This is a genomic window from Burkholderia sp. Ac-20353, assembly GCF_017104785.1.
Classification (GTDB): domain Bacteria; phylum Pseudomonadota; class Gammaproteobacteria; order Burkholderiales; family Burkholderiaceae; genus Burkholderia.
Map to the genome: position 1 here is coordinate 1 of NZ_JAAGPL010000007.1, position 115343 is coordinate 115343.

102 protein-coding genes and 7 pseudogenes (1 of these 109 running past the window's edge) are annotated in these 115343 nt (G+C 63.3%); 42 read left to right on the top strand and 67 right to left on the bottom strand.

Annotated elements, in window-relative coordinates; genetic code table 11:
* A partial coding sequence (locus G3N94_RS03095) for an RNA-guided endonuclease TnpB family protein (protein WP_205790631.1) occupies positions 1-574 on the bottom strand: 574 nt, incomplete at its 3' end.
* Between the two features lie 537 nt (positions 575-1111).
* Between G3N94_RS03095 and G3N94_RS03100 the strand changes: the two genes are divergently transcribed.
* Complete coding sequence (locus G3N94_RS03100) at positions 1112-1534, top strand: hypothetical protein (protein ID WP_205790632.1); 423 nt, start codon at positions 1112-1114, stop codon at positions 1532-1534.
* A 262-nt stretch (positions 1535-1796) separates the two neighbouring features.
* On the opposite strand, the gene G3N94_RS03105 is transcribed toward G3N94_RS03100, so the two are convergent.
* Positions 1797-2234 (bottom strand): hypothetical protein, encoded by a 438-nt coding sequence (locus G3N94_RS03105; RefSeq protein WP_205790633.1) that lies wholly within the window; start codon positions 2232-2234, stop codon positions 1797-1799.
* Positions 2235-2488: 254 nt separating this feature from the next.
* On the opposite strand from G3N94_RS03105, the gene G3N94_RS03110 reads away from it, so the two are divergent.
* Positions 2489-3193 carry a hypothetical protein gene (locus G3N94_RS03110; protein WP_205790634.1) on the top strand — a complete coding sequence of 235 codons (705 nt, stop codon included), beginning with the start codon at positions 2489-2491 and terminating at the stop codon, positions 3191-3193.
* 277 nt (positions 3194-3470) lie between these two features.
* On the opposite strand, the gene G3N94_RS03115 is transcribed toward G3N94_RS03110, so the two are convergent.
* Positions 3471-3722, bottom strand: a complete 252-nt coding sequence (locus G3N94_RS03115) for a hypothetical protein (RefSeq protein WP_205790635.1) — start codon at positions 3720-3722, stop codon at positions 3471-3473.
* A gap of 299 nt (positions 3723-4021) precedes the next feature.
* On the opposite strand from G3N94_RS03115, the gene G3N94_RS03120 reads away from it, so the two are divergent.
* Complete coding sequence (locus G3N94_RS03120) at positions 4022-4639, top strand: HupE/UreJ family protein (protein ID WP_241021539.1); 618 nt, start codon at positions 4022-4024, stop codon at positions 4637-4639.
* A 3-nt stretch (positions 4640-4642) separates the two neighbouring features.
* Complete coding sequence (locus tag G3N94_RS03125; protein ID WP_205790636.1) at positions 4643-5269, top strand: HupE/UreJ family protein; 627 nt, start codon at positions 4643-4645, stop codon at positions 5267-5269.
* 32 nt (positions 5270-5301) lie between these two features.
* On the opposite strand, the gene G3N94_RS03130 is transcribed toward G3N94_RS03125, so the two are convergent.
* From G3N94_RS03130 to G3N94_RS03140, 3 genes are all read right to left on the bottom strand, one after another.
* Entirely contained in the window at positions 5302-6399 is a 1098-nt protein-coding gene (locus G3N94_RS03130; RefSeq protein WP_241021540.1) for a HupE/UreJ family protein, read from the bottom strand.
* 32 nt (positions 6400-6431) lie between these two features.
* Positions 6432-7562, bottom strand: coding sequence for a hypothetical protein (locus tag G3N94_RS03135; RefSeq protein WP_205790638.1), 1131 nt, complete (start codon positions 7560-7562; stop codon positions 6432-6434).
* Between the two features lie 186 nt (positions 7563-7748).
* On the bottom strand, positions 7749-9257 hold the full coding sequence (locus G3N94_RS03140) for a DUF4331 domain-containing protein (protein ID WP_346778636.1): 1509 nt from the start codon (positions 9255-9257) through the stop codon (positions 7749-7751).
* Between the two features lie 1491 nt (positions 9258-10748).
* Here G3N94_RS03140 and G3N94_RS03145 point away from each other — a divergent pair.
* A complete protein-coding gene (locus tag G3N94_RS03145; RefSeq protein ID WP_205790639.1) occupies positions 10749-11825 on the top strand; it encodes a helix-turn-helix domain-containing protein in 1077 nt (358 codons plus the stop codon).
* A 16-nt stretch (positions 11826-11841) separates the two neighbouring features.
* Here the strand turns inward: G3N94_RS03145 and G3N94_RS03150 are convergent, their stop codons facing one another.
* Positions 11842-12114 carry a DUF4242 domain-containing protein gene (locus G3N94_RS03150; protein WP_241021541.1) on the bottom strand — a complete coding sequence of 91 codons (273 nt, stop codon included), beginning with the start codon at positions 12112-12114 and terminating at the stop codon, positions 11842-11844.
* 347 nt (positions 12115-12461) lie between these two features.
* Between G3N94_RS03150 and G3N94_RS03155 the strand changes: the two genes are divergently transcribed.
* The 4 genes from G3N94_RS03155 (at position 12462) to G3N94_RS42140 (ending at position 15594) form a co-directional block, all read left to right on the top strand.
* Complete coding sequence (locus G3N94_RS03155) at positions 12462-12797, top strand: DUF2282 domain-containing protein (protein WP_205790641.1); 336 nt, start codon at positions 12462-12464, stop codon at positions 12795-12797.
* Between the two features lie 63 nt (positions 12798-12860).
* A complete protein-coding gene (locus G3N94_RS42135; RefSeq protein WP_346778640.1) occupies positions 12861-14597 on the top strand; it encodes a DUF692 family multinuclear iron-containing protein in 1737 nt (578 codons plus the stop codon).
* Entirely contained in the window at positions 14594-15073 is a 480-nt protein-coding gene (locus tag G3N94_RS03170) for a DoxX family protein (RefSeq protein WP_205790642.1), read from the top strand. The genes G3N94_RS42135 and G3N94_RS03170 overlap by 4 nt, the downstream gene beginning before the upstream one ends.
* Positions 15074-15450: 377 nt before the next feature.
* Positions 15451-15594, top strand: coding sequence for a phage integrase family protein (locus G3N94_RS42140; RefSeq protein WP_241021553.1), 144 nt, complete (start codon positions 15451-15453; stop codon positions 15592-15594).
* On the opposite strand, the gene G3N94_RS03180 is transcribed toward G3N94_RS42140, so the two are convergent.
* From G3N94_RS03180 to G3N94_RS03195, 4 genes are all read right to left on the bottom strand, one after another.
* Positions 15587-17152: an altronate dehydratase family protein gene (locus G3N94_RS03180; protein ID WP_205790643.1), complete on the bottom strand. Its 1566-nt coding sequence runs from the start codon at positions 17150-17152 to the stop codon at positions 15587-15589. The two genes, G3N94_RS42140 and G3N94_RS03180, sit on opposite strands and share 8 nt — an antisense overlap.
* Entirely contained in the window at positions 17149-18747 is a 1599-nt protein-coding gene (locus tag G3N94_RS03185) for an aldehyde dehydrogenase (NADP(+)) (protein ID WP_205790644.1), read from the bottom strand. Before G3N94_RS03185 ends, G3N94_RS03180 begins: the two co-directional genes overlap by 4 nt.
* A 37-nt stretch (positions 18748-18784) precedes the next feature.
* Positions 18785-20116, bottom strand: coding sequence for an MFS transporter (locus tag G3N94_RS03190; RefSeq protein ID WP_205790645.1), 1332 nt, complete (start codon positions 20114-20116; stop codon positions 18785-18787).
* Between the two features lie 101 nt (positions 20117-20217).
* Positions 20218-21423, bottom strand: a complete 1206-nt coding sequence (locus G3N94_RS03195) for a fumarylacetoacetate hydrolase family protein (RefSeq protein ID WP_205790646.1) — start codon at positions 21421-21423, stop codon at positions 20218-20220.
* Positions 21424-21577: 154 nt separating this feature from the next.
* On the opposite strand from G3N94_RS03195, the gene G3N94_RS03200 reads away from it, so the two are divergent.
* From G3N94_RS03200 to G3N94_RS03215, 4 genes and pseudogenes are all read left to right on the top strand, one after another.
* Positions 21578-22537 (top strand): LysR family transcriptional regulator, encoded by a 960-nt coding sequence (locus tag G3N94_RS03200; RefSeq protein ID WP_205790647.1) that lies wholly within the window; start codon positions 21578-21580, stop codon positions 22535-22537.
* A gap of 245 nt (positions 22538-22782) precedes the next feature.
* Positions 22783-22932 (top strand): annotated as a pseudogene (locus G3N94_RS03205) (AraC family transcriptional regulator); the annotation flags it as partial.
* 198 nt (positions 22933-23130) lie between these two features.
* Positions 23131-23886 (top strand): hypothetical protein, encoded by a 756-nt coding sequence (locus tag G3N94_RS03210; RefSeq protein ID WP_205790648.1) that lies wholly within the window; start codon positions 23131-23133, stop codon positions 23884-23886.
* A 327-nt stretch (positions 23887-24213) separates the two neighbouring features.
* Positions 24214-25374, top strand: a complete 1161-nt coding sequence (locus G3N94_RS03215) for an IS30 family transposase (RefSeq protein WP_205790649.1) — start codon at positions 24214-24216, stop codon at positions 25372-25374.
* 120 nt (positions 25375-25494) lie between these two features.
* Here the strand turns inward: G3N94_RS03215 and G3N94_RS03220 are convergent, their stop codons facing one another.
* Positions 25495-26436 (bottom strand): LysR family transcriptional regulator, encoded by a 942-nt coding sequence (locus G3N94_RS03220; RefSeq protein WP_205790650.1) that lies wholly within the window; start codon positions 26434-26436, stop codon positions 25495-25497.
* A 39-nt stretch (positions 26437-26475) separates the two neighbouring features.
* Between G3N94_RS03220 and G3N94_RS03225 the strand changes: the two genes are divergently transcribed.
* Positions 26476-27345: a substrate-binding domain-containing protein gene (locus tag G3N94_RS03225; protein ID WP_205790651.1), complete on the top strand. Its 870-nt coding sequence runs from the start codon at positions 26476-26478 to the stop codon at positions 27343-27345.
* A 302-nt stretch (positions 27346-27647) separates the two neighbouring features.
* Here the strand turns inward: G3N94_RS03225 and G3N94_RS03230 are convergent, their stop codons facing one another.
* The 3 genes from G3N94_RS03230 to G3N94_RS03240 form a co-directional block, all read right to left on the bottom strand.
* Positions 27648-28385 carry a hypothetical protein gene (locus G3N94_RS03230; RefSeq protein ID WP_205790652.1) on the bottom strand — a complete coding sequence of 246 codons (738 nt, stop codon included), beginning with the start codon at positions 28383-28385 and terminating at the stop codon, positions 27648-27650.
* Positions 28386-28462: 77 nt separating this feature from the next.
* Positions 28463-29584, bottom strand: coding sequence for a Fic family protein (locus G3N94_RS03235; protein ID WP_205790653.1), 1122 nt, complete (start codon positions 29582-29584; stop codon positions 28463-28465).
* Positions 29585-29687: 103 nt separating this feature from the next.
* Positions 29688-30608, bottom strand: a complete 921-nt coding sequence (locus tag G3N94_RS03240; RefSeq protein WP_205790654.1) for a LysR family transcriptional regulator — start codon at positions 30606-30608, stop codon at positions 29688-29690.
* A 145-nt stretch (positions 30609-30753) separates the two neighbouring features.
* Here G3N94_RS03240 and G3N94_RS03245 point away from each other — a divergent pair, with 145 nt between their 5' ends.
* Both G3N94_RS03245 and wrbA read left to right on the top strand, forming a co-directional pair.
* Positions 30754-31479: a pirin family protein gene (locus G3N94_RS03245; protein WP_205790655.1), complete on the top strand. Its 726-nt coding sequence runs from the start codon at positions 30754-30756 to the stop codon at positions 31477-31479.
* A 115-nt stretch (positions 31480-31594) separates the two neighbouring features.
* Positions 31595-32197 carry an NAD(P)H:quinone oxidoreductase gene (wrbA, locus tag G3N94_RS03250; RefSeq protein ID WP_205790656.1) on the top strand — a complete coding sequence of 201 codons (603 nt, stop codon included), beginning with the start codon at positions 31595-31597 and terminating at the stop codon, positions 32195-32197.
* A 68-nt stretch (positions 32198-32265) separates the two neighbouring features.
* Here wrbA and G3N94_RS03255 read toward each other — a convergent pair whose 3' ends face one another.
* Positions 32266-32571: a hypothetical protein gene (locus G3N94_RS03255; RefSeq protein ID WP_205790657.1), complete on the bottom strand. Its 306-nt coding sequence runs from the start codon at positions 32569-32571 to the stop codon at positions 32266-32268.
* Positions 32572-33096: 525 nt separating this feature from the next.
* Here G3N94_RS03255 and G3N94_RS03260 point away from each other — a divergent pair.
* The gene (locus G3N94_RS03260; protein WP_205790658.1) at positions 33097-33549 is read left to right on the top strand and encodes an NUDIX hydrolase; all 453 of its coding nucleotides are present in this window, start codon (positions 33097-33099) and stop codon (positions 33547-33549) included.
* Between the two features lie 38 nt (positions 33550-33587).
* Positions 33588-33887 (top strand): hydrogenase maturation factor, encoded by a 300-nt coding sequence (locus G3N94_RS03265; RefSeq protein ID WP_205790659.1) that lies wholly within the window; start codon positions 33588-33590, stop codon positions 33885-33887.
* A gap of 20 nt (positions 33888-33907) precedes the next feature.
* Here G3N94_RS03265 and G3N94_RS03270 read toward each other — a convergent pair whose 3' ends face one another.
* From G3N94_RS03270 to phaP, 3 genes are all read right to left on the bottom strand, one after another.
* Entirely contained in the window at positions 33908-34120 is a 213-nt protein-coding gene (locus G3N94_RS03270; protein ID WP_205790660.1) for a hypothetical protein, read from the bottom strand.
* Between the two features lie 461 nt (positions 34121-34581).
* Positions 34582-34779 carry a hypothetical protein gene (locus G3N94_RS03275; protein WP_205790741.1) on the bottom strand — a complete coding sequence of 66 codons (198 nt, stop codon included), beginning with the start codon at positions 34777-34779 and terminating at the stop codon, positions 34582-34584.
* A 192-nt stretch (positions 34780-34971) separates the two neighbouring features.
* A complete protein-coding gene (phaP, locus tag G3N94_RS03280; protein WP_205790661.1) occupies positions 34972-35322 on the bottom strand; it encodes a TIGR01841 family phasin in 351 nt (116 codons plus the stop codon).
* Between the two features lie 497 nt (positions 35323-35819).
* On the opposite strand from phaP, the gene phoU reads away from it, so the two are divergent.
* Entirely contained in the window at positions 35820-36527 is a 708-nt protein-coding gene (phoU, locus tag G3N94_RS03285; RefSeq protein WP_205790662.1) for a phosphate signaling complex protein PhoU, read from the top strand.
* Positions 36528-36610: 83 nt separating this feature from the next.
* On the opposite strand, the gene G3N94_RS03290 is transcribed toward phoU, so the two are convergent.
* The 20 genes and pseudogenes from G3N94_RS03290 to G3N94_RS03380 form a co-directional block, all read right to left on the bottom strand.
* A complete protein-coding gene (locus tag G3N94_RS03290; RefSeq protein WP_205790663.1) occupies positions 36611-38683 on the bottom strand; it encodes a Na/Pi symporter in 2073 nt (690 codons plus the stop codon).
* Positions 38684-38846: 163 nt separating this feature from the next.
* Positions 38847-39095 (bottom strand): annotated as a pseudogene (locus G3N94_RS42150) (hypothetical protein); the annotation flags it as partial.
* Complete coding sequence (locus tag G3N94_RS03295; RefSeq protein WP_241021544.1) at positions 38984-41017, bottom strand: sigma-54-dependent Fis family transcriptional regulator; 2034 nt, start codon at positions 41015-41017, stop codon at positions 38984-38986. The gene G3N94_RS03295 and the pseudogene G3N94_RS42150, both read right to left, overlap by 112 nt.
* 412 nt (positions 41018-41429) lie before the next feature.
* Positions 41430-41936 (bottom strand): acetone carboxylase subunit gamma, encoded by a 507-nt coding sequence (locus tag G3N94_RS03300; RefSeq protein WP_205790664.1) that lies wholly within the window; start codon positions 41934-41936, stop codon positions 41430-41432.
* A gap of 40 nt (positions 41937-41976) precedes the next feature.
* Positions 41977-44301, bottom strand: coding sequence for a hydantoinase B/oxoprolinase family protein (locus G3N94_RS03305; protein WP_205790665.1), 2325 nt, complete (start codon positions 44299-44301; stop codon positions 41977-41979).
* An 11-nt stretch (positions 44302-44312) separates the two neighbouring features.
* The gene (locus G3N94_RS03310; RefSeq protein ID WP_205790666.1) at positions 44313-46457 is read right to left on the bottom strand and encodes a hydantoinase/oxoprolinase family protein; all 2145 of its coding nucleotides are present in this window, start codon (positions 46455-46457) and stop codon (positions 44313-44315) included.
* A gap of 275 nt (positions 46458-46732) precedes the next feature.
* On the bottom strand, positions 46733-47842 hold the full coding sequence (locus G3N94_RS03315) for a porin (protein ID WP_205790667.1): 1110 nt from the start codon (positions 47840-47842) through the stop codon (positions 46733-46735).
* The gene (locus tag G3N94_RS03320; RefSeq protein ID WP_205790668.1) at positions 47843-48253 is read right to left on the bottom strand and encodes a Rieske 2Fe-2S domain-containing protein; all 411 of its coding nucleotides are present in this window, start codon (positions 48251-48253) and stop codon (positions 47843-47845) included. It abuts the gene before it with no gap.
* Positions 48250-49152, bottom strand: coding sequence for an intradiol ring-cleavage dioxygenase (locus tag G3N94_RS03325; RefSeq protein ID WP_205790669.1), 903 nt, complete (start codon positions 49150-49152; stop codon positions 48250-48252). Before G3N94_RS03325 ends, G3N94_RS03320 begins: the two co-directional genes overlap by 4 nt.
* 12 nt (positions 49153-49164) lie before the next feature.
* Entirely contained in the window at positions 49165-50319 is a 1155-nt protein-coding gene (locus G3N94_RS03330; protein WP_241021545.1) for a branched-chain amino acid ABC transporter permease, read from the bottom strand.
* Positions 50320-50330: 11 nt separating this feature from the next.
* The gene (locus G3N94_RS03335; RefSeq protein WP_205790670.1) at positions 50331-51203 is read right to left on the bottom strand and encodes a branched-chain amino acid ABC transporter permease; all 873 of its coding nucleotides are present in this window, start codon (positions 51201-51203) and stop codon (positions 50331-50333) included.
* A complete protein-coding gene (locus tag G3N94_RS03340; protein ID WP_205790671.1) occupies positions 51200-51946 on the bottom strand; it encodes an ABC transporter ATP-binding protein in 747 nt (248 codons plus the stop codon). Before G3N94_RS03340 ends, G3N94_RS03335 begins: the two co-directional genes overlap by 4 nt.
* 1 nt (position 51947) lies before the next feature.
* On the bottom strand, positions 51948-52670 hold the full coding sequence (locus G3N94_RS03345; RefSeq protein WP_205790672.1) for an ABC transporter ATP-binding protein: 723 nt from the start codon (positions 52668-52670) through the stop codon (positions 51948-51950).
* Between the two features lie 12 nt (positions 52671-52682).
* A complete protein-coding gene (locus G3N94_RS03350; RefSeq protein ID WP_241021546.1) occupies positions 52683-53972 on the bottom strand; it encodes an ABC transporter substrate-binding protein in 1290 nt (429 codons plus the stop codon).
* A gap of 190 nt (positions 53973-54162) precedes the next feature.
* Positions 54163-55221, bottom strand: a complete 1059-nt coding sequence (locus tag G3N94_RS03355; protein WP_205790673.1) for a maleylacetate reductase — start codon at positions 55219-55221, stop codon at positions 54163-54165.
* Positions 55222-55244: 23 nt separating this feature from the next.
* On the bottom strand, positions 55245-56708 hold the full coding sequence (locus G3N94_RS03360) for an aldehyde dehydrogenase family protein (protein ID WP_205790674.1): 1464 nt from the start codon (positions 56706-56708) through the stop codon (positions 55245-55247).
* A 136-nt stretch (positions 56709-56844) separates the two neighbouring features.
* The gene (locus G3N94_RS03365; protein WP_205790675.1) at positions 56845-57840 is read right to left on the bottom strand and encodes a hydroxyquinol 1,2-dioxygenase; all 996 of its coding nucleotides are present in this window, start codon (positions 57838-57840) and stop codon (positions 56845-56847) included.
* A gap of 52 nt (positions 57841-57892) precedes the next feature.
* Positions 57893-58381: a hydroxyquinol 1,2-dioxygenase gene (locus G3N94_RS03370; protein WP_205790676.1), complete on the bottom strand. Its 489-nt coding sequence runs from the start codon at positions 58379-58381 to the stop codon at positions 57893-57895.
* A gap of 191 nt (positions 58382-58572) precedes the next feature.
* Positions 58573-59532: a LysR family transcriptional regulator gene (locus tag G3N94_RS03375; protein WP_205790677.1), complete on the bottom strand. Its 960-nt coding sequence runs from the start codon at positions 59530-59532 to the stop codon at positions 58573-58575.
* Between the two features lie 234 nt (positions 59533-59766).
* Entirely contained in the window at positions 59767-60390 is a 624-nt protein-coding gene (locus G3N94_RS03380; RefSeq protein WP_205790678.1) for a DJ-1/PfpI family protein, read from the bottom strand.
* Between the two features lie 118 nt (positions 60391-60508).
* Between G3N94_RS03380 and G3N94_RS03385 the strand changes: the two genes are divergently transcribed.
* Entirely contained in the window at positions 60509-61063 is a 555-nt protein-coding gene (locus tag G3N94_RS03385) for a TetR/AcrR family transcriptional regulator (protein WP_205790745.1), read from the top strand.
* Between the two features lie 184 nt (positions 61064-61247).
* On the opposite strand, the gene G3N94_RS03390 is transcribed toward G3N94_RS03385, so the two are convergent.
* The gene (locus G3N94_RS03390; protein WP_205790679.1) at positions 61248-61682 is read right to left on the bottom strand and encodes a hypothetical protein; all 435 of its coding nucleotides are present in this window, start codon (positions 61680-61682) and stop codon (positions 61248-61250) included.
* 252 nt (positions 61683-61934) lie between these two features.
* Positions 61935-62594, bottom strand: coding sequence for an HAD-IA family hydrolase (locus G3N94_RS03395; RefSeq protein WP_205790680.1), 660 nt, complete (start codon positions 62592-62594; stop codon positions 61935-61937).
* 253 nt (positions 62595-62847) lie between these two features.
* Between G3N94_RS03395 and G3N94_RS03400 the strand changes: the two genes are divergently transcribed.
* Both G3N94_RS03400 and G3N94_RS03405 read left to right on the top strand, forming a co-directional pair.
* The gene (locus tag G3N94_RS03400; protein WP_205790681.1) at positions 62848-63291 is read left to right on the top strand and encodes a hypothetical protein; all 444 of its coding nucleotides are present in this window, start codon (positions 62848-62850) and stop codon (positions 63289-63291) included.
* A 225-nt stretch (positions 63292-63516) separates the two neighbouring features.
* Complete coding sequence (locus G3N94_RS03405; RefSeq protein ID WP_205790682.1) at positions 63517-63852, top strand: hypothetical protein; 336 nt, start codon at positions 63517-63519, stop codon at positions 63850-63852.
* A gap of 35 nt (positions 63853-63887) precedes the next feature.
* On the opposite strand, the gene G3N94_RS03410 is transcribed toward G3N94_RS03405, so the two are convergent.
* Both G3N94_RS03410 and G3N94_RS03415 read right to left on the bottom strand, forming a co-directional pair.
* On the bottom strand, positions 63888-65240 hold the full coding sequence (locus G3N94_RS03410; protein ID WP_205790683.1) for a helix-turn-helix domain-containing protein: 1353 nt from the start codon (positions 65238-65240) through the stop codon (positions 63888-63890).
* A 203-nt stretch (positions 65241-65443) separates the two neighbouring features.
* Positions 65444-66040 carry a TetR/AcrR family transcriptional regulator gene (locus G3N94_RS03415; RefSeq protein WP_205790684.1) on the bottom strand — a complete coding sequence of 199 codons (597 nt, stop codon included), beginning with the start codon at positions 66038-66040 and terminating at the stop codon, positions 65444-65446.
* Between the two features lie 112 nt (positions 66041-66152).
* Here G3N94_RS03415 and G3N94_RS42895 point away from each other — a divergent pair, with 112 nt between their 5' ends.
* The 7 genes and pseudogenes from G3N94_RS42895 (at position 66153) to G3N94_RS03440 (ending at position 73764) form a co-directional block, all read left to right on the top strand.
* On the top strand, positions 66153-66275 hold the full coding sequence (locus G3N94_RS42895; protein ID WP_277398500.1) for a hypothetical protein: 123 nt from the start codon (positions 66153-66155) through the stop codon (positions 66273-66275).
* Positions 66272-67291 (top strand): alpha/beta hydrolase, encoded by a 1020-nt coding sequence (locus tag G3N94_RS03420; RefSeq protein WP_205790685.1) that lies wholly within the window; start codon positions 66272-66274, stop codon positions 67289-67291. Before G3N94_RS42895 ends, G3N94_RS03420 begins: the two co-directional genes overlap by 4 nt.
* A 176-nt stretch (positions 67292-67467) precedes the next feature.
* Positions 67468-69315 (top strand): ABC transporter ATP-binding protein, encoded by a 1848-nt coding sequence (locus tag G3N94_RS03425; protein WP_205790686.1) that lies wholly within the window; start codon positions 67468-67470, stop codon positions 69313-69315.
* A 29-nt stretch (positions 69316-69344) separates the two neighbouring features.
* Positions 69345-69630: pseudogene (locus tag G3N94_RS42155) on the top strand (type II toxin-antitoxin system HigB family toxin); the annotation flags it as partial.
* A gap of 7 nt (positions 69631-69637) precedes the next feature.
* On the top strand, positions 69638-70000 hold the full coding sequence (locus G3N94_RS42160; RefSeq protein WP_241021547.1) for a transcriptional regulator: 363 nt from the start codon (positions 69638-69640) through the stop codon (positions 69998-70000).
* 548 nt (positions 70001-70548) lie between these two features.
* Positions 70549-71382 (top strand): DUF932 domain-containing protein, encoded by an 834-nt coding sequence (locus tag G3N94_RS03435; RefSeq protein WP_205790746.1) that lies wholly within the window; start codon positions 70549-70551, stop codon positions 71380-71382.
* A gap of 129 nt (positions 71383-71511) precedes the next feature.
* Positions 71512-73764 carry a ParB/Srx family N-terminal domain-containing protein gene (locus G3N94_RS03440; protein ID WP_205790687.1) on the top strand — a complete coding sequence of 751 codons (2253 nt, stop codon included), beginning with the start codon at positions 71512-71514 and terminating at the stop codon, positions 73762-73764.
* A 48-nt stretch (positions 73765-73812) separates the two neighbouring features.
* Here the strand turns inward: G3N94_RS03440 and G3N94_RS03445 are convergent, their stop codons facing one another.
* The 3 genes from G3N94_RS03445 to G3N94_RS03455 are packed head-to-tail and all read right to left on the bottom strand — an operon-like array spanning position 73813 to position 75700.
* Positions 73813-74529 (bottom strand): hypothetical protein, encoded by a 717-nt coding sequence (locus G3N94_RS03445; protein ID WP_205790688.1) that lies wholly within the window; start codon positions 74527-74529, stop codon positions 73813-73815.
* Positions 74519-75226 (bottom strand): P-loop NTPase, encoded by a 708-nt coding sequence (locus G3N94_RS03450; protein ID WP_205790689.1) that lies wholly within the window; start codon positions 75224-75226, stop codon positions 74519-74521. Before G3N94_RS03450 ends, G3N94_RS03445 begins: the two co-directional genes overlap by 11 nt.
* Before the next feature lie 9 nt (positions 75227-75235).
* Positions 75236-75700: a hypothetical protein gene (locus tag G3N94_RS03455; RefSeq protein WP_205790690.1), complete on the bottom strand. Its 465-nt coding sequence runs from the start codon at positions 75698-75700 to the stop codon at positions 75236-75238.
* Between the two features lie 1452 nt (positions 75701-77152).
* On the opposite strand from G3N94_RS03455, the gene G3N94_RS03460 reads away from it, so the two are divergent.
* Positions 77153-77518, top strand: coding sequence for a hypothetical protein (locus G3N94_RS03460; RefSeq protein ID WP_346778637.1), 366 nt, complete (start codon positions 77153-77155; stop codon positions 77516-77518).
* A gap of 378 nt (positions 77519-77896) precedes the next feature.
* Here the strand turns inward: G3N94_RS03460 and uxuA are convergent, their stop codons facing one another.
* Positions 77897-78949, bottom strand: coding sequence for a mannonate dehydratase (gene uxuA, locus G3N94_RS03465; RefSeq protein WP_205790691.1), 1053 nt, complete (start codon positions 78947-78949; stop codon positions 77897-77899).
* A gap of 245 nt (positions 78950-79194) precedes the next feature.
* Here uxuA and G3N94_RS03470 point away from each other — a divergent pair, with 245 nt between their 5' ends.
* Positions 79195-79917 carry an FCD domain-containing protein gene (locus G3N94_RS03470; protein ID WP_205790692.1) on the top strand — a complete coding sequence of 241 codons (723 nt, stop codon included), beginning with the start codon at positions 79195-79197 and terminating at the stop codon, positions 79915-79917.
* 82 nt (positions 79918-79999) lie between these two features.
* Here G3N94_RS03470 and G3N94_RS03475 read toward each other — a convergent pair whose 3' ends face one another.
* On the bottom strand, positions 80000-81175 hold the full coding sequence (locus G3N94_RS03475) for an ROK family protein (protein WP_205790693.1): 1176 nt from the start codon (positions 81173-81175) through the stop codon (positions 80000-80002).
* Positions 81176-81490: 315 nt separating this feature from the next.
* Between G3N94_RS03475 and G3N94_RS03480 the strand changes: the two genes are divergently transcribed.
* The 5 genes from G3N94_RS03480 (at position 81491) to G3N94_RS03500 (ending at position 87846) form a co-directional block, all read left to right on the top strand.
* Entirely contained in the window at positions 81491-82246 is a 756-nt protein-coding gene (locus G3N94_RS03480) for a glucosamine-6-phosphate deaminase (protein ID WP_205790694.1), read from the top strand.
* A 52-nt stretch (positions 82247-82298) separates the two neighbouring features.
* Complete coding sequence (locus G3N94_RS03485; RefSeq protein ID WP_205790695.1) at positions 82299-83483, top strand: amidohydrolase family protein; 1185 nt, start codon at positions 82299-82301, stop codon at positions 83481-83483.
* A 139-nt stretch (positions 83484-83622) separates the two neighbouring features.
* Positions 83623-85155: a sodium:solute symporter family protein gene (locus G3N94_RS03490; RefSeq protein ID WP_205790696.1), complete on the top strand. Its 1533-nt coding sequence runs from the start codon at positions 83623-83625 to the stop codon at positions 85153-85155.
* A gap of 38 nt (positions 85156-85193) precedes the next feature.
* Positions 85194-86297 carry a porin gene (locus G3N94_RS03495; protein WP_205790697.1) on the top strand — a complete coding sequence of 368 codons (1104 nt, stop codon included), beginning with the start codon at positions 85194-85196 and terminating at the stop codon, positions 86295-86297.
* Between the two features lie 76 nt (positions 86298-86373).
* Positions 86374-87846 carry a mannitol dehydrogenase family protein gene (locus G3N94_RS03500; RefSeq protein WP_205790698.1) on the top strand — a complete coding sequence of 491 codons (1473 nt, stop codon included), beginning with the start codon at positions 86374-86376 and terminating at the stop codon, positions 87844-87846.
* 126 nt (positions 87847-87972) lie between these two features.
* Here the strand turns inward: G3N94_RS03500 and G3N94_RS03505 are convergent, their stop codons facing one another.
* The 4 genes from G3N94_RS03505 to G3N94_RS03520 form a co-directional block, all read right to left on the bottom strand.
* Positions 87973-89427, bottom strand: a complete 1455-nt coding sequence (locus G3N94_RS03505; protein WP_205790699.1) for an NAD-dependent succinate-semialdehyde dehydrogenase — start codon at positions 89425-89427, stop codon at positions 87973-87975.
* Positions 89428-89553: 126 nt separating this feature from the next.
* Entirely contained in the window at positions 89554-90486 is a 933-nt protein-coding gene (locus G3N94_RS03510) for an alpha/beta hydrolase (protein WP_205790700.1), read from the bottom strand.
* Positions 90487-90592: 106 nt separating this feature from the next.
* A complete protein-coding gene (locus G3N94_RS03515; RefSeq protein ID WP_205790701.1) occupies positions 90593-91645 on the bottom strand; it encodes an alcohol dehydrogenase in 1053 nt (350 codons plus the stop codon).
* Between the two features lie 13 nt (positions 91646-91658).
* Positions 91659-93395: an NAD(P)/FAD-dependent oxidoreductase gene (locus G3N94_RS03520; protein ID WP_205790702.1), complete on the bottom strand. Its 1737-nt coding sequence runs from the start codon at positions 93393-93395 to the stop codon at positions 91659-91661.
* A gap of 810 nt (positions 93396-94205) precedes the next feature.
* Here G3N94_RS03520 and G3N94_RS03525 point away from each other — a divergent pair.
* Positions 94206-94856: a GntR family transcriptional regulator gene (locus G3N94_RS03525; RefSeq protein WP_205790703.1), complete on the top strand. Its 651-nt coding sequence runs from the start codon at positions 94206-94208 to the stop codon at positions 94854-94856.
* Between the two features lie 142 nt (positions 94857-94998).
* Here G3N94_RS03525 and G3N94_RS03530 read toward each other — a convergent pair whose 3' ends face one another.
* The 4 genes from G3N94_RS03530 to G3N94_RS03545 form a co-directional block, all read right to left on the bottom strand.
* On the bottom strand, positions 94999-96093 hold the full coding sequence (locus G3N94_RS03530) for a porin (RefSeq protein WP_205790704.1): 1095 nt from the start codon (positions 96091-96093) through the stop codon (positions 94999-95001).
* A gap of 140 nt (positions 96094-96233) precedes the next feature.
* Positions 96234-97103: an enoyl-CoA hydratase gene (locus G3N94_RS03535; protein WP_205790705.1), complete on the bottom strand. Its 870-nt coding sequence runs from the start codon at positions 97101-97103 to the stop codon at positions 96234-96236.
* Positions 97072-98247 (bottom strand): CoA transferase, encoded by a 1176-nt coding sequence (locus G3N94_RS03540; protein ID WP_205790706.1) that lies wholly within the window; start codon positions 98245-98247, stop codon positions 97072-97074. Before G3N94_RS03540 ends, G3N94_RS03535 begins: the two co-directional genes overlap by 32 nt.
* 42 nt (positions 98248-98289) lie before the next feature.
* The gene (locus G3N94_RS03545) at positions 98290-99012 is read right to left on the bottom strand and encodes an enoyl-CoA hydratase/isomerase family protein (RefSeq protein WP_205790707.1); all 723 of its coding nucleotides are present in this window, start codon (positions 99010-99012) and stop codon (positions 98290-98292) included.
* Positions 99013-99331: 319 nt separating this feature from the next.
* Between G3N94_RS03545 and G3N94_RS03550 the strand changes: the two genes are divergently transcribed.
* Positions 99332-100723: an MFS transporter gene (locus G3N94_RS03550; protein ID WP_205790708.1), complete on the top strand. Its 1392-nt coding sequence runs from the start codon at positions 99332-99334 to the stop codon at positions 100721-100723.
* Positions 100724-101059: 336 nt separating this feature from the next.
* On the opposite strand, the gene actP is transcribed toward G3N94_RS03550, so the two are convergent.
* Entirely contained in the window at positions 101060-102736 is a 1677-nt protein-coding gene (gene actP / locus G3N94_RS03555; protein ID WP_205790709.1) for a cation/acetate symporter ActP, read from the bottom strand.
* A complete protein-coding gene (locus G3N94_RS03560; protein WP_205790710.1) occupies positions 102733-103050 on the bottom strand; it encodes a DUF485 domain-containing protein in 318 nt (105 codons plus the stop codon). The genes actP and G3N94_RS03560 overlap by 4 nt, the downstream gene beginning before the upstream one ends.
* Before the next feature lie 611 nt (positions 103051-103661).
* On the opposite strand from G3N94_RS03560, the gene G3N94_RS03565 reads away from it, so the two are divergent.
* Complete coding sequence (locus tag G3N94_RS03565; protein ID WP_205790711.1) at positions 103662-104588, top strand: LysR family transcriptional regulator; 927 nt, start codon at positions 103662-103664, stop codon at positions 104586-104588.
* A gap of 42 nt (positions 104589-104630) precedes the next feature.
* Here G3N94_RS03565 and G3N94_RS03570 read toward each other — a convergent pair whose 3' ends face one another.
* Positions 104631-106310 carry an AMP-binding protein gene (locus tag G3N94_RS03570; protein WP_205790712.1) on the bottom strand — a complete coding sequence of 560 codons (1680 nt, stop codon included), beginning with the start codon at positions 106308-106310 and terminating at the stop codon, positions 104631-104633.
* 110 nt (positions 106311-106420) lie between these two features.
* Entirely contained in the window at positions 106421-107383 is a 963-nt protein-coding gene (locus G3N94_RS03575) for a cyclase family protein (protein WP_205790713.1), read from the bottom strand.
* A gap of 438 nt (positions 107384-107821) precedes the next feature.
* Here G3N94_RS03575 and G3N94_RS03580 point away from each other — a divergent pair, with 438 nt between their 5' ends.
* Both G3N94_RS03580 and G3N94_RS42165 read left to right on the top strand, forming a co-directional pair.
* Positions 107822-108904, top strand: coding sequence for a porin (locus tag G3N94_RS03580; RefSeq protein ID WP_205790714.1), 1083 nt, complete (start codon positions 107822-107824; stop codon positions 108902-108904).
* Between the two features lie 53 nt (positions 108905-108957).
* Positions 108958-109322 (top strand): annotated as a pseudogene (locus G3N94_RS42165) (IS110 family transposase); the annotation flags it as partial.
* Between the two features lie 82 nt (positions 109323-109404).
* On the opposite strand, the gene G3N94_RS03590 reads toward G3N94_RS42165, so the two are convergent.
* The 6 genes and pseudogenes from G3N94_RS03590 to G3N94_RS03610 form a co-directional block, all read right to left on the bottom strand.
* Positions 109405-110385, bottom strand: coding sequence for an NADPH:quinone oxidoreductase family protein (locus G3N94_RS03590; RefSeq protein WP_205790716.1), 981 nt, complete (start codon positions 110383-110385; stop codon positions 109405-109407).
* A gap of 191 nt (positions 110386-110576) precedes the next feature.
* Positions 110577-110774, bottom strand: a pseudogene (locus tag G3N94_RS03595) (LysR family transcriptional regulator); the annotation flags it as partial.
* 207 nt (positions 110775-110981) lie between these two features.
* Positions 110982-111118: pseudogene (locus tag G3N94_RS43130) on the bottom strand (histidine phosphatase family protein); the annotation flags it as partial.
* A gap of 145 nt (positions 111119-111263) precedes the next feature.
* Positions 111264-111635 (bottom strand): BON domain-containing protein, encoded by a 372-nt coding sequence (locus G3N94_RS03600; RefSeq protein WP_205790718.1) that lies wholly within the window; start codon positions 111633-111635, stop codon positions 111264-111266.
* A gap of 114 nt (positions 111636-111749) precedes the next feature.
* Complete coding sequence (locus G3N94_RS03605; RefSeq protein WP_205790719.1) at positions 111750-112688, bottom strand: LysR family transcriptional regulator; 939 nt, start codon at positions 112686-112688, stop codon at positions 111750-111752.
* A gap of 281 nt (positions 112689-112969) precedes the next feature.
* Complete coding sequence (locus G3N94_RS03610) at positions 112970-113968, bottom strand: NAD(P)H-quinone oxidoreductase (RefSeq protein WP_241021557.1); 999 nt, start codon at positions 113966-113968, stop codon at positions 112970-112972.
* A gap of 220 nt (positions 113969-114188) precedes the next feature.
* On the opposite strand from G3N94_RS03610, the pseudogene G3N94_RS03615 reads away from it, so the two are divergent.
* Positions 114189-114736, top strand: a pseudogene (locus G3N94_RS03615) (substrate-binding domain-containing protein); the annotation flags it as partial.
* A 62-nt stretch (positions 114737-114798) separates the two neighbouring features.
* Here the strand turns inward: G3N94_RS03615 and G3N94_RS03620 are convergent.
* Positions 114799-115343, bottom strand: partial view of a LuxR C-terminal-related transcriptional regulator gene (locus G3N94_RS03620; protein WP_205790721.1) — the end only. It continues 2230 nt past the right edge of the window; only the last 545 of its 2775 coding nucleotides appear in the window; its start codon lies off the right edge, out of view; the stop codon is at positions 114799-114801.

Sequence of the window (115343 nt, forward strand, 5' to 3'; positions counted from 1 at the left end):
CGAAGCGGGCAATGCCCACGTCGATGCCGATGGCGCTGGTCGCCAGTGGCACGGGTGGCTCGACTTCGCGGGCGGTCTGGATTGATACGAACCATTTGTCGCTGGCCTGACTCACGGTGACGTTCTTTAGCGTACCGAGCACGTCCCGGCTCTTGCGATAGCGCAGCCAGCCGAGCTTGGGCAGGAAAATACGGCGGTTAGCCTGGTCCAGCTTGATCTGCTTCGGATCAGGGTAGCGAAAGCTCTCGCGCCGGCCCTTCTTCTTGAAGCGCGGGAAGTCGGCCCGCTTCGCGAAGAAATTGCTATAGGCCCGTTCCAGATCCTTCAGCGATTGTTGCAGCGGATGCGTCGGCGCCGCTTTGAGCCACGGCGTTTCCGTGCCGTTGCGCCACCCGGTGAGCTGCTGGCACAGCCCGGCATAACCTAGCTTCTTCTCGCCCCGCTCGTAGCGCGCCTTCTGCAACGCCAGCGCCTTGTTGAACACGAAGCGACACGCTCCGGCGAAGCGGCGCATGTCGCGCGCCTGTTCGCCAGTCGGCATCAGTTCAAATTTGAAAGCCTGGAAACGTTGCATAGGCGGAGCGTATCACCCACCATTTACGCGCTGTCAAGGACGCCTTCGGCGTCCGCGCTTTCCTTCTCCGGCCTGAAGTCCGGAGCTTGTCGCGCTTCTTGGTCAAACGCAGCTCGCGACGCCTGGTGAGGTTGCGGACTGAATCGAACGGGAAAGGCTTTACGGGTGCGGATGTGGCACGGTGGACTGCACCCTGCTGGCGTCGGTGTTGTTGACCCCGAACGCCTGGCTTTGGACGCGCGATCGGCGGCTCACGCAGCTGGCCGAGCAATTTGGGGCTCGCTACGCACCTGCGGAGCTGCATTGACAGGCGTCGATCGACTTCGAGCCCGAACCGTTGTTGACGAACTCATTTACTTTTTGACGACGATGCGCCGCCGAGTCGCCGTAGCGCTTCAGCACCTATGTATCGATGGCGGAGGTGCCAGCCCCGCGTCGGTCGAGACGCAGCAGCCGTGCGATTGCGGATGCAGCAACATCGGGACGGAGACCCCGAGCAGCCATCGCCCCCGCCCGTCCCGTTCGAACGGCCGCTACATGCTTGCGAAATTGCCGTTCGAATGTCACAAAGAGGAGCTCGACGACTGTCTCTTGATGGCCGAACCCGGACCGACGACGAAGTTCGCGCTGCATCGGTGGAGACCGCGGACGCGGACGGCAGATGCCGACGGCGGATTCAACCGGTCGATGCAACAGCTTGATGGAATCGTTCAGCCGCCCTTATCGAAGCGCCGGCGGGGCTTTCAGTGGACGCTTGCCGTCGATGACGGCTTTTGCTTCGTCAATGGCAGCATCCAACGCCCAGTCTTCGCGACGATAGCCTTCTTCCTCAAGACATTGAACTGGAATTTGCGTGGCGGGCTGAGTATCAGTGTCGTTCGGGATAAGCACGAAGCCGTGGAATCCGAATATCTGCAAATCCGCACCTCCGACGCCATGTTTCGGGAGCGTTTGAACTGAATATTTAAAGCCGTTGTGCATGTTCTCAGCGTGGGCCATGTTCGCCTCCGGCGTGGTCGTCTTTGGATCCTAGCACTAACGAATATGGTGCGACTGCAGCGCGGCCGAATGCTGTTCCGGGCTATCTGCGGACCGGCTGCTCCCGCCCGACGGTCCGATACGGCACCGCCGAGGCGATCTGCTGCCGGCGGAGATCGCGTCGGGCACAAGTCGCCCCCTAGCAGCCGTTGCTACTTGCAAGAGCGGACCTTCACCGACCGGCTCAGCCGTGAGCCCGTGAAGCGAGGGGGTCAGATGGAGGATCTCGTCGGGCTTTACGGCGCGTCAAAAGCCAGAAGACATACGCGGTCGAAGCTCCGGCAATCCATACGGGGAGAATGGAAATTGTCCATTGCGTCTGCCACAAGGGAAGACTCAGCGCTGGCAGTGAACTCGCAACCAATAGATAGCTGATTTGGTACCGGTTCACCCGCTGAAGAATGACTGCCAGCGGCAGCCCGTAAAACCAAGTGAAGAAATAACCAACGGCCGTGCTGTTGATCGACACGCCGATGAGTGATTGAAGCGGCGGCAGGCCCCACACCGAAGGATAAAACCACTCATGCAGCAGGAAGAACAGCCATCCGCTCGTGAACGGAATAATCAGTGGGGCGACAGCTGCAGCAACAAGATGGGCCAGAACATCCTTCACGATCTTCACCCTGTGATGTCCGATAATCTGTCTGCTCATGTCCGCTACCCCCTTTTGGCCAGTGCGCCCTACGTGCGGCCTGGCAATCATGCAGACGCCAGGAGCAGAAGTAAATTAGACGAACAGGACAGGGAAGAGACGCGAACGGCAGCTAAGCGGAACTTTCCCCTCTGACCACTTCTGGCCGATTTTCGCCGAGGTGATCCGGCTGAATCGTTACAATGGCCCAGATGAGCCCCCTTCGACAGCATCGAATGCGAGACATGCTGACTTCCTATTTCCGGAGCGGCGACGCCATCCGCAGTCGACGCGTAAGTGACATCGTTCTATCAGGCACGGTCGACGTGCCTGTGCCCTCTGCACGCCTGCTTGCAGATTGGGAAAGAGAGACATCGTCGCGGCTCGTCCTAGAACCCGGGGAGGTCGAGGCAATGCCTTTGGCGCGAACGCAAGCGCGCTGGCCGGACTACAAGCGCTGCGTGCAGGCAATGTCCGACTGGACGTGCGCGCTAGGACTGCCCACCGTGCTTGCCTCCAGTGACGTAGCCCTTATGGCCTGTCGTGGCGCGAAGTACCACCATGACGGTGCGCAATATGGCGGTGCGGCCTTCTGCAATCTCTTCCTGAGCGAAGACAGGGGGCTGGACTTGCATTTTCCCTCTACGGGCCATCGCATTCCCCTGACCCGGGGAACAGCTGTGATATTCGATACTGGCCAGCCTCATGGCGTCATTCAGCGCCGCAGTAGTAGCTTTAATGTGGTCGACTTCGCGCCGGACCAGGATTGCATCCAGATATTCCTGACCTGGGAGTTTCCCATCGAAGACGCCTATGTTGGGCAAGCACTTAAGGTAGTCTTCGACATCGCCCCTTCGACCTCGCTGCACCTGGATGAGGAGCAAGTCTGGTTGAACGGCGCACCAGCCGCTGTGTGCCCAGAATCTGGTCGCTGGTACCGGGTTGACTAATTGTTCGGGTCACACCTTGGTGTTGCCGTGGCACGCTGGACAGACTTCTGTTCAGCGCGATAGGCGCATGCAGCGAGCGCCGTTGGGCTAACGTCAACGATTTCAGCCTTTGCAATCAAACCGATGACGCGGCGTCGCCACGCCGCAAAGTACCGGGCCATCTCTAAAAGCTCGGCGGAATGACCGCTGTCGGCAGTCTGGCGCTTATCAATGATCGGCGGCGCACGACCCTCTCCGGTCATACGTGATCTAACGCGTGCAAGGGCCGCTTCCAAAGTCAAACGGACATCCGTTTACACCGAGGTCGCAGCGGCTTCTCGGCCGAAGCTGCCTCGTTGGCGTGTCCGCCATGGTCTACGTTGAAATTCGAGTGATTCGCGCGTGTGCGCAAGTGACGCAGCAACTCAACGCGTAACTCGGCATCGGTGCGTGCGGAGTCGGCTGCGGCGATTGCCCGCTGCGCCTGGGTCTTCACGTGCACGACGTCATCGAGCTGCACGGCGACCGTAGCCTGCCACAGTGCGCGCATCTGGTGATGTCCTGCGTGACGTCGGGGATCGCGATCTCGGCCAGTGCACACGACCTCGACCTCGATGCGTGCAGGGCCGCGCGAGGGTGGCCGAGTCGCCCTCGCCAAGCCGGCACCTCCACTCGCCGCTCACCTAGATATATCGGGGAGACGTTGGCGACTCACTGCAAGCGACCTATAGTGAAGAACGCGAGACAGGCGACGGGAATCGCCCAAACGGACGCGTACATGAGGCCGGAAAGTCCCCCCCGATCTGTGCGGAGTCCGGTGCTTTTCACATGTGGGCCCGCGAGAGGATCATGCTGACTTTCGACATGCGACGTGCGCTCCATGGGGGACTGATATTTGCCTGCGCGTCTCTTGGTCCCGTCATCGCATTCGCGCATACTGGGCAAGGTGACATATCCGGTGGCTTGCTCGCCGGATTCAAACATCCGATTTCCGGCCTCGATCATGTCGTCGCAATGATTGCAGTCGGATTGTGGGGGGCCCAGTTGGGGAGGCCCGCGATCTGGCTGCTCCCGGTCACATTCCCGATCGTCATGGCCTTCGGCGCTGTTCTCGGTGGCCTGGGAGTGTCGATTCCCGGGATAGAGGTCGGCATTGCATTATCAGCACTGTCGCTCGGCGCGGCGGTCGCGCTTGCCTTGACTCCGCCGCTCTGGTTCGCGGGTCTGCTGGTTACTCTGTTTGCCATCTGCCATGGACACGCACACGGCGCGGAACTGCCCGGATTCGCGAATCCGATGACCTATGCGATCGGTTTCGTCGCCGCCACTGGCACACTTCACGCCCTTGGCATCCTGATCGGCACGGTCAATCGCTGGAAAGCCGGCAGCTTCGTACTAAGAGTTGGCGGAGCCCTCATTTTCGGCTGCGGCGTGTATTTCCTCACGAACGCGATTCGAGGAGCGTGACGCATGCGTGCATTGCACCGGGTGGTCCGGCCAGCAGCGTGCGGTCTGCTTTTGCTGACGTTTGTTGTGTCAGCCAAAGCGCACGCCGTATATCAGGGCGCGGGAGACTTTTACGCCGGGATGCTGCATCCGCTGACGTCGCCGGAGCATGTGTTGCCCATGCTGGCACTCGGCGCTCTCGCGGGACAGAACGGTCTGAAGCGATGCGAATTCGTGCTTTGGGCGTTTCCGGCCGCCTTTGCGGCCGGCGCGTGCATCGCCCTTTCGATGACGGATCTGCACGGTATATTTCTATCCAACATTCTCTCGGCCGTGCTGCTGGGTTCCCTCCTGGCGGCTGCATTCATGCTTCCTTCATGGCTGATTTTCATCCTGGCCGTCGTTGTTGGCCTGACCCACGGGTACGCAAACGGGTTAGTCATCATTGGCCAAATCCGCCCTGTCGTTTTCATAGCGGGCTTGGTGTTCGCGAGTTTCATCCAGATCGCCTACACGGTTGCAGCGACATCGTTCCTGCTGCGGCTACGTCCCTCCTGGATTGCCATTGCTGTGCGCGTCGCGGGCAGCTGGGCCGCAGCAATTGGTCTTCTCGTGCTGAGTCTCAGTCCACGGTCTTTGCTGCTGTCCTGAAGCCGCCATCTCAATGGCCGTCGGTGGTCTCTCTAGAGTGCAAGCACCGCCAGTCCGGTCGTTCGTTCATAAATCCACATTGTTGCGAAAGCCGTGATGGCGGTCGATCCGCCGTATAGCGTAACCACGCGAAACCAACGACTTGAGCGATAGATGTACAGAATGGGTAACAGCAACAAAACCATTGTGATCTGCCCCAATTCCACACCAATATTGAACCCGGCAAGCGCGACCGCCAGATGGGATGTCGGGAGAGCCATGCTGGTGAGCACGCTTGCGAAACCGAATCCGTGGATCAAGCCAAAAGCAAACGTGACCAGCCAGCGGCGCATTCGCACCAGCGGAACAATATTGTTGAGAGCGGAAAGCAGAATCGTCACAGCGATAGCGACTTCCACCCACCGCGACGGCAACGCCATGTCGTGTAGCGTGGCAAGTGACAGCGTGATTGCATGCGCCGCCGTGAACGCGGTGACGAGCTTCAATACCTCGATCGCCACGGCACCCGGAGAGTCGGCAGGGTACCATTTTTTTCCGTGCAAGACGCAAGCTGCCGGCAACAGCAGTGACAAGAGGAAGAGGGCATGGTCGACGCCGCGCCAGATGTGCCAGATGCCCTCCGCGACGAAGTCGATGAAGATGCGCCCTAACCCCTTCCCACGTGCGTCCAGGATCTCAGTCGGATGACTAAGACCAAGAATAGCCGTGGTCGTGGCGCCGTTGCTCACAACGTGCACGAGGCCTTTGTGCAGCGTGTCCACGTCGGCGAATAGACGATAGTCGATCCCTATCCGGGTCGGTCGAGCCGGGCAATCGGCATTGAATTCCAGAACCGCGTACGCGCCGTCGCTGTGACGGTCGATCAGCATGTCGCCCGGATGAATCACGCACGCTCTCCCGTCACCCGTAAGCTTGATCCGCGTGAAAGCATACGTCTTAATGTCTGCCTCGCGGATCCGGACCTCGCCCCACGTCAGCGTGCCGTCCCCGTCGGCATCGAGAATGAGCGGGTTATCCAGGTCGCGAAGTGCGATATCCCATCGGCCCGCAATCGTTTTATCGCTGACTGTTAGCGTCAAGTAACTGTCACTTGGCTTGTGCGCATGCACCGCGGCGGCCCAGCACAGCATGAGGAGCGCAAGCCACGCGGACGCTGACCGTTTCATGTGGACGAGCCGCTGCGTGTCGCCTGCATCGCGAGGCCAGACCCAAAGACAAGGCATGCTAACCGCGCTTCAAGTCTCGTCAAGGCCGGCGCGCGCAATCGTGCAGTCTTCAGCCATCTCATCGCGGGAGCGGCACGGGCGGGCTGCCGGGCAGCAATTGCCGCCTCCATCAAAATCCGGCAATCCGCCACTTCCTTTTGCACCTGCCAATCGGCCTCAGCCAGGCTAAGCGCTTTTCCCGGGTCGTTAAGGAGTTTCAGATTAAAAATGGCTTCCTCGCGCAAGTGCACGCGATCCCCCCGCTCGGCGGACGCCGCGAACCGGCTCCGCAAGTCTTCGACATGACGCTCCAAATCTGCATTCAGCCCTATCTGTTTCTCTGCGAGCGCCAGGCGAAGGAGCAGGTTGTCGTTGCGGATGTCGCCTGCTAACAAGGCAACGACCTCCTTTGGCCGATTCTGTTCAAGCAAAAAGTCAGCCCAGGCTGCTCTGAGGTACGCGTCGCGCGGATTGGCGGCAAGCGCGTTGCGAAAGAATCGTTCGGCATCTTCCAGCCTGCCCAGCCAGAGCGCCGTTTCGGCTTGATTCACCAGCAGCCAGGGATAGATCGAATCTGTCGGAGGCACCTGGGCCGCAAGACGTTGCAGAAGGAAATAAGCCTGTTCGGGCGTGCCACTGACCGCCGCTACATTGGCGAGGCAGATCCCTGCGATGACGGTACTCGTCAATATGAGCCGACCGCAACTCTGCTTGGCCTCCAAGTAGCGGCCTTGCACTTGCAGGATATTCGCACGAATCAGCCAGGCATCCTGATTGCCGGGCTGTTCGCGAATTGCGTGTTCCAGATCGTCGAGCGCGCTCGCGAAAAGATGATTGCTTTGTCTAACGCTGGCACGCAACACCAATGCGCGCGGCGGCGGGTTTGGCTGTCGCAGCCACGGTTCGATTGCAGCCTCGGCCTGACCCAGGTCTCGCGGGTCTTGATCGCGCCGAAAGCGCTCTAGGTGGCGCTTCGCAAGCTCGGCCGCAAGGTTGAAGTTGTGGCCGCCCGTAGCCAGCGCTGCGTGCAGGCTCGCGATCGCCGAATTTAGTGCATCGTGCGCACGGGGCGGGAGCGTTTCCAGCACCTGTGAGTCCTGTTGCGGCCGCACGGGAGCGGCGTCCGTCAAGGTGCCCGCCAACCCAGCGACGAGACATGCTCCACACAGAACGCGTCGCACGCTGGTCTCCCTTCTAGCGACCGCGGTTCGGTTCGAACGATAGGCCCGTAGCACCTTGATCCAAGTCATACCGGTTACGCTTGCTAGTCGTCATCAGTCGATCGCACCTGGGATCGGCGTGGTCAGATAAGGAAAAGAATTGTCGAATACGCTGTCGTCGATTGCTGCGCCGTCTGTCAGCGGCGCCGCGCCGGCTGGCGCGTCGGACGGCGAGCAGCCGAAAATTCCAGGCTTATTGAATGTGCACAGCAGGCCTATCGCCACCCTGAGTGATGCCGTGACGACGTCGTCCCCTGGCCGCCGTCCGTTTGGAAAGCCAGCGTTGTCGCCAGCCAGGACGCCCAGATTCTTCTGGCTGCCTCTGGGTGTGGGTGGAATAGACGTATTTAAACGCAACATTTCGGACGGTGTGACCGTTCTTAGCTGATTGAGTCCCTGAAATCCAGTAAGGAACGTGAAAACCAGATCGAGGCGCGGGAAATTCGTTGGTGCTTTGGCCGCGGGAAAAAGACTCTCGATCAGCGCCGGTAGCGTGGGATTCGTCACATATTCGGCAAACTGCCCATCGTTCGCGGGCTTTGAATTGTTGAATTTGTCCTTGTCCTTCAAGCCGATCACGAGTTCGTTGACCAGTGGCATGCCGAGCCGGGAAACTTGCGCCCAGCCTCCCTCTGATATTTCTGGCGTGCTGTTAGCGCTACCCGGATTCAACGCAAGCAGCCTATCCCGGCGAATGCTTGACGTCGTCCAGCCGCCGATGACCGGGGAACCGCTCTCACCTATCAGACATTGGGCCGGTACCTCGAGCGCGAGAGAGGTGATGTTCTTGTCGGCCAAATCGTTCTGGTTACCGTTTCGGGGGCCCAGAGGATTTAGATTGAGCAAGTCAAACGTCTTGCCGAGCGCCACCGCAAACGATTCCTTTCTCTGGCCCACAAAGACGCGACCCGGAGCTCGACACCCCGGAATGTTGATCGTGTACACATATTGCCGTGCGTAGAGGGCATAACCACTTACGCTGCCAAACGTCTTGGTCCCTATAAAGTCCGTTGGTTTGGTGAACGTCGTAATGCCGCCCGGGCCCGTGACTACTTCGACAGAACGATCGTGACCGGTGCCACGCAATACGTTAAGCGTGTACGTTTCGTTGACGTTTAGATTCGATGAATCGCCCGCTGACACCGGGCCCGCCTGAACGAGGGGAATCGCCACCTGCTTGCCACCGACGTTCAGTGCGACATTGCGCACTGTATTCTTGAAACGAAATTGAAACGTCAGGTGCGCTCTGGCATCGCCGACATTGTCGATGTGAATTTCGTAAAGCGCATCAGGGTCGAGGGCAAAATAATTAGGGCCGCCGTAGGCATCCTCCAAAGGCGAGTAGTTGGCGATCAACGTCACATAGCCGTGTCGGTTCGGTTCGTAGCTGTTGAACATGTAGAAGTCGGTGCCATCTACCTTCGGCATCTCCGCAATTAGCGGCGCCTCGCGATGGCTAGACGCATAGGCACCGCTCACGGCGGCGCAAAAAAGTAGTGCTGCGGTGAGCACCTGCATTGATGCGAAGCGGACCGGCCGATCCTTAAATCTCGAAATAAGCATGGCAGCTCCTCAACGATACGACGCCGCACCCGCTATTCCCCACACCAGGACACCGTCCTCCATAGGAAAAATTCGTTGCGGCGATGTGGATTTCACGCAATGTTGTTGGCGTTGGAAGACTGGCTTCGCACGACGTGCCGGGTAACGCCCATTGACTCACCAAAGCAAAGGCGCAGGCGTGACGTCACCCGGCGCTCAGGATTGGCCGTACAGGCAAGCGGATGCGCTTGGGGATGGAGGCGCATGGCGCTACTGAGGGGTGTCTAGAGTGCATGCTGGAAGCAAGTGTCCATAGTCGCCGCTTTCCTTCTCATGATTAACTACCGACTACCCCGGACACAAAAAGCTCACCACTGCAGGTGAGCATACTTCTTCATTATTTTTTTAACATAGACGCGCGTCTGACGGATTGCAAGGCGCACTTGAGCTATTTTCGCAATAAAAAATAGCTAAATTTCTTACGAAATGCCGATTTACGTCGCTAAGGTTACCGCCTCATTAATAAACGTTCTTATTATAGGAATAGAAGCTGGCCAAACGGGTTTTCGCTGGGGTAGCTTGGTGGCAACGGGCGTGCGTGTCCAGGCGCGACCAAGAGAATAATCCAGGTGGATCGCAAACCGCCACCGGAGTGCGCACACCGCTGGATCGGCCACCGGATAGCAGCTCGACTGCCCGAGAGCTCAACCCCGACCGTTCTATCAAGGCGACCTGCTGTCCACGTTCCGCAGGCGCTGAGGGTCTCCTTCGGCAGCATGACCGGCCATTCGTTGAGGGAATTTGTTGTCCTTGGCTATGACCGGAGATGGCCGAGAGCCGACCGATGCTGTTGGCCCCAGATGCCCCATAACACTGCCCTGCCACCATCGGCGAACTTAGCTTGAAACAAAGAGCGTCCAACCTGAACACGGGGCTTGGCCGGGAAAAGCGAAAAATCCGCCACATCTCAGCCTAAGCTGCTGATTTGAACGCGAAATCGATCGCTATAGCTCGGACTGCGAGCTCGCCACGCATAGGCACCGCCCGAGAGTGGCCAGTTGCTGCCGCCGGCGACGGGCGGCTTCCCGGCGTCGCGCGTAAGCTATCGGCGGCGCAAGCGCCTGCTCAAAACGATTGCGTTGAATTCCACGAACGCGCCCCCGCTTCGACATCGCAGCATCGCACCAGGCACTCAAACAACGCTCGAACCGAACGTCGCGTCGTGAGCCGGATGCCGACCTCCCAGAATCCCGTAGGATGATACTGCGCACGCGCACAGCTGGCCCGCGACTTCGGATGTCACTATTGCCCACCAAGATTGACGGCATTGCCTCCTGCCTCTGCCCCGGAGTCTCGAACATCATCGCCGATACAGTATGTACAGGCCTTTAGATACGCCTGCTATTTGTCGACGTGTTGCAACGCCACCGGTGCTCCTGCAGCCCTACAAGTCCATCGTAGACGGTCCGCATGGTGAAGAGTCCGCCGGCCCATTCTTCGACCTAACATCTCATGTCCATGGCGAACTCACTGAAACTCAAGCCGGGCCGAGAAGCCCCTCTGACCAAGCGGCTCGGGCCGGTGATCAACGTCACGGTCGTTCTGACCGAGGCCAGCTTCGCATCCACATCAATTGCTCCCATCGAGATCTTTCATTCGGCGGGGAGACTGTGGAACCTGCTCCACGGCGAGAACGCCAGGCCACGATTCGAGGTGCGCGTGGCTTCCGTCGATGGCAACAGCGTCGTGACGCTCTGTGATGTGGGCATCGCTCCGACCTGCGCAATCGATGAGATTGTCGACACCGACATCATCATCCTGCCCGCGTCGGGCCTCGATGTTCAGGATCGAATCGCCAGGACGACGCCACTATTGCCCTGGTTGCGCAAGTGGCATCAGAAAGGTGCCTACATCGCGGGCATCTGCACCGGCGTGGCCATTCTCGCGGAGAGCGGCCTGCTCGACGGGCGACAGGCCACCACGCATTGGGCCGTGGCCGACATTCTCAAGGACAAGTACCCGGCAGTCCTGTGGCGTCCTGACCAGTTCATCACCGAAGACGGCCATCTCTACTGCAGCGGCGGTGTGTACGCCTCGATTGACCTGAGCCTGTTCCTCGTCGAGAAGCTCTGCGGGCACGAGATTGCGCTGAAATGCGCGAAATCCCTGCTGCTGAGCATGCCCAGGAGTAGCCAGGCCGGGTACGCCGTCCTGCCGCTGTCTCTTCCGCACTCGGACGCCAAGATCCGCGAGACGGAGGAATACCTCCAATCCCACATAGCGCGCGACATCTCCATCGACTTCATGGCCGAGCGCATCGGCATGGGCCCGAGAAGCTTCATCAGGCGCTTCAAGGCCGCGACGGGCCACGCGCCGGGTGCCTACGTGCAGTCTCTGAGGATGGCGGCAGCCAAGGAGCTGCTCGAGAACGGCAGCATCCCCGTCGTCACCGTCTCGTCCAAGGTCGGCTATTCCGACCTGGCCTTCTTCAGGCGTCTCTTCAAGCGCCACACTGGATTGACGCCCACCGAGTACCGGGAGCGTTTCGGAAGATTGAACTTCGAGCGTGGTGTGCTGATGGGCGGCTAAGGAAGCCAGGAATCCATCAGGGCGCGCTCATCGGATCGATGATGGCGCTGACTTCCGTGATCCTGGTGATCGGGAATCCACTCAGTTGCGCATGCGCTTTCAGCGAGTCTTCGCTGTCTGCGCGAAAGACGCAGAAGGTCTTGTCCGCGACGACGAACGACTGCTCCCATTGCACCTTGCCTGCCAGTTCGGCGATGGCCACGTTGCCGGCCTTCGCCGTCGATTGAAGTTGCTCGGCATCCAGGCTGCCAACGCCGGGAATGTCTCGTTCGATGAGGTAGCGCTTCATGGTCGTCTTCATAAAGTGGTTGAGGTGCTCCAATCATGGTGAAGACGCGGCGGGCGGGGTAGGCGTCGATGCGGACAAATGCAGGTGGCGAACCTGCGTCGGTCACCTACCAATGGGGTGGCACCATTGCTTCCCGCGTGTTTGTCACGATCGCCGCTGAAGTCTGTCGAACTCGCCATCTGGCCGGTCCTGGCTCAATCGCGGAGCATTGCGGTGCTGCTCGTTCCGACACCTCGCTCCCGAATCGGAACGTCGCGGTATCCCGTCTCGCGAACCCCGCGAATTCGTCCTCGGGAGGGGCTCCCGTCAAAGGGCTGTCCCTCACACCATTGTTGGAGAGAAAAATCATGTCCATCCGCAAACCATCCCCCTTGGCCGTCGGTGCGTTTGTCGCTGCCCTCGGCGCGATTACCGCTACCGCAGCCAACGCGCAGTCCTTCACCGCGCAACAGAAGAAGATCCAGGCCGAGCACACCGTTCTCGTCAAATCCGGCAAGCTCGAGCCCTGTTTCGGCACGGCCGTCAAGGGCCAAAACGACTGCTATGCCGGCCCCGGCACGACCTGTGCGGGTACCAGCACGACCGACTGGCAAGGCAACGCGTTCAAGCTCGTCCCCAAGGGCAGTTGCACGACCATCTCCACGCCCAACGGCCCGGGCAGCCTTTCGCCCAAGGCTTCTTGAGCTGACACGTTGAGCGGGACGGCTTCCTTGTGCGGCCGTCCCGTGATTGATTGGAGCTTGAACGTGCACGATGCGTCGACTTTCTGTTCCTGCAATGCGGAATTCCCACGGGCAGGCGTCGGCTTGAAGCCGGAACACTACCGAACAATTCTCGAGACCTCGCCCGAGATAGGCTTCTTCGAGGTGCACGCTGAGAACTACATGGGCGCTGGCGGTCCGCCGCATCGCTACCTGTCGGCGATCCGTGAGCGCTACCCGCTGTCGATCCACGGCGTCGGGTTGTCGATAGGCGCTGACAGGCCTTTGGCCCGCGATCATCTTCGGCGGTTGAAGGGCCTGGTGGACAGATACCAGCCGGCATTGGTTTCGGAGCACCTCGCGTGGTCGACGCACGACGCGGGCTTCCTGAACGATCTCCTGCCAGTGCCCTACACGATGGAGACACTCGCCCGGGTGGTGAACCACATCGATGAGGTGCAAGAAGTTTTGGGCCGCCAGATGTTGCTCGAGAACCCGTCGACCTATCTCGCCTTCGCCGAAAGCATCCTGCCGGAAACCGACTTCATCGCCGAAATCGTCAAGCGCAGCGGCTGCGCGCTGCTGCTCGACGTCAACAACGTCATCGTCGCGTCGGCCAACCAGGGGTGGGACCCGATCGCCTACCTGGATGGCTATCCACTTGATCATGTTCGGCAGATTCACCTTGCGGGACACCTGCGGGAGACCGACGAATACGGTCGCGTATTGCTCATAGACACGCATGACCGTCAAGTGGACCGGAACGTCTGGAGCCTCTACCGCCATACGATCCGCCGCATCGGCCCCGCTCCAACCTTGATCGAGTGGGACGCCAAGGTCCCGGATTGGCCCGCGCTCATGGCAGAAGCGACGCAGGCGGAGAGGATCATGCTGGAAACAAACACCGAGCGACTGGACCAGCAGCGTCTCGACCGTGAACCGTGCCAACCCTCCAGGTTCGACGATCCTGAAGGCTGCCTCCTTGTCCGCGTAGGGAATCTCTCCCAACGTCAGGCGGCATTCGCGAACGCGCTGCTCGATCCGGCGCGTGCAATTCCGCAAGGGCTCGTCGGCCCGGATGGCAAGTCAAGCGTGAAGCGCTTCAACGTCTATCGCAACAATGTCGTCGCAGGCTTGACGAGCACGCTCAAGGACGCCTTCCCCGCAGTGGCACGCATCGTTGGTGATGAGTTCTTCGCCGCCATGGCGCGCACCTATGTGACCGCTCATCCACCAACCTCTCCCATCATGCTTGACTATGGTGGCGGGTTCGCCATCTTCATGGAGGCATTCGGACCTGCACTCCGAAGCCTTCCTTACCTGCGCGACGTGGCCCGGCTCGAACGGGCATGGCTTGAGGCCTATCACGCGGCCGAGGCGCAGGCACTTTCCGCAGAGACGCTCGCCACGTTCAATGCTGAGGATCTGATGAATCTACGCGTCACGCTGCACCCGTCGCTGCGCATCGTTTCCTCGGAGTTTCCCGTGCTCACGCTTTGGCAGACAAACATCACAGGCGGCGTGCCGACCTGGGTCGACCTGAACGCCGGCGGCCAGGACGTGCTGGTCATCCGGCCCGGCGCCGATGTAGAACTCCGAGCGCTGCCCCCCGGCGGTGGAGCCTTCATCGAAGCGCTGCGCGGCGGTCTCTGTGCACTCGAGTCGACGGAACGTGCGCTGGCAGTCGACGACCGATTCGATTTGGCCGCCAATCTCGCGGGACTCGTGGAAGTGGGCGCACTCATCATGCCTGATCTCGCATCTGGCCGGAGCATCCAATGACGTGGGCGCAGCTGAAAGCCGTCATTGCCGCCGCTTTGGATTGGGTCTGGTCTACCGGAGCCGTTGCGGCGCCACCTGTGGCTCGCATAGCATTGGCGCTGCCCTTCCTGCGTTCTGGACTGACCAGGTGGGACGGCTTGCTGGCGCTGTCACCGGCCACGACGTTTCTATTCGAAGAGCAGTTCCGGCTTCATGTTTTCGGCGGGGCGTATAGGCTCCCTTGGCCTGACTTGCTCGCCTATATGGTCGGATGCGCCGAAATCATCCTTCCGGTTCTACTGATCGTCGGCCTGGCGACCCGCCTCTCGGCGCTTGGCCTTTTGCTCATGACAGGCGTCATCCAGCTCGTGTTTCCGGAAGGTTGGGCCAACTTCCATCTCTATTGGGCCGCCCTGGCGTTCTCAATCATGGCCCTGGGCCCGGGGTGGCTCTCCCTGGACTATCTCGTCCAGCTGCGTACGTCTTCAACCGGATGATGCGTGCATCACGCCTGCCTGTGTTGCAATGGCGAAGTAGTCTCGTTGCTGCGTGAACTTATTCGCCCATTGGTCGGGCGTACCGCGTGAACGGCCTCCTCACGCCCACCGCGCTTTCCCGACGCCGCTTCCCTAGCCGCCTTGCACCCCTGATACGCGGGCGTCGGCACGCGCGAAGCCGTCGAGCGCTATTGTCCCGATCAGCTCTGCGAAGGGAAATCGGCCCGCGGCGTGATCGGTCGTATCCGCAACTCGTCGAGTTTGCCGTCAGTCGTCGTCGCGACGATCTGGTGAAACTGTTTCAGTGCGGAGCAGGCGAAAGGACTCGTCACTGCAAGGCAGCGGCGCGGGTCATAGACGTCCTGCCATCGCTACTGATGCCGCACCCTCAGATCAGCGCCCCGATCGATGCGTGGCTGTCGTCCCGGGCGGTCGCTGCGTTGCGTGCGCACGGTATCAGGACGCTGGCTGACCTGACTGTGCGAATTCCCCGTCTATCGCAAGCACGAGACCTTACATGACGGCCCCAAGCTGCCATGGCACGAACTCGTTGTGCCCGTATCCGTGCAGTTCGCTCTTCGACGCCTGCCCCGACGCGGTCGCGAGCATCAGCCGGAAGATCGCTTCGCCGACTTCGTCGACCGACTGCACGCCGTCGATGATCGTCCCGCAGTTCAGGTCGATGTCGTCCTGCTGGCGCCGCCACAACGCGGTATTCGTGCCGAGCTTCAGCGATGGCGACGGCGCGCAACCGTACGCCGAGCCGCGCCCGGTCGTGAAGCAGATCATGTTCGCCCCGCCCGCCACCTGGCCGGTGGCCGACACCGGATCGTAGCCCGGCGTATCCATGAACACCAGCCCGCATGCGTCGACCGGCTCCGCATAGCGATACACGTCTACCAGGTTCGCGGTGCCGCCCTTCGCAACCGCGCCCAGCGATTTCTCGAGGATCGTCGTCAGCCCGCCCGCCTTGTTGCCCGCGGACGGATTGTTGTCCATGCTCGCGTTCATCTGCGTGCAGTAGGCCTCCCACCAGCGGACCCGTTCGAGCAACTTCGCGCCGACGGCCGGGGACACCGCGCGGCGCGTCAGCAGGTGCTCCGCGCCGTAGATCTCCGGCGTTTCGGACAGGATCGCGGTCCCGCCGTGCGCAACAAGCCGGTCAACAGCCGCGCCGAGCGCCGGGTTCGCGCTGATGCCGGAATAACCGTCAGAGCCGCCGCATTGCAGCCCGACGACGAGGTGACTCGTATCGACCGGTTCGCGCCGCACCTGGTTCGCGTGTGCGAGCATCGCCTTCATCTGTTCGATACCGGCGGCGACCGTGCGGGCCGTGCCGCCCGTCGCCTGGATCGTCATCGTCCTGAGCGTTGCGCCCTCGTGCAGGCCGTGCGCGTCGAGCAGCCCGTCGATCTGGTTGGTTTCGCAACCGAGGCCGACCACGAGTACCGCCGCGAAATTCGGATGCCGCGCATAGCCGGCGAGCGTGCGCCGCAGCAACGCCAGCCCTTCGCCCTGCGCGTCCAGCGCACACCCCTGGCCGTGCGTCAGCGCGACGACGCCGTCCACGTTTGGATAATCGGCGAGCGCCTGCGGGTTCACGTCGCGGCGGAAGTAGTCCGCGATCCCGCGCGCGGCGGTGGCCGAGCAATTGACCGACGTCAGGATGCCGATATAGTTGCGCGTCGCGACCCGGCCGTCCGCGCGCACGATGCCCATGAATTGCGCCCGGGGTCGCGTCGCTGCCGCCAACTTCGCATCCGCGCCGAACGCGTGGTCGCGCGTGAATTCGCCGATCGCGAGGTTCTGCGTGTGGACGTGCTCGCCGGCCGCAATGTCGCGGGTCGCGAAGCCGATGACCTGGCCGTAGCGACGGACCGGCGCGCCGGTGCGCAGGTCACGCACGGCGACCTTGTGTCCGGCCGGCACGAGCCCGCGCACGCCGACTCCCGGGGCGAGCGGCATACCGGCAACCAGTTGCCGGCGCGCGATCACGACGTCGTCGTCGGGATGCAGGCGGATCGCCGGCTCGCCCGCGTCGCGCTCGAGCGCTGCTTCGATTGACGTAACGGCATTCATACAGCGACCTCCGTCGAGGCGGCGCTCGGTGCCGCCGGCGTCGCCACGCCGTCGATCAGGCGCGGCAGCCGCCACGGGTTCGCGTCCTGCAGCGCGGGTGGCAGCGCTGCGTCCGGATAGTTCTGGTAGCAGACCGGGCGCAGGAAGCGCTCGATCGCGGCGCTCCCCACAGATGTGCCACGCGCATCCGTCGTCGCCGGGTATGGCCCGCCGTGGACGATCGCGTCGCTGACCTCGACGCCGGTCGGAAACCCGTTGAACAGCAGCCGACCCACGCGAGTCTCGAGCCGCGCGACCAGCTCGCCGTGGCGCATCAGTTCGTCGGCGTCCCCGAGAAGCGTCGCGGTAAGCTGACCGCGCATCGCGTCGGCAAACGCCAGGAAGTCGCGCGCGTCGTCCAGCTCGACGACGACTGTCGACGGACCGAACACCTCGTCCTGCAACGAAAGACCGTCGAGCAGCGCGTGTCGGTCCGCCAGAAACAGATGCCCGCCGACGCGCTGGCCGTCCTGCACAGCGACGAGCGTGTCGACGCCGGGTGTCGCACGCAGCATCGAGACACCGCGCGCGAAGTGCTGCCGGATCCCGTCGCCGAGCATCTCCTGCGGCGCGGCGTCGCCGAGCGCGTCGCGCAACTGTGCGACGAACGCGCTGAACGCCGGCGACCGCACGCCGAGCACGAGGCCCGGGTTCGTGCACAGCTGGCCGCAGCCGAGCGTCACGGATGCCGCCAGATCGCGCGCGCTCGCCTCGCTGCGCGTGGCGAGCGCGGACGGCAGCACGAACACCGGGTTCACGCTGGACATCTCGGCGAATACCGGAATCGGCTCGGGCCGGGCCTGCGCGAGGTCGAACAGCGCGCGCCCCGCCGCGAGCGAGCCGGTGAAGCCGACCGCCTTGATCGGCGCCGCCTGCACGAGCGCGGCGCCGGCCTCCGCCGTGCCGTAGACCAGATTGAACACGCCCGCGGGCAGCCCGGCGCGCTCGACCGCACGCGCGACCGAATCGGCGACGTATTCCGACGTCGCCATGTGGCCGGGATGCGCCTTCACGACGACCGGGCAGCCGGCCGCCAGCGCCGACGCGGTGTCGCCGCCCGCGACCGAGAACGCGATCGGGAAATTGCTCGCGCCGAACACCGCGACCGGGCCGACTCCGACGCGGTACTGGCGCAGGTCGGCACGCGCGAGCGGCAGGCGCGCCGGTTGCGCTTGGTCGATCCGCACGCCGAGAAAATCGCCGCGACGCACGGTGGCCGCGAACAACCGCAGCTGGTTGCTGGTGCGCGTGCGCTCGCTTTCGAGCCGCGCCGCCGACAGCGCCGTCTCACGGCGGGCTTCGGCGATGAACGCGTCCCCAAGCGCATCGATCCCGTCGGCGATCGCGTCGAGCAGCGCGGCGCGTGCGGCGGGTGGCTTGGCGCGCAGCACCGGGAACGCGCGTGCCGCCGCGTGCGCGGCGTCCGACACTTCGTCGGGCGTCGCGTCGCGATAGCTGACTGCGTGTCGCTCGCCGGTGATCGCGTCGACGCTGTACAGCGGCTCGCCTGCGCCGCGGCGGCGGCCATCGATATGGTGAAGTCCGGAAAGGCTCATGAGTAGGGTCCGAAGTGCAGGAAGAACAGAATGGGCGTCACACCGCCTCGGACGACCCGAGCGTCGCCGTGCGCGCGCGGCGGGCCTGCGCGCCGATGCTCATCAGCAGCAGCACGCCGACCCCGCCCGCTATCGCCAGCGCGAGCATGCCCGCCTGCCGGCTGTGGAAGGCCGTCTCGACCGCCGTCTTGAGGGTCGGCGCGATGAAGCCGCCGAGGTTGCCGAGCGCGCCGATCAGCGCGATGCCGCTGGCGGCCGCGGTGCCGCTCAGGTACGCGGTCGGCAGCGTCCAGAACAGCGGCTGGACGACAACGAAGCCGATCGTCGCGCAGCAGAACGCGAGCAGGACCGGCGCGAGCGCATGGCCGAGCGTCGACAGCGCGATGCCAGCGGCCGCCATCGCCAGCATGGCGATGGCGAACTGGCGATGCCGGCCGCGCGCGTCGGCCATGCCGGTGACCGGACGCAGCGCCAGCAGCGCGCACAGCCACGGGATCGCGGTCAGCAGGCCAACTTTCGCGCCGATCGCGGTGCCGGTCAGCTCCGAGATCCGCGTCGGCAGATAGAAGATCACGCCGTACACGCTGACCTGGATCGCGAAGTAGATCGCGACGAAGCGCAGTACCTGCAAATTGCCGAGCGCGCCCAGCGCCGAGCGCGGGCCGTGGGTGACCTTGTGCTGGTCCTCGGCGGCGATCGCGGCTTCGAGCGCGGCCTTTTCGGCGGCATCGAGCCATTTCGCGTCGCGCGGCTTGCTCACGAGGTAGAAGAACGCGATCACGCCTACCAGCGCCGCCGCGAGGCCTTCGATGATGAACATCCACTGCCAGTTGCGCAGGCCGAGCTGGCCGCCCATCATGTCGAGCAGCAGGCCGGACAGCGGGCTGCCCAGCACAAGCGCGACCGGCAGGCCGAAGTAGTACACGCCGAGCGCCTTGCCGCGCTGGCTTGCCGGGAACCAGTAGGTCGAATAGAGGATCACGCCGGGCGAGAAGCCCGCCTCGGCGACGCCCAGGATAAAACGCAGCACATAGAACGACGTCTCGTCGTGCGCGAACATCATCGCGGCCGACGCGAGACCCCAGGTCACCATGATGCGGCTCAGCCAGACCCGCGCGCCGACCCGGTGCAGAATCAGGTTGCTTGGGATCTCGAACACCGCATAGCCGATGAAGAAGATGCCCGCGCCGAGCGCATAGGCGGCGTTGCCGATGTTCGAATCGACCATCAGCGCCTGCTTCACGAAGCCGACGTTCGAGCGGTCGAGCATCGACAGCGCAAACATCAGCGCGAGAAACGGAACCAGCCGCAGGCGGGCCTTGTGCACGGCGCTGGCGAGCGGATCAGGATGAACGGCTTGGGTCTGCATAAGGTGTCTCCGGTGGCGGGCCGCCACATTGGCGGCCCACATCTGGTGTCGAACGCGCCCGGCCTTCTCGTCGGCGTGCCGGGTCGCAACGGGGGTGTCGCTCAGCGCGACGCGCTGAGCAGGCCGCGCGCGGCCAGGTTGGCCATCAGTGCGCGCATGCCGAATGTCCAAGGCGCGATGCGCTCGCTCGTGCCGACGCGGTTGACCAGCGTGCCGAGCAGGCGGCTCGAGATCGTCACGATATCGCCGGCCTTGTGGGTGAAGCCGCCACCCGCCGTGTCGCGATCCTCGACCGGCGCGAACAGCGTGCCGAGGAACAGCATCGCGCCGTCCGGGTACTGGTGCGTCGCGCCGATCGCCTGCGCGACGAGATCAAGCGGATCGCGGGTGATCTCGTCCATCGAGCTCGTGCCGTGCAGCACGAAGCCGTCCTCCCCTTCGACACGCAGCGCCACCGTCGCGCGCCGCACGTCGTCGATCGAGAAGCTTTCGTCGAACAGCCGCACGAACGGGCCGATCGCGCACGAGCCGTTGTTGTCCTTGGCCTTGCCCAGGAGCAGTGCGCTTCGCCCTTCGAAGTCGCGCAGGTTCACGTCGTTGCCCAACGTCGCGCCGCGCACGCGGCCGCGGCTGTCGATCGCGAGCACGATCTCCGGCTCCGGGTTGTTCCAGACGGAGCCCGGATGCACGCCGATTGCCGTGCCCGACCCCAGCGACGACAGCACCGGCGCCTTCGTGAAAATCTCCGCGTCCGGGCCGATGCCGACTTCCAGGTACTGGGACCACATGCCGCGCGCGATCAGTAGTTGCTTCAGTTCCTGCGCTTGCGCGGAGCCGGGGCGCAGCGTCGCGAGACGGTCTCCGACCAGCGACTGGATCTGCTCGCGCAACTGCGCGGCGCCGTGCGGATCGCCCTTGGTCCGCTCCTCGATCACGCGCTCGATCAGGCTGCCGGCGAACGTGACGCCCGCCGCCTTGATCACCTGCAGGTCGCATGGCGCGAGCAAGTGCGCGGCGCCGGCGTCTCCGGTGTCGGCCGGCGCGTTCGCCAGCAGGCTGTCGAGCGTGCCGATCCACCGCCCCGGCGTGCCGCGCGCGACGGCGACCGGGTCGTCGCGCTCGAGCAGGTCGCTCATCGTCGGCGCGACATCGGACAGGTCGAACACGCCGTCTTCCCGCACGGCCACGAGCGCCGGCCCGGCGGGCGTGGACGCGGTGGCCGGCAGCCATGCGCGCCCGACGAGCATGCCGGCCGCGCCGTCCTCGGGGAGCGTGTTGCGGGCGGTCAGGGCAAGCTGCAGGGTCATCGTCGTCTCCAGGATTGTTGTCAGGGCACGCCGACCGGCATCGCGGCGATGCAAAGCGGATGTCAGCCACTTTAGGGACGATTGCCATAACAATCCAATCGCTTATTCAGTAGAATCGATTCCGATCAGTTATCGATATGACCGGGTTTACCTGATGCGTCCCACGACCGCCCCGCCGCCCTCGGCCATCCTCACCCGCCTGCGTTTCCGCCACCTGCAGTTGCTCGACGTGCTCGGGCGCACCCGCAACCTGCGCGTCGCCGCCGAGCAGATGCACATCACGCAGCCGGCCGCCACCAAGATCCTCGGCGACATCGAGGACATGCTGGAAACGCCGCTGTTCACCCGCCTGCCGCGCGAGATGCGCCCGACCGAGCTGGGCCTGTTCGCGATCCGCTACGCGAGCGCCGCTGTCGCCGACCTCGGCCGGTTCGCCGCTGAGTTCGACACGCTGCGCGCGGGCGGACACGGCCACCTGACGATCGGCGCGATTTCCGCGTCGGCGGCGCAGGTCGTGGCCGCCGGCATCCGCGACATCCTGCGCGAGCGGCCGCGCCTCGTGGTCAAGCTGGTCGAGCAGAGCAGCGACCAGCTGGCCGTCTGGCTCGAGGAGAAGAAGATCGACATCATGGTCGGCCGGCTAACCGAGCCGCGACACCAGGCGATCTTCGATTTCGAGGCACTGGCTGCCGAGCCGGTGTGGGTGGTCTGCGGCCGGCACCATCCGCTGCTCGCGCACGCGCGGCCAGAGCTCGCGGATCTCGCCGCATGGCCATGGGTGCTCTACCCGCCGGCTACCGCGATCCGCCAGCTGTTCGAGGAAACCATTGCCGCTGCGGGCATCCGCTCGGTGGCCGGGATGATCGAGACGTCATCGATTTTCTCGACGCTGCAACTGCTGCAGTCGAGCAACACGTTGTCGCTGCAACCGCGCGCCGCGGTCGAGAAATACGTCGCCGAAGGGCTGCTCGGCCAGTTGCCGGTGCCGATCCGTCGGTCGATGAGCCGATATGGCGTCGTTACGCGCAAGGGCGAGCGGCCGTCGGAGCCGATGGCTGCGTTTATTGACGCGCTTCGCCGGGCCGTTAGCCGCAATGCGGAACAGGAGGGTTGATCGCCGTGGAAGATCGCCGGGCGTCGGTCGAATCTGTTGACCGCGGCTGGCGCGTCCGAACAGCGTCGGAACCTTCACCGTGGATCATCGGTGCCGAATTTGCTTTGACAGGTGGGTGGGCAGCCTCGGTGGCAGGTGGTGTGTTGCTGTTGCGGCGGGCACCGAACCGATCCGAACGAACAGAACACGCAGCCTCGTGATGATCTTCGCCGCGTCGCATCTGTTCGTCCGCCAGATCGAAGCCGATCGCGGCGATCGGCGAGGCCGTGGGGTACCAGTCGGAGGCGGGGTTTCAGCGCGTGTTCAAGAAACACATGGGCTTGAGCCCGGCGCGGTGGCAGGCTCAACGGGAGACGGCGCCGGCACGCGGCCAAACCGCCGCCGGTACGCTGTAGGACTCGTCATCGCCACACGCCGGGCAACTCGGGCGGCCCGTGAAAGTGATGATCGGAGGAGTAACGGGTTGGATCGACGAAGGGATTGCGCTCGTCAAAGCAACATCGACGGAATCTGCGGGTGCCTAGAATAAACGCTGTCGGCAATACGTTTACTCGTTGTATTCGATCGCCTCGATCGCCCGCCGGCAGACTCCCATGGATGCTCGACCCCGCTCTCTCCCCCGCGCTGGCAGCGCGCTCTTGATGACGGCGTCTCTCGCGCTGTTCGTCGCGTGCGGAGGCGGCGGGGGCGGCGGCTCGGGCGTGGCGGCGGCGCCGTCCGTCTCGATGTCGGGCACGGCCGCCACCGGCAGGGCGCTCGCAAATGCGACGATCAGCATCACTTGCGTGCTGGGATCGTCGAGCGCGACCACGGACGCGGGCGGCAACTACCACGCGACGCTCGGCGCGCGTTTGCCCTGCCTTATCACCGCCACCTCGGGCTCCACCGTGCTGCATTCGATCGCGTTCGCCGGCGGCACCTTCAACGTCACACCGGAAACGGATCTGCTGCTGGCGTACATGGCGGCGCAGCTCGGCACGACACAAGGCAGCCTCATCGCGAGCTTCACTGCCAACGCACAGTTTCAGCTGGCGCTCGGGAACCCGAACGACGTGCTGAACGCGCAAGCGGCCGTCGGCCAGGCGCTCGATCAGCGATTCGCGCTCACGCTCGCCGTGCCGAGCTTCCTGACGACGCCGTTCGCCGTCGGGCAGCCCGGCGTCGACACGGATCTCACGGCGCTCGCGCACGCCGGCGCGATCGACTCGAACGGCGAGCCGGACCCTGTCGCCACCGCGCTCATGGCGACGGCGGGCACCCAGCATCCCCTGCCCGTGCTCCCGGTCCCCCCGACAGGCGGCGGCGGTCCCGGCGGCACCGGAACGGGAGGCGGCGGAGGGATGATGTAAATCTGGTATACCCCGACGTTCGCATGTTCGCTTTGACGAACCGCTTCTGGCTGCGTCCGGACCGACGATGTGGTTGGGTCTGCTCACAGCCGTTTGATACGGCACCGCGAGTGAAATAATCGACTACTAGTCAGCATTGACTGCTCTGATTTAATTTGCTTTGCTCGATAATTGCTTGCTCTCTATCATGCTCGCGATGGTCGGCGACATCGCGTTGAGCCGGACGCAGCTGGATGGCCCAGCCTTTATGGGTTGGCAGTGGTGGCTGGCGGATTCAACCGGTCGATGCAACACACTTGAAGCTGCACGGCAGCGAGGGGTGTTGCAATGAAGCAGAGACGGCGGATCTACTATACAGACAGCCAGAAAGCGTTAATGTGGGAGCACTGGCGCAAGGGCGATTCGCAGCAGCAGATCGCCCAGCTATTTGATCGAAACCACTCGTCGGTCCAGAGAATTCTGGCCGAAACGGGCGGCATACAACCGAGGCAACGGCACCGTTCAAGGTTGGCCCTGACCCTTGCCGAGCGGGAAGAAATCTCGCGCTCAGTGGTTGCCGGTGGTTCGATTCGCGCGATAGCGAACCGGCTCGGACGCGCTCCGTCCACCATTAGCCGCGAGCTTAAGCGGAACGGAGGTATGCAGGGCTATCGGGCGCACAATGCTGACGAACTTGCTTGGGAACGAACCTGTCGCCCCCAAGTCTGCAAGCTCGTCAGAAACCGGGAACTCGCGCAGGTCGTGGCAAGCAAGCTCCAGCTGCAGTGGTCGCCCGAGCAGATCGCCGGTTGGCTTAAACACGTGTACGCGGTCAACAGGGACTATCAGGTGTCGCACGAGACCATATACCGCAGTCTCTACATACAAGCTCGCGGTGCGCTCAAAAAGGAATTGCTCGAGCATTTACGGCGTTCGCGAGCCATGCGCCGTTCGCGTCATCACACAATGAAGACGGATGACCACGGCAGAATTTGCGACACCATCCCGATTAGTGAACGCCCCGCGACCGTTGAGGATCGCGCGATACCGGGCCACTGGGAAGGCGATTTGCTGTTCGGCGGCGCGAACAGTCAGATTGCGACGCTCGTCGAGCGTCAGAGCCGCTTCGTGATGCTGGTGAAGGTCGGCAGCAAGGATACGGAAGCGGTCATCAATGCGTTGATTCGGCACGCCGGCAGGCTTCCTCAGGAACGCTACAAATCACTGACCTGGGATCGGGGCAAAGAGATGGCCGATCACACACGCTTCACCGTGGCCACCGACATAAAGGTCTATTTTTGCGATCCGCAGAGCCATTGGCAACGTGGCTCGAACGAAAACACCATTGGGCTCCTGAGACAGTACTTCCCCAAGGGGATCGATCTCTCGGCCCATTCGCAGGCCAAGCTCGACGCCGTAGCCAGGCGGCTCAATGAGCGTCCGCGAAAGACGCTAGACTTCGATACACCGGCTGAACGATCCCATCAAGCCGTTGCATGGACCGGTTGAGTCCGCAGATAAGACTTGCCTGACAGCACGCAGATATGCGTGCGCCTTTCGCGCGTCGATCGGGCCAATGACATCGTACGGATCGCCGATTCAGCGGGTCACCAGCCCCCATGGCCGCGGTCAGTTTTCGGCGAGCGTTCTGGCCAGCCTGCGCGCGTGCTCGGCGAACCGTTCGGCGACCGGACTGAGTGTGCGGTTCCTCAGCGTGATCAGCATCGTCGGCACGGCCCAAGTCGGCAGCTCGATCGCTAGCACCTTGATCCATTCCTGATCTGGACCGAAGTGCAGCAGCGAGTGCGGCATCACGGTGACGAAACGCCCAGTGCGAAGCAGCGTGCGCCGCAGATTCAGCGATCCGGTCAACGTGCGGGCGCTCGGCGGTTTCGCCCCGATGGCACGAAACGCTTCAAAGATCGGCGAGTGCGGCCCGACCTCATTCGGCGACAGGATCCACGGGGCGTCGACGAGATCGGCGAGAGTGAGCCGGCGCCGCTTCACAGCCCATTCGCTGTTATTCGACACCACGATCCGCAATTGCTCGTGAAACAGCGGCTCGCCGCTCATGTCCGGGTCTGGCGCAGCGGTGAATGGCCTCGCGATCACCAGTTCGCAGATTCGCTCGCGCAGAAAGTGAGTCTGCAGCACGGGCGCATCGCCCGATGCAACCGAGAAAACCAGACGCGGATGTCGACGCGACATTTCTTCGATGATGGCCGCAGTCAGCCCTGCCGTAATCGTTTCCACGCATCCGATGCTGAGCTCGCCCGCGTCGGGGTCCGCGAGAAATTCCATCTCGACGGCGCCACGCCGCAATTCGTCGAAGATCGCCGCGCCGCGCTTGAGCAGCGCCTGCCCAAACACGGTTGGCACGACGCCGTGGTTGCTGCGGTCGACGAGCCGGACACCGAGAACGCTTTCCAGATCCGCTATCGCCTTGGATACGGCCGGCTGAGACATGTGAAGCTGTTGGGCTGCCTTTCGCATGCCCCCCGCGTTGATGACCGTCATCAGCGTGTCGAGATCGCGCAGCTTCAGTCGTCGTCGGAGTCGGTCGTCGTCCATGTCCACGCCTATTCTATTTCTTGATCATGCGATGCCAATTTGAAATTATATGTTGATCAAGCGTCAGCCTACGATGCTAACAGGGGCGGCCTGGCGAGCCTGCATGCCGCCGCCGGCGAGTGTTTCAAATATAAGGAGACGGCGATGATCATCCGAATGCTGGTGAATGCGAGTTTCGTTGCGTTGCTGATGCTCGCCGGCCTCGGTGCGGCGTGTGCAGACGACCTCAAGGTTTTCAGCACGCCGACGCTGAAATCGACGCTCGCCGAACTCGCGCCCGAATTCGAGTTGCAGAGCGGCCGTCGACTCGTGACGACATTCGACAATGCCGCGACGCTGAAACGTCGGATCGACGCAGGGGAGGCGTTTGACGTCGCAATCCTGCTGCCCGGTCAGATCGACGACCTGATTCACACCGGCAAGATCGCCTCGAGCACGCGTGCCGACGTCGCGAAAGCCTCAGTCGGAATGGCAGCGCGCGCGGATGTGCCGGTGCCGGATATCGGAACGGTCGACGCATTCAGGCAAGCGCTGATCAACGTCCGTTCGCTGTCGTGGTCGCCGGAAAGCGGGAGCGGAGCCTATCTCGTCGGACTACTCGACCGGCTCGGCATCTCGGACACGGTCAAACCGCATCTCGTACCTGTGCGGGGCGGCAACGTGATCGCGGCTGTAGCGGATGGCACGGCAGACGCGACCGTTATCACGGTGCCGAATATCGTCGATGTCCCGGGCGTCCGGCTGGTAGGTCTGCTGCCGCGCGAACTCCAGCACGACACGGTGTACACCGCGGGCATTGGCCGCGATACGGAGGATCCCACCGCTGCGAGGGCGCTGATCCGTGTACTGACATCGGCCGAAGCGACGGCCGTGTTGCGTAAAAAGGGCTTTGAGCCGCCGACGCCGTAGCCAGGCGGCTCAATGAGCGTCCGCGAAAGACGCTAGACTTCGATACACCGGCTGAGCGATTTCATCAATTCGTTGCATCGACGGGTTGAATCCGCAGTCGACATCTGTCCGATGGCGACAACGTTCGCGTCGCCGTCTCAGCTGTTCGTCACATACCGGCTCGATATGCGAAACCGTCGCGATCCCGGCCATTTCGGACGCCCGCACGAATTCACGAATCGGTGTCGGTCCGATCTCCGCACGCCGACGGCATCGATTCGAACGACACCGATGCCACCGCGTCGCGCATCATTCCACCGCTGCTACCGTGCGGCCTCTTCGAACGGCACGCCGGCAGCGACCTGATCGACGACGGCCACCGCCGCTCGCGCGCCGCCATGCGCGGCCATCCACTCGCTCGTGCGACACGCCGCTTTCGCATACAGATGCGAATCCGTGAGCGCCGCCCGATTCCAGTCGAACATGCCGGCCGGCAGGTCTGCGGGCGGGGCAACCAGGCACCGGTTCGCGCGGTCGACCGGGGCCAGGTATCGAAGGTCGTTCGACGACACCATCGCAATCCCTTCATCGAACCAGATCGGAATCCGGCCGGTGGCAAACGCCCACGGCCCGACGCGATGATGCAGCTCGTTCATCGACAGCTCGTGAGCCGCGATGACGACATTGCCGCCACGCGGGGACAGCACCGCGACCCGGTCGTACAGCGACATCCCGCGTCGCCGCCCGCCTCCCATTCGGCGGAAACACGCTTCGTCCGAGCAAACGAAGATACGCGGCGTAGCCTTGAGCGGCCCCCAGAAATCGGTCAGCCGGCTGCGGGCCTCGCCGATCATCCCGACGATGGCCGCCTGCTCGGCTTCGCCGACCTGCTTCTGCACGTAGATGTCGGTGCCGGCCTGTCGGAAGCCGTAGCATGCGGGGCACGCCGCCGCGGCAGCGGACGGCAACGCGTAGATCATTCCGGCAACGCCCAGCGCGATCGTCGCGGCCGTGACGGCGCCCGCGATGCGAAGGTGCTTTCTCGTGGTTTTTCGAATCATCTCAATGTGCGTCCTTCAAATCATCGCGCACGGTCGGATAGGCGGCAGACCGCGTCGACGCAATTCGATCGAAACCGCTATCCGTCGATCGGCATCAGTTCGTAGCTCGTACTCCGCCCGCCGGAGGACGAACGTCGCAATACGCCATTCGTCACCAGTTCGGTGATGTCGCGCAGCGCGGTGTCTTGCGAGCATTTCGTCAACGCTGCCCATTTGGTGGTGGTGAGCTTCCCCTCGAAGCCGTCGAGCAGACGATTGATCACCTTGACCTGACGTGCATTCATCGGGACGCCCGCGAAGCGCTGCCAGAAGCGCGCCTTCGCCAATACCGCATCGAGCGTCGTGTGCGCCTGATCGATCGCTTGATGCAGCGCATCCAGAAACCAGGCCAGCCACGCCGTCACGTCAAGCGTGCCCCGTTGCGTGCGCTCCAGATTGTCGTAGTAGGCGTTGCGCTCGCGCTGTATTTGCGCCGACAGGCTATAGAAACGCTGGGGGCTCCGATCGGCGCGCGCCAGCACGAGATCGCCGAGCGCGCGCGCAATGCGGCCGTTGCCGTCATCGAACGGATGGAGCGTGACGAACCAGAGGTGGGCCAGGCCCGCACGGATCAACAGGGGTTCAGTCGGCTCAGCGTTGAGCCATGCGAGAAACGCGCCGGTTTCGTTCGCGAGCCGCGCCGCAGGCGGCGCTTCGAAGTGGACACGCTGCCGTCCGATCGGTCCCGACACGACCTGCATCGGGCCATTCGCATCCGTACGCCAGCCACCGACGGTAATCCTGGACATTCCGGAATATCCGGTCGGGAAAAGCGCCGCGTGCCAGCCGAACAGACGCGCTTCGGTAACGGGCGCGGCGGCATTCGCCGTTGCGTCCAGCACCATCTCGACCACACCTTCGACATGTCGGTCGACCGGAGCCAGCGCGCCAATGTCGACGCCAAGTCGACGGGCAATCGACGAGCGCACCGACGCAACGTTCAGGTGCTCGCCTTCGATCGCACTGGTCTTGACGACGTCGTCCGTCAAGACAGCCAGACTGGCCTCATCCCGCAGCGACATGCCGACGTCCGCCAGTCGGCCGGCCAGCAGACCTTGCGCACGGCTGACGTCGGCGAGCGGCGTGGCAAGTGCCGCGAGGTCGAAACGCCACGCGGGCCAGTCGCCGGCTTCCCAAATGAATGTCCATTCTCCGCTCATGATGCGGAGATTATGCCACGCATTGACCGCATCCTCCGATATTCACCGCATATTTTGCGGCGAATATCCGGTCATTCGCCGCACCACTCGCGTGGGCCACCGCCTACGACCGCGCATCCGACGCAGCCCGCCTGTCCGAAGCGCCACCCTGCCCCAGCCGCTGCGCAACGAATGCGACGAACGTGCGCAGCGTGACGAACCCTTCCCGATGCTGCGGAAACACCGCATTGAGCCTCAGCGGCGCCGGCTCGTACGCGTCGAGCACCGGCACGAGCGCGCCCGTGCCGAGCGCCGGGCCGACGATGAAGTGCGGCAGCCGCGCGATGCCGAGCCCGGCGATCGCCGCATCGCGGACAACTTCGCCGTTGTTCGCGACGAGCGGCCCCTGCACGTCGAAGGTGCGCGGCGCGCCGTCGACCCGGAACTCCCAGCCGACCCGCCGCTCGCGGCCATACAGCAGGCAGGTGTGTTCATCGAGTTCCGCCGGCGTCGCCGGCGCGCCGCGCTCGCGCAGATAGCCGGGACTGCAGCACGCGACCATCCGCCACTCGCCTAGCGGACGGGCAACCAGCGTCGAATCCTCGAGCGGACCGATGCGCAGCACGAGATCGAAGCCTTCACCGATCAGGTCGACACGCCGGTCCGTCAGGTCGAGATTGAGCCGCACGGCCGGATGCGCGGCAAGAAACTCGGCGATCAGCGGCGACAGGTGCGTGATCCCGAACGACAGCGGCGCACTGATCTTCAGCGAACCGTGCAGCTCGGTGCTGCGCACCGACATCGCCTGCTCGGCGTCGGCCACCTCGGCGAGGATCCGCTGCGCACGCGCATAGAACTCCTGCCCCGATTCGGTCACGGCCAGGTTGCGCGTGTTGCGCAGCAGCAAGCGCACGCCGAGCGCCGCCTCGAGCGCCATCGTCCGCCGGCTGACGAACTGCTTCGACAGCATCAGCTGGTCGGCCGCCGCCGTGAAGCTGCCCGCATCGACCGTCGCGACAAAGATCCGAAGATCGCCAAGTTCCATATATCGTCCACCGATGATTGTCCACCCATGCGAGACAGTGATTATCTCCCTAACCATTTATTTGTCAAATCGATTGACCTAAGCTTGATCCCAACGAACGGCCGAGCGCACTTCCGCGGTCAGGCCACTTTCAGGACATACCAAAATGATCGAGATCCGTGCAGCAAACCAACGCGGCCGTGCCGAGCACGGCTGGCTCAGTTCCCGTCATACGTTTTCGTTTGCGAATTACTACGACCCGAAGCAGGTCGGCTTTTCGGACCTGCTCGTGATCAACGACGACCGCGTGATGCAGGGTCAAGGCTTCGGCACGCACCCGCACCGCGACATGGAGATCCTGTCGTACGTGCTCGAAGGCGCGCTCGAACACAAGGACTCGATGGGCACCGGCTCGGTGATCGTGCCCGGCGACGTGCAGCTGATGAGCGCCGGCACCGGCGTGCGGCACAGCGAGTTCAACCACTCGCGCGAAGTGCCCGTGCACTTCCTGCAGATCTGGATCGGGCCGGGCGAGAAAGGTGCGGAGCCGCGGTATCAGCAGACCAACATCGCGCCGGGCGACAAGCGCGGCAAGCTCACGCTCGTCGTGTCGCCCGACGGCGACGCAGGCTCGCTGAAGATCCGGCAGGACACGCGGATCTACGCCGGCCTGTTCGACGGCGACGAACGCGCGACGCTCGAACTGGCGCCGAACCGCTATGCATACGTGCACGTCGCGCGCGGCAGTGTGGCTGTCAACGGCGTGACGCTCAGCGAAGGCGACGGCGCACGGGTGCGCAGCGAACAGGCGCTGACCTTCGCGGACGGCAAGGACGCCGAAGTGCTGGTGTTCGACCTGCGTCCGGTCGAAGTAACGGCCGAGTGGGCCTGACAGCAGGTTCGGGCAGGTTCGGGAAGGCTCGGTTGGGCTCGGGAAGGCTCGGGCCCGACTCGGATTACCGGGCCCCGCAACGATGCGGGGCCCTTTTCAACGGAGAAATCGCATCATGGCCAAGGTTCTGGTTCTGTATTACTCGTCGTACGGGCACATCGAAACGATGGCGCAACACATCGTCGAAGGCGCGCAAGCGGTGCCGGGCGTTGAAGTGACGCTCAAGCGCGTGCCGGAAACCATCCCGGCCGACGCGGCCAAATCGATCGGCATCAAGCTGGACCAGGCAGCGCCGGTCGCAACGCCGGACGAACTGGCCAACTACGACGCGATCATCTTCGGCACGCCGACCCGCTTCGGCAACATGGCCGGCCAGATGCGCACGTTCCTCGACCAGACGGGCGGACTGTGGATGAAGGGCGCGCTCGTCGGCAAGATCGGCAGCGTGTTCGCGTCGACCGGCACGCAGCACGGCGGACAGGAAACGACGATCACGTCGTTCCATACGACGCTGCTGCACCACGGGATGGTGATCGTCGGCGTGCCGTATGCGTGCAGCGGCCTCGTCAACATGAACGAAATCACGGGCGGCACGCCGTATGGCGCGACGACGCTGGCCGGTGCGGACGGCAGCCGCCAGCCGAGCGCGAACGAACTCGAGATCGCGCGCTACCAGGGCAAGCACGTCGCGGAGCTCGCGAAAAAGCTCGCTTCGTAAGCGCGTAAGCGTGTTCAGTGCGGCGGCGGCGATCGCGCCGCCGCGCGCGGGCCCAGGCCCGTTACTGGTTACTGGCCGGGTGCCGATGCCGCGCCGGCCGGCGTCTTGCCGGTGGCGGACTTGTCGCCGGTCAGCGAATAGCCGCTGTGCTCGATCTTGCGCAGGTCCTCCGCATGCTTTGCGCGCTTCGCCTTGCGCTCGGCCTTGCGCTTCACCTTGTCGAGTTGCTTCTGGGTCGGCGCGGCGGTCGAAGCCGACGTCGCGCCCGGCGCCGTGCCCGACGCCCCATCCTGCGCGAACACGACCGGCGCTTGCGCAAGCGCCAGACCGACCGACGCCGCCACGGCCAACGTCACCATACGAAACTTCTTCATTACCGGATCTCCTTGTCGATTGTTGATTGTGAATCGGGCGCCAGCGGGCACGCAGCCGGTGTCGGCGTGCGCCGACGGCGTCCACGCAACGTTAGCCGAACACAATCCCGTTGTCCCGACGCGATGTCTGATCTTCCGGATAACGGCCGCGATAGGTCGCCGACGCGTGGCGTGGCGAGCATCGATGCGGCCGGGATCGTCGAATGCACACACGCGGGCGACGCGACGGCTACGCGCGCCAGATGGCGCGACGCTTCAAGTGTCATCACGCGCCTCTGCCTGCTGCAACGGAAGGTGAGAATAAACAGGAGCCGGTGTCGATGGCCGCTGGCATACCGTTGACTCGTCGTGTTCTGCCAAGCGCAGCATTGAAAACCTGATGCGGCAGGTCGGTCGTCGAGCCGAACTGTCAGCGAGCTTACGTTGCGCTACGATATTCGTCAGGTACGTGGTAATTCACCACGCGTGAGGTACGATCCGTCCGGCCCGAATTTGGCCTTTGTCCCTCGCAACGTAACCAGAGCCATGTCCCCTCGATCAAGCACGCCCGAACTCAAAGAGCGAGCCACCGTCGTCTGCCGTCAAGGGCAGAGAGTCCTGCTCGTGGCGCGTACCGCGTCGCGCTGGGCACTGCCGGGCGGCACCATCAAGTCTGACGAATTGCCCCTTGATGCAGCCTGTCGCGAACTCAGGGAAGAAACGGGTTTGATCGCGCTGGAATTGACCTATGTTTTTCAGTTCGGAGGATTAACGAAACTGCACCACGTGTTTGTGGCCGACGTCCCGGTGCACGCCAAACCGCAACCGGGCATGGAGATCACACGATGTCGATGGTTCGGACATTTCGAGGTGAATTCTCTTCCGACCAGCGTGCCCACCCTGCAGATCGTCGAGCTTCTGTACAACCGTTCGCTCGTGAGCGCAGAAGATGGGTCTGCGGGCCAAATAACGTCACCATCGGACACCCCGATTGAATGAGCCGACTGCAACGTCAATCCGCACATGTCGAGGCACCGATGAACAGCACGTACGACTATCACGGTTACACGATCGAAGTGCGATGCGAAGCCGATACCGGCCTCGCTGACGCCTGCACCCAGACCACGAGCAACAGTCGGGGATACGTTGCCGTTGTGCGGGTCCGGATGACCGACACGTCTTCACTAATCTTTACGCCCGTTCGACTGGCAGGCGATCGCGGGAAGCCGTTTGCCGAAAGTCTGGATGCGTTGAGTGCCGGGCGCGCAGCAGGACAGATCATTGTTGATGACCTGCTGCCGAGCGCCTCGATGTGCGACCTGCAATCGCGGAACTAGCGAAGTGGTGCCGGCTCCATTCAGTGTCGCTTTTTGCGCATCATTTCATGACCGGCGTACACGGCGAGGAGTGCGCCGAACATCGTGGCGCTAATGGCCAAGGACTCATCGAACTTGCCGGAGCCACTCACGAGCTTTGAGGCGATTCCGAGGCCAACTCCAGCAGCCACCAATAAGACACCTGCAAGCACACCCCAGACCGGCCCGGCCGGCACATTTTCCCGATTCAGCATATCGCCTCCCATACTTGGTTGTTTTTCCGATCATGTCGGTAAAAAAAACCTGCGACAAGCCATTGGGAGAATATTGAACCGCCAGTGCGGGCATCGAGTGTGTTGCCGGTTTCTACTCGTTGATTCCCTTTGTCAGCGACCAGCGTCTCATCGTTTCACCGCCCTTGAACCGACTCGATGAGCATGTGTCCATCGACACCAGTCGTGATGATCCAGGTTCCTGACCAATTCAGCACGACGATGCTCACGGCGATAGTGGCTCACGACAGCGATCGCCGCGAGCGCCAGCACGAACGTCCCGACCACAATCCCAACCCATGATCCGTCCATCGTTGCCTCCGTCATTGCGTCCAGTTCTTGCGACGGGCGACTTCCACGAGGTCTGGGAGTGATGGTCGATTATCACGCTGACCCGCCTGCTTGAATAGGCCACGCAGGACTTGCCGCATTGCCAGCTTCGCTCAACGAATGCGCGAGACCGCTTTCAGGACGGCATGACCTTCGGCCGTCACCTGAATATGCCGATCATCTGACGCCAGCGGATCGAAGGCGATCAGTTGGCGCTCCAATAACGTGAAAAGCTCTTCGCGGTGGGATTCAATCTGGTCTGGGGCGTCCCACGCCATCATCAACGTGGTGAGTTCGTGCGGACTGAGCATCGTCAGCATAGGCTCCTTGCATCGAAACATTCGGGTTACGGATGCATGCGCCGCCCCATGGCGACAGCACATCGCTGTGGTCGCAACAACAACGCGACGCACGTCGATGACCGCGTGACCGCGGCCGAAGCGCACGCCGTCAGCGTGCGCGTCACGACATTCGTGCGGGTCGGCGCGTGCCTCGCAAGACGCTTAGAAGCGCGGAAGGCTGAGGGAATGAAATTCGACTTGCGATCCGACGATCTTCAACCATTCCACCTGAGTATTCGACGCAATGGCGGCAAGTTGACCGCCGTACGACAGCGCTTTATCGGCGCTCGACTGAAAGAGCTTCGTGTGGTGCGCGATGGATTGCTCCGGAGCCTTGAACGACAGTGTTTCCGACCAATACGAGCCACTTTCGGCAAGCGCCTGTCGAGCCGAGTGCAGGTTCAATTGAATCATTTGCTCGCAACCTTGGAACACCTGATTCGCGAGCGCAAACATCGCGGCCGTTGTGGCTTTGCTTGACGCAACAAGTTGTTCCGGCGTGAAACTCGTCATTCGTACGCTCCCTTGTGTGGTTCGACGTAGACCCCGCATTTGCCCGCCTGAAAGATACGCGGGCGGCAAGGGCAAGCGGGACAACCCCGACTATTTCTCGTCCGAACACAATGTTCGTTTGGCGGAATCATTCTAGCGTTTCAGAATTGAATCAGGGGTGTGGCCATGTAGGTGGATGCCCCAACCCGGAAACGTTTCCAGTCGCACCGATTGAGCGGGCATGCCAAACCACATGAAGCCCGGATCGTCTGAAGCCCGTTACCCAAACTGTTCGCTCAGCGTCGACAGGGCGCTGCATAAGGCGTCAATCGCGCCGGGAGTCGACCAGCGAGCTGTGCACCGCTGGTGTCGCAGACATGAATATTTGTCGCGCTAGACTGTGACGCATTCTTCTGACCACAATGTGGCGACCACGTTTCTTGAGCGCCTCCTGCAGGCGGTCACCGGAGCAAAAACGACGATGACATGACCGGTCGATTCGTCGACGGGAGTCCCCTATGCCAAACAAACACATGTCAAGCCACTTCGACGCTGAGCTGCAGCATCTGTCGTCGAAATTTCTCGAGATGGGGGGCATCGTCGAGTCGCAATTGAATGATGCGATCGCGGCGCTGAACCGCTTTGACCTGAACCTGGTCGAGAAGGTCATTGCAATGGAGCGTCGTCTCAACGAGATGGAAGTCGAGATCGACGCCGAGTGCTGCAACGTGATCGCGCGACGGCAACCGGCTGCGTCCGACTTGCGTCTACTGGTGGCGATCTCGAAGGGCATCACCAATCTCGAGCGCGCTGGCGACGAAGCGCGCAAGGTCGCGAAGCGGACCCGGCGTATTGCCCAGGAGGGTGCAGGCACGAAGATCAACATCGCAGAAATACTGTTGTCCGGTCAGCTGGCAGCGGCCATCATGCGCCGTGCCCTCGACGCATTCGCACGACTCGATACCCGTGCCGCAGCCCAACTCTTGCGCGACGACGATGCGATCGATGATCAATACCGCGGATTCATGCGCAAGCTGGTCACGTACATGGCCGAGGACCCGCGTGTCATCTCCGACGCGCTTGACTACCTGGCCATCGCATCGGCCATAGAACGCATCGGTGACCATGCGACGAATCTGGCGGAACTCGTCATCTATATCGTCAAGGGAACGGACGTCCGCCACATGCCACGTGAGCAAATCGAGCAAGAAGCCCTGCGCAAATGAAAGCTCGTGAGCGGTGCGGTGACCTGGAGCGGTCGGTTGCATCGGACAGAACTTGACTGCGGACCTGGGCTCCACCCGAGTGGTCACCGCCCCTTGATCACAAGCACGACAACCAGGATCGCGACCAGCGCAGCGAGCCACTTCAAGCCGGTGAACACCTTGTCGAGCCTCTCCGTCAGCGCCCCGATGGGATTCCTGTCGTCCGCGCACACCGGCACCTGCGCTAAGCTGCCATCTCCCGGCAGGCTGACTTTCGGGTGATCGATGGCGAGATACACGACATATCCGCTGGCCGTTGCAGGCGCCTCCAAGGTGCAGCCATCCTTATCGGGTCTCAGGAACGCTCGGAATCCACCAGTCGGTGCAGCACCAGACGGGGTCGACGTGTAGACGCCCCGCAGGCACAGCCCCGCCTTGACTGCGGTGACCTGTCCTGCCTCAACGCCGTCGGCAAGCGCCTGCATGCTGCTCGCCGGCACGTCGCACCACGCCCACCACTGGGCCGGTTCTTGCATCTCATCATCGGACTCGTTATAGCCGAGCCTCGCCATGCCAAGCGGATCGTCCGAAAACGTGATGCCCAGTTCGTCCTGCAATTCGCGAAGGCCTCGCCGTTCTGTCACGCCGATCTCGCGAGCCGCGAAGGTGATGTGTACGGTACGCGTGTTGGTCTGCCCTTCCCCAATGATCGACAAACAGCAATCGTCCAGACGCGCCGTGCCCTGGACATAGGTCGCAAGCGTCGAATGGGTTGCCCCGCCGGCCGGCTCCAGTCGCCTGACGACCTGGATATCCTGCAGCGTGAGCCATAGCGACTTCGCCGGGTAGTACGCGTGCACGTTGCCATCGGCCCCGATCTGCTCGAGCGCATGGCCGGCGCACTCCCGGATTTCGCTGCGATTTTGTGCAGCCTCCTGTAGCGGGTCATGGCCTTCATGCCGGTGCCGTCCCTCGTAGCCAGCGAGTTGCCCGGCATCAGGAAATGCCAGGGGTGTCCGGGGCGCAATCCTGACGTTATCGAGAACGTCGTCGTGGCTACGGAAATCTGCAACAGACATTCCAGTACGGCCGATCGATGCAGCACGGGCGCGCGAGCGCATCCCGTATTGCGTATCGACGACGGGAAGCACGTCGCGAGCCGCCGTAGCAGGTGCTAGCTCGGGCATCGGCCCCGCGTGCGGATCCATGTACTGCGATCGAGGCGCATCCGAGACCTTCACGAGCGAAGGAAGCAGCCGGGTCAACAGGTCTGCGTACGGGGTAAGCAGCGGCAAGAACAGGCAGGCCAGTGACAGGTTGAACAACGTATGAAAATCGGCCACTACCCGCCCATTATCTGGTTCGATCCTGACCATCACGCAGCCGATCGGCGTGAGCGCTGCAAGCGCGATCACCACGCCGGCCGACAGAATGAGCAGATTGCCGACCGGCCCGCGCCGGGAAGCCGGATCGTGCGTTGCCGTCCCCTCCAGCACCGGGTGGATTGCAGCACCCAGGTTCGCTCCCATCACGAGTGCGAACGCGGTATCGGGCGGAACGACGTTCTGCGCGCCGAGCGACATGATCAGGAGTACGATTGCCACGTTCGAATCGGCGGCCCAGGTCAGGCCCGCTGCCAGCAAGACGTCGATCAGCGGCACAGTCGATGCGTCGCCCAGCAGCATCCGAAGGCTCGGCGCATCCTCGTAGTCCGTCATCAACTCCTGCAGGTGGTGTAGTGCAAGCAGCAGCAGGCCCAGACCAATGAACATGCGCCCCAACTCATGTGCGCGCGTGTTCGATACCTTGCGGAACATCAGCATGCCGACGAGTACCAGGGCAGGCGACACACTGTCGACTTCAAACGACAACGCCTGCACGATCAACGTCGTACCCACGTTCGCGCCGAGCATGACGGCTAGCGCAGGGACAAGGCCCACGCGCCCCTGCGCGGTGAACTCGCCCGTCATGACGGCGGTCGTCGCGCTGCTCTGCAGCACCGCCGTTACGCCCAACCCGCCGAAGAAGGCAGGGAGTCGTCCGTAAAGTACCCGTTCCAGCAGCGACCGAAGGCCGGCGCCGAATGCGCGTTGCATGCCGGTCTGAAGCATCTGCGTGCCGAGCAGCACCAGCGCAATCGAACCAGCAAGATCGATCAGCGTGAACGTGAATGTCATGACGCTCGCCTGTGGACACAATCCCTGTTGCAAGTGGCGTGCCATCAATGCGCGTCGGGTGCACATAGCGACTTGAAAGCCGAAATACAAAAATTCGCACGCTAAGCGAAAGAAAGTGTTTCAGCGTTGATACAGGCCTGCGGCTCTCGTGCAATGACCTTGGTTAGTTGCCACGGCCACGCGTGCCCGGCGAGCGAGCGGCGGCCTCACTGTCACGAGCCGGCCGCGCATGCCGCCGTTTTTTACGCTTCGACTTGGTTTCGACATTGAAACGCGCAGCGCGAACACGTCCACCGCAATTCACATTGGCCCGCGCTTGCGGACGTCGCTGACCGCGTCGAGCAACTGATACTTGCGGATCTTTTCGTAGAGGGTGCTCTTCGCGATGCCGAGCTGGCCGGCCGCCTTCGTCAGGTTGCCCGCATGACGCGCGAGCGCGCGGCGAATGGACTCCGCCTCGGCCGTCTTCAACGACTCCCCGGCCGCCGCCACCGGCAGGCCCGCAACAGGTGGCACCGCACACGCGTCGACTTCTGCGGCAGCGCCGATCTCGGCCGGCAGCGTGTCGATCGTGATCATCGGGCCATCGGACAGCAGCAGCGAACCTTCGATCGCGTTGCGCAATTCGCGCACGTTGCCGGGCCACGAATAGTTCAGCAGGTGCGCATACGCTTCGTCATCGAACGACCTTGGCGGAAGGCCGTAACACTCGCACAGGTGCGCGAGCCAATGCGCGATGAGCGCCGGCAGATCCTCGCGCCGCTCGCGCAAGCTCGGAATCGACACGGTCGTCACCGCGATCCGGTAGTACAGATCCATCCGAAACGCGCCCTTCGCGACGGCATCCTTGAGCGCGCGGTGCGTCGCGGCGACCAGCCGGAAGTTCACCTTGCGCGGCGCATTCTCGCCGAGACGATAGATCTCGTTCTCTTCCAGCACGCGCAGCAGATGCGGCTGAATATCGAGCGGCATCTCGCCGATCTCGTCAAGGAACAGCGTGCCGCCATCGGCGGCTTCGATCTTGCCCGCCGCACCGGACTTGCGCGCGCCGGTGAACGCGCCTTCCGCGTAACCGAACAGTTCGCTGGCGAGCAGATCCCTCGACAGCCCGCCGCAGTTGAGCGCGACGAATGGACCGTCGGCACGATCGCTTGCCTGATGAATGCCCTGCGCGAACAGCTCCTTGCCAACGCCGGTTTCGCCGAGCAACAACACGGGCACCCGGGACGGCGCGAGCTGGCGAGCCCTTCCGACCGCCGCGCGCAACACGGCACTGACGCCGACGATGCGTTCGAACGCGTGCTGCGGGCCGCCTTGCCGCTCCCGCTCCCGCCCTCGCGCAACCGGGACGGCCCCGCGCGGGTTCGCAACGCCAGCCATCACGATCAGGTAGCCGAGCACGTCCGCGCCCTCGCGCACGGCCTCGATATGGCAGTAACGCAGCCACGCCGGCGCATCCGCGGAAACGACGACGTCGCCGCGCAGCGACAGACCGGACACCACGAAGCCGGCGTCGAGCCGGATATCGAATCCGAGCCGACGCAGCACGGGGACGACTTGCGCATTCGCCTTCACGAGCCGGCCATCTTCGTCGACGACGAGCACCGCGTCGGTGGGCGACGCACCGAAGCGCGATGCGCAACGGTCGAGCAGGCGCATCCGGCGCGCCATCCCTTCCTTCGCGAGCCGACTTTCTATGCGGCCCGCGAGCGACACGGCAAGCGCGAGGCTGTACTGGTTGTAGGTGTCGGCGAGCCCCGACACGTCGATTACGCCCAGAACGTGCCCGTCTCGCGGATCCTGGATCACGGTGGCCGAGCAGGTCCAGCGCTTGATGCCCGCGCAGAAGTGTTCGGCGCCATGGATCTGCACCGGCTGCCTGAGCGCGAGCGCCGTGCCGATCGCATTGGTGCCGCAGTTCAGTTCGGTCCAGTCGCAGCCCGGAATCAGCCCGACTTCGCGCGCGGGCTCGACGATCCGCATGTCGCCTTCCTGCTGGAGGATCATCCCGGCCGGATCGGCCAGCAGCATCACCGTGCCCGTCTGCGCGAGGAAATCACGCGTGTGCTGCATCAGCGGCAGGCTGGCATCGATCAGGTGGGCATTCGACATGCGCCACTGGACGAGGCGGTCTTCGTCGAGCGGCGGCGGCGCGTGATGCACGCCAGGATCGACGTGGCCAACCACGCATCGCTGCCACGAATCGTCGACGACGCCGCGCACGTCGGGCGAGCGCCAGTCGCTTCCCGTCACGAGGTTTTCCCAGGCGGTCATGATGCTGGCGTCATGCTGCGGACTGGGAAACCAGTCCATCGGCGTGCCTCTCTGTTGCATGAGTGTCTCCTGACGGTCCGGTGGGGCGCGAACCGTGGGGCCGTCGTGGCAGCCCTTTCCTGACGTTTGGAATCGCTCGGTCGTAGCGGGCGACGAGCGTTTGCACATCCTACTCCGATCCTCTACTCCGATCCTGTACTCCGATCCGCCACGGGCGGCGGACCCGCGGCAAGTCACAACAAGCAAGGTGCGCGCCAGGGTTCGTTCGCGGCGATCGGATGTGCGGCCCGGCGCGTGTGCTGCACGTCGTCTCGCAACGGCGACCGAAAACAAACCGGCCGTTCGAAAATCGAACGGCCGGAAATCGAACGCTTCCAGACGGGTTTACAAACGCGATACCGAAGCGAGGCCGGCAGGATCGGCCCCGACAACGCGGCCCAATGACGCGACCTCGACGGCATCAAACCTCAGATCATTCCGCGCGCTCCGGAATCGGCAGCTTCACCCACTCAGCGTAAAACGCATCGATGTCGGGCTCGAAGTCGTGAATGACCGGGTACCACGGCGTCGGTGCCTCGACGTCATGCATCGCGCCGCAGGTCGGGCAGTAGTACTCGCGATACACCTGCCATTGCGTGTCGGGTGCCATCAGCCGTGGATAGACCTCGTCCATTTCCTCCGCCGAGTCACGCACGAAGATGCTTGCGTGCAGCTTCCAGTTCTCGCGGTAATCGCAGAACACGTGGCCGCAATCGCATTGCGTGACCCATTTCTTCGTGGCCTTCTGCTGCACGATGTACAGATGCGGACCGAGCGGCAGCACGATGCGGTCCTGCCAGCCGAGCTTTTTCTGCAGCGCATCGACGTACATCTGGAAGCGCTCGCCGTCCTTCGGCATCGACAGCATGCGCAACGTGGTGTCCCAGTCGAGCTTGCCGTCGACCATGTTCCGGATCTGATCCCTGGTGTAAGTAGACATCTCCACTCCTCAATATTGGTTGCACGGTGGCCGGCGCGGGTTACTCCTCGACCAGCACCACGGTATTGACGTCGGGCATCTTCGACAGATCCATGCGGAATTTCGAGCCATACGTCGGCACATCCAGTTCGTCCTCCGTGAGCGTCCACGTGTCCGGCAGATCCCAGAACGTGCGGAACTTCTGCTCGAATTTCGTCGACAGACCGAAACTCGTCGCGAACATGTGCTGTACCTGCGTCGACGCGTGCTTGACCAGGATCCGCTCGCGCTCGCTCTTCATCCACTCGCGCGTCGGCTGCGAACGCGCGAGACGCGCGTTGCGAATCTCGATGCGTTGCAGCGCGGTGGCCTTCGCGTCGACCGTCCAGATGCCGTTGCCGTCCCGGGTCGCCACCGCGCCGTAGACCTTCTGCGCATATTCGGGAAGCAGCAACGCGTTGTTGAGGTCGCGCTCGATCGCATCGATCTCGCGGTCGAGCGGATCGCCGAAGCCCGGGCCGCCGCGCAGGTAGTTCAGATAGAGGTCGTAGTTCGAGTAGCAGTCCTCCGTGGTCATGCACTGCTGGTCGCGCTTGACGACCGCGCCGGCGTTCAGGTGGTTTTCGTAGTCGGGCAGGTCGGGGTTCGTATCGCCGCCGAGCGGCAGGCTCTCGCCGAGCGCGATGCGCTCCTCGATGCCCGTGCGGTGCGCTTCGAACCGGTATCCGGTCGCGGCCGGATAGCCGCCCATCAGGCCCCAGTCGCTGTTCATGTAGCCGTTGCCCATGAAGAACATCGTCCAGTCCTGCGCCTTCCACACCATGCGCAGCGTCTCGAATCCGCAGCCGCCGCGGTACTTGCCGTAGCCGCCCGAGTTCGTCTTCACGTTGCGGCCGAGATACAGCAGCGGTTCGGCCATCTCCCAGATCTCGATGTCGCCCATGTCGCCTTCGGGGTTCCAGATCGCGGCCGCGTGGTTCAGGCCGTCCTTGATCGCGCAGGCCCCGGTGCCGCACGACGACGCCTCGAAGCTGTTCACCGCGTGGATGTCGCCGTCCTGGTTGATCCCGCCGCCCTGCAGCCAGTTCGACGTGTTCGCGTTCCCCGCGTTGACTTCCTCGAGATAGCCGCGGCTGAAGTACGCCTGCGACAGGCCGCGCCACATCGCGCTCCAGCCGGACACCAGGAAATGCCATGCGTACGCGTGCCCCGTGCGGCGATCGTCGGGGTTCATCCACGCGCCCTTCGGCAGGTGGAACTCGGTGCCGAAGTACGCGCCGTCGTTGATGCGCTGCGTCGGCACCAGCGTCTGCGTCATCATCACCCAGAGGCCGCTCGTGAACGCGACCTGGTGCGCGTTGTACGAGTGCCAGCCCCAGCGGCTCGCACCTTCGAAGTCGAGACGCCACGAGCCATCCTTGCGGATCTCCATTTCGACCGGCGAATGCATGATCGAGTCGAGTTTCGCGAACGCCGACGACGTCTGCACGTCGGGATGGTTGTACGGCACGTCGACGAATGCGACCTTGCGATACTTGCCGGGCAGCGTCATCGCCTTGATGCGGGTCTGCAGGCCGCGCCGCCCTTCCTCGATCACCTCGTACGCGAACTTCTCGTACGCGTCGAGGCCTTCCTCGTCGATCACCTCCTCGATCAGGTCGCGGATCATGTGGCAACCGGCGATTCGCGTGCGCTCGTCGAGAATCCAGTACTTCGGCGTGCGTACCGAACGCTGGCTCTCGTGCAGCCAGTCGCGCAGCGGCGTGTCGTTCACACCCGTCTTGCGACACGTGATCATGTAGCCGTCGCCGAACCGTTGCACCTGGCCGGTCGACATCGAGCCCGGCGTCACCGCACCCGTGTCGATCACGTGCGTCACGCCGCCCACCCAGCCGACCAGCTTGTCGTGCGCGAAGATCGGCACGATCGTCGCGATGTCGCACGGGTGGACGTTGCCGATCGAGCAGTCGTTGTTGGTGAACATGTCGCCGGGGTGGATGCCCGGATTGGCTTCCCAGTTGTTTTCGATCATGTACTTGATCGCCGCACCCATCGTGCCGACGTGGATGATGATCCCGGTCGACGTGAGCACGCAGTCTCCCGCGGCGTTATAGAGCGTGAAGCACAGCTCGCCCTCCTGCTCGACGATCGGGCTCGCGGCGATCTTCTTCGCCGTCTCGCGCGCATGCACGAGGCCGCCGCGCAGTTTCGAGAACATCTTTTCGTAGCGGATCGGATCGCGCTCGCGCAACTCGAGACGCTCGAGGCCGTTGTAGTGCCCCGACTCCGCGGTGCGCCCGAGAATGCCGTCACGGAATTGCTTGAGCGTCTGGCCGTTCTTCAGCAGATCGGCGAACCCGATCTCCTTGCTGGACATCATGTTCATCGCGTGTCTCCTTACTTGACTTCTCTGAGATGGAAGAGGCGGTGCTTGTCGAGCTTCGTCGCAAATCCCTTCGGCACCACGAAGGTCGTCGCGTCCGACTCGATGATCGCGGGCCCGACGATCTCGTTGCCCGGCTGCAGCGCCTCCATCCGCCACAGGGTCGCGTCGTGCCATTGCTTGTGCCGGTACAGCGGACGGGTGCCGACGCGCGCGTCGGCGGGCGGTGCGAGGCCACCGGACGCGTCTTCCGGCAGCACCGGCTTCTGCGTGATGACCATCCCGCGCATGATCGCGCCCGTGACCGAGAAGCCCAGTTCGGGCGAGCGCGCGGAGCTCGCATACACGCGGCCGTAGGTTTCCTCGAACGCGTCGACGATGCGGTCCCAGTCGCCCGCGTCGTTTGCGCTGGCAATCGGCGATTCGATCTCGAGATCGTTGAGCTGCCCCATGTACTGCATCCGGAAGCCCGGACGCAGGATCACGTCCTTCTCGCTGAAGCCGTTGATGCGGAATTCCTCGATCACCTTGGCGGCAAGCTCCGACCAAGCCTGCTGAATCGTCTGCGCGGCCCGCGCCTTGTCGGCGTCAGGCACGAGTTGCGGCAGCGCGAGATCGACGCTCTTGTCGTAGCGGTATTCGAAGTCCGCGCACGCGCATCCGAATGCCGAGAAGCCGGCGGCCCAGGCCGGCACCACGACATCCTTGAAACCGAGACCTTCCGTGTAGCCATAGGTGTGGACGGGGCCTGCGCCGCCATACGAGAAGCAGACGAACTCGGTCGGGTTGTAGCCCTTCGCGCTGACGTTGGAGCGCAGGTATTCGCGCAGTTGCAGGTCCAGCAGTTCGATCACGCCTGCCGCCGCGTCTTCGACCGAGAGCCCGAGCGGGTCCGCAATCTGCGCCTTGATATGCTCGCGGGCGCGATTCACGTCGAGCTTGATCTGTCCGCCGAGGAAGTTGTCCGGGTTCAGGTAGCCAAGCACGACGTGGCAATCCGACACCGAGACGGTGGTAAGGCCGCTGTCGGCCCAGCAGGTGCCGACGCGATAGCCGGCGCTGTCCGGGCCGAGCTTGATCGCGCCGCTGTACGGATCGAGCCGCACGAAGCTGCCGGCACCCGCACCGACCGAATCCATCGTGACGAGCGGCAGTGACAGCACGAGGCGGGCCATGTCCGGATCGGACGCGATCGCGAACTTGCCCTTGGTGATCAGCGCCATGTCGAACGACGTGCCGCCGATATCCGAACAGGCGATGTTGTCGTAGCCGAGCGCCTCGCCGAGCAGCTTCGAGCCGATTACGCCGCCGATCGGCCCGGAGACGATCGTGCGCGCGAGTTCCTTCGCCTTCCAGCTGATCGTGCCGCCATGCGTCGCCATCACGCGCAGATCGAATTTCGCGCCGTGCTTGCGGAAGCGGTCGCTGACCTTCTTCAGCGTCTGCCGCGACGGCTCGGCCGCGTACGCCTCGAGCACGGTCGTGTTCATCCGGTGGCTTTCCTTGCGCTGCGGATAGTAGTCGACCGATGCGAACACGGGGATGTCGACACCACTCGCGCTCAGTTCGTCGCGCACGATGTCGCGCGCTTCGCGCTCGCTCGTCGCGTTCTTGTGCGACTGCAGGAAGCAGATGACGATCGCCTTCGCGCCGGCCGCGACGAGTTCCCGCGTGGCCTGCCGCACTTCGCGCTCCCGCAGCGGAATGACGATTTCGCCCTGCACGTCCGTGCGCTCCGTGACGCCACGCGTACGCGACAGCGGCACGAGCGGCTCGTCGTAGCGGTGCGTGTTCAGGTGGATGCGTTCTTCGAGCGCGTAGCCGAGGTAGCTCTGGATCGCGCGCCCCATCAGATGCACGTGCTCGAAGCCCTTGTTGACGAGCAGGCCGACATCGAGCCCCTTGCGCTGGACGACGCGGTTGAGCATCGCCGTGCCCGAATACACGCAGGTGACGAGTTCCGGATAGACGTCGTCGACGTCGCGTTGCCAGTGCGCGAGCGCATCCTGAGACGAGTTGAAGATCGCGAGCGATTCGTCCTCCGGATTGCTTTGCGCCTTGCCGACGACGAACCGTCCGTCCGCACGCACGAAGAAGGTATCGGTCATCGTGCCGCCCGCATCGATGCCCAATACCTGGACTTGCGAAAGTCCTTCCATGGTGATGTCTCCATTGATTGAAGTCGTGATGAGCCGCGTTCGGTTCGACGCGCATTGACGTTCGAACTGCGCCGTCGGCTCATCTGGCAAAAGGCAACAACCGTGCCAAACGATCAATCGGGAGAGTGGATGGCGGCGAAGCCCCGCCGGACGGGGCGCGCAGCGATGCGGCCGAGTGTACGGCCGCTTGATGGCGCTTCGACGCAACGGCCGAGCGACCGGATTCCGGTCTGGCGGGGCGTACGAATGTCGGTCGGCGTCGGCCGCCGGTCGCGCTAGAACCGCGTCGACAAGCCAATCCGCGCGAGCGTCTGCGAGCGGTTGCTCGCCGCGGCCCCAGGCTGCAGCAGCGCGTTGATCCACGCCTGCGTCACCGCGTTGTCGCCGCTCGCCCGCTGGTAGATCGCCTCGACGTAGGCGAACGTGCGCTTCGAGAAGCGGTATTGCACCGCAGCGGTCGCCTGATGCGCGCGGTTGCCGTCGAGCGCCGCGTTGCCGTGCATGTACGCGTAGTCGAGACCGGCCGACCACGGCCCCGAGATCGTCCACAGTGCGCTCGCCTTGTAGACGTCGATCTTCGCGCCGGTCGCGGTGTTCTTCGTGTTCGTGTACAGCAGCATCGCGAGCACGCTCGGGAACTGGTAGTGCGCGCCGAACCCATAATTTCGGATCCCTTCATGACCGTTGCCGAGCTGCGGATACTTGACGTCGACGTAGGCCGCGCCGAGGCCGAGCGGCCCGTTCTCGTAGTTCAGGCCGAAGCTCGTCGTCGCATTCGCGGAGAACGCGCCCGGCACGCCGCCGAATCCGTACAGCGCGCCGACTGTGAAGCCCGCGATCGCGGGGCTGCGGTACTTGACCGAGTTCGGCACGCGCGTCGCGCCCGCCATCCGGTCGAAGTCGAACGATCCGGTCGGGTTGTTCGGCACGCCGAGCGCGGCGAACGGGCCCTGCCGGAAGTCGTAGATGCCGCCGAACAGGAACGCGCCGTCGAACCGGCCGAGCGTCAGCGTCTCGAACATGAAGTCGTACTGATTGCCGAACGTCAGCGTGCCGTAACGGTCGTTCGACAGCCCGACGAGCGACGTGCGGTTGAAAATCTGGCCCGCGCCCGGAATCGTCGAGCCGTTGCCGAGATCGAACTGCGACGTCAGCTCGAACAGCGCCTTGTTGCCGCCGCCGAGATCCTCGGTGCCCTTGAAGGTCAGCAGGTTCGGCGCGAACACGCCGCTATCGAACAGCGTCGTCGCGCCGCCGTGCTGGTTGTTCACGTAGGTCACGCCCGCGTCGATCATCCCCGACAGCGTGACGCTGCTCTGCGCCGACGCGAGCGCCGGCATGGACAGTGCGCATGCGCACGTCCATTTGATCGTGTTGCTCTTCATCTATGTCTCCTGTTTGTCGCTTTGGTCGCGTTGGTCGCGTTGGACTACCTGCCTGCCGACGATGCGCACCGGCACCGCGGTCAATCCGGCACCCTCGCACGGGCCGTCGACGCACCGCCCGTCCTCGAAGCGGAACATCGCGCTGTGATGCGCGCACATCAGCCATTGCGCGTCGTAGGTCCAGAACGTGCCCGGTTCGTAGTTCAGCGGGATCGAGAAATGCGGACAGACGTTGCGATACGCCCAGGCTTCGTCGCACCGGCGCAGCACGACGACATCCGCGCTGTCGGGCGTGCCGGCATCCGCATCGGCGGGCACCGTGTCGTGAACGGCGCCCGCCACGCACAGCGCGCCGCCGTCCGGCACATCGTCGAGCGCGCACAGCCAGCCGCACGCGAGTTCGGCGTTCATCCCTGCCGCTCCGACGCCGTCGCCGGGTGTGCAGCGCTCAGCACGAAATCCCGCCGCACGTCGAAGAACGGCGCATCGACGCCCCACGCGCGTGCGGCGTCGGCGCTGTCGTTGCGCACGTAGTCGACGACGAGCGACGGCTTCACGCCAAACACGGCGTCGGACCCGGCATACGGATCGTCGGCGGCGAACAGCGCGGTGGTCAGCATGTCGTAGCCGGGCGCCGCGATCAGGAAATGCACATGCGCAGGCCGCATCGGGTGCCGGCCGGTCGCCATCAGCATCGCGCCCGCCGGACCGTCGGTCGGGATCGGGTACGGCGTCGGCTTGATCGTCACGAACGCATAGCTGCCGTCGTCGCGGGTCCGGAAGCGGCCGCGCAGGTTGCTCTCGGGCTGGCCGGGATCCTGGCCTTCGTACATCCCGTTGTTCGCGGTCTCCCACACTTCGAGCAGCGCGCCGGCGACGGGCTCGCCCGTCGTATCTAGCACGCGTCCATGCATCACCGCCGTCTCGCCTTCCGTGTGCGCAATCCGCGCGCCGTACGCCGCGTCGTGCGCGCCGTCGCGATAAAACGGCCCGAGCAGGCTGCTGTCGGTCGCGCCGCTGTCGTGCCGGTGATGCAGCGCGTCGACGAGGATCGACAGGCCGAGCGTGTCCGACAGCAGGATGAATTCCTGCCGGATGCCGTCGCACATCTTTCCGGCCGCAGTCAGGAACTCGATCCCCTGCCGCCACTCGCCGGGCGTCAGCACGACCTCGCGCGCGAAGTCGTGCAGGTGCCGCACGAGCGCGGTCATGATCGTCTTCAGCCGCGCGTCGTCACAGCCCGAGAACGTCGCGAGCACCGTATCGGTGATGCCGTGCACGGCGTCATCCGTAGTCGATTGCGTTGTCATCTCATCTCCTCCTCATGCACGATGCGCGGCCGGCCCGCCGTCTTCATGACGGGCATCGCCACCGGGTGTCGCGCGCGGTTCTGCCGGCGACGCCGGCGCGTCAGGAAACACCACTCGGCGGCCGAGCGGGAACAGCTGCAGGCCGTAGCGTTCCGCCACGAAGCCCCAGATGCCGCGCGGAAAGAACGTCGTCACGACGATCGCGAGCACGCCGAGCCCGATCAGGTACAGCGTCCCGTAGTCGGACAGGAACTTGTTCAGCAGATAGAACAGCAGCGCGCCGATGATCGGCCCTTCGAGCGTGCCGAGCCCGCCGATCAGCACCATGAAGATCGCGAACGCGGTCCAGTTCACCGAGAACGCGGCATCCGGCGAGATCCGCAGGTTGCCGACGAAATACAGGCCGCCCGCGAGCGCCGCGCCGGCCGCGGCCACCACGTACACCGCGAGCCGCACGCGGCGCACGTCGATGCCCTGGCTGCCCGCGGCCACCGCGTTGTCGCGCATCGCGCCGAGCGCGAGCCCCGCGCGCGAACGCAGGAATACGTACAGCAGCCCGAGCGTCGCGACCGCGATCGCGAGCGCGAGCCAGACCGTCAGCGCGTCGCGCAGCGCGCGCGGCACGTCGGCGAGCGCGGTGAGGCTCGTGCCCGATCCGCCGCCAAGCGCGGACACGTTCGCGAACGTGAGCCGGCATACCTCGGCGATCACCCACGTGCCGATCGCGAAATACCCGCCTTCGAGCCGGAACGCGACGAGCGACACGGGCACCGCGAGCGCCGCCGCGATCAACGCGGCGAGCGGCACCGCGACGAACGGCGACACGCCGCACACGTTCGCGAGGATCAGCATCGCGTAGCCGCCGATCCCGAAGAACGCCTGCTGGCCGATCGACACCATCCCGCCATAGCCGGCGAGCAGGTTCCACATCAGCGCGAACACGAGATAGGCGACGAACTGCGTGAGGTCGTGCATCGTGTCGCGGCCGGCCCACATCGGCGCGAATGCGAACGCGACGGCCACCGCGAGCCCGGCCACGAGTGCAACGCGGCTCGCACGGGTCGTGCGGCGCACGTCGAACGTCTGCGCGGCGGCCAACGACTGCCCGCGCTCCATGCCAGTGCCGGTGCTGGCCTGCGACGGCGCGCGCCTGAATTGCATGATCATCGTGTGACTCCTTACGCGGTCTTCGTCTTCGGAAACAGGCCCTGCGGTCGCGCGACCAGCACGGCGAGGAACAGCACGTGGCCGAGCCAGATGCCCCAGCCCGGGTCGAATGCGAACCCGGCCTGCTGCGCGATGCCGAGTGCGATGCCGCCCGCGAACGTGCCCCAGAACGAGCCCATCCCGCCGATGATCACGGCCTCGAATGCATACAGCAGCAACCCGGGGCCGTCCGACGGCGACACGGCGGTGCGCATCGCGTAGAGCGCGGCCGCCGCCGCGATCAGCACGAACGCGATGCCCATCGCGAGCGCGTACATGCGCCGGTGCGATACGCCCATCAACTGCACGATCTCGCGGTCGTCCGACGTCGCGCGCAGCGCGCGTCCGAGCGGCGTCTTGCCGAACAGCCACTGCAGCGCGAAGGTCAGCAGCACGGCAACCGCGAGCGTGACGAGCGGCAGGTAGCCGACCGCGATGCCGCCCGGTAGCGTCACGCTGCGCGTTTCGAAGCCGCCGATCGGCAGCGAGCGCGGGTCGGCCGAGAACAGCTGCTGCAGCACGTTCTGGATCACGATCGACAGCCCGAACGTGACGATCAGCGACGGCAGCGGATCGCGGCCGCTCACGCGGTTGAGCAGACCGAGCTGCAGCAGGTAGCCGGCCGCGAACGCGATCGCCAGCGCGGCCGGAATCGCGAGCGCTAGCGGCACGTGCGCGACGCCCGTGAGCGCGAACAGTACGAATGCCAGCAGCACGATGAAATCGCCGTGCGCGGTGTTGGTGAGCCGCATCACACCGAACACGAGCGACTGCCCGAGCGCGAGCAGTCCGTACAGCGCGCCGAGCAGCACGCCCTGGATCACGAGGTTGACGAATGCGTTCATGCGAGGACTCCGAAATACGCTTGCGTGATCGCGTCGTCGGAGACGTCCGCCGAGACGCCGGACAGCGACACGCGTCCTTCCTGGAAGCAGTAGAACCGCGCCGACACGCTGCGCGCGAGCGCGACGTCCTGCTCGACGATCAGCGCGCTCATCCCATCGCCGACGATCGACGGCAGCGCCGCATAGATCTCGCGCACGACCACCGGCGCGAGCCCGAGCGACAGCTCGTCGCACATCAGCAGGTCGGGATTGCTCATCAGCGCGCGGCCGATCGCGACCATCTGCTGCTGGCCGCCCGACAGCGCGGTCGCGGGCTGGTTGCGGCGCTCCTTCAGCACCGGGAACAGCGCATACACGGCCGCGAGGTTCCAGCGCCCCGGCCGCCCCGAATACGCGCCGAGCAGTAGGTTCTCCTCGACCGACAGGCTCGGAAACAGCCGCCGCCCCTCCGGCACGAGCGCGATGCCCTTGCCGACGATCCGCGATGCGGGCGCGGCGCCGATCGGCTCGCCGCGCCAGACGATCTGCTCGGATCGCGCGCGCAACAGCCCGGCGACGGATTTCAGGAAGGTCGACTTGCCCGCGCCGTTCGCGCCGATCAGCGCGACGATCTCGCCGCGCGCGACCGTCACGTCGACGCCGTAGAGCGCCTGGAAATCGCCATAGAACGCGGTCAGTCCGACCGTGCGCAGCAGTGCGCCGCCGGTGCGTGCGTCGTGTGCGTCATGTGTGTCGTGTGTCATGTCACGCCTCCAAGCCGAGATAGACCCGCCTGACTTCCGGGTCGGCCATCACGTCACGCGGCAAGCCTTCGGCGATCTTCTTGCCGAAATTGATCACGAGCAGCCGGTCCGCGACTGCGAGCAGCGCATGCGTCACATGCTCGATCCACACGATCGTCGCGCCACGCGCCTTGATCTCGCGGATCTCGTCGATCAGCGCGTGGGTCTCCGCGTCGGTGAGCCCGCCCGCGATTTCGTCGAGCAGCAGCAGTTGCGGCTGCGTCGCGAGCGCACGCGCGAGTTCGAGCCGCTTGCGGTCGAGCAGCGTCAGCGATCCGGCGAGCTGGTTCGCGCGGCGCTTTAACCCGGTGCGTTCGAGCACGTCGACGCACAGCGCGTCGGCCGCATCGCCGGCCAGCGCGCCGCCGAACGTCGCGCCGACGAGCAGGTTCTCGAACACCGTCATCGCGCCGAACGGCCGCGGCACCTGGTACGAGCGGCCGATCCCCGCCGCGCAGCGCCGGTGCGCGGACAGCGCGCCGATATCCGCGCCGTCGAACTCGACCTGCCCCGCATCCGGCTTCGCGTCGCCGCTGACGAGGTTGAACAGCGTGGTCTTGCCCGCGCCGTTCGGGCCGAGAATGCCGTAGGTTTCGCCCCGCGCAACCGCGAAGCTGATGTCGTCGGTGACCGTCAGCGCGCCGTAGCGCTTCGAGACCCCGGTCAGCCTGAGCAGCGTGTCCATTGCGCGCCCCCGTCAGCCGATCAGTTTCAGCGGGCCCGTGAGCGGCACGGCCGGCGCGAGCTGGTTGTTGACGATCGCGAGGTCGAAGCGGTGCTTCGTGCCCTTCACCCACTGGCCGCCGACGAGCGGCGTCTTCGCGACATTCTTCACGGGGCCGCTGCCCCACGCGACGCGGCCGACCACGGTGTCGAGCTTCGTCGCCGCGAGCGCGTCGCGCACCGACTCGTTCGAATCGAGATCTTTCGCGCGCTTGAGCGCATCGACGGCGATCTCGAACAGCGCATGTGCGAACCCGATCGGCTGCGTCCACTGCTTGCCGGTCGACTGCTCGTACGCGTCGGCGAGCGCGCGCGCCGGCTGCCCGGTCAGCGACGACTTGAACGGATGCGACGGCGACCACCACACTTCGGTCGACAGCCCGTTGCCGAGATCGCCGAGCGCCTCGATCGACGTCGGGAACAGCAGCGCCTTGCCGATCGAGATCACCTTCGGCCGGAAGCCCTGCTGGCGCGCCTGCACGAGGAAGTTCTTCGCGTCGGGCGGAATCACGACGCCGGTGACGATCTGCGTGTTCGCCTGCCGGAACGCGGCGATCTGCGCGGAGAAGTCCTGTGTCATGCTCTGGAAGCGGCCGGGGTCCTTCAGCGTGAAGCCCTTCTGCGCGAGCACCGGCGGAAAGCCGAGCTTCGGGTCGCCCCACGCGTTGCCGTCGCCGTCGTTCGGGAACAGGCCGCCGACCGCCTTGTTGGTCTGCACCGCCTGCCACATGCCCGTGTAGACGGCGATCACGTCCTCGAGCCCCCAGAAGAAGTGATACGTGAAGCGAAAGCCCTTCTTCGGGTCACCCTTGCGCCCGAAGAACCACGGCTGCCACGGCACGACCGTCGACACGCACGGCGTCTCGTTCAGCTCGCACGCGTCGCACACGGGGTTCGCGGTTTCCGGTGTGCCGGACACCAGCATGATGTCGACCTTGTCCTTCAGGATCAGGTCGCTCGCGACCTCGCCCGCGCGGTTAGGGTTCGACTGGCTGTCCTTCACGAGGATCGAGACGGGAAACGTCTTGCCGCCGATCGCGATGCCGTTCTTCAGCGCGGCCTGCATCTGCTGGATCGTGAAGCGGTCCGCTTCGCCGAACGGCGCCAGTGGGCCCGTCTGCGGAGATACGTAGCCGATCTTCAGCGTGCGCGTGCCGGCCGCGCGCGCCAACGGGGTGAACGAAGGTGCCGCGGCGAGCAGCAGGCCGCTGCCGGCGAGCGTGATCAAACGGCGGCGCATGCCGTCGTGGGGTGGGCGTTTCATTGTCGTCTCCCGAACCTGAATGTCCCGACCGGTCTGGCGCCGGTCGTCTGTTGCGGTTGGCCGCGAATCTGCACCGCGCGCCGGGAATCCGGTGCGCGGTCGGGCGGTCGGCGGTTGCGACAGACCGTTAGTTGCGTTGCATCGGTTGTGTTTTCTTGGTTGCGTAGTGTCTCAGCGCATGCGCGTGCGCCTACCCGGGCCGGCGCCCGTCGTAAGCCGCTTCGAGCAGCGCACGCAAAGGCGCGCGCTCGAGCGGACGGGGGTTCCAGTACGGGTTCTGCAACGCGAGGTCGAGCACCGTGTCGATATCCGTATCCCGCATCCCGAGGTCCTTCAGCGCGAGCGGCGCACCGCTCGACTGCGCGAGATCGAACACGCCCTGCGCCGCATCGTCGGCGCCGAGCGCGGCCGCGATGCGCCGCATCGCGTCGGGCGCCGCGTCGCGGTTGTACGCGAGCGCATGCGGCAGCACGATCGTGTGCGTCTCCGCATGCGGCAGGTTCAGCGTGCCGCCGAGCGTGTGGCACAGCTTGTGGTGCAGCGCCATTCCGACACTGCCAAGCACCGTGCCGCACAGCCACGCGCCGTACAGCGCATCCGAGCGCGCGTCGAGGTCGCGTGCATCGGCGACGATGCGCGGCAGGCCGGCGGCCACTGCTCGGATGCCCTCCTGCGCCATCAGGCTCACGATCGGGTTCGCGTCCTGCGCATACAGCCCTTCCGCCGCATGCGCGATCGCGTTGATCCCGCTCGTCACCGACATCGGCACCGGCAGCGACAGCGTCAGCTCCGGGTCGTAGATCACCGTCTTCGGCAGCACGCGCGGGTCGCGGCCGGTCTTCTTCACGCCCGCTTCGGTCAGCCCGTAGATCGGCGTCATCTCCGAGCCCGCGTAGGTGGTCGGCACCGCGACGATCGGCAGACCCGAATCGAGCGCGATCGCCTTGCCGAGCCCCGTCGTCGAGCCGCCGCCGATCGCGATCGCGCAATCCGCGCCGACCTGCGCCGCATACTCGCGCGCCGCCCGCGCGGTCTCGATCGGCACATGCATCACGGCTTCCGAGAACACGCCGGCCGCGCGCTCGCCGAGCCGCTGCGCGAGCGCCTCGGCCTCCGCGCGCTGCGGCGGCGTGGACAGCACGATCGCGCGCGTCGCGCCGAGCCGCTCGATTTCCTGCGGCAGCTGCGCGAGGCTGCCGGCACCGAAGATGACCCGCGACGGCAGGCCGTTGTAGATGAACGATTGCATCGCCGTGTGCTCCATCAATGGACTCAACGCGGATAGTACGGCGGGATCTGCGCGTCGACGTTCACCCACACCGATTTCGCCTGCGTGTACTCGCGCATCACGTCGAAGCCCATCTCGCGGCCGTAGCCGCTCGCGCCGACGCCGCCGAACGGCGACGCCGGGCTCACGCGCTTGTAGCAGTTGATCCACACCATCCCGCTCTTCAGGTTGCGCGCGAACAGGTGCGCGCGCTGCAGGTCGCGGGTCCACAAGCCTGCGCCGAGACCGTACTCGGTGCCGTTCGCGATCGCGAGCGCTTCGTCGTCGGTGCGGAACGTCGTGACCGTCACGAACGGCCCGAACACCTCCTCCTGCGCGACGCGGTCGGTCGGCTTCGCGGCGACGATCGTCGGCTCGACGTAGCAGCCGTTCGCGAGCGCGGCCGCGTCGGGTGCCTTGCCGCCGGAGAGCACGCGGCCGCCCTCGCCGCGCGCGACGTCGACATATGCGAGCACGCGGTCGCGATGCTGGCGCGACGTCAGCGGGCCCATTTCGGTGGCCGGATCGAGCGGATCGCCGAGCCTGATCGAACGCGCGAGCGCGGTGAATTTCTCCAGCAGCTCGTCGGCGACCGATTCGTGCACGATCAGCCGCGACGCGGCGATACACGCCTGCCCCTGGTTGTGGAAGATGCCGAACGCGGAGCCCTGCACGACCGCGTCGATATTCGCGTCGCCGAACACGACGTTCGCGCCCTTGCCGCCGAGCTCGAGCTGCACCTTCTTCAGGTTGCCGCTCGACGCCTGCACGATCTTGCGACCCACCGCCGTCGAACCCGTGAACGCGACCTTGCCGACGCCCGGGTGCTCGGCAATGTATTGGCCGGCGACCTGACCGAACCCCGGCAGCACGTTGACGGTGCCGTCCGGAAAGCCGACCTCGGCCATCAGCTCCGCGATCGCGAGGCTCGACAGCGGCGTCAGCTCGGCCGGCTTCATCACGACGCAGTTGCCGGCCGCGAGCGCGGGCGCCATCTTCCAGCTCGTGAACATCAGCGGGAAATTCCACGGCACGACCTGGCCGACGACGCCGACCGGTTCGCGCAGCAGGTAGTTCAGGAAGCCCTGCTCGACCGGAATCACCGAGCCTTCGAACTTGTCGGCCATCCCGCCGAAATAGCGGAACGTCGCCGCCGTGCGCGGCACGTCGAGATTGCGCGTGTCGCGGATCGGGTGGCCCGTGTCGAGCGATTCAAGCCGTGCGAGCCGGTCGGCATTCGCGTCGATCGCATCGGCGAGCTTGAGCAGCAGCCGGCCGCGCTCCATCGCCGCGAGCCGGCTCCACGCGGGAAACGCGGCCTGCGCGGCGTCGACCGCGCGATCGACGTCGGTGTGGCCCGCCATCGCGACGTTGGCGATCACCGAGTTGTCGTGCGGGTTCAGCGTCGGCAGCGTCTCGCCGCTCGCAGCGGGCACGAAACGGCCATTGATGAAGAGTTCGGTTTGCATGTCAGTCCTGCATTCGAGCGGTGCTGGCGCACATTCGCAGGCAACACTTCGCCTGCGGTGCCGGCGGTCCGGCACCGTGCGCTGCAACACCAGGGGTTCAGTCGTCCGGTGAGCGCGGCGCGATGCGCCGCACACGTCACATCTGGACGGGGTAAGGCGGCAGCTCGCCGCTCTCGTAGCGTTTCGGCAGGTCGGGCGTCGCGTTCTCCCACACCAGCAGCATCGAGCGCTTCTGCGAGTAGCCCTTGTGGCGGATGTCGGCCGGCATCGCGGCGATGTCGCCCGCGTTCATCGTGATCCGCGCGCGCGGCTCGCCGGTGTCCTTGTCCGCGACGTCCCAGATGATCTGGTCGGACAGCTGCAGGAACCATTCGACGCGGTCGTTGCCATGGAACACCGGCAGCACGAATTCCTCGGTGGTCGGGCAGAACAGGCTCTGCTTGCACACCGACGTCACCGACGGGTTCCACGTGACGTCCGAGCGCGACAGGTACTTGAACAGGTTGAACGCATGCAGCTCGTGCTCGAAGCCGGGCGCCGCGTGCACTTCCGGCTCGTCCTGCTCGACGTCGACGAACTGGCGGTTCACCGGCAGGTCGTCGCGCAGCGGCGAGTCGCCTTCGAGGCCCGGCATCCGCTTCGTCGCGATGCGCGTGCGCTCGATCGCGCCGACGTTGTCGCCATGCTTCGGGCCGAACGCGGAGCCGGTTTCCTCGGGTGCTGCGAACGGATCGAAGCCTTCGTTGACCCAGTCCTTCAGGATCGCCTTGAAGGTCGCCATGATCAGCGGCGTGTCGAACTGTTCGCTGTAGTCGGCGCCCGCTTCGCGAAAGCTCGCGTTGTACGCGCCCGCATACATGTCGACGCGGCCGTAATGGTTGCGCGTGCCGATCACGTCGTCGAAGTTCACCCAACCGTAGAAGAAGCCCCACGCGACGTCGCGCATCATCGCGCGCAGGAAGTCGTCGGCATGCATCTGGTGCGAACGCTGCTGGCCTTTCGACGGCCACTTGACGGTGACGAAGTACGCATCGCGGGTGAACTCGAAATCGCCGAGACGGAACGTGCGATAGCCGGTGACCGAATCCGGGTCGGTCGCGGTGACGTGTTGCTGGTGCGGTGCGGATTGCATGACGGGCTCCTGTCGAAATCGTTGGGCGGCGGCGGAAACGGCGTGCCGCATGTCAATGGATGCAGATGTCGGCCCACTTCTCGACCGAGCACGAACCGAGGATCGTCTGCTGCAGCAGCACGCCGGGCTTCGTGGCCTCGAAGCGGTACGCGGCGCCCGCCGGCAGCAGCACCTGGTGGCCGCGGCGCAGCCGCACGTAGCCCATGCTGACGCCCTGCGGTTCTGCGTCGAGCCGCACGGTGCCCTCGATGTCCGGCTGCACCGGCGCGGCCGCAGGCTTGATGAAGTGCACGGTGATCTCGCCATCGAGCGCGATCGCGAACTCGTCGTGCGACGCGGCAAACCACGGCGACGCGCCCTCCGCGCGCAGCGTTTCGATCACGTACTTGAGGTTCTTGCCGACGACGACCTTCTCGTACGGCGCCGAGCGGCTCGCCACCTCGAACACGTTCGACATCGCGTAGTGTTCGGGCCGGCCGCTGATGATTTCGATGGAGCCCTTCCGGTAATCGTCGAGGCTGCCGAGTCGCGTGAGCTGCATTGCTGTCTCCATGTCCGTTGAACGTTGGTGTCCGTTGGCATGAAGATTAGGCGGAGGCAGCCGGTCGCGGCAATGGTCCGAGGTTCGGGTTTCGCGAACGTCGCGTGCGCCGATAGGCGGCTAGGGAAACTACTTAAACTCAGAGGAATGGCGCGCGGGTGCCCGCTCGCACCGCGCTGCCGCCGCCCGCGCTACGCGAGTTCGTCGTCGACGCTGCCCGGCTCGTCCTCGCCCGTTGCGATGCCGAGCGCCTTGTCCCACTGCGGTTCGCGCGCATAGCGCGTGCGCAGGAAATCGACGAACACCTTGACTTTCGTCGTCGACCGATGCGAGGCCGGGTACACGGCCGACAGCCACAGCGGCGGCGCCGCATAGTCGGGCAGCACGCGCGTGAGCCGCTGTTCGAGCAGGTCGGGCGCGGCAACCATCGTCGGCAGGTACGCGATGCCAGCGCCCGCGCGCGCGAACTCGAGCAGCAGATGCACGCTGTTGGTCTTCAGCACCGGCGACAGCGCGATCTCGAAACACTCGTTGCCGCGCATCAGCGGCCAGCGGTCACCCCACGGGTAGTACGAATAGCACGCGAAATCGTGGCGCAGCAGGTCGAGCGGGGTTTCGACGGGCGGCTCCTCCTTCAGGTAGTCGGGCGCCGCGCACAACGTGCCGCGCACCGGAAACAGCCGCCGCTCGATCAGCAGGTTGGACGCTGCAGGGTAGATCTGCAGCGCAAGATCGAAGCCCTCCTGCACCGGATCGATCACGCGGTCGTTCACCGTCACGACGAACTCGATGCGCGGATACGCTTCGCGGAAATCGGTCAGCACGCGCGAGAAATGGCCGAGCGCGAAGCCCGGCAGCACGTGCACGTGCAGCGTGCCCGCAAGCGCCTGCGGGTCGTTCGACGAGCGCGCCGACAGTTCGTGCACCTTGTTCACGAGCTCGCTGCACTCGCGGTAATACGATTCGCCGAGCTCCGACAGGCGCACCGCCCGCGTCGATCGATGGAACAGCGGCACACCGAAATGTTCCTCGAGCTGCTTGACGCGCGCGGTGACGACCGATTTCGCGACGCCGAGCTGGCGCGCGGCGCTGGCGAAGCTTTGCGCTTCGGCCGCGCGAACGAAGGCTTCCATCGACTGGAACAGATCCACAGCGTCTCCTGTTTTTGCGGCACCGCGTCGAGGCGGACCGGTTAACGGCGAGTGTAGTGGAGTTCGATGGATGCGTGGGACCGCGGCCCCGACGGCGCCGGCGGCCTTGCGGCGACGCGGAACGCCGGAGGCATGGATCATGCTTGGGCTGCCGGACGATGTCGACAACGCTTGCGGGACGATGCGCGACATCGACGCGCTACCGTCGATTGGCGCCCCTTTTGACACGGTCGCTCAAACCGCCACCGCGCCGCCGCCGCCGATACCTTGCGCTATGCTCGCCGCGATCAACTGCTCGTACACGTCGTACTGCCCGGCAGGAAGTACCGGCCTCAACGTCTGCCAACGCTTCTCCGCACCGAACAGGCGCTCCACGCACCAGCCCACCAGATACGTCGCGGCCAGACAGCCGCCGGCCGTTGCGACATTTCCGTGGCTGACAAACGGCCTGTCGTCGGGTTCGACGCCGGCGGCGCGCAACGCGGTGCGCGCTTCCGGATGCGTCGTGGCCCGTCGCTCGGGCAGCAAGCCGAGCGCGTCGAGAATGAACGCGCCGGCGCAAATCGAACCGATCAGCTGACGGCTCGGATCCAGCCGAAACGCACCAAGAAACGCATCGTCCGCGATCGCGGCCGGCACGCCCTCCTTGCCGCTCGAGAACAGCACGACGTCCGCGCGATTGGCGTCGGCAAGCGGCCCGTGCGTGTCGACGCGCAAGCCGTGCGCCGATACGAGTTCGTGCTTCATGCCGAGGATCCGGACGTTCCAGTCGTGCCGGTTGCGGCCGAGGATGTCCCACATCAGGAACAGGTCGATGTCGGTGAAATGGTCAAACGCGACAAGCGCGATGGTCTTCATGGGGCGGCTCCATTTGTGATCGCCGGTGGCCGGCGAACGGGGGGAAGTTCAAAGGAAACCGCAGTCTAGAGACGCAGGCGATACCATACACATCCTGTACGTTATCGGGATGAAGCCCATGTTGACACGTGACGACTGGATTGCCGCCGGATTCGATGCGCTGGATCGCGACGGATATGCAGCGGTGTCTGCAGAGAAGCTGGCGCGACGGCTGAACGTGACGCGCGGATCGTTCTATCATCACTTCCGCAGTCGGGCCGACTACGTCCGCGCGATGCTCGCGCAATGGGAATTCGACTATACGGCGCGGATGCTCGCATACGCAGCGCAAGGCGCCGGGCTGGAAGACGTGCTCGCGCGCTACATGACGATCGCCGCGGAAAAGCGGCCCGAACGGGAAGTCGCGATCCGCGCGTGGGCGCGCCGCGATCCGCTGGTGGCCGAATTCCAGCGCCGCGTCGACGACACCCGGCTGTCGTTTGCGATGTCGGTTTGCCGCGCGAGAATCAACGATCCGGTGAAGGCCGCGCTGGTCGGCCGGCTCGCGCACCTGTGCCTGATCGGCGGCCAACAGTCCGGCGACCGGCATCAGCCGGCCGGTTTTGCGCATCTCGTTCGGGACGCACTGACGCTGTTGCATGCGGGCGCCGCGGATTCGACTCCCGTGCGATGATCGTGCGACGCGCGGAACCGGCTGCCATCGCGATCTGGTGATCGTCAAAACCGGCGCTGCCGCACCCACTCGGCAAGCTCACCAAGGTCGCGCCTGACTGCCGCCTTTTCACGCGATGTCGACCCGTAAACGCACTCGGCACGCGAGATGCGTGCCGAGTGCCGAGATTCATGGGCCAGCGCCATCAGTCATCGTGACGGTGATGGCGGTGCTTCCGGTGACGCGAGTCGCGATCGTAGCCATCATTGCGCGAGTTGCGCTGCAGGTTGCCGCCGAGCGCTGCGCCTGCACCGCCACCGACTGCCGCTCCGAGAACGCCGCCCGTGCGGCCACCCATCGCATTGCCCGCCGCAGTGCCCGCGCCACCACCGAGCGCGCCGCCAATGATTGCGCCGGTGCGCTCGTGACGGTTCGCCGTCACTGCACCGCCAGCGCCGCCACCGATTGCGCCGCCGATGACCGAGCCAGTGTTGCCACCCACCGCGCCGCCAACCGCCGCGCCAGCCGCGCCGCCGAGCGCGCCGCCAAGCGCATTGTTCAAGTCGCTAGCTGCCGCCGGCAGCGTGGTCGCGCCGGCCAGCGCGGCGATGACGATTGTAGGAGCGATCTTCTTCCACATACCCGTATTGTTCCTTGTTCTCAAACCGATTCGATGCTCTCGCTTCGCTATCACCCGCTGAACTGGCCGCCGTCGGCCGCATTCGTTTCAACGAGCTTGCGGCAAAGCATAGCATCGGCATAAACGTTGCCTCATCCATTCTGGTAACAGATTGTGCATGTGACACGGTCCGACCACGCTTCGTCGTGCCCATGGTTTCAGTTGCGTCGCACGGACCGGTAGCCGAGAATGCCGTGTCAGAGCGGGCGGTCATCAAAACCGCCGCTGCCGCACCCACTCTGCAAGCTCGCCAAGGTCGCGCCTGACCGCCGCCTTGCCGGCGCTCGACCACGCATCGAACGACGTCGCGCCGCTCACCGCGCCGACGAAATGCGTGCCGGCGCGCTCGGCAGCCTGCGCATCGACCGCATGATCGCCGACGTAAAGCGCCGCGGACGGCGGGATCTCGAGGCGCGCCAGCGCGAGCGCGAGCCCTTCCGGATCCGGCTTGTGGCATTGCACGTCCTCGCCGCCGACGATCACGTCGATCCGTTCCCGCAACCCGGCCACGTCGAGGATCGCCTCGATCCGGTAACGAAACTTGGTCGACACGATCGCGACGGCCGTCTCCAGTTCATGCAGCCGCGCGAGCAGTCGCGGGACCTCCGGATAGATCGTCGTCGACGCAACCATCACGACATCGGCCCGCGCCACGAAGCCGCGGGCGAACGCGTCGGCCTGTTCCGCGCTGTCGTCGCCGGTCAGCGTACGGAACATCGCCTGCAGCGGCAGGCCGATCACCGCGTGAATCTGCTCGCTCGCCGCGGCGTCGTAGCCGAGTTCACGCAACGCGTGCTGCGTGCAGTCGATGATGCCTGCGGACGAATCCGCCAAGGTCAGGTCGAAATCGAAAATGACTGCGCGGATTTGCATTCAAGGGCCCTTGATGATTTACGTTGCCGGGCCGGGCGCATCGCGCGTCCTCGGGCTCCGGTGCGTCTTTGCGGTTGAAGCATACGCGGAATCGGCCGTTCGGGCCTCGCGATCCGGTCCGGCGCAAAAAAACTTCAAAATTCGCGAAGAATTTCCTGAAATTTTTCGGTTGAAACGGCCGCTATGATCGACCGAAGGATACATCGCGCGAGACACAGCACGCCTCGCAGATACGGTTGGGAGATGGGTCGCGATGGGGAAGTGGGAAACAGGAACACACGTGGCGAGATCAATCGCGAGCAGCGTTTCGATTGCGCTCGCTTTGCTTGCGCTCAGCCCCGAAAGCTTTGCGCAGAAGTGCGACGGCATCGATACCACACTGACGGATGCCAGGCGCGCCGAATATGCGACGCTGGTCTCCAAGGTCTTCGGAACCCGGGTGCGAACTCAGCAGGTCGAGGTCTTGCGGTTTTTTGGCGCCGGCAACTGGAGCGCAGTAGAGGCGGCGACACCCGTCGCGGATATCGGCGTGTTCTTCTTCAACGAATCGCAAGGCCGAAAACACTTCGAAGATGTATGGGGCGGGGATGCGGAAGAAGCCGAGGTGCCCATGATCGTCAAGTGGGCAAGAAAAATCGGCGCGCCCGCTCAGCTGGCGCAATGTTTCGCGTGGTCGCAGGCCAGACGTACCGATTGAACAGGCAACCGGTAGGCGTGACGCAACGCGGACGGCCGAAAGTCAACGATCAAACGTCCATTCGACGCGACTTGCACCGATTCCACCCACCGGCCGGGCGAGTTTCAATTTCTTCGCGAAAAATCGTGGAAAATTTTCGCCACGGCTTTCCCTATGCTCATGCGTGAGCCAGTGACACGTCGTGCCGGCGATTCCCGCTTGCACGAACCCTTCGGACCCACAACAATGAAAAACATCGCCCTATTCCTGCTTGCCGCTTCATCGTTCCTCGCGACATCGGCCATCGCCAGGGACTTCTCGATCAGAAACGACCCGGGCGCCAGGCACAACTTCGTGGTGTCGTGTCGCGACGGGTCAGGAAAATCCGGCTCGAACAAGATCGTCTTGCAACCGGGTGAACGGATGGACATCGGGGACCCCGCCTGCAGCACGTACACGGTGTCGATGTCCACCGCAAATGGAACGAGAAGCGGGCGCGTGATCACCTACACGCTCGATGCCGACCACGCGTACTACATATACTGGAACGGTCAGTACTGGGATATTGCTGAGGATAACTGACACAAAATTGTTTCAGTGTGCGCCGCATACGCCCTTCATCGGCTCGTGGCCGTACCGGTCGGCGAATTGAGGTTCGACAGGCGTAGCTGCCGGGGCGTCACGCCATATTGCCGTTTGATCAGCGTCGTCAGGTAGCTCTGGCTGCCGAATCCACAGTCGAGCGCAATCGACAGGATGCTGGCCGACGTCTGACACAGCAGCCAACGCGCGCGTTCGAGACGCCGCTCGATCACATACTGCATCGGCGTGCGCGAGAACTGCTCCTTGAACGCGGCGATCGTCGCGTGCTCGCCGAGCCCGACGTACCGTGCGAGATCCGCGAGGCTGATCGGCTTACCCATCGATTCGTCGATGAAGCGGTTGATCGACGTATCGCACAGCGCGTCCGCGAGTTCGCGGACGTCCTGGCTCGCGTCGTGCGCATTCGGGTTGCGCCGGTACGTTGCGCTCGGCGCCTCACCGAAGCGCTGACGGTACGTGTAAACGAAGCGATTCGACAGCGCGAAACCGTACGCGCGCAGTGTGCCGACAAAGCTCCGGCCGTCGCCCGTCGCAAGCGCGAGATGGACGCCGCGAAGACGCGCTTCGACGAACACGTGCTCCGAATGCTTGCCGGTCAGCCGGCGGATCGCGTTCTCGAGCGCGCCGGTCGCACAACCGAGCGCGTGCGCGACCGTGCCAAGCGTCTTCCAGCGCATCGGGTCGGTGTCGATCATCGCGATCGCGGCGCGCGCGACATACTCCGGCGCATAGTGGTCGTTCGCGATCAGCGCGCTGTAGTTGCTGCCGTGGCCGGTCACGACGAATTTCATCATGTGCTCGTACAATGCCCGCGCGGCCACGTCGGGGAGCGGCGACATCAGCATCATCCGGCGCAGGCAGTCCGCGGCAGCGTTCCACTGCACGGCCACGTCGGCCGCGAGCGGTTTCAGGTCGAACCGGATCGGATCCACGAGCGGCCGTCCGATCCACTGCGCAACGAACGCGTTCAGATCGCCCGCGTCAAGGATCACCGACAGATGGCCGAAACCCTCGGGTTTCGTCATGCACATCGAATTGCCGGTCGACGAAATCGGCATCACGTCGCCTGTCGTGCATTGCGCGACCGTATTCGCGGTCGAGTATGTCGAGCCGCCGCGATTGCACGACAGGAACAGATAGTTGGGGCGCGGCTGTTCAGAATGAAAATGGAACGGCATTTCGTAATCGACATCGTAAATGCCGATCCCGCTCCATTCCTGGCCGCCCATATTCACGTTCCGGTTCGCCGCGTGCTGCGCACGAAAACGGTTGTCCGCGTAAATCTTCTCGATGAAATCGGAAACTTCGTCCGGATCGCTACTGTGAAAGCGATGCGTTCTTACTGGCGATTCGCTTATGGTAGTCATTCGACAGGCGGCCCTCGGTTTAATTTTATTCGTCTGCGAAACATGCGAATCCCGGAACGGGACGATTTCGCGCGAGCCAATGATATGCCGATAACCGGCTGCGCGGGAAGGTGCCGTAACGCATACGGGATATACAGGATGCGGCAATGCGACTATTCGACCGGCATGGACGTGCCACTCGCGCGTCGTCCCGCCCTGACGCTTCACTGCGGTTGCAGCATCCCCTTGATGATCCGTCGAAGCATCGGCTCATGCGTTTTCGCATTGAAGCCCGGATCGAACACCACGCGCCCGACGGCCCCCTCCCCGAGCGCAATCAGCCAGGTCGCGACGAGATCCGGCTTCAGCGTCCGGTCGATGCGCCGTTGCGCGATGCCGCGCTTGATCAGCGCGATCATCCGCCCCTTCACCTGCCCTTCGTTTTCGGCGAACAGTGCCGCGACATCGGGATTGCGCGTCGCCTCGGCCGCGATCTCGATGCCGATGCGCGCATAGACGGGATCGCTCGCGAGCGTCATCAGCTCGAGCGCGATCTCCTCGATCGCGGTCACGGCATCCTCGGTGTCCGACCATTTCGCGAACAGTTCGGCCATCGCGCGCTGATCCTCCCGCGCGATCGCCTCGATCATCGACGCCTTGGTCGGAAAGTAATGGAACAGGTTGCCGGGGCTCATGCCCGCAGCCGCGCAGATGGCTGCCGTCGACGTCCCATGAAAGCCGGTGCGCGTAAAGCATTCGATCGCGGCGTCCAGAATCTGACGCCGCTTCGCTTCCACTTTCTCCGGATCGACCTTTCTCAATGTGAACTCCGTGCTGGACGTTGATTCGAATCTTTAATAGACTGACTACTCGATCAATTATTAAACAGCGGCCGACACGCGTCAAGCCGGCCTTCCGAGGAAGAACACGAACATGACCGTCATCGGTACAAGGAAACGATGCCGCCTTTGCGGCCTCTGGATTCTCAATGTCGCCATGCTGGCTGCTGCGGGCGAGCTGCCCGACCTGTCGAATCCGGTTGGAGCCTTCGCGTGAAACGCATCGTCCGCATCTCCGTCGCCGCCGTGCTGACGGCGCTGCTCGCGCTCGGCGCGTTCGCGCTGCGCGGTCTGTCCGATTTCGAGCTGAAGGACGCGCACGTGACGACGCTGACGTTTCGCTCCGGCACCGCCGACGTCGTCGGCACGCTGGTGCTGCCGGCACGCGAGCCCGATGCGCCGATCGCGCTGCTCATCCACGGCGACGGGCCACGTGACCGGTTTTCCGAAGACGCATACCTGCCGCTGATCAACAGCCTGCTCGATGCGGGCATCGGCGTCTTCACGTGGGACAAGCCGGGCATCGGCCAGAGCCGCGGCGACTGGCTCGCGCAATCGATGCACGATCGCGCGGTCGAGGCGATCGCCGCGATGTCGCGCGTGCGCGCCGCCGTCGGCCCCACGCGCCGGATCGGCCTGCTCGGCTTCTCGCAGGGCGGCTGGGTGATCCCGCGCGTCGCGAACGAGGTGCGGCCCGCGTTTTCGGTAATCGTCGGCGGCGCCGTGAACTGGCGCACGCAGGGCGTTTACCTGACCCGGCAGCGCCTGGAAGCGCAGCGCGTCGCGCCTGAGCGGATCGACGCGCAGATCGCGGCCGAACTGAAAGCGAACGATACGATTTTCGGCCGCGCGGATCGGCCGGCCGATCCGCGCGATCGCCCCGACATCGAGCCGCGCCGCTTCGGCTTCGTCGCGCGCAATTACGCGGAAGACGCGTCACGCGCACTCGCGTCGATGCAGGGCCCCGTGCTCGCCGTGTGGGGCGCGTGGGATCGCAACGTCGATCCCGTCGACGACGCGAACGCATACAGCCGCGCGTTCGCACAGCGCGACGGCCGGCACATCGTGATCGTGCGCGACGCAACCCACGCACTGCTGCGCGAGCGCTGGTTCGACTACCAGCTCGAATCGGAATGGCCGGCATGGAAGAAGTACCTGTTCATCTGTCTCGGGCGTCACGCGTACGAACCGGGCGCGCTCGACCTGATCGCCAACTGGATCAGGTCGCATTGAGCATACGGCTTCGTTCGGCTTCGTCCGCTCGCACCGCGGCCAACCTCACTGAAAACAAAGCCCGTCTGCGGTAACCTGCTTTCCTCCGGCGTATCACCGCACGTTGCAGCGCGCCGGCGGCCTTTCCCACTCGCGGCCCGGCAGGCATGCCGGGGACACGTCAAGGAGATGCACTGATGTTCTCGTGGTTCGAACGGCACCTGCCGACCTTTCCACTCGATGATCCCGCCACGCCACCGAAGGGGTTCTTCTCGTTCATCTGGGCGTGCACGCAAGGCGCGCGCCGCTGGGTGCTGCTGATCGCGCTGACGTCGGCCGCGCTCGCCGCCTACGAGGCAGCGCTGTTCGCGATGATGGGGCACGTCGTCGACTGGCTGCAGTCGGGATCGCCAGCCGATTTCGGCGCCCGCCATCTCGGCACGCTGCTCGCGTACGCGGGCATCCTCGCCGGCAGCGGGCTGCTGATCAGCGTGCACACGATGATGAAGCACCAGGCGCTCGCGATCAATTTCCCGATGCGGCTGCGCTGGCTGTTTCACCGGCTGATGCTCGACCAGAGCATGTCGTTCTACGCGAACGAGTTCGCGGGCCGCGTGACCACCAAGATCATGCAAACCGCGCTGGCGGTGCGCGACGCGCTGTTCATGACGGTGGACGTGCTCGTCGGCGTGGTCGCCTACCTGATCGGCATCCTGCTGCTCGCGGCAAGCTTCGAATGGCGGCTGATGATTCCGTTCGCCGTATGGGCGATCGGCTATGCCGCCGCCTGCTGGTATTTCGTGCCGCGCCTCGGCGCGGTCGGCAGTGAACAGGCCGATGCGCGCGCGCTGATGACAGGCCGGATCACCGACGCGTATTCCAACATCGCGACCGTGAAGCTGTTCGCGCACACGCGGCGCGAGGCCGACCACGCGCGGCGTGCGATGGAGGCATTCAAGGCGACCGGCTATGCGCAGATGCGACTCGTCAGCGCGTTCGAGATCGTCAATCACCTGATGACGACCGCGCTGCTGATCGGCGCGACCGGGCTCGCGCTGTACCTGTGGATGCACGGCGAAGCGAGCGCCGGCGTGGTCGCGGCCGTGACCGCGATGGCGCTGCGGCTGTCCAGTTATTCGCAATGGGTGATGTGGGAGGTAACCGGGTTGTTCGAGAACCTCGGCACGATCCAGGACGGCATTCATACGTTGACCAAAGTACGCAGCGTCGTCGATGCGCGCGACGCGCAGCCGCTCGCAGTGCGCCGCGGCGAGATCCTGTTCGACAACGTGCGCTTCTCGCATGAGGAGAACGCGAAGCCGGTGTTCGACGGCCTGAACCTCGTGATCCGGCCCGGCGAGCGCATCGGCCTGATCGGCCGTTCCGGCGCGGGCAAGTCGACGCTCGTCAACCTGCTGCTGCGCTTCTACGACGTCGGCGGCGGCCACATCCGCATCGACGGGCAGGACATCGCACATGTCACGCAGGACAGCTTGCGCGGCGCGATCGGCATGGTCACGCAGGACACGTCGTTGCTGCATCGCACGATGCGCGAGAACATCCTGTACGGGCGGCCCGACGCGAGCGAAGCGGAACTGCACGACGCAGCGGCGCGGGCCGAGGCCGCGGATTTCATCGAACGCCTGAGCGACCGTCACGGGCGCAACGGCTACGACGTCGAGGTCGGCGAGCGCGGCGTGAAGCTGTCGGGCGGCCAGCGCCAGCGCGTCGCGATCGCGCGCGTGATGCTGAAGGACGCGCCGATCCTCGTGCTCGACGAGGCGACGAGCGCGCTCGACTCCGAGGTCGAAGCCGCGATCCAGCACAGCCTCGGCACGCTGATGGGCGGCAAGACGGTGATCGCGATCGCGCACCGGCTGTCGACGATCGCCGCGATGGACCGGCTGATCGTGCTCGACGAAGGCCGGATCGTCGAGGAAGGCACGCACCAGCAGCTGCTGCAGGCGGGTGGCATTTATGCGGCGCTGTGGGCACATCAGAGCGGCGGGTTTCTCGGGGAAACCGCAGAAGCGATACGTGGGTAGGAATGCACGGCAGACCGCAATAGGCTGACATTGTTCGGGAATGGCGCATACTGCCCCCGATCAAGTCTCAAGCCGGGCAAGCGCTGTTGGCGTGGTACGCACAAGCGTCGAAGGCGACGTGGAAAACACCATGACATCAAGGATCAGTACGCGTTTGCGAGTTTCGTGTGCCGAAACAGAGTGGTGTTCAACATCAAGGGCAATGCCTTCCGATTGATCGTCGCCGTCGCGTACCAAACCAGCGTAGTCTACGTGAAGTTCGTTGGAACACATGCCGAATACAACAAGGTAGACGCAGCAACTGTGGAAATGGAGTCACGAAATGAACATTCACCCGATCCGAACCGAGTCAGACTACAAGGCCACGCTGAAGGTGGTGTCTGCGCTCGTCGATGCAGATCCTGCGCCAGGCACGCCCGAAGGCGATCAACTGGACATTCTGTCGATCCTGATCGAGCGCTACGAGGCCGATCATTTCCCACTGCGTGCGCCGAGCCCAATCGAGGCGATCAAGTTTCGGATGGAACAGGCCGGCCTGTCGGTCCCCGACATGCAGCCTTACATCGGAAACAGCAAGCGCGTGTACGAGGTTCTGAATGGCCGCCGTGCGTTGAGCCTGACGATGATCCGCCGGCTGCATACCGGGCTGCATATTCCGGCTGATGTGTTGATTGGTACCGCATAACCCGAACCATGCGGCCGGATACTGACATATGGCTGCCGAGAATCGATCCGTGCGAGACCGGTTGTCTGAGTCCGGATGGGACCACACTACAGGGCTCGGCTGATCGAGTTGCCCGAAGCTGAGTGGCCCTTAGCGCCCATGACCTGAAGATGCGCAAGGCAGAGCTTGACAAGTTTATCAAGCTCCTAAACGGCTAGACGTTTGAAATAGTCGCCACGCGTGGCCGGCACGGCCACGCTGCACAGCACCCCACTCGATCACCCCGAGACTTGGCATGCACCCGACTCCCGGGTTCCCGCCCTTGACCCGCGACCGTAGCCGACAGCGGGCAGGCATCAAGGGGCGAGGGACCGAGTTGCCCGCACCCCTCCCTCGCCTTTTTCCTTGACGCCTGCCCGCTGTCGGCTCCTTGAGTCGCACGGGCGGTAACCCGGGAGCCTGGCGGTAGCAAAGCCAACCCCGAGTTCCACCGGGAGATGTCCAGCCGCAACGGCAAGGCGCCTCCCCTCGCCCGGTTCAGGTCCTCAACCTTGACTGTGGAGACTGTCATGCGACTCGCTTCCTCCTTTCATTACAGCGCCCCGATGCTGCGCGCTGACTCGCCCCTGTCGGACGAACAGATTCACCGCGTTGCCCCCTCCATCTTCGCGGACTGCAAGCACGAAAGCCGCTCGGAGCGCTACACCTACATTCCGACCATCGATGTGCTGCGCGGCCTGCGCAAGGAAGGCTTCCAGCCGTTCATGGTCTGTCAGACCCGCGTGCGCGATTCCGGCAAGCGCGAATTCACCAAGCATATGCTCCGGCTTCGGCATGCCGACCAGATCACAGGCGACGAAGCCGACGAAATCGTGCTGCTGAACTCGCACGATGGCACGAGCAGTTATCAGATGCTCGCGGGCACATTCCGGTTTGTCTGCCAGAACGGCATGGTCGCGGGCGAGAACATCGCCGATATCCGCTTGCCGCACAAGGGCAACATCGTCCAGAACGTGATCGACGGCGCGTTCGACGTGCTCGACGGCTTCGACCTGATCCGCGAGCAGAAGGACGGCATGCGCACCGTCACGCTCCAGCACGACGAACAGCAGGCATTCGCGCGCTCCGCGCTCGCGCTGCGCTACGACCCGACCGATGCCGAAGCCCCCGCGCCCATCACGGGGACCCAGTTGCTGGCCCCACGTCGCTTCGAGGATCGCCGCGATGACCTCTGGACCGTCTTTAATCGCGTACAGGAAAACCTCACCAAGGGCGGCCTGCACGGACGCGCGCGCTCGGGCCGCGCGATGTCCACGCGTCCGATCACCGGCATCGACCAGAACGTGAAGCTTAACCGCACCCTGTGGATGCTCGCGGACGCGATGCGCCAGATGAAGGCGTAACGCCCCGGGGGCGGCGCAGCGACGCCGCCCCGGCACTCGGCTATGCGCCACGACGCCTGTCGGGTCACGTCCCGGCGCATGTCTACCGCACCGGCCAGGCATTTTCTTTCCAACTTTCTGGAGTCGATCATGCAAGCCCAAACTGTCGAAACCGTCACCACCGACGTTGACACCGTCGAATCCGCAACCGCACTCGAAACGAACTTCGGCAACGAGCAGCCGATCGTGAACGTGCCGTATTCCAGCCTGCGGCGCTCGCCGCTGAACGCCCGCACGAAATCCCTTTCGGGAATTCCGGGACTTGCCGCCAATATCCGTGCGAAAGGGTTGCTGCAAAACCTCGTGGTCCACGAGATCAAGGGCTCGCGCGGCAAGCAGCGCAAATATGGCGTCTGCGCGGGCCAGCGTCGCGAAGCCGCGCTCGATCTGTTGTTCGAGCAAAAGCATATCGCCGCCGACTATCCGGTGCCAGTGCGCATCGTCAGCGAAGGCGAAGCACTCGCCATTTCGCTGATCGAGAACAGCGAGCGCGAAGGCCTCGATCCGTTCGACGTGCTGCGCGCCTACCGGATGCTGGCCGACGAAGGCCGCAGCGTCGATTACATCGCCGCGCTCTTTTCCGCCTCGCCCATCACCGTCAAACGGCGCATGAAGCTCGCCAACGTGTCGCCCAAACTACTCACGCTGCTGCGCGAGGACGCAATCACGCTCGACCAACTGGCCGCGCTCGCCCTCGCGGATGACCACGACACGCAAGAGCATCTGTGGTTCGAGGCAAACGAGTGGCAGCGTCAACCGCACTATCTGCGGCAGGCGATCACACACGCCGAAATTGACGCGAGCCGCAGTCGTCACGTGCGCTTCGTTGGTCTGGCCGCCTACGAGGCAGCAGGCGGCTATGTGCGTCGGGATCTCTTCAGCGACGATGAGAATGCTGGCTATATTGCCGACGCCGACCTGTTGCAGCACCTCGTCGCACACAAGCTCGACGCGGCCGCCGAGGATGTGCGATCCGAGGGTTGGGGCTGGATCGAAACACGCGTCGAGCGCGACGTGCTCGAACTGAACCGTTACGGCAGGCTGCGCCCGATCCAGCGTCCGTACACCGACGACGAGCAGCATGAAATCGATGCGCTCACCGCGCAGCGGGACGAACTGACCGACAGGCTCGACGCGCTGCCTGAGGACGATGAAGATGCCTACGCGGACGCTGAACGCCTTGACGCCGAAATCGAGCAGGTCAGCACCGCGATCCGCGCACTCGAAAGCCGCGCTGCGGTGTGGGAGGCGCCGCAGATGACCGAGGCTGGCGCGTTCGTGCTCGTCGGCCCGCAGGGCGAACTGATCATCGAGCGCGGTCTCGTGCGCTGCGAGAACAGCGCAGCACTCGACGCGGCAGGCGCGACCGTGACCGGCACACCTGACGCCGAAGCCCCGGACACGTCGGGCACGTCGGGCACGTCGGGCACGTCGGCATCGAAGATCAAGCCCGTCCACAGCGCGAAGCTCTGTCAGCGGCTGACCGCGCACCGCACCGCCGCCATCCACGCGGAACTGGTCGCCCAGCCCTCCGTCGCTCTCGCGGCCCTGCTGAGACACCTGATCCCGCAGGCGCTGCCCGAGCACTATGGCTATTCGTCCGCACCGGACTATCTGGCGCTGTCCGGCAAAAACAATCACGATACCCTGCTGAGCGCTGCAGACGACCTGCCAGTCAGCCCGACGTGGAACGCCATCGAGACGCAGCGCACGCGCTGGATCGCGCAACTGCCGGTGAAACGGGCCGATCTGCTGCCGTGGTTGATCAGGCAGGATGTGCACACGACCCTGCTCGACCTGCTTGCATTCTGTACCGGCACGCTGCTCGACGGCATCGCAAGCGACGAAAAGCCGCATGCGATCAACGCACTCGCGGACACACTGAACCTTGACATGACACGGTACTGGACTCCGACCCGGACCACGTATTTTGATTATGTCAGCAAGGCCCGCATCGCGGAAGTCGTGTCCGGTGCGGTGTCCCCGAAAGTTGCCGCCGACCTTGCGATGATGAAAAAAGCCGACGCTGCTGCCGCCGCCGAACTGCGCCTCGCCAAAGTCGCATGGGTCCCGGAAATCCTCACCAGTCGCCAGATTCCGGCGACGCCCTCGTGGGCTGTCCGCGACGACGACGATGAGGACGACGCCAACGCCGAGAACGATGGCGAGGGCACGCCGGATGACGAGAATGCCGAACCGAATTCAAGCGACGGCAACGAGCACGTCAACAACGCCCCTCTTGATGCGCAAGCGCCGTCTACTACCCGCAGCGAACCGCCACCGTGGCCCTTCCCGACTTCCGCCACGCTCAATACGGAGCAAGCTGACTCACACGACGCATAATCTTCCCCGCTCGTGCCGATGACGCGGCACAGCAGACGGCAACACCCGTTAGGGTTTGCCGTCTGCCTGCCGAAGCTGCGTCGCGCGACAATCCGCGCCCGCCGAATGACAACCCATTCGCCCATCCCCCCACCCACCGGCGACCAGCAGCATCAGGCAGAGGACAGCACCGCCCGCCAGCAATAGGCGGCGCATCGAGCGTGCAAAACGCCGTTCCATCTCGGTGGCCATCGCCTCCGCCCGCGCCGCCGCCGCGTCGATTGCCTCATCCAATCGCTCACGTTGCTCGCGCCCGGACATCGCAGCCGCCCCAATCATTCGATTACCGGCCGTGCGCGCAACCTGACTGGCCATGCGTGCCGTTAAGGCTGTCAGTGCCGTCTCATTCAGAGTCGCTAATGTAGCCCGGTACCGCGCCTCGTGTTCCTGTATCAGATTTTCCGCCAACTGGATCGTCGTCTTGCACCGATCGAGCGCGTCGCGGTGTTGTTGCATCAGCGCATCGGTCGCGCCGCCAACTTCACGGCGCGCCGCTTCGAGACTACCCTCGCTCGCCCACCGGATACGTTCGGGCATCGCCTCATACAGACGCGCGTAGTATTCGAGCACGACGATAATCGACCAGAGTGCGTCATTGTCCTGCAGGTTCAAGACCCTCGACACCCGATGCATCCGGGCCAGACTGGCTTCGTCCGGGACATCGCCGGACACGTCGTGAAACAGGCGGGTGAATGAATCGACCGATTGCGATCGTCTACGGCTCATGGGCGGCCCCGTCGGTACTGATCACCTTCGCGAACATCGTGTCGCACAGACGCCGCCAGCGCAGCAGCTCCGCCCGCTCCCCGATGTGCATTGTTTCCGACGCCTTACGGATCGACATCCGCCGACTACGAAGCTCATCAGCCACGCGATCCGCCAGATCCGGGAAATCGATCGAATGCCCTCTTGCCTCAATGCTCTTGCGAAGTTGTGACGCCTGATACAACGTGAACTTGTCGGGCGCACCGAAATAACCGTTTCGCACCACATGCGTGACGGCGTTGGGAAAGGTTAAACTGAAGGCATGCAGCAATTCGAGGCTGTCGCGCTGCCGGTTGATCACCCACAGCACGACGAGCTGGCGCCCAAGTTCACCTAGCGTATCCGCGAGCGTGGCGCCAAAGCGGGCGACACCTGTTTGACTGCGCGCTGCTGTGTTCACGATGAGGGTGGCGTCCCGGCGTTCGTCGCAGAAGTTGACCAGACCGATCCAGCCGTCCGCCTCGTCCAGGTCATAGGCGATGCAATGCATCTCGTCCTGGACGGATTTCATCACGTCGGGATTGGACGTATCGGTTTCCACCAGCGCGACCGGAACATCATGCCGTTGCATGTAGTCAGCCAGCGCGAGCGAGACAAAACTCTTGCCCACACCACCCTTACTTCCGCCAACCAGATAAATGGGGTACGTCGTCGCCATATGCGTCCTCTACAGGTTTTCGGTATCGGGTGTGATCTCGAACGAGAACGCGTCCTGAATCACCATTGCCCCCGGCTTGGTTACCGCCTTTCCCCGATCCTGCTCAGATTCATTCCCCGTGCCGTCCACGCGTAACGGCCTCGTCGGGTTGGATTTCTTGGCACGACGCGATGCGTTCGTCGGAGCCGTCGAGATGGTCTTCCCAACGGGCTCAGACCTGCTTTCTTTCGCAGTGCGTTGCATCGCGTATCGCAGCGTACTTGAGCTGATGTCCACGCCCTCCTGCGCCAGTTGCTGGACGATCTCTTCCAGTGTGTACCCTTTTCGTTGTGCGCCGCTGATCTGAGGTTGCATCGACTTCACAGCATCGCGCACGTTGACGCGATGCTCGTGCGCAGGCTTTTCCGGCAGCGCGTCGAGACGGCGAGCCGCAGCGTCCCATTGGGCTTGAGTAAAGCGCTTCACGACCGGCATGATCTGCCTCAACGCATTGCCTTCGTTCCATCTTGCTGGCGGGAATCACTGCCGTCAACGCCCGAGAATTGGCTCAGTTCAAGTGTTCGGAACACACCGGAACAAGCCGGAATTGCCCGGAATCGAAAATTTTTTTGCACCATCGTGCGTAGCCAACAGACCTTTATTAGCGCGCATAGATCGGCATCGACGTGGCGCCTCCGATCGAACGAACGATCACTGTCCGTTGGTAACGAACTGCCTTTGAAATCGGACGCTCATGATCATATGGGCGATGATCACGGCACTGGCCACGATGTACACGGCCGACGCAAGTTTCCTGCACATACACGTCGAGGCCGACTCATTCATTTTTCGCGAGCGCCGACACCCTCGCGAATTGGCGCATCCACTTTTTGCGCAACACACGGCAGGCCATTCTTGTATGCAGCGCTCAGTGTTTAGTCTTCGTGAGTCAAGTGATCAACTGATTTGCACGAGGGCTCGGAGTTGTGTCCACGCGCCCGCCTTGCCTTTCGCGGAAAGTGGTTCATTTTGTTGCGCGAGTCGCGTGGTTTTCCTGCGCGGACGCGCATAGTGTTTTGCAGGGAGTAGGCTATCTATCTGCGTAACGACGATCCGCCACGCTCACGGGATTTGAGAGCAACAACGTTAAAGACACGAAAAGGAGGGATGGCAGGATAGGCTTGCGCCGGTTTTGGGCACCGTATGCGATGCCTGCAGCGTGACGTGTCGCAGTAAAGCCTGAGGGACGACAGAATCGAGTACTTAAGCAATTCGCCCCCGTCGATCATCGATACCGCCAACCGCGCGGGGCGACCTGCATGAAGTTGTACGGTTACGATGGTTGACGGCTAGGAACGACCGGGCTCGTGCAACACGGCAAGGACACGGTGTTGTCCTATAGTCTTGCCGTTGCTCAGAGGCATCTGCGGCCGATGGGCGCCTGGGCGAGGACGTTGAACTTGTTGCAGCCTTGATCTTTCTAGCGACTGACGATCAATCTGCGTTCGCAACGAGAGACAACCGACTCATCACCAAGATCGATATTCCAATATTGTCCAAATTCGATCGCAATGGAGCTTCTTCGTTTGACGGAATATATTCAAAAAATTCCTGAAGCGTCATAACGGCCCATGGCACCAGTTACTCCTTGATCGATACGACCGCGCCCTACCAAAAGGCATATCGAAACTGTTGAGCGTTGGGTCGCGATGTATCGACGTGGCATTCATGCGCCAGCAGCCTCAATCACGGGGAAAATTTTCCATTATGAAAAATAAGATCAGCAAAACAACATTCAAAAATATCCATAAATAGGGATCGTTGCATTTACATGCACTGCCATCTATTACGGTAAAAGCACCTTCCCATATCCAACCCTTTCTGCCAGTCCTTCCCGATCAGCCGCACTAGCGATACGATCGAGTTGAATTTCCGGGAGAATATCCCATGGAGCTTCTGCACCTTGCGATTATCATTGGCACTATTACCGGAATTTCCAAAGGCATCCAACTCTTCAACCGGCAATGCCGACGCCGCTTCCGATACAGCTTTTTCACTGCACAAGGATTCTGGCTTGCGTCCGTTGGCATCAGTTTCCTTTGGCGGGGCTTTCTCACGTGGGGCTCAGCATTTCTGCATCATGAACCAACATCGGGTGGCCTGATTCTCATGACGATGGGACTTGCGGCGGTCATCTGGTTGATCTACCAAAACGTCCGGGACACGAATCTACCGTATGGGGCGGCCGGATCGGCGCTCCAACTCGTACTGTTTTTCCGGCGGGAATCTACATCCTCCCGTTTCTCGCAATGATCCTGCTGCTTCTGCTCTACGCGACATTTAAGGTTGGGCCAGCGTGGTTTATCAATCGATGAATGAACCCGACAGACCGAAACTGCAGCCTCGTTTCGCCTCAAAACCAGCAGTCTCCTCACCATCCGATCAAGGCCACCGTCAAAACAGCCCTGCCGGGTCGTCCACCCTGATCCAACTGTAGAAGATCAGCTTCCCATGTGGAGTTCAGCAATTGATATCGCGGATTGACAACCAATTCTCGTCGTTTTGAGCAGCGAAATCGTCCTCACACCAGCCTCGTGCCGACAAAAACACTCAATTCCTGTCGCCTTGATACGCGAACGCTTAAAAAAAGGCGGCCCGTACCTTTCTATCAACCTGCCCTCGGCGAACGGGTCAGTCCGGCCGGCGGTCGAATTTGTCCATTGCTTCCCACAGACCGTTCAGGTAGACGGCACCAAGTGCGCGGTCGTAGAGGCCATAGCCGGGCTTGCCGGTTTCTCCCCAGATCATTCGGCCGTGGTCCGGGCGCACGTAGCCCGAGAAGCCCGTGTCGTGATAGGCCTTCACGATCGCGGCGATATCGAGCGAACCGCAGCTCGACAGGTGCGCGGTTTCCTCGAAGTCCCCGTTTGCGTCGACCTTCACGTTGCGGATGTGTGCGAAGTGGATGCGCCCCATGCCGCCGAATTCGCGCACCAGTGCCTCGACGTCGTTCTGTGGCCCCGCGCCGAGCGAGCCGGAGCAGAGCGTGAGCCCGTTGGCGGGCGAGTCGACGATGCGCACGATCCGCGCAAGATCGTCGCGGTTTTTGACGATGCGCGGCAACCCGAAGATCGGGCGCGGCGGGTCGTCCGGGTGGATCGCCATCTTCACACCGGCTTCCGCGGCGACCGGGATGATCGCCTTCAGGAAGTACTCGAGGTTCGCCCACAGCCGAGCCTCGTCGACCTCGCGGTATTCGGCGAGCAGCGCCTGCAATTCGTCCGGGCGATAGCTCGAGTCCCACCCCGGCAGCGCGATGCCCTGGTTCGGGTCAATCCCGTCAACTGCTTCCGTGCTGAACGCGAGGCACGTCGAGCCGTCATCGAGCGTCTTCGACAGCTCGGTACGGGTCCAGTCGAACACCGGCATGAAGTTGTAGCAGATGACCCGGACGCCGGCCGCGCCGAGATGCCGGATCGTCTGCTGGTAGTTCGCGATCAGGCGGGCGCGGTCCGGCTTGCCGAGCTTGATGTCCTCATGCACGGGCACCGATTCGACGACCTCGAAGCACAGGCCGGCCTGCTCAATCGTCGCCTTCAGCGCGTCGATCTTGGGCATGGGCCAGGTCTCGCCGACCGGTTCGTCATAGATCGCGGACACGATGTGCGTCACGCCTGGTATCTGGCGGATGTACTGCAGCGAGACCGGATCGGACTCGCCATACCAACGGAAAGACATCTTCATTGAATCAGCTCCTTGCTGGCGGTTCGTGCGGCGGACGGTTGGCCCGGCCACTGGGCTCACGCATTATAATTGGCATACCACTTTGCCAACGTAGTGGTTTACCAGTTGCCCAACGCAGGCATCGTTCCCAGGTTTGAGCAAACGCGTGAGGTTTATCAATCCTTGCTCAGCGCTGAGATAAATTGGTGTACCATTTTTCGATCCGGCGCCACGGGTGGCGGCGGCAAGCCCGTTGCGAGTGTTCGATGACCGATTTATCCAACCTGCCCGGCAACCGTGACGCAGACGCCGCGGACCGCTCCTATATCGGTCTGGCCCGCCAGATCCACGCAATGATCGCGGCCGGCGCGGTCGAGGCGGGCGCGCGACTGCCGTCGGAGCGCAGCTTGGCCGACCGGTTCGGCGTCAGCCGGACGCAAGTGCGAGAGGCAATCATCGCGCTCGAAGTTCAGGGGATTGTGGAGGTGCGGATCGGGTCGGGCATCTATGTGTCGGCGACCGACGGCGCACGGCCCGTGACGTTTGAGGTGCCGCGCGGCCCAGGGCCGATCGAGACGCTGCGCGCGCGCGGGTTGATCGAATCGGAAATCGCTGCGCTCGCGGCGACCGAGCGCAACGATGCTGATCTCGACCGGCTGTTCGTCGCGCTGACGACGATGCGCGAGCAGATGGACGACAAGGCAGCCTACGACACCGCTGACCGCCAGTTTCACTTGCGCATCGCCGAGTCAACCGGCAACACGGTGCTGCTGCACATGGTCACCGCGATGTGGGACTGCGCGCGCAGCGACCCGCTGTGGGACAAGATCGAGGAGCACTTTCACTCGCCGGCGTTGCGCGCGGCGTCGCAGGACGACCATCAGCGAATATTCTCGGCAATTGTCGCCACCAACGCCGCTGCCGCGCGCGAAGCCATGCACGCGCACCTTGCGCGCGTTATTGCTGAATTCACGCAGGCATGGCGATGACGGTCGTGATTCGAATTTGTACGCGCTGACAGGCCGGGCAACCGGGATCCCGTTTGCCGTTGCGGAATCCCGCAATGGCGGCTCAGATATTCATGCGCTGCAGGCAAGCGCCCAAAGCCGGCCCTGCCGCCCCAGCCAATTCCAGGCGACGGCTCTGATGGTCGCAAATCAGCTCCGGAATGGGCAGGTCGAGCAGCACACCTTCGCGCTCGAACGACGCGCGAAGCGCATGGCGCAGCGACAGGTTGGCGACAAAGGGACCGGATACGATGATCCGGGTGGGAAATAGCACACGACAGAGATTGCCCAGTGCCAGCACGAAACTGTCCAGTGCATTCGACGCGACCGTGGAAGACGACAAGTCCATCTCTTCCAGCTGAAGGACCGTCGCGGACTCGTCCGCTGCCGGGTTGAACCGCGATCCAAGCAGCTTCGGACCGACCGCCCATAACGCCGATTCGGTCTCAAGGCATCCAGTCCTGCCACATCGGCAACGCGCCCCCGACTGCGAAACCCGCCAGTGGCCGATTTCCCCGAATCCGCCTGCACCTCCAAATATCGGAACGCCTTTCAACGCAAACGCAGCACCGATGCCGTATCCCCAATGTACCAACAGCGTGCGATCCGACGGTGTCGAGTCGTACATCAGACGCGCGCGCAATTCGGCATCGAGATTGCGGTACGCAAACACGGGTTTGTTCCATTTGCGCAGGACTTTGCGCAAATCCAGACGTCGCATCTGGGGCCAGCGCGACGAGAAAATCCAGGTGGCGTTTTCGGCGTCGATCAGACCTGGCAGCGAGAAACTAGCGCCTGCCAGGTCTGTCGTCTCGGGTGTGTGCTCGACGAGCTCAGTGCGCAAGCTGTCGAAGCTCTCAGCTATCCGGGCGTTGTCGCAGCCCGGTGGGAGTTCTGCCGAAACCTGCGCCGTCGTCTGACCAAGCAAATTGACGACGGACGCCTGGATCGACTGGCCAATTACATGGAATACCAGCACTGCGAGACGATGCGAATTACCGACCAGTGCCAGCGTAGGCCTTCCGCGAGTCGGCCGCCGATTGACCGTCTCGACGAGCAACCGCTGCTCCAGTAACTCTCCAACGAACTCCGACACGGACGTCGAGCGCAGTCCGAGAATCTGCACAAGCTCTTGGCGCGACGCTGCACGTCCCTGCAGGACTTCTGACAGGATTCGCGCCTTGTCGCTGCCGATGCCCCACGACACCGCGGGGTCGTTGACCGCACCGGCATGGATCACGTCGCGACTTCCCAAATCTCCAACGCTCATAGTTAGACAGCACGCGCCATCGAGCGCGCCAAATTTTGTGAACACCGGGAATTATAAAACATCCGGCCACGAGGTACACAGGGATGCGGGGTTGACGCCTCCGGTCGCTCGCAAGCCATCTTGACCATACGCTACAGCTGATCCCATCGGAAAAACTACCTACATTATTTTTGAACGTGTATGTTTATATTTATCGAAAGCGAGCTGCGCGGACGTGTCGAACGCCCATGCGGATAGTTTCAACAAGGCATTGGCGGTCCTGCCGCCATATCGAAGGACTCACTCATGAAAATTGTCGTATCACCGGACAAGACTGTGTTGGGCAAAGCGGCGGCGGACGCCGGAACTGCGGCCATCAGGGCCTCGCTCGAGACAAAGGGTAAAGCCACGATCGTCGTCGCGACGGGCACGAGCCAGATCGACACCCTCGACGCGCTGGTCAACATGACGGATATCGACTGGTCATGCGTCGATGCATTTCATCTCGACGAATACATTGGACTACCGGCCAGCCATCCGGCGAGTTTCCGGCGCTATTTGAACGACCGATTCGTTACACGGCTGCCGCGGCTACGTGGGTTCACCGCGATCAACGGATGCACGGCCAACGTCGACGCGGAACTGAAGCGCCTGAACGGCCTTCTTCGGGATCGTACTGTCGACGTCTGCTTCGCGGGCATCGGCGAGAACGGCCATCTGGCATTCAACGACCCGCCCGCGGATTTTCAGACGGACCAGCCCTACCTGCGTGTCGAACTCGACGAAGCTTGCCGGCGTCAACAGTTCGACGAAGGATGGTTTCCGACCATCGAAGCCGTGCCGCGGGAAGCCATTTCGATGTCGATTGCTCAGATCATGAAGAGCCAGACGCTGATCCTGTCCGTCCCCGATCTCCGTAAGGCCCGCGCCGTGAAGGGGGCCGTGCACGGCGGCGTAACGGCGATGCTTCCCGCATCGATTGCGCAACGCCACCCGCAATGCACGCTGTTTCTCGATCCTGCGTCAGCGTCCGGGCTCGGCAATGCGCCTGAATCGCCTTGATTCGCCCCCATCCTTATCCATCTCAATGACGCAACGATCTACAGGTACGATAGTGAGCCAGACCATTACCGGCAAGGACCCAGCCACCGGACGCAGCCTGCTGCTTCATCTGGAAGGTGGCTGCATCGCGTCGATACGCCCCGGCCCGAAAGACGAACTGGCATGGCTGACGCCGGGGCTGATCGACCTCCAGGTCAATGGATATGCGGGACACGATCTGAACGGCGACGTGCTCGCGCCGGAAACCGTGATTGCCCTCGCTGCTCAATTGAGTCGCCACGGCGTCACGACGTTCGTGCCCACGCTAATCACGTCACCGGAAGAAAAAATCATCGCCAAGCTCCGTGCAATCGCAGTTGCACGGGCTCGAGATCCGCTCACGGCATACATGATTCCGTACGCGCATATCGAGGGGCCCGCATTGGCGGAATCCGACGGCCCGCGCGGCGCCCATCCTCGGGAGCATGTGCGCGCGCCGGACATGGCGGAATTCGACCGGTGGCAGCGCGCGTGCGGCGGCCTCGTGGGCATGGTCACGCTGTCGCCGCACTGGGACGGCACACGGATGTATGTCGAGCACCTCGTCGCGCGTGGCGTCCATGTCTGCATTGGTCATACGGACGCAACGCCGGAACAGGTCGTGACCGCTGTCGATGCGGGCGCAAGCATGTCCACGCATCTGGGTAACGGCGCGCACACGTCGCTGCATCGTCACCGGAACTGTCTATGGACACAGCTTGCAGAAGATCGTCTGCATGCGTCCTTCATCGTCGACGGACACCATTTGCCGGCCGACGCATTGAACGTGATGCTCCGCTCCAAATCGATACAGCGCAGCGTGCTGGTTTCCGACGTGACGAGCATGGGCGGACTTCCCCCCGGCAATCATCTTTCGTCGATCGGCGGCCTGGTATCGTTGTCCCCCGACGGCCGCCTGCAACTGGCTGGCACTGACTACCTTGCGGGTTCCGCAACCCTGCTTGGCACCTGCGTGGCGCGAGCGGTTCGACTTGCCCGACTTTCGCTCGCCGATGCGATCGCAATGGCCACGGTCAATCCCGGCCGCTTTGTCCACGGACGCGGCGTCATGCGTGTCGGTGCGCGTGCCGACGTCATTCGCTTCCATTGGCAGCCGGGCGCTGATTCCATACAGATCGACGGCGCTTGGGTAGCGGGGGGCGATGTCATGGACAGACGAGACAAGGCCATGCCGCCCGTATCGCTTACTGCCGGATAAGGCAAGACGCACTCGATTCGATCCATCAGGCAGGGAACACGTCGTCGCGACCGATTCTTCAACTGGATCGGCCGTTCATCTTAATTTGCATAACTAACTTACGTGCACAATCAAGCGGCACGTTCGCAAGGAGATTTCCGTGAAGTTACTCGACTGGCTTGTCATGGGATCCTACTTTTTCATGATGTTGGGAGCCGGCATCTACGCACGGACGAAAGTGAAGTCCGCCGACGATTTCTTTGCTGCAGGCGGCAAGATGCCATGGTGGCTGTCGGGCATTTCCCACCATATGTCCGGCTACAGCTCGGCGGTATTCGTCGGCTTCGCGGCAATCGCCTACACGACGGGCTTCAACGTATACGTCTGGTGGGCTTTCTCAATCTGCATTGCGCTTGTCGTTGGCTCGATCTACTTTGCGCCGCGATGGTCGAGAATGCGTTCCCGGCTCAATGTTGTCTCGCCGACCGAATATCTAGCGACCCGCTACAACATTCCGACACAGCAAGCGCTAGCTTGGAGCGGATCGTTGCTGAAACTGTTCGACGTCGGCGCAAAATGGACCGCGACCGCGTTGCTGCTCAACGTGTTGGCCGGAGTGCCGGTCATGTGGGGTGTATTGCTCACCGGGGCCGTGACGTTGATCTACTCGGTATTCGGCGGACTATGGGCGGATGCGTTGACGGACCTCAGCCAGTTCATCGTCCAGTTGCTTGCGGGTATCTCGATGCTGGTGGCCGTGCTCGCGAAGCTGGGCGGATGCTCCGCACTCTGGACCGTCTGGGACCGCCTGCCTCCCGAGCATTCCCATCTTTTCAACGGCCAATACACGCCGCTGTTCGCGCTTGCCTATCTGCTCGTCAACACGTTGTCCTACAACGGCGGAACGTGGAACCTCGCGCAACGCTTCATCGCCGCGCCGTCCGGCCCGGAAGCACGCCGCGCAGCTCTGCTGTCTGCCGCGCTCTATCTCGTGTGGCCGCTGGTTCTCTTCTTCCCGATGTGGGCCGCGCCGCTGATCTTCCCCAACTTGAGCGACCCGAGCGAGACCTACGCGCTGCTGACTGCGAAGCTCCTCCCGCCGGGCCTTGTCGGACTTGTCCTGGCAGGCATGTTCGCCCACACGATGGCGATGACGTCGTCCGATGCGAATGCAGTCGCGGCCGTGATCACGCGCGACATCCTTCCGGTGATCTGGAAAGGTGCACGCCGCGCGGGGAGCCGCGCGGAATTGTTGCACGGCCGCGTCAGCGTGTTCCTGTTCATCTCGTTGAGCATCGTGATATCGCTCGTTTCCGATTCGTTCGGCGGCGTTGTCGGTCTGATCCTGCTGTGGTATGGCGCACTGGTGGGACCGATGGCCGTGCCGATGCTGCTGGGGATGCTGCCCGCGTTTCGCGCGTCAGGCCCGGCAGCCGCTATCGGCTCGTGGATTGCCGGCCTCGTCGGATTCGTCTGCACCCGGTACCTGTTCTCGACCGAGATCGCCCATGGCTACCCGCAGTGGAGCACGACGCTTGCTGTCGGTGTTCCGCTGCTCTGCTCCGTGCTCGTTTATGTCGTTTCCGGGCTCGTGATGCCCGCGTCGAATCCTCGAGCCGATGCATTGATCGACAGCCTCGCTGCCAGTGACGATGGTGTCCGCGAGGAAACCGCAAAGAACGTGATCGCGTGACAGCTCACGGAATTCACACTGGATACGAGGTTGAGGTCATGAAGTCGCAGAATTGGGTTCTCTGTTGTGCGTGTCTCGTCTGCCCGACATTCGCCCACGCGGAAACAAGCGTGTCGCTGTCCGGCCGTGTCGACGCCGGTGCCGCTTACCTGACGAACGTGAGAACGTCCTATGGCACAACCGCATCACGCTTCTCAGCGCAAAGTGGGGACTGGGGTACCAGCATGCTCAACCTCAGCGGTACCGAGGACCTTGGTGGCGGTAACCGCGCATTCTTCTTCATCTCGCAGGGCTTCAATGCGATGAACGGCGTGCAGGCCTCGAGCTACCGCAAGTCCTTTCTCGGAATGTCCAGTGACAGCGCCGGATCGATCAGGTTTGGCAGGGATCTTTTCATCGCCAATGGCGTGGCGATGCTGGACCCGTTCGTGCAACAACTGTTCAGCTCCGGTTCCCTGGTGCGCAATCGCAACGGACAGAAGACCAGCAACAATATTTCCTATCAGAGCCCGGCCTATTACGGCTTCGACTTGTATGGACAGTTCTCGTTTGGCAATCAGGCGGGAAATTTCAATGGCGGCGCACCTGGCGGATTTGGCCGCTCGAATGGTCTGCAGCTAACTTACCGTTCGAATGCAGTCGCCGTTCGCGCGATCTACGACGAAATGCGCGACAGCAACGGACGATTCTCGAACGTATTCACGGCATCGCGCGAATATATTCTCGGAGGCATGGTCAACGTCGGTGATTTCACGGTCCAGGCGGTCTACACGCGAATGGATGCACCGGATACGCCACCGGGGCTGGCACACCACGCCGATCACGCATGGCTCGGCGGCAACTACCGGCCAAGTCCGGAACTGACACTGACAGCCGCTGCGTATTACGTGCGGGTCGGTCCGGGTTCGGCCGATGCGACACACGATGGCCATGGACATGCGGCGCTCTATGAACTGGGGGCAACGTACAACCTGTCGAAGCGTACGTTTCTCTATGTGACGGCCGGATATGTGCGCAATTCGGACGGCAGCACGTTTTCCGTCGAGCCAAATGCCCCGGGAGCGAACAATGGCAATTTCGACAACCCGCCGCCTGGCCATTCCCAGACAGGCGTCTATGCGGGCGTGAATCACGCATTCTGAACGATCGGTCGACCGAGCCGGTAGACAAAATTCCGGCCGCAAGCGCCGATCTCGCAAACACCAAGGACATACGGGCATGAACGCACACGCTCAACCGAGACTGAGCACAACGACGCTTGGAAAATGCCAGGCGTATCTTTCGAGCCGGCAATGGCGCACTCCCGGCATCGGCATCGTCCACCTGGGGCCCGGCAACTTTCATCGCGCCCACCAGGCACCCTTTACCGAAGACGCCATGATCCAGGCGGGAGGAGATTGGGGCATCTGCGGCGTGCTAATGCGTGGCGATATCGCCAGGCGACACGCATTCGCAGCTCAGAACGGTCTCTACAGCGTCATCGAGCGAAGCCGTGACGACACGCGCGTGCATATCGTGCGATCGATCACGGAGATGCTCGCGATGCCGCACGACTTTGACGCTGTGTTCTCGCGGCTACGTCATCCTGGCGTCAGGATCGTGTCGCTGACCATTACGGAGAAGGGTTATTGTCTCGCCGCTGGTGGTGAAGGACTCGACACATTGCATCCGGACATCGTCCACGATCTGGAACATCCAGACAAGCCGATCACCGCCGTCGGCGTGCTGGTGGCGGCGCTGGCGCAGCGCCATACCGCACCCTTCACGGTGATGTCGTGCGACAACTTGCAGCACAATGGCGAAGCGCTTCGACGCGCCGTGCTGGATTTCGCCCGCCTCGTCCAACCGGAGTTGGCAGATTGGATCGCCGAATCGGTGCCCTTCCCGTCGACAATGGTCGACCGCATCACGCCAGTCACCACGGGCTCCGACCTTGCCGATGCCGCCGAACAACTGGGCGTGCGGGACGAACTGGCGGTGTCTTGCGAATTCTTCCGTCAGTGGGTGATCGAGGACCGCTTCCCGCATGGTCGCCCTGCGTGGGAACGTGCGGGCGCTCAGTTCGTCGAGAGCGTGACACCCTATGAGCAGGCCAAGCTCCGCATGCTCAACGGCTCGCACTCCGCCATTGCATATCTGTCGATGATTGCCGGCTTCTCCACTGTCGACAAAGCGGTCGCCGATGAACCGATGCATGCGCTGATTCGCGCGATGATGACCGACGAGATTGCGCCAACGCTTACGGTTCCTGCTTCGTTCGACCTGCATGCCTACCGCGACACGTTACTGGAGCGCCTCGCCAATCCAGCACTCAGGCATCGTTGCGACCAGATTGCCGCCGACGGGAGCAAGAAGCTGCCGCAGCGCCTGCTCGCGCCACTCCGGGAACGGCTCGCAGCCGGAGCCTCGATTCGCCGCCTCGCACTGGCAGTTGCTGCGTGGATGCGCCATTTGCGCGGCGAGTCGGAGCTAGGCACCCCGTACCCGATCAGCGATCCGATGAGCGACCGACTTGTTCGGATCGCCAGGGCAACGGGCGATAATCCGGCGGCGACCGTGAATCGCCTGCTTGCCGTGCGTGAGATCTTTCCGGAATCGCTCGCGTCGCATGAACACTTCGTGTGTGAAGTGCAGCAGGCCGTCGCCGCGCTGCAAGCCGGCGTGCGCAACGCGATACGTAAATATCGTTGACTGCCTTGCCGCACTCGATCGTCACGCCATACGTTCGAGTGACCTACATGGCCGCACCATCGTCGGCAGCGCAAGCGTCAAGCGCGGGCGCGGGTAGCACCGGCGCTTGACGCAGCCATCACCGGCTCACGCCGCCATCGTGATGAACTTGCTGATGAGATATGGTTCGACTGCGTCGGGCCCGCCTTCCTCGCCATAGCCTGAATCCCGTACCCCGCCGAACGGTACTTCCGGCAGACCAAGCCCGCTGTGATTGATCGTCGTCATGCCGGCGACCACGCGCGTGCTGACCGCATGGATCGTCGCCGCCGATCGCGAGTAGGCGTATGACGCGAGGCCGTACGGCAGGCGATTCGCCTCCTTGATCGCCTCGTCCAGCGTGCCGAAGCGGTTGAACAGCACGACCGGGCCGAATGGTTCCTCATTCATGATTCGGGCAGTCGCGGGCACGTCTGCGAGCACTGTCGGCGGAAAGAAATTTCCGGGCCCGTCGAAGCGGCGGCCGCCGGTCACCAGCTTCGCGCCGTGTTCGAGCGCATCGTCCACCAGCGCTTCGAGAGCTGGAGCCCGCCGAGTATTCGCCAGCGGCCCCATCTGGACGTCCGGGTCCAGCCCGTTGCCGATCCGCAGCGCTTGTGCCGCTGTGACGAACCGGTCGAAAAAGCGGTCGGCGACCTTCTCCTGGACCAGGAAGCGCGTCGGAGACGCACAGACCTGACCGGCATTGCGAAACTTGGTCGTGACGAGGATGTCGACGGCGGAATCGATGTCCGCATCGTCGAATACGAGGACCGGTGCGTGCCCCCCCAGTTCCATCGTCGACCGCTTCATGTGTTGGCCGGCGAACGACGCCAGATGCTTGCCAATGATCGTCGAGCCCGTGAACGAGATCTTTCTGATCGCGGGGTGAGGAATCAGGAACGCCGATATGTCTGCCGGCACGCCATAGACCAGATTGACGACGCCAGCGGGCACGCCGGCATCGACAAATGCCTGGATCAGCGCGGCCGGTGACGCGGGCGTCTCCTCGGGGGCCTTGACGATCACTGAACACCCGGCAGCCAGTGCGGCCGCAAGCTTCCTTGCCACCTGGTTGACCGGAAAGTTCCATGGCGTCAACGCTGCGACCGGGCCAACCGGAAGCTTCATCGTATATTGCATCACGTTCGGAGCACGGGACGGAATCACGCGCCCGAAGGTTCGCCGTCCTTCTTCGGCCAGCCAGTCCGTCATGTCGGCCGACGCACCGATTTCGGTTGCAGCCTGCGCAAGCGGCTTGCCTTGCTCGCGCGTCAATAGCCACGCGATTTCGTCGATACGTGCACGAAGCAACTGCGCCGCTTTGCTCAGGATCGCGGCCCGCTCGACCGGAGACACGTCGCGCCATTGCTCGAAGCCTTTCTCCGCCGCATCCACGGCCTGCTCCAGGTCGACGCGCGTCGCGCGCGCGACTGTTCCGATCACTTTGCCTGTCGCGGGATCGCTGACAGGAATGCTGCCGCCGTCGGAGGCGCTCCGCCATTCGCCACCAATGAACAGCTTGACTTCCGGATAGTGGCGGAATTGTTGTTCGTTACTCATGTATCGGTCTCCAGCAGCCCGGAAGCCGGGCAGCGTTGCAAGAGGAACTTCGAAGGGTTGAACGGGAAAACGAATGCGGCGTTGCGGTGAATTCCGGCGCGGCGCGATCACGTCGTTCGCGCGCCACTACGACAATCCTTCATCGAGCGCCGCACACGCGGCGGCAAATTCGATTCGGGCGCGCGCGCTGATGTTTCGCATCCGGATGAAGCCGTGCACGAGGTCGCAGGCGTTGCGGTGCGAGCACCGCACACCCGCGACGCGAAGACGCTCAGCGAACTCGACGCCCTCGTCGTGCAACGGATCGAACGATGCGGTATGAATGAATGCGGGCGGCAGACCGGCAAGGTCCCCGGCCCGGCACGGCGCCGCATAGACATCGGGCGCTTGCCACCCGTCTCCGAGATACTGGCGAAGAAACCAGATCATCGTGTCCCGTCCGAGAATCGGTGCTTCGGCATTCGACCGGTACGATGGGCGGTCGATGTCGACGTCCAGCGCCGGATACAGCAACCACTGAAACCGGAACGGCACACCACGCCCGCGGTCCCGGTATCCGACACACAGTGCAGCGGCAAGATTGCCGCCGGCGCTGTCGCCTCCGATCGCGACGTACGCGGGATCGACACCCAGTTCGGCGGCATGCGTGCCGAACCATTCGGCAACTGCCTCGCCGTCGCGCATTGCCGCGGGATACGGATGTTCTGGCGCAAGCGAATAATCGACCGAAATTACCGTGCAGCGTGCTGCCGACGCTATGTCGGCCGCGACGTCGTCGTAGCTGTCGACACTGCCGATCACCCAGCCGCCACCGTGAAAGAACAGCAGCGCCCGGCGGCTCACGCGCCATGCGCCGCCGGGGCGATAGATGCGAACCCGCACCTCGCGTCCCGCGTGCGAGACAAGGCGGTCGCTTACAGTAACGTCCGGGGGCCTTGTGACGGGCCCTGCACGACTGGTGATCGCACGCAACACGGCCGGTTCGAGGCGATGAAGTGGGCCGCCGAGTGCCTGGTCGAACTGCGCCACGTAGGACCTGATTTCGGGATCGATTGACATCCTGTTTCCTGATAATTGCGGGCACCGCGGATCGCACGCGCAGCCGGCTGCCCGGCAACCGGACCCAAGCGGACAGCGGCAACGACGGGTGGACGAGAGGCCGGTTTCAGGGAACCAGCACGCCTCGACCGACGAGCTTGCCGTTCTGCAGGTTCGCGAGCGCTTCATTGACACCGGCGAGTCTGAAGCGCGTAACAGGAATCGGCCGAAGCTGCTTTTCGCGTACGAGATCGAGCAGTTCCCGGGTTTCGCGCAGGCTGCCGACGTAACTTCCCTGGATTGTGATCGCCTTGATCGGAATGAACGGGAGCGGCCACGGCGCGCCGCCGCCGAACAAGCCGACCATCACCAGCTTCCCCCCCTTGGCCAGACTGTCGAAACCGAGCGTCGCCGTTTCCGGGTTTCCGACGAAATCGATGGCCGCCCGCACCGGGCCGCCGGCGATTGCCAGAACCTGTTCCAGCGCATTCTGTGCCGATGCATCAATCGCCGCGATTGCGCCCGCGCGAATGGCGGCATCGCGCTTGCACGCATCGACATCCATGACGATCGCGCCGCGCCCGCCCATCGCTTTCAGCAGCGACAACGCCATCAACCCGAGCCCACCCGCGCCAATGATCAGGATCGGCGAATCGAATGCGTCGCGCACTTTCTTCACGGCTCCGTATGCCGTGATGCCCGAGCACGCGTATGGCGCGGCATCGACAGGATCCAGGCCGCTCAGGTCGAGCAGATAGCGCGCATGGGGGACCATCACGTGGTCGGCGTAGCCGCCCGGTTGCTGCACGCCGATGTAGGCCGGTTTCGAGCACATATGTTCGTCGCCGGCGCGGCACACTGAGCACGTACCGCATCCGATCCATGGATAGACAAGTCGCGCGTCGCCCACCTTCACGTCCGTGACGTCCGGTCCGATGGCCACGACTTCGCCCGCCGTTTCATGGCCCAGCGTGACCGGCAACTTCATGCCTCGCTCCGAAAACGACAGACGCTGGCGGCCGTGGCCCATTTCGTAGGATCCCTCCCAAATATGGAGGTCGCTATGGCACATGCCTGCGCCGAGCACTTTCAGCAGAACCTGGCTGCCGACGGGTTGCGGCGTCGCCGCATCGGCCTCGACGAGAGGCGCACCGAATTGCGCAATCTGGAAACTTTTCATGTTCATCGATCCTTTACCGGGAAGCCGACATGTCGAAAGGAGCGCTCGCGTCGATGATCGATTCGACGTCGGCCGCCGTCGATCGCGCCGCGCCATTGAGGGAATCGCGATCGCGGCGATCGAACAGGAATCCCGGATAGCCCTGCGCCTCGATCCGTTCGCACAACTCGCGGTAGCGCCCGACGCCGCCTGCGTACGGCATGAAGATGCGGGGCTTGCCCGGGATGTTCGCGCCCATGTACCACGACGTCCCCAGCGGGAAAAGCGTCGCCGCGGAGAGTACGTTGACGTGGTCGACCCACGTCTGCTCCGCGGCGGGGGCTGCCTCGATCGTGCCGATGCGCTCGGTGTGAAGGCGTTCGATACAGGCCGAGATCCAGTCGACGTGCTGCTCGATCGACGTCATCATGTTGCTCAGGACCGAAGGACTGCCCACCGACGCAACAATGAACAGGTTCGGAAAGCCGGCGCTCATCAGGCCGAGATAGGTCCGAGGCCCGGCTCCCCAGTGCTCGCGCAGTTGCTTGCCGTTCCGGCCGCGGATATCGATCGCGTGAATCGCACCCGTCATCGCGTCAAACCCGGTGGCAAACACGATCGCATCGACGTCATAGTGCGCCGTGCTGGTCCGCACGCCGCGCGGCGTAAGCCCGGAAATCGGTGCGTGGCGCAGATCGACGAGGGTCACGTTGTCCCGATTGAACGTCTCGTAATAGTTCGTATCCACACACGGCCGCTTCGCCGCGAACGGGTATCCGTTCGGCGTCAGCATCTCGGCCGTTTTCTGATCGCGCACGGTCTCGCGGATCTTGCGGCGAATGAAGTCCGCAGCGGTCGCATTCGCGGCCGCGTCAACCCGCAGGTCGGCGAATGTCGACGCGAAATTCAGGCCGCCCTCTCGCCATTTGCGCTCATATTCCCGCTCGCGCACGTCGGCCGGCACCTCCAGCGCACCGACCGTCGGGTCGAACCGATTCACGCCGCCCGAGTTGTAGCGCGCGACTTGCCTGCGTTTCGCGTAGTGCTGCTTGATCTTGCGATCCTGCTCGTCCGAAAGCGGCGCATTACGGGCTGGCACGCTGAAGTTCGGGGTGCGTTGAAGCACGAAGACGCGATCGGCCTGTTGGGCGATCAGTGGAATCGACTGGATCGCCGACGATCCCGTGCCGATTACTGCCACTCGCTTCCCCGAGAAATCCACGTTGTCGTGTGGCCAGTCGCCGGTATGATAGACGTCACCCTGGTACGCGTCGCGCCCGGGAATATCAGGCAGATTTGCGACCGACAGGCAACCGGTCGCGAGGATGAGAAAGCGTGCACGGACGCATTCGCCCCGATCGGTTAATACCTCCCACGTGCTCGTGGAGTCGTCGAATTTCGCACACGTTACCTGCGTGTTGAACCGGATATCGCGACGCAGATCGAAGCGATCCGCAACGTGATTCACGTAGCGGAGAATCTCCGGTTGCGTAGCGTAACGCTCCGACCAGCGCCACTCCTGTTGAAGCGCATCCGAGAATGAATACGAGTAGTCCGCGCTTTCGATGTCGCAACGCGCGCCCGGATAGCGATTCCAGTACCAAGTGCCGCCGACCCCGTCCCCGCGTTCGAAAACGATAGTCGCCAGTCCGAGTGCGCGCAGTTTGTGGAGCATGTACATACCCGCAAAACCCGCCCCGACGATCACGACATCCGTGTCATGTCGTTCGGTGATGTGCACCTGTGCTTCAGGCCTGCGCAGCAGCGTCATGATGCACCTCCCGCCCTACGCGGCTCAACGACGCGCTCGCCGCATCCGTTGCACCACCGGCGCGCGCCGGTCGCCACGCCTTTCCCGCGCTGGCTCGCCACCATACCTTTACCTGTCATGTTGCGTCTCTCCATTTCTCACTCTTAGTGAACCGTCAACCGCTTCTCCATCGGGTGCGACGCAGCTGTCGTTTCGCGCGCTCGCGCCGGCCTGTGACCATTGATCGCCGGCCCGCCGCCCCGTCACTTGCAGATGATTCCGCGTACGCCCGGGCGCCGCGATCACCCCACCTCATGAACACCATATTTTATTTTGGGATACCGTTTATATGAACAGTATTCACTTTAAGTGTGGGCTGAAATCAAGGTTTTCCCGAGTCGGGTTGACGAGATGCCGCCAGAAAGGTGTTGCGTCGGTGTTCTCGCAGGCTTTGTGATGCCGTTGACACACATCGCGACGCATCTCGACCGGCAGGATTGCCGGTCACAGGCGGCATGGCTGGTGGCGTTTTACCGCCATTGTTTTGAAGGGGGATCTGCTGCGGAGGAATCTGCCAGGCAGCGTCCGCCACGGCAATCGCCGGCAATTGTCGCGACGGGATGCTGGCCCCGGGTGTGCAAATGGCACGGCATTGCTCGACCGCAACTCCGGAGCTGTCGCAGTCCACGCCTACGGCTACACCATCAGAATGACACAAAAAGGCTGCTCGCCGAATTGCACCAGCTTACCCCGGGCACGATACCGTATCGAAGTACGGTATACTGAACTATCATCGTCATCCGTTCAGGTTAACCAAGGAACAGCTCGGCAATGTCGTCCAGCGAAGCAGCGCAGTTGCGCGATCAGATCTACGAGGAATTGCAGCGACTGCTGCTTTCCGGTGAATTTGCGGCCGGTACCGCGTTGACCGAGATGAAACTCGCGGAGCGGCTTGGCGTCAGCCGCACCCCCGTTCGCGAAGCGTTGATGCGCCTGCTCGATGACGGTCTCGTCGAGGCGCGGCCGAGCGGAACGCGGGTCGTAATCGACCTGCGCAAGAAAGTCGCGGAGGTCCTGCAAATTCGCCTTCAACTCGAGCCATTGGCCGTCGGCCTTGCTGCCCATCAGGTCAACACCGCAGACGTCGATGCACTCAACGCACTGCAAGACCGGATCGAGACGCTGTCGAAAGACTGGAACGCGAATGCAGACGTCCTGCTCGACCTCAACCGCCAGTTCCATCGGCAGATTGTTGGTCACTGCGGCAACAAGAGCCTGATCGAGATTCTGGATCGGATGAGTCCGTTTGCCGTCTTTCCACGGACGTTGACGCTGTATACCGATGCCCAGCGCATACAAGCGTTCGCCGAGCATCGAGACATCCTCGACGCACTGTGGAAGCGCGATCAGGCGACAGCGGAAGCCGTCACACGTACGCACCTGATGCGCGGCGCCGCCGCGATCAAGAAGGCACTCGGCTAGAGCGACGCTACGCCCGCGCGGCGCTGCACCGCCGGGCTTGCCATCCCTCCGCGCGACGACGCATGCCCGGCGTGCCGGCCTGCGCCGCCGGCTCACTCAAGCCGACGGCTGGCGTCCGCAGCGTGGCAGCGCATGTGCGCGTTCAGAACATCTGCCGGATGCCGATCGAAAACGCCCGCGGATTCACGCCCTGCTTCGCCGGATAATTCACGACCGCAGTACCCGCCCACAGGATGGCCGCGGCATTCGAAGCGTTGTTGACCTCACCGAATGTCACGTACACGGTAGTCCGCTTCGAAAGATAGTGCGCGTAGGTCACGCCGATGGTCGTTCCCGATCCGTGTGAGTCGGCATAGTTAAATCGAGTGCGGAGCACTTCAGCGATCAAGTCGTCGACTACGAACACCGGGATGCGGATTCCGACCCAGTAGGTACTGGTGCTGGTGAAGGTCGTCGCAGTCAGATTCTTGTTCGTTTCCGATGGATTGAAGAAATAATAGCCGGCGTACACCTTGCCGAATCCGAAGCGGTAGACCGCGCCGAATGTCGCCTCCATCTGCCACGCGCCCGCCGCGTCCGCCGGAATATCGGCCGCATACTGGCGGAAGCGATTGAACGCGGCCGTCAGATAGATCGTGTCGTTCGAATAGGTAAGACTTGTGCCGTACAACAGGCCCGTTCGCGCCACGTTCTGGTCACCGGTCGAACCGATGACCTTCAATTCGACACCGCTGCGGCTGAAGCTGCCCAGCAGCGAATTGCTGATCCGGGCGGTCGAGTTGAGGCCTGCCGAACCGCTCGTCGCGAGCGGGCTCTGGTAGATACCGTTTCCAGTCACGAGCGTATTGCCCCAGAAGATCTGGGAGGCGGCGTCGCTCAGCGCAAGCGAGATATCGACCGGCGAGTACTGCCTGCCGAGTGTCACGCTCCATCCGCGATCTGACGTCAACCCGACCCACGCCTGACGCCCGAACATCGCGCCACCCTGCTGGGCCACTCCCGTATTGGTCGCAAACCCGTTCTCGAGCTGGAATTTCGCGTGCAGCCCGCCGCCGAGATCTTCGTTGCCAAGGAAACCGAAACGGCTTCCATTGCTGACGCCCGAATCCTCCCGGAAAACCGTGTGACTGCCGTTTCCCGGCCAAGCCATCGTGAGCGCACCATCGACGATCCCATACAGCGTCACATTTTGCGCGTGCGCCCCCCCTGCGACCGCGCAAAGCACGGTCGCAGTCACGTAACGTCTCCTCATGTCGTCCTCCAAACCTTCCTGTATTTTTATGTTCGATTGCACGACTGCCCGGTTTCGTACCCGGCATAGCACGGCATCGCAACCTACCGCATGCTCAAGGCGGCGTCATGCGATGCCGCACGCGGTCAGCCCCCCGCCAATGCGCGCTTCACCGCCTGAGGAGAGCCCTTTCCGTTCGGGCTCTCGCCAATTTCAGCGTTGTGCGCGTGCGCAAGCTGATGCAGGCCGAATGCGAGATCGGTGCCGCTGCGGTAACCCATCAGGTCGTCGCATTGATTGACAGCCTGCTTCGCGAGCGCCAGCCCCAGACGTGGACGCGCAGCGATGCGCGCGGCAAGCGCCATCGACTCGTCCATCAACTGCGCGCGCGGGACCACCCTGTTGACCATGCCGATCCGATGCGCGTCTGCCGCGGTCAGGCGTTCCGCGGTAAAGAGCAGTTCCTTCGCGCGGCGGCTGCCCAGTTCCCACGGATGCGCAAACAGCTCGACACCGGGGATACCGAAATCGACCGCGGCGTCGGCGAAGTACGCATCGTCGCTCGCGACGATCAGGTCGCACGACCAGGCAATCATCAGGCCGCCCATGATGCACGCGCCGTGCACGGCGGCAATCGTCGGCTTCGGCAGTTCGCGCCAGCGTCGGCATAGCCCGACGTACAGTTCGCTTTCGCGGGCGAACCGGTTATCGGCGCCGCGTTTGCCGACGTGATCCCACCACAGCGACCGGCGGTCGAACGAGGTTTCGCGGTCCGCCGTTTTGCCGAGGTCATGCCCGGAAGAAAAGTGCGGTCCGCGCCCGTTCAGGACGGCGACGGCAAGCGAATCGTCATAGGCGAATCGCTCGAACGCACGGTCGAGCGCATAGAGGAGCGCGCCATTCTGTGCGTTGCGGACTTCCGGACGATTCAGCGTAATCAGTGCTACGTTGCCGACCGCTTCGAACAACACCGGATCCGCATCGTCAGGCGATGCGGGAATACTTGCCGTGCTCATCGTTGTCATCACTCCATGCATTCATGCGTTCGAGAATTTCGCTCGTATGCTCGCCAAGCCCGGGCGGCGCGGCAAACCGTTCTTCCGAACCCGTCTTGACCGGATTGCCGACCATGCGCGTGACGCGCCCGTTCGCGTCCTGAACATGGACGACCATGTTGCGACGCTCGACCGTCGGAAACTCGAACGCTTCCTTGACTGTCTGGACCAGCGCCGCCGGGACGTCATGCTCGCGAAATCGCGCGATCCAGTAGCCTGACTTGCGGCTCGCGAACTGCGCCTCGAGCAACGCCTCAAGTGCATCCCGGTTGCGCTGGCGCAGCGACAGGTCAGCGAAACGGGCATCTGTTGCGAGGTCGGGCAGATGCAGCGCTTCGCAATAGCCACGCCACCAGTGAGGCAACGCGCTAGGCGTCGCATAAACATATCGCCCGTCCGCGCAACGGAATGCCTGGCTCGGCGGCAGCGTTGCATGTCGCGTGCCCATACGCGTATAGACGGTGCCAAATGATAAGAAGTCCTGAGCTTGCCAGACGAGCAGACCAAGTTGCGCGTCGAACAATGACACCTCGACATGCCGGGGCTTGCCGTCGGCATGGCGTCCGTGCAATCCTGCCAGCACCGCGATCGCGGCCCACAGGCCGGCACCGGTGTCGCCGATCTGGATACCGACACGCGCCGGAGGCCCGTCGCGCTCGCCGGTGAGACTCATGATGCCGCTCAGTGCCTGAACCAGCGTATCCACGGCCGGCCGATCCGCGTATTCCCCCTCGTTGTCGAAACCGAAGATCGAACACAGCACGATGTCCGGCTTGCGCTTCACGAGCGCATCGTAGCCGATGCCCAGCCGGTCCAGCACACCGGGCCGGAAGTTCTCGCACACGACATCGGCGGTTTCGACCAGCGAAAGAAAGGTCTCGCGATCCTCGTCGCGCTTAAGGTCGAGCACCACGCTTCTCTTGTTTCGATTGACGCTGAAATAGAAAGTACCGACACCGTCGTCGTGAAACGGCGGGATCTGCCGGGTAGGATCGCCGCCCGGCGGCTCGATCTTGATGATTTCTGCGCCGAGATCCCCGAGAATCATCGTCGCGAACGGCCCAGACAGGAAGTGGGTCAGGTCAAGTACGCGCAGGTTGCGCAACGGCGACTGCAAGGGCTCGCAGCCCGGATGCTGGGCCATATGTCACACCTCCTTCAGTTGGGCAATTGAAATCTCACCGGCGAGCAAGCGGCGATTCGCAGGGACCTGTTCGGTCAGCCAACGCACGCGCTCCGCGTGCTCCGCCGCACCGCGCGGCACCGTGGCATCGACGCCCGCCTTGATGTAGGTCACTGCATGGGAATCGGCCGCGGCGATCTCGCGCGCCCAGTCCAGCGCCACGGCAAGCGCCTGCCCCGGTTCGACCACGCGATTCACGAGGCCGGCCCGATACGCGTCGTCCGCACTCAGGACGGCGCCGCGCAGCAGGATTTCCATCGCCAGCTTGTGCGGAACCTTCGCGGCAAGGCCGACAGCGAAACCACGCGTCAGCCCGATACGCGCCTCCGGATAGCGGAAGCGCGCCGACGATGCGGCGATGCACAGGTCAGCCTGTTGAAGCATGATCATCCCGGCACCGATGCACCATCCTTCGGCAGCAACGATCACCGGTTTGCTTATCGGCACAGCCAGGTTCGGCGCCCAGTTCGACGTGGTCGGCGCGTCGCCGATATCGATTCCCGCGGTGAAATCGCCGGCCGCCCCGGTCAGCACCGCCACGCGCTCTCCGCCGTGCTCAAACTGTCGCCACGCGTCCTCGAGGCCCTGTGCGACCTCGCGGTTGACGGCGTTCTTCTTGGCCGGCCGATTGATGGTGACGGTCGCGACACCGTCAGCCGATTTGTACAGGACTGCATTTTCAGACATGGTGTCTCCTCTCTGGTCATTCGGTATACAGCCTATATTTTTAGAATACTGATTGCAACAGCAATTCGCTCGTCACCTGCGTCTCCTGCGTCGTGGTAAACACGAATTTCAGCCGAAAACTTCGACAACTTCGCACGGAAATTCGGGATTCTCAATCGCCCATCCGGCAGCAAGCTTCTAGTGACATCCCCCAATTGGAATACCAAATATGTTTTTTGTATTCTCTTCGATGAAAACGCAGTACGGCATGTGGTACTCGAGCACCAGCTTGCCGGACTGTTCCGCCATGTTCTTGAGGTCGCACATCACGGGAGGATTTATGCTGGATGACACGCAACGGCCGACGGCAACGCCGACGCCAATCCGCGCCGGCGGGTATCGCTGGCTAGTGCTGGTTATGCTGCTGCTGGTGTACGCGCTGAATTGGATAGACCGGCAGATCATCGGGATCCTCGTCATTCCGATCAAACACGAACTCGGATTGACGGATACCCAGCTGGGCACCTTGGGCGGCGTGGCGTTCGCGATCTTTTATGCGGGCCTGGGGGTTCCAATCGCCTGGCTGGCCGATCGCAAGAGTCGCACCTGGATCGTCACGATCTCGCTCGGCCTGTGGAGCCTCTTCACCGCGCTTTGCGGCATGGCGACAAGCTTCTGGCAGATGTTCGCGTATCGGATGGGAGTGGGCGTCGGCGAAGCCGGCGGCGTTGCTCCGTCGTTCGCGTTGATCACCGACTATTTCCCGAGACACCTGCGCAGCCGCGCGATCGCGATCTACGCATTCGGCATTCCCATCGGATCGGCTGCCGGCATCATGCTGGGCGGCTGGATCGCGAATACTGTCAACTGGCGTACCGCATTCATCGCCGTCGGGCTGGCAGGATTGCTACTGACGCCGGTATTCCGTGCGCTGGTGCGCGAACCCGTGCGCGCCGCCGACGCCGCCGCGTCCGAGCGCGAGCCAGCCGATCCCCCGAGCCTTACCGCAATCGTGGCACTGCTCGTACGCAAGCGGAGCTTCTTGTTCCTGGCGCTAGGCTCGTCGCTCGCCTCGTTGATGAACTACGGGCTGGTGTTCTGGCTGCCGGCATTTTTCAGCCGCACCTTCAGCCTTGGCCTCATGGCCATCTCGGTGAGCTACGGCGCCGTCGTGCTCGTCGGTGGCGTGCTGGGCGTCTGGCTCGGCGGCTGGCTCGGCGACCGCTTCGGTCCCGACAATCCGTCCACTTACGTCCGTGCCGGCGCGACCATGTTGGCAGCGTCGGTGCCGTTCTATGTCGCCGGGCTGATGATGTCGTCTCCGTACTTCGCGCTGTTGTTGTTCGTCGTCCCGGCTGCATTGTCGTATGTCTGGTTCAGCCCGATCATTTCGTCGATTCAACTCCTCGCGCCTCCGCCGGCGCGCGCCACCGCATCCGCATGCTTCCTCTTCATCAACAATCTGATCGGCGTCGGACTCGGGAGTTTGATACTGGGTGCGTTGTCGGACGCGATGCGCGTGCATTTCGGCACGCAGTCGCTGCGCTATTCCATCCTGTGCGGCCTCACGATCTATCTCGTCGCCGCCGTCCTGTTCGCGATCGCGTCCCGCTACGTCAATCGCGATTGCCTAGGCGGCAACGACACCACGCAGCGCACCGGCGCCCCGATGCCGACCTGCGGCGAGATTGAAGCGAGCGTGCCGGACAAGGCAGCGGGGTTGTTCGAGTGAACCGACGCGCCAGGCCAGCCGCACAATGCATGCGCGGCCATTTGAAAGCCGCACGCGCGACCTTATGTATCCGGTTCAGGCGCTATCGCGCAACGGGGTCGCGAACGGCGAGACTGTCGAATGGTTTCCGGCCGTTCTCAAGATCGGCTCGGCGGTCGTGGACCTACGCGGCGCGATGACCGTCTGCGCTGCGCAGAGCGGCCCGGATTCCGGGCCTGCTTGTCTGCCGTCCAGCACGCGAGGCGCAAGCGCCCGGCCCACACTCCCTGCCACCGCCGCCCTGCATCGATCTCCGCCGCGTCCGCCGCTGAACATCGGGGACGGCCGGTCGTCAAATCAATGCTCGACCGCCCTTTCCGCACCGAGCCCGGTCTGCGCACGCACGAACTGGGCATCGAACGCGCGACGCTCCGCGGCTGCCTTCGCACTTCGGTCGAACATCGAAATCACGTAGCTCGCCAGGAACGCCAGCGGCATTGTGAACAATGCGGGATGATCGTAAGGGAACACGGCAGCCGGATGCCCGAGCACCGACTTCCACACCGCGGGCGACAGCACAACCAACGCGACGGACGATACGAGCCCGACGACGCCACCGCAAACAGCACCTCGACTCGTCAATCCCCTCCAGTACATCGAAAGCACGAGCGGTGGAAAGTTTGCTGAAGCGGCGACGTTGAAGGCAAGCGCAACGAGGAACGCGAGGTTCTGCCCCTTGAACAGAATGCCAAGCAGCACGGCGATGACCCCAATCGCCAGCGTCGTCCATCGGGTCACGCGGATCTCCGATGCGCCGTCCGCTCGCCCCTTGCATATCACATTGGCGTAGATGTCGTGCGACACGGCGGACGCCCCCGCCAGCGCCAGACCCGACACCACCGCCAGAATGGTAGCGAACGTTACCGCTGCAAGGAATCCGAGGAACAGGCTGCCGCCCGTCGCCTTTGCCAGATGCATGGCCACCATGTTGCTCCCACCGAGAAGCACCCCGCCGGTGCGCCCATTTTCGAAAAACTGCGGGTCCGTGCCGACAATCACGACGCTTGCGAGACCGATGATGAACATCGCGATGAACATGAAACCGATGCATGTGCTCGCGACGAACACGCTCTTTCTTGCCTCACGCGCGTTCGGCACGGTAAAGAAGCGCATCAGAACGTGCGGTAATCCGGATAGGCCGAATACGGTAGCAAGCGACATCGAGACGGCCGAGACGGGGTCTGCGAACAGCCGTCCCGGTTCCATTAGTGAGCTCCCGCCCTTGTGCACCGAAACCGCTGACACCGCAAGCCGCTCGAAGCTGAAACCGAAGTGACTGAGTGCCAGTATCATCAACAGCGTGCCGCCGAACATCAGCAGGACGGCCTTAATGATCTGAACCCACGTCGTCGCGATCATTCCGCCGAACGTCACATAGACGATCATCAGGCACCCGACGCCGACGACCGCATAGTTGTAGTCGATCCCGAACAATAGTTGAACGAGTTCACCCGCGCCGACCATCTGGACGATGAGATAGAAGAACACGACCGTCAACGAGCTGATCACCCCCATCCAGCGCGTGCTGATCGGATCGAGCCGGTAGGCGATGATGTCGACGAACGTGAACCTGCCGAGATTGCGCAGTCGCTCTGCCATGAGGAACAGCATCACCGGCCAGCCCACGAAGAACCCGACGACATAGAGCAAACCATCGTAGCCTTTCGAATAGACGAGGCTCACGACGCCAAGCAGCGTTGCGGCGGACATGTAGTCCCCGGCAACGGCAAGGCCGTTCTGTAGGCCGCTAATGCCGCCGCCGGCGGTAAAGAAATCACTCGCCGTCCTGGTGCGATGCGCTGCCCAGTACGTGATGCCCAGCGTGATGCAGACGAACACCATGAACATTGCGATGGCCGTGAGATTGAGCGGCTGCCGCTGGCCACCCACCGCGACGGGGCCCGCCCATGCGAGCCCTGCCGGCGCGGCGGAAAACGCGAATGCAGCCGACCAAATGTGTGCGATTGACCTCATTTACCCACCTCGCCGAGCAGTTCGTCGCTCAACCTTTCGAACCGGTCGTTCGCGACATGGACGTAAAGCCAGGTGAGCCCCCATCCCGCCACGATCACGGCAACCGCGAACATCACACCGACAGTCGTGACGCTACCCGCGGACACGGGACTGCGCAACAGATCGGGCCGCAACGCAACTAGCGAGATCAGCCCGAAATACGCCCCCAAAACGGTGACCATCAACGCCCTGACCAGGTGCGACCGTTCCGCGACCAGTTCACGAAACTTCGCATGCTCCCGCATGCGCGATACCGCACTTTCATTCAACGTCATATGCATCCTCCTCGAATGTCTGGATTCCGGATCACCTTTCGGTCCTCGATCCTGCCAATAAAATTCGTTATCCATATAATATTTTCCGCGCGATCAGGAGAGCGATGAGTCGCCGGGCGCAGCACTTCAGGCCTTCTCCACCCTCCACACCGGCGACGGGACGGACATGCAGACAAATCTGCCGGCCGCCGTGTCGCGATCATCCGGGTACCCGTACGACTGAGCTTATTGGCACGATTGCCGAATTGCAGCCCCCTCCAGTGGGGGGCGGTAATGCGTGTGCTGCTTCGCCGGGAATGACCCGACTACTCCGGTCGGCGACTGCCGACCGGCCTCAATGCGCTTACACCGGCACGATGCAACTCCCCCCTGTCCGGGGGGGACAAAAACGGGGCTTCAAGCGGTATTTCTGACGGACGGACTCAGGCGCAGGAACCGCTGGGCGATCACAGCGCAGTTTCTGTCGTCCGACTGCTCGAGTGCCCGCTCCATGACGCCGGCGTGTACGCCGTCGATGTGTTATCGGCGGAGCGCATGATCGACCGTGCGGATGCCACGTCCGGACATTCGTATTACAGGGAACCACGACACCTCATTTCATTGCTAATGTCATGCATATCTTCCGAACCGACCTGAATCTCCTCGTGGTTCTCGATCGCATTTATACACAGCAGAGCATCACGCGCGCGGCACAGCAGCTCAACCTCAGCCAATCGGCGGTCAGCCATGCACTGAATCGGTTGCGCGAACTGCTCGGCGACCCGCTGTTCGAGCGTCACGGCAATGCAATGGTGCCAACCCCATTTACGCGCGCGATCATTGCGCGTGTACGCGATGGCTTGCACACGCTCGAATGCACGCTGCACGAATCCAGTCGCTTCGACGCCGAATCGGCGAATCGACGGTTTACGCTCGGTGTTCTCAACGCACACGAGCCGGTCGTATTGCCACCCATCATGCAATATGTCACGCAGCATGCTCCGTCGGTTGATGTCGCCGCGATACAGCACGATCGGCGCACGATAGAAGCAGACCTGCTCACTGGTTCGCTCGATGCCGTCATCGACGTGTTGCTGCCTCACCCGCAGTCGGTGTGCAGCGCCAGGCTCGCGACAGACAAGTACGTGGTACTGTGCCGACGCGATCATCCGCGCGTCGGACAGCACCTCGATCTCGGCGCCTACCTCGCCGAAGAGCACGTGCTCGTGACGAGCCGGCGACGCGGCGGCGGCGTCGAGGACTCTGCACTCGTCAAGCTCGGCGCCGAGCGGCGCGTCCGCCTGCGATGCATCCGCTACTTCGCCGCGTGCCGCGTGATCAACCAGACCGACCTGCTGCTGACGATGCCGGAGCGCTACGCCCGGTTGCTCAACCAACTTGTCGACAACCAGATGATCGAATGCCCGTTCGACGCATCGATCGATACGTATCTCTACTGGCATGCGAATTCCGATGCTGATCCAGCGAACGTATGGCTCCGACAGCGACTCAGGGCGATATTCGAGTCCGCTCATGCAGAGGCGGCGCAACACCTGTGACACGATGCCCGGTCGTCTCCGCCAGACGGCGTCCCGCCCTCTCTACCCCTTCAGCTCGCGCCTCAGGATCTTGCCGGTCATGGTTTTCGGTAACTCGTCGAGGATCTCGACGATGCGCGGATACTTGTACGCCGCCATCCGATCCTTGCAGTACGCGAGCAGCGCGTCAGGTGCGACCTGTGCATTCGGTTTCAGGCTCACGACAGCCTTGACCGTTTCGCCACGGTAGCTGTCCGCCACTCCGACGACGGCTGCCTCGCGCACGGCCGGATGCGTATACAGCACGTCTTCGACTTCACGCGGCCAGACCTTGTAGCCGCCCGCGTTGATCATGTCCTTCTTTCGATCGACGAGATAGAACCAGCCATGCTCGTCCATGAAACCGACGTCGCCGGTACGGAAATAGCCGTCGACGATTGATTTCGCGGTCTCTGCCGGCTTGTTCCAGTAGCCGGGTACAACCATCGGTCCACGCGAAATGATCTCGCCGGTCTCGCCTGACGGCAGTGCCCGGCCCTCTTCGTCGCCAATGTACGACTCGACATTGAACACCGGCACGCCGACTGCGAGGGTCCCCGACGAAGGGTCGACGGGCGCCTCGCATCCAGGCGGCACGCAGTGCGTCGGCGAGTTCGTCTCGGTCAACCCGTAGCCGTTGTGAATGTAGTGGCCGAAGCGCTCCCGGAACGCGTCGATAACACTTGGCGGAATCGGTGCGCCACCCGAGTAGATGCGCCGCATCGATGCCAGATGCTCGCGGGTTGCAAGTGGATGGTTCATCAGCGCGATGAATGCCGTAATCGAGCCGATCGTGAATTCGGCGCGATGCTCGCGGATCGCGTCGAGGATCACGCCCGGCTCGAAACGGCACGCGAGGATCAACGGCGCAGCGCAGATGAACGCCGCGCCGATATGCCCGACAAGCCCGGTAATGTGGAACAGCGGAGCGACACCCAGGATCGGACCGCCTTCGCGCAGTTCGATCCAGTCGCGGTATACCTGCGCATTGAACGCGATGTTGCCGTGTGTGTTCATCGCCCCCTTCGGCGCGCCGGTAGTGCCCGACGTATAGACAAGCATCGCGATGTCCGACGATCCGACGGCGACGGGCGGCGGCCTGTGGCCACGATACGCGGCGATCGCCGTCGACAGATCCTCCGCACCTTCGGCCGGCTGGCGTCGCGTGTTGGCAAACAGCCGTGCGTCATTTCGGTGCTGGTATTCAAGTTCGAACGTCGTCATGACGGCCGGCTGTACGGCCGGCTCGCCGCGCGCGGCGGCTGCAGCCTCCTCCGCAAGAAACGGGCGTACGACACCGGCATAAAGCGATTCGTGACAGACCAACATCCGCGCGCCCGAATCTGCGAGCAGCACACGCAGCTCACGTGCGCGATTCATCGGATTGATCGACACCGCGATCATCCCGAGCTTCCATGCGGCAACGAGCGCGATCATGAATTGCGGCACGTTTTGCAGATAAAGTGCAACGCGATCGCCACGGACACAGCCGCGCGCGAGCCACGCGCTTGCGAGGGCATCCGACAGGGCGTCGAGCTCAGCGTAAGTCAGCACGCCGTCGAAATACAGAATCGCGGCACGCTCCGGCGCCCGTTCGACGGCCGCGCGGAACATGCTCAGTGCGTCTGTAAACACCGGCGAGATCGTCGCCAGATGGCCGGTCGCATAGTTCGCGAGCCAGGGCTTGCTGTCATAGGGCGTCATGGGCACTCCACGAATGGGCGCCGCGGCATCCGGTGCACGCGTCGCCGAAATTGCACGGTGTGCCCGGCGCTAACTGCGCCGGACACGTTCGGACCGGAAATGTAGACGGCCTACTTGATGACCACCGGGTTGACCGGTGCGCCGCTGCCGTTGACGATCTTGAGCGGTGCTGCCGTATAGAGGAACGACCACTGCCCGTCGTCCGCGCAGTCGGCGGCGAGCGGATCGAGCTGCGCAATCTCGGTCAATGTGATGCCGAGGTTGCGCATCAGCGCGTTGTGCAGCGGCAGTGCAACGCCCGATTCGGGATCGATCGTCACCTCGTTCGCAATCGTGTCCGTGACGAGGTTCGGAATCTCCATCTGCTGGAACCATTCGACAAGCTCGGGGCTGTAGGTCAAGCCCGGCTCGATGAAATTCTTGTAGAACTCCGCCTTGTCGCGCTCGTAGAACGAGCCAATCCAGCCGGTGCGGATCACGAGGATGTCACGTTGTTCGATCGTCACGCGTTGCGCGTCGGCTGCGTCGAGCAAATCACGATGCGTAAAGGTCTCGCCCGGGTCGAGTACCGCCTTGCCGCGATGCCGTGCGATATCGATCAGCACGCCGCGCCCGACGACTCCGCGTTCCGCGATCGGCAATACACTCGCCTTCGCGAGGCCGCCGATCGTCGATTTCGCGTCGTAGCCATTCCAGATCTGGTCGCCGTACCAGACATGGCCGAGCGCGTCGTACTGCGTTGAGCCTTGCAGATACATGATCATCATGTCGTCCGCGTATTCAAGGAGCCCGGGAAACAACGGCCCCTTGCCGCACATGTAGTGCCCCTTGTCCATCACATTCATGCGGCAAGCCGGTGAGCGACCCGGCCAGACAGGATCGCCCTTCGGGTTCCCCATCTGAATCTGCAGCGTAAACGTCTTTCCAGAGCGCACCGCCGAAACGCCACGCAGCACCTCGGATCTGGTCAGGTAGTTTAGCGAACCCACCTCGTCGTCGGCCCCCCACTTTCCCCAGTTCTTCGGCGCATCACGCAACAGTTCGGCCAACTCCGGAACATTCTTCGACTCCATGCATCGTCTCCTTTCAAATCTACCGTCGAAACCTCCTCGGTCGAGCATGCGTGCGGAAGACCCCCACTCATACCGCCGAGATTCATCGAAGTATTTTTCATTGACGACAGCGTAGGCTCGCATAAAATTCGATGCAAATGAATTGTTTTCATTGCACTCAATTAGATTCGTACATATCTAGTACTACCCCCATATTTCCACACAATGGATCATTGATCTAAGATCACCGACAAATTACACCACAACCCCAATCACCCACTTCTAAATTTTACTTTCCAATCAGCGCCACGAGCATTGATCACCTAAAAATCAACCTCGCATTCACCGGCTCGCCGTTTAATAAAATTGTTTTTACTCAAATCCAATAGTTTTCAAATTTACTTCCAACGATCAATAAACACATTTAGAAGAACATAATCAATTTGGAGATGATTGAAGATGCCCGTTCGTTCCAAAATCAGTGGAATCGCGCTGTTGACAGCCGTACTGGGAAGCACCGCGCTGCAGGCGCATGCGCAGAGCAACGTAACGCTTTACGGGATCGTCGACAGCGGCTTCCTGTATACAAGCAAGACGCTCGATACCACGAGCGGACAGAACGCTGGCCATCAGTTTTCGCTGATCAGCGGCGGAATGACGCCGTCGCTGTTCGGCGTGAAAGGCACCGAGGATCTCGGCGGCGGCGTAAAAGCGATCTTCACGCTCGAAAGCGGTATCGACCTGTCGCAAGGTAACTTCACCGACTCGAATGGCAATTTCTTCGGCCGCCATGCCTGGATCGGCATCCAGAGCGACCTGGGCACCATCAAGGCCGGTTTGCAATTTTCCCCATTCGTGCTGTCGCTGATCTCGACAGACCCGCGCTCAGTGTCGTTCTTCGGCAGCCAGGTGCCGCTTTACGTCGGCAACGTGCTAGTCACCGGCATCTTCAACGCAAATGCGATTTCGTATGCAAGCCCGACGATTGCGGGTTTTCAGGGCAACGCGATGCTCGCGCTTGGCGGCGTCGCTGGCAATTTCCAGGCGGGTCGCCAGTATTCCGCAAGCCTGAACTACACGTATGGCCCGATTCTGGTTAGCGCAGCCATGTATAGCGGTAATGCGGGCGGCACCGCTGCCGCGACACCGGTGCCGAGCACAGTGGCATTCTCGGGCCGCACGATTAGTGCCCGTTATACATTCAACGACCTGATCGTGAACGTGCTGTTCGTCAATTACAAGGTCGCAGGCTCGTTCGACAGCCGCGTATACGGTGGGGGCTTAAGCTACAGATTCACGCCCACGATATACGCTGACGCGGGCGTCTGGTATACGAGTGACGGAAACGACACACGGAATCATTCGATCCTGGCCGCAACAGGCTTGACCTATAGTCTGTCGAAGGCGACGCTGCTCTACGGCCAGTTCGGCTTCGTCAACAACCATGGAAAGATGAACACCGGCCTTTCAACCAACGGTGCACTTTACGGTGCCTCGGGATCGACATTCGGCACCGTCGTCGGGATTCGGCATCTCTTCTAGTCAGTACGACTCTCCGTGAGGCACAAGGGCTGGCCTGCTGCGAGGGATCAAACGCGGGCTAGGAGTGCATGGTGGGCGCACCATCGTTGATTCCCGGGAAGCCGGGTGAATGCATCAAGACCGATCGCCGTGATGCTGTGAAGCTTGCGCGGTCGCTGCGCGCCGGGGATCTGTCAGCGGTGTACGTGCCCAGCGTCGAAGATGAAGCATTTCGCGATCTGGCTCGCGCATGGGTCGGCGCCAACGACGATGCGAGCGGCTCGAGGCTGCGTTGCGCGAGGCAGTCGTCAACTGGCGCTTCCATCCAGCCGTCCTTGGCCTGCAGACGAAGCGCGACGTGCAGTTCACCACGGCGGTCGGGATGCTCGCCGCACTCGGCGATCTGTCCCGCTTTGCTCACCCACGCCAATTGATGGCCTGCATCGAACACGCTCATTGGCCTCAAACGGCTGCGCTCTCCGTCGCGCCGGCCGTCGTCGAGCCGCCACGACCGCGCCGGCTTATACATCCGCCACGATCACCACTTTGCCTTTGACCTGGCGATCCGCCATGCGGGCGATCGCATCGGCTGCGCCGGCAAGCGGCACACGCTCGGTGATGACAGGCCGGACCTTGCCCGCCGCAAACCATGCAGCAAGCAGTCGCATGGTGGCCACATGCTGTTGCGGATCACGGCGCACCGCATCGCCCCAGAACACGCCAAGGATGTCACGCTCCTTGAGCAACGCCAGATTCAGCGGGATCTTCGGAATCTCGCCAGCAGCAAAGCCAATCACGAGAAACCGACCGCGCCAGGCGGTCGCGCGCAACGCCGCCTCGCTGTGCAAGCCGCCCACCGGATCGTACACAACGTCAACGCCGCGCCCATCGGTCAGTTCGTCGACGCGGCGACGCAGGTCGTCGGTCACGTAGTCAACCGTCTCGTCCGCGCCCGCATCGCGGCACAGCGCCAATTTATCAGCCGTCGACGCAGCCGCGATGACACGCGCGCCGAGCGCCTTCGCTATCTCGATCGCTGCGAGCCCGACACCGCCCGCGGCGCCCAGCACGAGCAATGTTTCCCCCCGCTGTAGGCATGCCCGCTGCTGAAGCGCGTGCAGTGACGTCCCGTATGTCAACGTCAACGCGGCGCCCTGATCGAAATCCATCCCGGATGGCAGTGTGGTGAGCTGGTCCGCTTCGGTGACACACATCTCCGCGAATGCGCCATAGCCAGTCCATGCGATCACGGCATCGCCAGGTTGCCAAGCAGTCACACTTTCGCCGACCGCGTCGACCATGCCGGCGAGCTCCGCGCCGGGCGAAAACGGTAGCGCCGGCTTTGTTTGGTACAGCCCCTGAACGATCAGCGCATCGGGAAAATTAAGCGCAGCGGCCTTTACGCGAATCCGCACTTGTCCTGCGGCCGGTTCGGGAACCGCGACGTCCTCGAGTCGCAACCGGTCGATCGGTCCGAAGGCCGTACAAAGTAGAGCTTTCATGCGTTCACTTCTCCTTGCGCGGCATCGCGAGCCGCTTAGTGTCACCGCCCCGCCGTGGCCCATACCTCGATACCGGAGCGACATTCGATCACGGTCGCTCGAACGGCAACGCGGAAATGTGCGGAATATCACTGCAACAACATGAATGCCGCCGCTGGTCGGAAAGCGCCGCGAATCGCGATCGGCGACACGTCACGCACGCGGTCGGAGATGCTCTCCGCTGTCGGTAGCATCCCAGCCATGGTGCCGACGAACAGCGGTTCGTTCAGGGTCTTGCGCAAGCGCACGAACGCCTTGCTGACGGCCGGCTCTGTGATGCCCAGCACATCGGTCGCGCGCGCCAGCTTGGACTTGACGTAGATCGCATCGAATACGATGAAGAAATTCATGCCAATCTTCGATCCGGCATCGCCGGACTCGTTGCCGCATCGAAACGCGCGCGATCACTACCCTTCCGTGTCGCGCGACGACATCGCGTTCGCCGTCGGCGACGCATTCGCACGGTGTCCACGACCGCGTCCGCACCGCACGGAACAGCGCACTCGGGTCAGACACGCCATCGATGGCCTCCACTCGGACGATCGCCTGCAAATACACGTGATGTCCTGTCGCGCAAAATACTCGCCCCGCCAAACACTTTGCTGTTCGCCGTGCGCTGAGAGCCTCTCGTGGTTCTCCGTGTCGAACGACACAATCCGTGCCGTACGAGAGTGAATTCCGCAGTTGCGTGCACACCAGGTCGGATACGTTCAGCCTGGTAAATACACGCTCGCCTCAAAACTCACTTATTGAATCGCGAGCCATTCATTCCATGAAATCCTCCGGACGCCTCGGTCCGGAGGATTTGCATCGCTCACGCGTGTATCGAATTCTCCACGTCACTGGCCGCCTTCCAATCGCAATTGGAGCTTGCTTGTCACCGACGTGACGCCTGGTACCTGGCGAGCTGCCTCCACAGCGGCTTTATCCTGCGACTCGTCCGTGATCATTCCGGCCAGCGTAACCTCGCCCGTCTTTGCTTTGGCAAACACGGTGACCTGCGCATTGCCGATGCCGGGGGTCTTCACGATCGCCTGACGGACTTTCTTCGCGAACGCGCGATTCTCCACGCGCTCGGCCTTCTTCGCCGCACGGGGCGACGTTGCCGCCGTTTTGGTCGTTTGCGCATCGGGTGTACCGGATTGCGCGTAGCACATCGCGGACGACAACGCGACGATACTGGCAAAAACGCTCACGAGACGTGTCTTCATCATCCTCTCCTGGACAAGAACGAACGGGAAACTACGGATTAGCGGACGCCTGAGTTCGACGTCCGGTGTTACGCTTGGCGGCGTGCTCGCCGTTCGGCAGGATGCCTGCCCGCCCTATGCGGCAATCGAATCCAGTGCCTGCTCGTCGGCTTCCAGCGCCGGCGATAGTGTCATGCGCAAATGGTCGAGAAACGTTCGTATTTTTGCGTCCATGAATTGCCTGGACACGTACATCGCGTAAACGTCGAGCATCGTCAGGCGATAAGCCGGCAACACCCTGACGAGCTGTCCGCTTCGCAGATCGTCAATGACCGAATAGATGGCCAACGACCCGATCCCCAGGCCGGCACGCAAAGCAATGGTCATCGCCTCCGGCGCATTCGCCTGAAACCGCGCCGACAGGACCGAGTGCGATACGATCTCGCCACGTGCGCCGTGAAGCAGCCATTCGTCGCTTGATTCCGCTGGCGTATCAAGGCGCAGACACGTATGGCCGGCAAGATCAGCCGGTTTCAAGGGGGTGCCGTACTGGTCGAGATAAGCTTTCGATGCCACCAGAACGCTGTAGCTTTTGCCGTAGGTGTGCGCGATATAGGCGGAATCCGGCAGACTCGATGCGGTGACGACCGACACGTCGTAGCCCTCTTCCACCAGATTCGGCATCCGCTGCGAGTATGTGATTTCGACCGCAACCTCGGGAAAGGCCGCCTGATAGGCAACGACCGACTCGGTTACATGACTTTGCCCGAGTCCAGGCATGGTGTGCACGCGCAAGCGCCCGTATGGACGGACAAGCGCATTTCGGGCCTCGGCGTTCGCCTGATCCACGTCGCCGAGGATCGACAACAAGCGCTCAAAGTAACGCCGCCCACTGTCTGTCAGCGCAATTCTCCGAGTCGTTCGATGCAACAGCCGGGTTTGCGCGTATTCCTCGAGACCGGCGACCGCCCTCGACACCTGTGCAATCGCCACATCGGTCTGTTTTGCCACTGCGGTGAAGCTGCCGGCCTGTACGACGCGTACGAATGTCCGCATGTTTTCAAGCATGTCCATTTTGATCCATCGTCAATCACTGTCTTTGCACAGAACGTGCGATCGGGGGAGGCCTGGTGATGCACGCTGTGGAAGTGACACCCGACAAAACCATCTGGAGATTGCAGCCTGAAGGGACGGCGCCAGCGTAACGGGACATTCGTTCGCGCCACGCGCCGCCACGCTCAATGGTACGGATTGTCGAGCATTCCGTAACTCGCAATCAGCCCCCCGCACGGGGGGGCTATCCGGTCATCGAGTCATATGGGATGCTTGATGAATTCGCAATTCCCTATCGCTGATCAGTCATTTTCCGCAACCGACGTGCGGAGCACGATCTTGCCGATATGGCGGCCGGAATCCATCAGCTCGTGCGCCGCGCGTGCATCGTGAAGATCGAACTTCCGGTATACCTGAGGCTTGACCGCGCCTTGCCGGATCAGCGGCCACACGGCTTCCTCCAGCTCGCGAATGATCTGCGCTTTCTCCACGTAGGTTCGAGAGCGCAGCGTGGATCCAATGTGTGTCAGCCGCTTCGTCAGCATCGGGAACAGATCGAGCTCCTTCGCGGGCCCGTTGATCACGCCAATCTGGACGATTCGTCCGTTCATCGCAGCCGCAGCGTAGTTGCGTGCGACGTAGTCTCCCGCAATGATGTCGACGATTACGTCGACGCCCTTGCCGTCCGTGAAGCGCCCGACGGCTTCAACGAAATCCTCGTTACGGTAGTCGATCGCGAGATCCGCACCGAGACGCTGGCTCGCTTCTCGCTGCTCGTCCGAACCGACGGTCGTGACGATCTTCGACGCACCGAACGCTCTCGCCAGCATCGTCGCCGTCGTACCGATCCCCGACGCGCCGCCATGAATCAGCACGCTGTCGCCGGCAGCAAACCCGCCTCGCTGGAACAGGTTCAGCCAGACCGTCATGAACGTTTCGGGCATCGCCGCTGCCTCCGTCATGTCGAGGCCTTCGGGAATCGCGAGCGTATTGCTCTCGTTCGCCACCGCATATTCCGCGTAGCCGCCGCCCGGAATCAGCGCGCAAACGCGGTCGCCAATGACGAACCGTGTGACGTCGCGCCCGACTGCGACGACGTCGCCGGCGATCTCGAGGCCCGGAATGTCGGACGCACCGGGAGGCGGATCGTACAGCCCCTTGCGCTGAAACACGTCCGGGCCGTTCACGCCTGCCGCGTGAATGCGGATCAGGACTTCGTCGTGACGCGGCGACGGCACGGGACGCGTCGTCGGCACGAGAACTTCGGGGCCGCCGGGACGCACGATTTCGATCGCGGTCATGTCGGTCGGGAGGGTTTGCACGTCATCAATCACGATATGATCCTCAACGTTTTTCGATGCTCGGATGACTCGCGGGCCATCCCCAAGTCGCGGCATCGCAATGTGTGTGAAGGCAGTCTATTGGCAACGACGCTCGCGGGCACGCAGCGAATTGCCGATCGAGGAATGCAAAAATGCATCAGTCTGGACAAGCGACGAACCGGGACGACGCACGCGTATATTTGTGACGCCGTCGATCGCACGGTTGCACGCGAAACATCCCGATGTGCCCATTGCGCTGAACACGTCGACGCAGATCCTGAATCTCGCGAAGCGCGAAGCAGACATCGCGATCCGCACGGATCGGCCTGAGAATCCCGATCTGGTCGCCCGCCGCCTCGTACGCTGGGACATGGGCCTGTTCGCATCGCATGACTACCTGAGCCGACGCACGGCGACGCATTCGCGGGCCACGACCTCGTCGTCTACCGGCCAAACATCGACGCGAGCCGGAACCCAACCTTCGCCGGCGCCCCGATCGATGCCGGGCGCATCGTCGCGCGCGTGAATTCGAACCTGATAATGCGCGCCGCGCCGAGATCGGGTCTCGGTATTGGCGAGACTCCCGTGCACATGGGCGAGCGCGACGGACTCACCCGCATCTGGCCCGAGCGGGGCCGGCAATCTCAGTACGAGGTCTGGCTCGTCACGCGTCGCGACTTGCACCATACCGTGCGCATCTGCGCAACGATCGACGAAATTGGGTTCGCGTTCGCTGCGCATAGGTGAACGTGCCGTAATGGACGTTTTTTTGAAGGAAGCGACCGTGCGGAACGTCGTCTATAGGCCGTTCACTCGTCTGCGTTCCGCGAACGCGACGGATCAAGCGCCAGCCCACTGCGCACGGCCTGGATGCGCGACGTGACATTGAGCTTCTCGAAGATGTTCTTCAGATGCCATTTGATCGTCTCCGGTGCAACGCGGAGCGCGCGTGCGATTTCCTTGTTAGACAATCCCTGTGCGACGTAGTCGAGGATCTCGGCCTCGCGCGCACTCAAATTGCCAGGCGTAGCTGCAGGTCCGGACCGCGCTGCAGGGACCGCGCTCGAAGCTCGATCCGCGTCGAACGCGCGCGCGAGTTCTCGCAAATACCACGCGTTGACAGCCGGCAAACGATCCGCATGCTTCAACGCGCGAGCTACCATACGCTCCACAGTCGGGCCTTCGTCAACGAACGTACGAACCAATCCGTTTCCCTGGCCATACTCGAGCGCTTCCGCGAGCACATCGAGCGCGGCGTCCTCACGGCCGGCCTGCTCGAGCGCTACCGCACGCAACGTGGCGGCCTGCGCGGTGAACCAGTCAAAACCACGCGCGGCCAATACGTCGTGCACAA

Bases quoted from the DNA above. Each gene is read 5' to 3' on its own strand.
- G3N94_RS03100 (WP_205790632.1), top strand. From the start codon at position 1,112: ATGCTTGCGAAATTGCCGTTCGAATGTCACAAAGAGGAGCTCGACGAC.
- G3N94_RS03110 (WP_205790634.1), top strand. From the start codon at position 2,489: ATGCTGACTTCCTATTTCCGGAGCGGCGACGCCATCCGCAGTCGACGC.
- G3N94_RS03115 (WP_205790635.1), bottom strand. From the start codon at position 3,722: ATGCGCGCACTGTGGCAGGCTACGGTCGCCGTGCAGCTCGATGACGTC.
- G3N94_RS03120 (WP_241021539.1), top strand. From the start codon at position 4,022: ATGCTGACTTTCGACATGCGACGTGCGCTCCATGGGGGACTGATATTT.
- G3N94_RS03125 (WP_205790636.1), top strand. From the start codon at position 4,643: ATGCGTGCATTGCACCGGGTGGTCCGGCCAGCAGCGTGCGGTCTGCTT.
- G3N94_RS03130 (WP_241021540.1), bottom strand. From the start codon at position 6,399: ATGCTGTGCTGGGCCGCCGCGGTGCATGCGCACAAGCCAAGTGACAGT.
- G3N94_RS03140 (WP_346778636.1), bottom strand. From the start codon at position 9,257: ATGCTTATTTCGAGATTTAAGGATCGGCCGGTCCGCTTCGCATCAATG.
- G3N94_RS03145 (WP_205790639.1), top strand. From the start codon at position 10,749: ATGTCCATGGCGAACTCACTGAAACTCAAGCCGGGCCGAGAAGCCCCT.
- G3N94_RS03150 (WP_241021541.1), bottom strand. From the start codon at position 12,114: ATGAAGCGCTACCTCATCGAACGAGACATTCCCGGCGTTGGCAGCCTG.
- G3N94_RS03155 (WP_205790641.1), top strand. From the start codon at position 12,462: ATGTCCATCCGCAAACCATCCCCCTTGGCCGTCGGTGCGTTTGTCGCT.
- G3N94_RS03170 (WP_205790642.1), top strand. From the start codon at position 14,594: ATGACGTGGGCGCAGCTGAAAGCCGTCATTGCCGCCGCTTTGGATTGG.
- G3N94_RS42140 (WP_241021553.1), top strand. From the start codon at position 15,451: ATGCCGCACCCTCAGATCAGCGCCCCGATCGATGCGTGGCTGTCGTCC.
- G3N94_RS03180 (WP_205790643.1), bottom strand. From the start codon at position 17,152: ATGAATGCCGTTACGTCAATCGAAGCAGCGCTCGAGCGCGACGCGGGC.
- G3N94_RS03185 (WP_205790644.1), bottom strand. From the start codon at position 18,747: ATGAGCCTTTCCGGACTTCACCATATCGATGGCCGCCGCCGCGGCGCA.
- G3N94_RS03190 (WP_205790645.1), bottom strand. From the start codon at position 20,116: ATGCAGACCCAAGCCGTTCATCCTGATCCGCTCGCCAGCGCCGTGCAC.
- G3N94_RS03195 (WP_205790646.1), bottom strand. From the start codon at position 21,423: ATGACCCTGCAGCTTGCCCTGACCGCCCGCAACACGCTCCCCGAGGAC.
- G3N94_RS03200 (WP_205790647.1), top strand. From the start codon at position 21,578: ATGCGTCCCACGACCGCCCCGCCGCCCTCGGCCATCCTCACCCGCCTG.
- G3N94_RS03210 (WP_205790648.1), top strand. From the start codon at position 23,131: ATGGATGCTCGACCCCGCTCTCTCCCCCGCGCTGGCAGCGCGCTCTTG.
- G3N94_RS03215 (WP_205790649.1), top strand. From the start codon at position 24,214: ATGAAGCAGAGACGGCGGATCTACTATACAGACAGCCAGAAAGCGTTA.
- G3N94_RS03220 (WP_205790650.1), bottom strand. From the start codon at position 26,436: ATGGACGACGACCGACTCCGACGACGACTGAAGCTGCGCGATCTCGAC.
- G3N94_RS03230 (WP_205790652.1), bottom strand. From the start codon at position 28,385: ATGATTCGAAAAACCACGAGAAAGCACCTTCGCATCGCGGGCGCCGTC.
- G3N94_RS03235 (WP_205790653.1), bottom strand. From the start codon at position 29,584: ATGAGCGGAGAATGGACATTCATTTGGGAAGCCGGCGACTGGCCCGCG.
- G3N94_RS03240 (WP_205790654.1), bottom strand. From the start codon at position 30,608: ATGGAACTTGGCGATCTTCGGATCTTTGTCGCGACGGTCGATGCGGGC.
- G3N94_RS03245 (WP_205790655.1), top strand. From the start codon at position 30,754: ATGATCGAGATCCGTGCAGCAAACCAACGCGGCCGTGCCGAGCACGGC.
- wrbA (WP_205790656.1), top strand. From the start codon at position 31,595: ATGGCCAAGGTTCTGGTTCTGTATTACTCGTCGTACGGGCACATCGAA.
- G3N94_RS03255 (WP_205790657.1), bottom strand. From the start codon at position 32,571: ATGAAGAAGTTTCGTATGGTGACGTTGGCCGTGGCGGCGTCGGTCGGT.
- G3N94_RS03260 (WP_205790658.1), top strand. From the start codon at position 33,097: ATGTCCCCTCGATCAAGCACGCCCGAACTCAAAGAGCGAGCCACCGTC.
- G3N94_RS03265 (WP_205790659.1), top strand. From the start codon at position 33,588: ATGAACAGCACGTACGACTATCACGGTTACACGATCGAAGTGCGATGC.
- G3N94_RS03270 (WP_205790660.1), bottom strand. From the start codon at position 34,120: ATGCTGAATCGGGAAAATGTGCCGGCCGGGCCGGTCTGGGGTGTGCTT.
- G3N94_RS03275 (WP_205790741.1), bottom strand. From the start codon at position 34,779: ATGCTCAGTCCGCACGAACTCACCACGTTGATGATGGCGTGGGACGCC.
- phaP (WP_205790661.1), bottom strand. From the start codon at position 35,322: ATGACGAGTTTCACGCCGGAACAACTTGTTGCGTCAAGCAAAGCCACA.
- phoU (WP_205790662.1), top strand. From the start codon at position 35,820: ATGCCAAACAAACACATGTCAAGCCACTTCGACGCTGAGCTGCAGCAT.
- G3N94_RS03290 (WP_205790663.1), bottom strand. From the start codon at position 38,683: ATGACATTCACGTTCACGCTGATCGATCTTGCTGGTTCGATTGCGCTG.
- G3N94_RS03295 (WP_241021544.1), bottom strand. From the start codon at position 41,017: ATGCAACAGAGAGGCACGCCGATGGACTGGTTTCCCAGTCCGCAGCAT.
- G3N94_RS03300 (WP_205790664.1), bottom strand. From the start codon at position 41,936: ATGTCTACTTACACCAGGGATCAGATCCGGAACATGGTCGACGGCAAG.
- G3N94_RS03305 (WP_205790665.1), bottom strand. From the start codon at position 44,301: ATGAACATGATGTCCAGCAAGGAGATCGGGTTCGCCGATCTGCTGAAG.
- G3N94_RS03310 (WP_205790666.1), bottom strand. From the start codon at position 46,457: ATGGAAGGACTTTCGCAAGTCCAGGTATTGGGCATCGATGCGGGCGGC.
- G3N94_RS03315 (WP_205790667.1), bottom strand. From the start codon at position 47,842: ATGAAGAGCAACACGATCAAATGGACGTGCGCATGCGCACTGTCCATG.
- G3N94_RS03320 (WP_205790668.1), bottom strand. From the start codon at position 48,253: ATGAACGCCGAACTCGCGTGCGGCTGGCTGTGCGCGCTCGACGATGTG.
- G3N94_RS03325 (WP_205790669.1), bottom strand. From the start codon at position 49,152: ATGACAACGCAATCGACTACGGATGACGCCGTGCACGGCATCACCGAT.
- G3N94_RS03330 (WP_241021545.1), bottom strand. From the start codon at position 50,319: ATGATCATGCAATTCAGGCGCGCGCCGTCGCAGGCCAGCACCGGCACT.
- G3N94_RS03335 (WP_205790670.1), bottom strand. From the start codon at position 51,203: ATGAACGCATTCGTCAACCTCGTGATCCAGGGCGTGCTGCTCGGCGCG.
- G3N94_RS03340 (WP_205790671.1), bottom strand. From the start codon at position 51,946: ATGACACACGACACACATGACGCACACGACGCACGCACCGGCGGCGCA.
- G3N94_RS03345 (WP_205790672.1), bottom strand. From the start codon at position 52,670: ATGGACACGCTGCTCAGGCTGACCGGGGTCTCGAAGCGCTACGGCGCG.
- G3N94_RS03350 (WP_241021546.1), bottom strand. From the start codon at position 53,972: ATGAAACGCCCACCCCACGACGGCATGCGCCGCCGTTTGATCACGCTC.
- G3N94_RS03355 (WP_205790673.1), bottom strand. From the start codon at position 55,221: ATGCAATCGTTCATCTACAACGGCCTGCCGTCGCGGGTCATCTTCGGT.
- G3N94_RS03360 (WP_205790674.1), bottom strand. From the start codon at position 56,708: ATGCAAACCGAACTCTTCATCAATGGCCGTTTCGTGCCCGCTGCGAGC.
- G3N94_RS03365 (WP_205790675.1), bottom strand. From the start codon at position 57,840: ATGCAATCCGCACCGCACCAGCAACACGTCACCGCGACCGACCCGGAT.
- G3N94_RS03370 (WP_205790676.1), bottom strand. From the start codon at position 58,381: ATGCAGCTCACGCGACTCGGCAGCCTCGACGATTACCGGAAGGGCTCC.
- G3N94_RS03380 (WP_205790678.1), bottom strand. From the start codon at position 60,390: ATGAAGACCATCGCGCTTGTCGCGTTTGACCATTTCACCGACATCGAC.
- G3N94_RS03385 (WP_205790745.1), top strand. From the start codon at position 60,509: ATGTTGACACGTGACGACTGGATTGCCGCCGGATTCGATGCGCTGGAT.
- G3N94_RS03390 (WP_205790679.1), bottom strand. From the start codon at position 61,682: ATGTGGAAGAAGATCGCTCCTACAATCGTCATCGCCGCGCTGGCCGGC.
- G3N94_RS03395 (WP_205790680.1), bottom strand. From the start codon at position 62,594: ATGCAAATCCGCGCAGTCATTTTCGATTTCGACCTGACCTTGGCGGAT.
- G3N94_RS03400 (WP_205790681.1), top strand. From the start codon at position 62,848: ATGGGGAAGTGGGAAACAGGAACACACGTGGCGAGATCAATCGCGAGC.
- G3N94_RS03405 (WP_205790682.1), top strand. From the start codon at position 63,517: ATGAAAAACATCGCCCTATTCCTGCTTGCCGCTTCATCGTTCCTCGCG.
- G3N94_RS03410 (WP_205790683.1), bottom strand. From the start codon at position 65,240: ATGACTACCATAAGCGAATCGCCAGTAAGAACGCATCGCTTTCACAGT.
- G3N94_RS42895 (WP_277398500.1), top strand. From the start codon at position 66,153: ATGACCGTCATCGGTACAAGGAAACGATGCCGCCTTTGCGGCCTCTGG.
- G3N94_RS03425 (WP_205790686.1), top strand. From the start codon at position 67,468: ATGTTCTCGTGGTTCGAACGGCACCTGCCGACCTTTCCACTCGATGAT.
- G3N94_RS42160 (WP_241021547.1), top strand. From the start codon at position 69,638: ATGAACATTCACCCGATCCGAACCGAGTCAGACTACAAGGCCACGCTG.
- G3N94_RS03435 (WP_205790746.1), top strand. From the start codon at position 70,549: ATGCGACTCGCTTCCTCCTTTCATTACAGCGCCCCGATGCTGCGCGCT.
- G3N94_RS03440 (WP_205790687.1), top strand. From the start codon at position 71,512: ATGCAAGCCCAAACTGTCGAAACCGTCACCACCGACGTTGACACCGTC.
- G3N94_RS03445 (WP_205790688.1), bottom strand. From the start codon at position 74,529: ATGAGCCGTAGACGATCGCAATCGGTCGATTCATTCACCCGCCTGTTT.
- G3N94_RS03450 (WP_205790689.1), bottom strand. From the start codon at position 75,226: ATGGCGACGACGTACCCCATTTATCTGGTTGGCGGAAGTAAGGGTGGT.
- G3N94_RS03455 (WP_205790690.1), bottom strand. From the start codon at position 75,700: ATGCCGGTCGTGAAGCGCTTTACTCAAGCCCAATGGGACGCTGCGGCT.
- G3N94_RS03460 (WP_346778637.1), top strand. From the start codon at position 77,153: ATGGAGCTTCTGCACCTTGCGATTATCATTGGCACTATTACCGGAATT.
- uxuA (WP_205790691.1), bottom strand. From the start codon at position 78,949: ATGAAGATGTCTTTCCGTTGGTATGGCGAGTCCGATCCGGTCTCGCTG.
- G3N94_RS03470 (WP_205790692.1), top strand. From the start codon at position 79,195: ATGACCGATTTATCCAACCTGCCCGGCAACCGTGACGCAGACGCCGCG.
- G3N94_RS03480 (WP_205790694.1), top strand. From the start codon at position 81,491: ATGAAAATTGTCGTATCACCGGACAAGACTGTGTTGGGCAAAGCGGCG.
- G3N94_RS03495 (WP_205790697.1), top strand. From the start codon at position 85,194: ATGAAGTCGCAGAATTGGGTTCTCTGTTGTGCGTGTCTCGTCTGCCCG.
- G3N94_RS03500 (WP_205790698.1), top strand. From the start codon at position 86,374: ATGAACGCACACGCTCAACCGAGACTGAGCACAACGACGCTTGGAAAA.
- G3N94_RS03505 (WP_205790699.1), bottom strand. From the start codon at position 89,427: ATGAGTAACGAACAACAATTCCGCCACTATCCGGAAGTCAAGCTGTTC.
- G3N94_RS03510 (WP_205790700.1), bottom strand. From the start codon at position 90,486: ATGTCAATCGATCCCGAAATCAGGTCCTACGTGGCGCAGTTCGACCAG.
- G3N94_RS03515 (WP_205790701.1), bottom strand. From the start codon at position 91,645: ATGAAAAGTTTCCAGATTGCGCAATTCGGTGCGCCTCTCGTCGAGGCC.
- G3N94_RS03520 (WP_205790702.1), bottom strand. From the start codon at position 93,395: ATGACGCTGCTGCGCAGGCCTGAAGCACAGGTGCACATCACCGAACGA.
- G3N94_RS03525 (WP_205790703.1), top strand. From the start codon at position 94,206: ATGTCGTCCAGCGAAGCAGCGCAGTTGCGCGATCAGATCTACGAGGAA.
- G3N94_RS03535 (WP_205790705.1), bottom strand. From the start codon at position 97,103: ATGAGCACGGCAAGTATTCCCGCATCGCCTGACGATGCGGATCCGGTG.
- G3N94_RS03545 (WP_205790707.1), bottom strand. From the start codon at position 99,012: ATGTCTGAAAATGCAGTCCTGTACAAATCGGCTGACGGTGTCGCGACC.
- G3N94_RS03550 (WP_205790708.1), top strand. From the start codon at position 99,332: ATGCTGGATGACACGCAACGGCCGACGGCAACGCCGACGCCAATCCGC.
- actP (WP_205790709.1), bottom strand. From the start codon at position 102,736: ATGAGGTCAATCGCACACATTTGGTCGGCTGCATTCGCGTTTTCCGCC.
- G3N94_RS03560 (WP_205790710.1), bottom strand. From the start codon at position 103,050: ATGACGTTGAATGAAAGTGCGGTATCGCGCATGCGGGAGCATGCGAAG.
- G3N94_RS03565 (WP_205790711.1), top strand. From the start codon at position 103,662: ATGCATATCTTCCGAACCGACCTGAATCTCCTCGTGGTTCTCGATCGC.
- G3N94_RS03570 (WP_205790712.1), bottom strand. From the start codon at position 106,310: ATGACGCCCTATGACAGCAAGCCCTGGCTCGCGAACTATGCGACCGGC.
- G3N94_RS03575 (WP_205790713.1), bottom strand. From the start codon at position 107,383: ATGGAGTCGAAGAATGTTCCGGAGTTGGCCGAACTGTTGCGTGATGCG.
- G3N94_RS03580 (WP_205790714.1), top strand. From the start codon at position 107,822: ATGCCCGTTCGTTCCAAAATCAGTGGAATCGCGCTGTTGACAGCCGTA.
- G3N94_RS03590 (WP_205790716.1), bottom strand. From the start codon at position 110,385: ATGAAAGCTCTACTTTGTACGGCCTTCGGACCGATCGACCGGTTGCGA.
- G3N94_RS03600 (WP_205790718.1), bottom strand. From the start codon at position 111,635: ATGAAGACACGTCTCGTGAGCGTTTTTGCCAGTATCGTCGCGTTGTCG.
- G3N94_RS03605 (WP_205790719.1), bottom strand. From the start codon at position 112,688: ATGGACATGCTTGAAAACATGCGGACATTCGTACGCGTCGTACAGGCC.
- G3N94_RS03610 (WP_241021557.1), bottom strand. From the start codon at position 113,968: ATGACCGCGATCGAAATCGTGCGTCCCGGCGGCCCCGAAGTTCTCGTG.